The organism is Streptomyces sp. NPDC005775, from assembly GCF_042871565.1.
GTDB lineage: Bacteria > Actinomycetota > Actinomycetes > Streptomycetales > Streptomycetaceae > Streptomyces.
In genome coordinates this window covers 47,712-161,100 of sequence record NZ_JBIAIU010000016.1, presented here as the reverse complement: position 1 = coordinate 161,100, position 113,389 = coordinate 47,712, and the positions used below count along the sequence as shown (strand labels likewise).

106 protein-coding genes and 7 tRNA genes (1 of these 113 running past the window's edge) are annotated in these 113,389 nt (G+C 71.8%); 81 read left to right on the top strand and 32 right to left on the bottom strand.

The features are described from left to right. Positions 1-179: the 3' portion of a type VII secretion-associated serine protease mycosin gene (mycP, locus tag ACFYPA_RS31365; RefSeq protein ID WP_359319281.1), read on the top strand. The gene continues 1,018 nt to the left of window position 1, outside the view; the window shows 179 of its 1,197 coding nt (coding positions 1,019-1,197); the start codon falls outside the window, past its left edge; its stop codon occupies positions 177-179. Between the two features lie 36 nt (positions 180-215). On the opposite strand, the gene ACFYPA_RS31360 is transcribed toward mycP, so the two are convergent. Continuing rightward, the gene (locus ACFYPA_RS31360; RefSeq protein ID WP_389135691.1) at positions 216-1,142 is read right to left on the bottom strand and encodes a serine hydrolase; all 927 of its coding nucleotides are present in this window, start codon (positions 1,140-1,142) and stop codon (positions 216-218) included. 85 nt (positions 1,143-1,227) lie between these two features. Between ACFYPA_RS31360 and ACFYPA_RS31355 the strand changes: the two genes are divergently transcribed. Then, complete coding sequence (locus ACFYPA_RS31355; RefSeq protein ID WP_359084335.1) at positions 1,228-1,956, top strand: SseB family protein; 729 nt, start codon at positions 1,228-1,230, stop codon at positions 1,954-1,956. A 106-nt stretch (positions 1,957-2,062) separates the two neighbouring features. Here the strand turns inward: ACFYPA_RS31355 and ACFYPA_RS31350 are convergent, their stop codons facing one another. Continuing rightward, positions 2,063-2,425: a DUF1844 domain-containing protein gene (locus ACFYPA_RS31350; protein WP_389135688.1), complete on the bottom strand. Its 363-nt coding sequence runs from the start codon at positions 2,423-2,425 to the stop codon at positions 2,063-2,065. A 340-nt stretch (positions 2,426-2,765) separates the two neighbouring features. On the opposite strand from ACFYPA_RS31350, the gene infC reads away from it, so the two are divergent. The 12 genes from infC to ACFYPA_RS31290 all read left to right on the top strand — a co-directional run bounded on the left by infC (position 2,766) and on the right by ACFYPA_RS31290 (position 18,063). Continuing rightward, positions 2,766-3,506, top strand: a complete 741-nt coding sequence (infC, locus tag ACFYPA_RS31345) for a translation initiation factor IF-3 (RefSeq protein ID WP_359319285.1) — start codon at positions 2,766-2,768, stop codon at positions 3,504-3,506. Between the two features lie 120 nt (positions 3,507-3,626). Then, positions 3,627-3,821, top strand: a complete 195-nt coding sequence (gene rpmI, locus ACFYPA_RS31340; RefSeq protein ID WP_003970213.1) for a 50S ribosomal protein L35 — start codon at positions 3,627-3,629, stop codon at positions 3,819-3,821. 107 nt (positions 3,822-3,928) lie between these two features. Then, complete coding sequence (gene rplT, locus ACFYPA_RS31335; RefSeq protein ID WP_003970214.1) at positions 3,929-4,312, top strand: 50S ribosomal protein L20; 384 nt, start codon at positions 3,929-3,931, stop codon at positions 4,310-4,312. A gap of 109 nt (positions 4,313-4,421) precedes the next feature. Continuing rightward, entirely contained in the window at positions 4,422-5,264 is an 843-nt protein-coding gene (locus ACFYPA_RS31330) for a TrmH family RNA methyltransferase (RefSeq protein WP_389135684.1), read from the top strand. Between the two features lie 121 nt (positions 5,265-5,385). Continuing rightward, entirely contained in the window at positions 5,386-6,534 is a 1,149-nt protein-coding gene (locus ACFYPA_RS31325; RefSeq protein ID WP_359084331.1) for a PAS domain-containing sensor histidine kinase, read from the top strand. A gap of 146 nt (positions 6,535-6,680) precedes the next feature. Next, entirely contained in the window at positions 6,681-7,808 is a 1,128-nt protein-coding gene (gene pheS, locus ACFYPA_RS31320; RefSeq protein WP_359084330.1) for a phenylalanine--tRNA ligase subunit alpha, read from the top strand. Next, on the top strand, positions 7,808-10,318 hold the full coding sequence (pheT, locus tag ACFYPA_RS31315) for a phenylalanine--tRNA ligase subunit beta (protein ID WP_389135679.1): 2,511 nt from the start codon (positions 7,808-7,810) through the stop codon (positions 10,316-10,318). Before pheS ends, pheT begins: the two co-directional genes overlap by 1 nt. A gap of 428 nt (positions 10,319-10,746) precedes the next feature. Continuing rightward, complete coding sequence (locus tag ACFYPA_RS31310) at positions 10,747-12,087, top strand: transcriptional regulator (RefSeq protein ID WP_359084327.1); 1,341 nt, start codon at positions 10,747-10,749, stop codon at positions 12,085-12,087. Positions 12,088-12,138: 51 nt separating this feature from the next. Continuing rightward, complete coding sequence (locus ACFYPA_RS31305) at positions 12,139-12,669, top strand: NUDIX domain-containing protein (RefSeq protein WP_359084326.1); 531 nt, start codon at positions 12,139-12,141, stop codon at positions 12,667-12,669. A gap of 366 nt (positions 12,670-13,035) precedes the next feature. Continuing rightward, a complete protein-coding gene (locus tag ACFYPA_RS31300) occupies positions 13,036-13,308 on the top strand; it encodes a hypothetical protein (protein ID WP_359353341.1) in 273 nt (90 codons plus the stop codon). Positions 13,309-13,360: 52 nt separating this feature from the next. Further along, positions 13,361-14,329 (top strand): hypothetical protein, encoded by a 969-nt coding sequence (locus ACFYPA_RS31295; protein WP_389135675.1) that lies wholly within the window; start codon positions 13,361-13,363, stop codon positions 14,327-14,329. After that, positions 14,326-18,063 carry a CHAT domain-containing protein gene (locus tag ACFYPA_RS31290; protein ID WP_389135672.1) on the top strand — a complete coding sequence of 1,246 codons (3,738 nt, stop codon included), beginning with the start codon at positions 14,326-14,328 and terminating at the stop codon, positions 18,061-18,063. The genes ACFYPA_RS31295 and ACFYPA_RS31290 overlap by 4 nt, the downstream gene beginning before the upstream one ends. Before the next feature lie 100 nt (positions 18,064-18,163). Here the strand turns inward: ACFYPA_RS31290 and ACFYPA_RS31285 are convergent, their stop codons facing one another. Next, entirely contained in the window at positions 18,164-19,021 is an 858-nt protein-coding gene (locus tag ACFYPA_RS31285) for a 3-hydroxybutyryl-CoA dehydrogenase (RefSeq protein ID WP_359084322.1), read from the bottom strand. A 188-nt stretch (positions 19,022-19,209) separates the two neighbouring features. On the opposite strand from ACFYPA_RS31285, the gene ACFYPA_RS31280 reads away from it, so the two are divergent. Next, a complete protein-coding gene (locus tag ACFYPA_RS31280; protein ID WP_389135670.1) occupies positions 19,210-20,487 on the top strand; it encodes a glycoside hydrolase family 10 protein in 1,278 nt (425 codons plus the stop codon). A gap of 198 nt (positions 20,488-20,685) precedes the next feature. Here the strand turns inward: ACFYPA_RS31280 and ACFYPA_RS31275 are convergent, their stop codons facing one another. After that, entirely contained in the window at positions 20,686-20,895 is a 210-nt protein-coding gene (locus tag ACFYPA_RS31275) for a DUF1918 domain-containing protein (protein ID WP_359084320.1), read from the bottom strand. A 41-nt stretch (positions 20,896-20,936) separates the two neighbouring features. Next, positions 20,937-21,914, bottom strand: coding sequence for a DMT family transporter (locus tag ACFYPA_RS31270; RefSeq protein ID WP_389135666.1), 978 nt, complete (start codon positions 21,912-21,914; stop codon positions 20,937-20,939). Between ACFYPA_RS31270 and ACFYPA_RS31265 the strand changes: the two genes are divergently transcribed. From ACFYPA_RS31265 to ACFYPA_RS31250, 4 genes are all read left to right on the top strand, one after another. Then, on the top strand, positions 21,913-23,364 hold the full coding sequence (locus ACFYPA_RS31265) for a PLP-dependent aminotransferase family protein (RefSeq protein WP_359084317.1): 1,452 nt from the start codon (positions 21,913-21,915) through the stop codon (positions 23,362-23,364). The two genes, ACFYPA_RS31270 and ACFYPA_RS31265, sit on opposite strands and share 2 nt — an antisense overlap. A gap of 9 nt (positions 23,365-23,373) precedes the next feature. After that, positions 23,374-23,805 (top strand): GNAT family N-acetyltransferase, encoded by a 432-nt coding sequence (locus ACFYPA_RS31260; protein ID WP_359084316.1) that lies wholly within the window; start codon positions 23,374-23,376, stop codon positions 23,803-23,805. 61 nt (positions 23,806-23,866) lie between these two features. Next, the gene (locus tag ACFYPA_RS31255; RefSeq protein ID WP_359084315.1) at positions 23,867-24,442 is read left to right on the top strand and encodes a histidine phosphatase family protein; all 576 of its coding nucleotides are present in this window, start codon (positions 23,867-23,869) and stop codon (positions 24,440-24,442) included. A gap of 124 nt (positions 24,443-24,566) precedes the next feature. Further along, positions 24,567-25,718, top strand: coding sequence for a serine hydrolase domain-containing protein (locus ACFYPA_RS31250; protein WP_389135662.1), 1,152 nt, complete (start codon positions 24,567-24,569; stop codon positions 25,716-25,718). Between the two features lie 9 nt (positions 25,719-25,727). Here ACFYPA_RS31250 and ACFYPA_RS31245 read toward each other — a convergent pair whose 3' ends face one another. The 5 genes from ACFYPA_RS31245 to ACFYPA_RS31225 form a co-directional block, all read right to left on the bottom strand. After that, on the bottom strand, positions 25,728-27,974 hold the full coding sequence (locus tag ACFYPA_RS31245; RefSeq protein WP_389135660.1) for an MMPL family transporter: 2,247 nt from the start codon (positions 27,972-27,974) through the stop codon (positions 25,728-25,730). A 172-nt stretch (positions 27,975-28,146) separates the two neighbouring features. After that, entirely contained in the window at positions 28,147-28,890 is a 744-nt protein-coding gene (locus tag ACFYPA_RS31240) for a Clp protease N-terminal domain-containing protein (RefSeq protein WP_389135658.1), read from the bottom strand. 161 nt (positions 28,891-29,051) lie between these two features. After that, a complete protein-coding gene (locus ACFYPA_RS31235) occupies positions 29,052-29,549 on the bottom strand; it encodes a peptidylprolyl isomerase (protein ID WP_359084311.1) in 498 nt (165 codons plus the stop codon). A gap of 129 nt (positions 29,550-29,678) precedes the next feature. Beyond that, positions 29,679-30,191: a DinB family protein gene (locus tag ACFYPA_RS31230; RefSeq protein ID WP_389135655.1), complete on the bottom strand. Its 513-nt coding sequence runs from the start codon at positions 30,189-30,191 to the stop codon at positions 29,679-29,681. 65 nt (positions 30,192-30,256) lie between these two features. Then, positions 30,257-31,066, bottom strand: a complete 810-nt coding sequence (locus tag ACFYPA_RS31225) for a LysR substrate-binding domain-containing protein (protein WP_359319310.1) — start codon at positions 31,064-31,066, stop codon at positions 30,257-30,259. 58 nt (positions 31,067-31,124) lie between these two features. On the opposite strand from ACFYPA_RS31225, the gene ACFYPA_RS31220 reads away from it, so the two are divergent. Together ACFYPA_RS31220 and ACFYPA_RS31215 are read left to right on the top strand one after the other, a co-directional pair. After that, complete coding sequence (locus tag ACFYPA_RS31220; RefSeq protein WP_359084307.1) at positions 31,125-31,514, top strand: DUF5997 family protein; 390 nt, start codon at positions 31,125-31,127, stop codon at positions 31,512-31,514. 270 nt (positions 31,515-31,784) lie between these two features. Next, entirely contained in the window at positions 31,785-33,431 is a 1,647-nt protein-coding gene (locus ACFYPA_RS31215; RefSeq protein ID WP_389135650.1) for a TlrC/CarA/OleB/SrmB family ABC-F type ribosomal protection protein, read from the top strand. 97 nt (positions 33,432-33,528) lie between these two features. Here ACFYPA_RS31215 and ACFYPA_RS31210 read toward each other — a convergent pair whose 3' ends face one another. Continuing rightward, positions 33,529-34,266 (bottom strand): esterase/lipase family protein, encoded by a 738-nt coding sequence (locus ACFYPA_RS31210; RefSeq protein ID WP_389135647.1) that lies wholly within the window; start codon positions 34,264-34,266, stop codon positions 33,529-33,531. Positions 34,267-34,452: 186 nt separating this feature from the next. After that, positions 34,453-35,112, bottom strand: coding sequence for a TMEM175 family protein (locus ACFYPA_RS31205; protein ID WP_359084302.1), 660 nt, complete (start codon positions 35,110-35,112; stop codon positions 34,453-34,455). A gap of 222 nt (positions 35,113-35,334) precedes the next feature. On the opposite strand from ACFYPA_RS31205, the gene argC reads away from it, so the two are divergent. Genes argC through ACFYPA_RS31180 form a run of 5 tightly spaced genes read left to right on the top strand, consistent with a single transcriptional unit; the run spans position 35,335 to position 40,168 of the window. Continuing rightward, a complete protein-coding gene (gene argC / locus ACFYPA_RS31200) occupies positions 35,335-36,363 on the top strand; it encodes an N-acetyl-gamma-glutamyl-phosphate reductase (RefSeq protein WP_359319314.1) in 1,029 nt (342 codons plus the stop codon). Further along, positions 36,360-37,514 (top strand): bifunctional glutamate N-acetyltransferase/amino-acid acetyltransferase ArgJ, encoded by a 1,155-nt coding sequence (gene argJ / locus ACFYPA_RS31195; protein ID WP_359319315.1) that lies wholly within the window; start codon positions 36,360-36,362, stop codon positions 37,512-37,514. Before argC ends, argJ begins: the two co-directional genes overlap by 4 nt. Further along, positions 37,511-38,413 carry an acetylglutamate kinase gene (gene argB / locus ACFYPA_RS31190; RefSeq protein WP_352123789.1) on the top strand — a complete coding sequence of 301 codons (903 nt, stop codon included), beginning with the start codon at positions 37,511-37,513 and terminating at the stop codon, positions 38,411-38,413. The genes argJ and argB overlap by 4 nt, the downstream gene beginning before the upstream one ends. Then, a complete protein-coding gene (locus ACFYPA_RS31185; protein ID WP_359319317.1) occupies positions 38,410-39,621 on the top strand; it encodes an acetylornithine transaminase in 1,212 nt (403 codons plus the stop codon). The genes argB and ACFYPA_RS31185 overlap by 4 nt, the downstream gene beginning before the upstream one ends. Positions 39,622-39,631: 10 nt before the next feature. Next, positions 39,632-40,168, top strand: a complete 537-nt coding sequence (locus ACFYPA_RS31180; RefSeq protein WP_359084298.1) for an arginine repressor — start codon at positions 39,632-39,634, stop codon at positions 40,166-40,168. 16 nt (positions 40,169-40,184) lie between these two features. Here the strand turns inward: ACFYPA_RS31180 and ACFYPA_RS31175 are convergent, their stop codons facing one another. Further along, the gene (locus tag ACFYPA_RS31175; RefSeq protein ID WP_359319318.1) at positions 40,185-40,886 is read right to left on the bottom strand and encodes a L,D-transpeptidase family protein; all 702 of its coding nucleotides are present in this window, start codon (positions 40,884-40,886) and stop codon (positions 40,185-40,187) included. Between the two features lie 64 nt (positions 40,887-40,950). Further along, positions 40,951-41,544 (bottom strand): pyridoxamine 5'-phosphate oxidase family protein, encoded by a 594-nt coding sequence (locus tag ACFYPA_RS31170; RefSeq protein ID WP_359084296.1) that lies wholly within the window; start codon positions 41,542-41,544, stop codon positions 40,951-40,953. Between the two features lie 326 nt (positions 41,545-41,870). Between ACFYPA_RS31170 and argH the strand changes: the two genes are divergently transcribed. The 3 genes from argH (at position 41,871) to ACFYPA_RS31155 (ending at position 45,310) form a co-directional block, all read left to right on the top strand. Continuing rightward, positions 41,871-43,304: an argininosuccinate lyase gene (argH, locus tag ACFYPA_RS31165; protein WP_389135641.1), complete on the top strand. Its 1,434-nt coding sequence runs from the start codon at positions 41,871-41,873 to the stop codon at positions 43,302-43,304. Positions 43,305-43,369: 65 nt separating this feature from the next. Beyond that, positions 43,370-44,341, top strand: a complete 972-nt coding sequence (locus tag ACFYPA_RS31160; protein WP_389135638.1) for an aldo/keto reductase — start codon at positions 43,370-43,372, stop codon at positions 44,339-44,341. A gap of 78 nt (positions 44,342-44,419) precedes the next feature. After that, positions 44,420-45,310 carry a sigma-70 family RNA polymerase sigma factor gene (locus ACFYPA_RS31155; RefSeq protein ID WP_389135635.1) on the top strand — a complete coding sequence of 297 codons (891 nt, stop codon included), beginning with the start codon at positions 44,420-44,422 and terminating at the stop codon, positions 45,308-45,310. A 21-nt stretch (positions 45,311-45,331) separates the two neighbouring features. Here the strand turns inward: ACFYPA_RS31155 and ACFYPA_RS31150 are convergent, their stop codons facing one another. Continuing rightward, the gene (locus tag ACFYPA_RS31150; protein WP_359084292.1) at positions 45,332-45,856 is read right to left on the bottom strand and encodes an HAD domain-containing protein; all 525 of its coding nucleotides are present in this window, start codon (positions 45,854-45,856) and stop codon (positions 45,332-45,334) included. A gap of 85 nt (positions 45,857-45,941) precedes the next feature. Between ACFYPA_RS31150 and ACFYPA_RS31145 the strand changes: the two genes are divergently transcribed. Next, the gene (locus tag ACFYPA_RS31145) at positions 45,942-46,493 is read left to right on the top strand and encodes a helix-turn-helix domain-containing protein (protein WP_359319325.1); all 552 of its coding nucleotides are present in this window, start codon (positions 45,942-45,944) and stop codon (positions 46,491-46,493) included. Beyond that, complete coding sequence (locus ACFYPA_RS31140) at positions 46,490-48,034, top strand: MFS transporter (protein ID WP_359084290.1); 1,545 nt, start codon at positions 46,490-46,492, stop codon at positions 48,032-48,034. The genes ACFYPA_RS31145 and ACFYPA_RS31140 overlap by 4 nt, the downstream gene beginning before the upstream one ends. Positions 48,035-48,110: 76 nt before the next feature. On the opposite strand, the gene ACFYPA_RS31135 is transcribed toward ACFYPA_RS31140, so the two are convergent. After that, complete coding sequence (locus tag ACFYPA_RS31135; protein ID WP_359084289.1) at positions 48,111-48,782, bottom strand: lysophospholipid acyltransferase family protein; 672 nt, start codon at positions 48,780-48,782, stop codon at positions 48,111-48,113. 234 nt (positions 48,783-49,016) lie between these two features. On the opposite strand from ACFYPA_RS31135, the gene ACFYPA_RS31130 reads away from it, so the two are divergent. The 3 genes from ACFYPA_RS31130 (at position 49,017) to ACFYPA_RS31120 (ending at position 51,383) form a co-directional block, all read left to right on the top strand. After that, positions 49,017-50,171, top strand: coding sequence for a glycerophosphodiester phosphodiesterase (locus tag ACFYPA_RS31130; protein ID WP_359319327.1), 1,155 nt, complete (start codon positions 49,017-49,019; stop codon positions 50,169-50,171). Between the two features lie 101 nt (positions 50,172-50,272). Then, positions 50,273-50,842, top strand: a complete 570-nt coding sequence (locus tag ACFYPA_RS31125; RefSeq protein WP_389135630.1) for a sigma-70 family RNA polymerase sigma factor — start codon at positions 50,273-50,275, stop codon at positions 50,840-50,842. 37 nt (positions 50,843-50,879) lie between these two features. Further along, the gene (locus ACFYPA_RS31120; RefSeq protein WP_359084385.1) at positions 50,880-51,383 is read left to right on the top strand and encodes a GNAT family N-acetyltransferase; all 504 of its coding nucleotides are present in this window, start codon (positions 50,880-50,882) and stop codon (positions 51,381-51,383) included. A 59-nt stretch (positions 51,384-51,442) separates the two neighbouring features. Here the strand turns inward: ACFYPA_RS31120 and ACFYPA_RS31115 are convergent, their stop codons facing one another. Beyond that, a complete protein-coding gene (locus ACFYPA_RS31115) occupies positions 51,443-51,880 on the bottom strand; it encodes a hypothetical protein (protein ID WP_359084285.1) in 438 nt (145 codons plus the stop codon). A 2-nt stretch (positions 51,881-51,882) separates the two neighbouring features. Continuing rightward, a complete protein-coding gene (locus tag ACFYPA_RS31110) occupies positions 51,883-52,242 on the bottom strand; it encodes a hypothetical protein (protein ID WP_359084284.1) in 360 nt (119 codons plus the stop codon). Positions 52,243-52,869: 627 nt separating this feature from the next. Between ACFYPA_RS31110 and ACFYPA_RS31105 the strand changes: the two genes are divergently transcribed. The 8 genes from ACFYPA_RS31105 to ACFYPA_RS31070 all read left to right on the top strand — a co-directional run bounded on the left by ACFYPA_RS31105 (position 52,870) and on the right by ACFYPA_RS31070 (position 63,754). Continuing rightward, positions 52,870-53,928: an ATP-binding cassette domain-containing protein gene (locus tag ACFYPA_RS31105; RefSeq protein ID WP_359319329.1), complete on the top strand. Its 1,059-nt coding sequence runs from the start codon at positions 52,870-52,872 to the stop codon at positions 53,926-53,928. Further along, the gene (locus ACFYPA_RS31100; protein ID WP_359084282.1) at positions 53,925-54,593 is read left to right on the top strand and encodes a methionine ABC transporter permease; all 669 of its coding nucleotides are present in this window, start codon (positions 53,925-53,927) and stop codon (positions 54,591-54,593) included. The genes ACFYPA_RS31105 and ACFYPA_RS31100 overlap by 4 nt, the downstream gene beginning before the upstream one ends. An 86-nt stretch (positions 54,594-54,679) precedes the next feature. Beyond that, entirely contained in the window at positions 54,680-55,546 is an 867-nt protein-coding gene (locus ACFYPA_RS31095) for a MetQ/NlpA family ABC transporter substrate-binding protein (RefSeq protein ID WP_359084281.1), read from the top strand. A 101-nt stretch (positions 55,547-55,647) separates the two neighbouring features. Beyond that, on the top strand, positions 55,648-56,325 hold the full coding sequence (locus ACFYPA_RS31090) for a GNAT family N-acetyltransferase (protein ID WP_359084279.1): 678 nt from the start codon (positions 55,648-55,650) through the stop codon (positions 56,323-56,325). 118 nt (positions 56,326-56,443) lie between these two features. Then, positions 56,444-57,682 (top strand): precorrin-6y C5,15-methyltransferase (decarboxylating) subunit CbiE, encoded by a 1,239-nt coding sequence (cbiE, locus tag ACFYPA_RS31085; RefSeq protein ID WP_359084278.1) that lies wholly within the window; start codon positions 56,444-56,446, stop codon positions 57,680-57,682. A 333-nt stretch (positions 57,683-58,015) separates the two neighbouring features. Continuing rightward, on the top strand, positions 58,016-61,453 hold the full coding sequence (gene cobT / locus ACFYPA_RS31080) for a nicotinate-nucleotide--dimethylbenzimidazole phosphoribosyltransferase (RefSeq protein ID WP_389135625.1): 3,438 nt from the start codon (positions 58,016-58,018) through the stop codon (positions 61,451-61,453). Positions 61,454-61,617: 164 nt separating this feature from the next. Beyond that, complete coding sequence (cobA, locus tag ACFYPA_RS31075; protein ID WP_359084275.1) at positions 61,618-62,871, top strand: uroporphyrinogen-III C-methyltransferase; 1,254 nt, start codon at positions 61,618-61,620, stop codon at positions 62,869-62,871. Positions 62,872-62,935: 64 nt separating this feature from the next. After that, a complete protein-coding gene (locus ACFYPA_RS31070) occupies positions 62,936-63,754 on the top strand; it encodes an RNA methyltransferase (protein WP_219567731.1) in 819 nt (272 codons plus the stop codon). 16 nt (positions 63,755-63,770) lie between these two features. Here the strand turns inward: ACFYPA_RS31070 and ACFYPA_RS31065 are convergent, their stop codons facing one another. Then, complete coding sequence (locus tag ACFYPA_RS31065) at positions 63,771-65,048, bottom strand: protein kinase (protein WP_359084273.1); 1,278 nt, start codon at positions 65,046-65,048, stop codon at positions 63,771-63,773. A 205-nt stretch (positions 65,049-65,253) separates the two neighbouring features. Here ACFYPA_RS31065 and ACFYPA_RS31060 point away from each other — a divergent pair, with 205 nt between their 5' ends. From ACFYPA_RS31060 to ACFYPA_RS31045, 4 genes are all read left to right on the top strand, one after another. Then, positions 65,254-65,514, top strand: a complete 261-nt coding sequence (locus ACFYPA_RS31060) for a hypothetical protein (protein ID WP_148016263.1) — start codon at positions 65,254-65,256, stop codon at positions 65,512-65,514. 186 nt (positions 65,515-65,700) lie between these two features. Next, entirely contained in the window at positions 65,701-65,910 is a 210-nt protein-coding gene (locus ACFYPA_RS31055; RefSeq protein ID WP_359084272.1) for a hypothetical protein, read from the top strand. A gap of 236 nt (positions 65,911-66,146) precedes the next feature. Then, the gene (locus ACFYPA_RS31050) at positions 66,147-67,169 is read left to right on the top strand and encodes a phosphotransferase family protein (protein ID WP_389135621.1); all 1,023 of its coding nucleotides are present in this window, start codon (positions 66,147-66,149) and stop codon (positions 67,167-67,169) included. Between the two features lie 68 nt (positions 67,170-67,237). Continuing rightward, on the top strand, positions 67,238-67,525 hold the full coding sequence (locus tag ACFYPA_RS31045; protein ID WP_359084270.1) for a zf-TFIIB domain-containing protein: 288 nt from the start codon (positions 67,238-67,240) through the stop codon (positions 67,523-67,525). 103 nt (positions 67,526-67,628) lie between these two features. On the opposite strand, the gene ACFYPA_RS31040 is transcribed toward ACFYPA_RS31045, so the two are convergent. The 5 genes from ACFYPA_RS31040 to ACFYPA_RS31020 form a co-directional block, all read right to left on the bottom strand. Further along, positions 67,629-67,700, bottom strand: a tRNA-Val gene (locus tag ACFYPA_RS31040). Between the two features lie 23 nt (positions 67,701-67,723). Beyond that, positions 67,724-67,795: transfer RNA gene (locus ACFYPA_RS31035), tRNA-Val, on the bottom strand. A gap of 19 nt (positions 67,796-67,814) precedes the next feature. Further along, positions 67,815-67,886, bottom strand: a tRNA-Val gene (locus ACFYPA_RS31030). Position 67,887: 1 nt separating this feature from the next. Then, positions 67,888-67,961 (bottom strand) — tRNA-Cys (locus ACFYPA_RS31025). A 37-nt stretch (positions 67,962-67,998) separates the two neighbouring features. Continuing rightward, positions 67,999-68,071: transfer RNA gene (locus tag ACFYPA_RS31020), tRNA-Gly, on the bottom strand. 163 nt (positions 68,072-68,234) lie between these two features. Between ACFYPA_RS31020 and ACFYPA_RS31015 the strand changes: the two genes are divergently transcribed. The 3 genes from ACFYPA_RS31015 (at position 68,235) to ACFYPA_RS31005 (ending at position 71,006) form a co-directional block, all read left to right on the top strand. Continuing rightward, the gene (locus ACFYPA_RS31015) at positions 68,235-69,272 is read left to right on the top strand and encodes a chorismate-binding protein (RefSeq protein WP_389135752.1); all 1,038 of its coding nucleotides are present in this window, start codon (positions 68,235-68,237) and stop codon (positions 69,270-69,272) included. Then, a complete protein-coding gene (locus tag ACFYPA_RS31010; protein WP_359319336.1) occupies positions 69,269-70,090 on the top strand; it encodes an aminodeoxychorismate lyase in 822 nt (273 codons plus the stop codon). Before ACFYPA_RS31015 ends, ACFYPA_RS31010 begins: the two co-directional genes overlap by 4 nt. Before the next feature lie 73 nt (positions 70,091-70,163). Beyond that, positions 70,164-71,006 carry a GNAT family N-acetyltransferase gene (locus ACFYPA_RS31005; protein ID WP_389135617.1) on the top strand — a complete coding sequence of 281 codons (843 nt, stop codon included), beginning with the start codon at positions 70,164-70,166 and terminating at the stop codon, positions 71,004-71,006. Between the two features lie 105 nt (positions 71,007-71,111). On the opposite strand, the gene ACFYPA_RS31000 is transcribed toward ACFYPA_RS31005, so the two are convergent. Then, positions 71,112-71,627: a DsbA family protein gene (locus ACFYPA_RS31000; protein WP_389135614.1), complete on the bottom strand. Its 516-nt coding sequence runs from the start codon at positions 71,625-71,627 to the stop codon at positions 71,112-71,114. Positions 71,628-71,839: 212 nt separating this feature from the next. Here ACFYPA_RS31000 and ACFYPA_RS30995 point away from each other — a divergent pair, with 212 nt between their 5' ends. From ACFYPA_RS30995 to ACFYPA_RS30980, 4 genes are all read left to right on the top strand, one after another. Continuing rightward, positions 71,840-72,292 carry a hypothetical protein gene (locus ACFYPA_RS30995; protein WP_359084265.1) on the top strand — a complete coding sequence of 151 codons (453 nt, stop codon included), beginning with the start codon at positions 71,840-71,842 and terminating at the stop codon, positions 72,290-72,292. A 183-nt stretch (positions 72,293-72,475) separates the two neighbouring features. Then, positions 72,476-73,495, top strand: a complete 1,020-nt coding sequence (locus ACFYPA_RS30990; protein ID WP_389135612.1) for a LacI family DNA-binding transcriptional regulator — start codon at positions 72,476-72,478, stop codon at positions 73,493-73,495. A gap of 85 nt (positions 73,496-73,580) precedes the next feature. Further along, the gene (locus ACFYPA_RS30985; protein WP_389135610.1) at positions 73,581-74,552 is read left to right on the top strand and encodes an acetylxylan esterase; all 972 of its coding nucleotides are present in this window, start codon (positions 73,581-73,583) and stop codon (positions 74,550-74,552) included. Positions 74,553-74,795: 243 nt separating this feature from the next. Next, positions 74,796-74,951, top strand: a complete 156-nt coding sequence (locus ACFYPA_RS30980; RefSeq protein WP_359084262.1) for a hypothetical protein — start codon at positions 74,796-74,798, stop codon at positions 74,949-74,951. A gap of 4 nt (positions 74,952-74,955) precedes the next feature. Here ACFYPA_RS30980 and ACFYPA_RS30975 read toward each other — a convergent pair whose 3' ends face one another. Both ACFYPA_RS30975 and ACFYPA_RS30970 read right to left on the bottom strand, forming a co-directional pair. Beyond that, positions 74,956-75,531: a CGNR zinc finger domain-containing protein gene (locus ACFYPA_RS30975; protein WP_359084261.1), complete on the bottom strand. Its 576-nt coding sequence runs from the start codon at positions 75,529-75,531 to the stop codon at positions 74,956-74,958. Positions 75,532-75,858: 327 nt separating this feature from the next. Next, the gene (locus ACFYPA_RS30970; RefSeq protein WP_003959770.1) at positions 75,859-76,272 is read right to left on the bottom strand and encodes an SsgA family sporulation/cell division regulator; all 414 of its coding nucleotides are present in this window, start codon (positions 76,270-76,272) and stop codon (positions 75,859-75,861) included. A 190-nt stretch (positions 76,273-76,462) separates the two neighbouring features. Here ACFYPA_RS30970 and ACFYPA_RS30965 point away from each other — a divergent pair, with 190 nt between their 5' ends. The 7 genes from ACFYPA_RS30965 (at position 76,463) to ACFYPA_RS30935 (ending at position 83,824) form a co-directional block, all read left to right on the top strand. Beyond that, the gene (locus tag ACFYPA_RS30965) at positions 76,463-76,954 is read left to right on the top strand and encodes a TIGR02611 family protein (RefSeq protein WP_389135608.1); all 492 of its coding nucleotides are present in this window, start codon (positions 76,463-76,465) and stop codon (positions 76,952-76,954) included. A 54-nt stretch (positions 76,955-77,008) separates the two neighbouring features. Beyond that, positions 77,009-77,080: transfer RNA gene (locus tag ACFYPA_RS30960), tRNA-Val, on the top strand. Between the two features lie 176 nt (positions 77,081-77,256). Next, complete coding sequence (locus ACFYPA_RS30955; RefSeq protein ID WP_359084259.1) at positions 77,257-78,540, top strand: ABC transporter substrate-binding protein; 1,284 nt, start codon at positions 77,257-77,259, stop codon at positions 78,538-78,540. Positions 78,541-78,610: 70 nt separating this feature from the next. Beyond that, a complete protein-coding gene (locus ACFYPA_RS30950; RefSeq protein ID WP_359084383.1) occupies positions 78,611-79,543 on the top strand; it encodes a sugar ABC transporter permease in 933 nt (310 codons plus the stop codon). Further along, on the top strand, positions 79,540-80,403 hold the full coding sequence (locus tag ACFYPA_RS30945; RefSeq protein ID WP_359084258.1) for a carbohydrate ABC transporter permease: 864 nt from the start codon (positions 79,540-79,542) through the stop codon (positions 80,401-80,403). The genes ACFYPA_RS30950 and ACFYPA_RS30945 overlap by 4 nt, the downstream gene beginning before the upstream one ends. 7 nt (positions 80,404-80,410) lie before the next feature. Then, the gene (locus ACFYPA_RS30940) at positions 80,411-80,992 is read left to right on the top strand and encodes a hypothetical protein (protein ID WP_359084257.1); all 582 of its coding nucleotides are present in this window, start codon (positions 80,411-80,413) and stop codon (positions 80,990-80,992) included. 87 nt (positions 80,993-81,079) lie between these two features. Next, the gene (locus ACFYPA_RS30935; protein ID WP_389135604.1) at positions 81,080-83,824 is read left to right on the top strand and encodes a Tat pathway signal sequence domain protein; all 2,745 of its coding nucleotides are present in this window, start codon (positions 81,080-81,082) and stop codon (positions 83,822-83,824) included. Positions 83,825-83,860: 36 nt separating this feature from the next. Here the strand turns inward: ACFYPA_RS30935 and ACFYPA_RS30930 are convergent, their stop codons facing one another. Beyond that, positions 83,861-86,362, bottom strand: a complete 2,502-nt coding sequence (locus tag ACFYPA_RS30930; RefSeq protein ID WP_359084254.1) for an SCO7613 C-terminal domain-containing membrane protein — start codon at positions 86,360-86,362, stop codon at positions 83,861-83,863. Positions 86,363-86,445: 83 nt separating this feature from the next. On the opposite strand from ACFYPA_RS30930, the gene ACFYPA_RS30925 reads away from it, so the two are divergent. After that, entirely contained in the window at positions 86,446-86,892 is a 447-nt protein-coding gene (locus tag ACFYPA_RS30925) for an SRPBCC family protein (RefSeq protein ID WP_359084253.1), read from the top strand. Between the two features lie 39 nt (positions 86,893-86,931). Beyond that, positions 86,932-87,003, top strand: a tRNA-Val gene (locus tag ACFYPA_RS30920). Between the two features lie 76 nt (positions 87,004-87,079). On the opposite strand, the gene ACFYPA_RS30915 is transcribed toward ACFYPA_RS30920, so the two are convergent. Next, entirely contained in the window at positions 87,080-87,805 is a 726-nt protein-coding gene (locus ACFYPA_RS30915; protein WP_359084251.1) for a 3'-5' exonuclease, read from the bottom strand. A gap of 191 nt (positions 87,806-87,996) precedes the next feature. Here ACFYPA_RS30915 and ACFYPA_RS30910 point away from each other — a divergent pair, with 191 nt between their 5' ends. From ACFYPA_RS30910 to thrS, 3 genes are all read left to right on the top strand, one after another. Then, positions 87,997-88,563 (top strand): DUF4365 domain-containing protein, encoded by a 567-nt coding sequence (locus tag ACFYPA_RS30910; RefSeq protein WP_359084250.1) that lies wholly within the window; start codon positions 87,997-87,999, stop codon positions 88,561-88,563. Continuing rightward, positions 88,563-89,810, top strand: coding sequence for a hypothetical protein (locus ACFYPA_RS30905; RefSeq protein WP_359084249.1), 1,248 nt, complete (start codon positions 88,563-88,565; stop codon positions 89,808-89,810). The genes ACFYPA_RS30910 and ACFYPA_RS30905 overlap by 1 nt, the downstream gene beginning before the upstream one ends. A gap of 106 nt (positions 89,811-89,916) precedes the next feature. After that, positions 89,917-91,893 (top strand): threonine--tRNA ligase, encoded by a 1,977-nt coding sequence (gene thrS, locus ACFYPA_RS30900; protein WP_359084248.1) that lies wholly within the window; start codon positions 89,917-89,919, stop codon positions 91,891-91,893. 27 nt (positions 91,894-91,920) lie between these two features. On the opposite strand, the gene ACFYPA_RS30895 is transcribed toward thrS, so the two are convergent. Then, on the bottom strand, positions 91,921-92,598 hold the full coding sequence (locus ACFYPA_RS30895) for an ion channel (RefSeq protein WP_359084247.1): 678 nt from the start codon (positions 92,596-92,598) through the stop codon (positions 91,921-91,923). Positions 92,599-92,664: 66 nt separating this feature from the next. Here ACFYPA_RS30895 and ACFYPA_RS30890 point away from each other — a divergent pair, with 66 nt between their 5' ends. Then, positions 92,665-93,228 carry an HIT domain-containing protein gene (locus ACFYPA_RS30890; protein WP_359084245.1) on the top strand — a complete coding sequence of 188 codons (564 nt, stop codon included), beginning with the start codon at positions 92,665-92,667 and terminating at the stop codon, positions 93,226-93,228. Between the two features lie 53 nt (positions 93,229-93,281). Here the strand turns inward: ACFYPA_RS30890 and ACFYPA_RS30885 are convergent, their stop codons facing one another. Then, positions 93,282-94,952, bottom strand: coding sequence for a hypothetical protein (locus tag ACFYPA_RS30885; RefSeq protein WP_359084244.1), 1,671 nt, complete (start codon positions 94,950-94,952; stop codon positions 93,282-93,284). A 147-nt stretch (positions 94,953-95,099) separates the two neighbouring features. Then, positions 95,100-97,325 (bottom strand): elongation factor G-like protein EF-G2, encoded by a 2,226-nt coding sequence (locus tag ACFYPA_RS30880; protein WP_359084243.1) that lies wholly within the window; start codon positions 97,323-97,325, stop codon positions 95,100-95,102. 317 nt (positions 97,326-97,642) lie between these two features. Here ACFYPA_RS30880 and pgsA point away from each other — a divergent pair, with 317 nt between their 5' ends. The 15 genes from pgsA to ACFYPA_RS30805 all read left to right on the top strand — a co-directional run bounded on the left by pgsA (position 97,643) and on the right by ACFYPA_RS30805 (position 113,243). Continuing rightward, the gene (gene pgsA / locus ACFYPA_RS30875; RefSeq protein WP_359084242.1) at positions 97,643-98,323 is read left to right on the top strand and encodes a phosphatidylinositol phosphate synthase; all 681 of its coding nucleotides are present in this window, start codon (positions 97,643-97,645) and stop codon (positions 98,321-98,323) included. Beyond that, positions 98,320-99,249: a phosphatidylinositol mannoside acyltransferase gene (locus ACFYPA_RS30870; protein ID WP_359084241.1), complete on the top strand. Its 930-nt coding sequence runs from the start codon at positions 98,320-98,322 to the stop codon at positions 99,247-99,249. The genes pgsA and ACFYPA_RS30870 overlap by 4 nt, the downstream gene beginning before the upstream one ends. A 205-nt stretch (positions 99,250-99,454) precedes the next feature. After that, positions 99,455-100,615 (top strand): glycosyltransferase family 4 protein, encoded by a 1,161-nt coding sequence (locus ACFYPA_RS30865; RefSeq protein WP_359084240.1) that lies wholly within the window; start codon positions 99,455-99,457, stop codon positions 100,613-100,615. 168 nt (positions 100,616-100,783) lie between these two features. Continuing rightward, positions 100,784-101,329, top strand: a complete 546-nt coding sequence (locus tag ACFYPA_RS30860; protein WP_359084238.1) for a hypothetical protein — start codon at positions 100,784-100,786, stop codon at positions 101,327-101,329. 167 nt (positions 101,330-101,496) lie between these two features. Next, positions 101,497-102,417 carry a pyridoxal 5'-phosphate synthase lyase subunit PdxS gene (pdxS, locus tag ACFYPA_RS30855; protein WP_359084237.1) on the top strand — a complete coding sequence of 307 codons (921 nt, stop codon included), beginning with the start codon at positions 101,497-101,499 and terminating at the stop codon, positions 102,415-102,417. A gap of 6 nt (positions 102,418-102,423) precedes the next feature. Then, positions 102,424-103,017, top strand: a complete 594-nt coding sequence (gene pdxT / locus ACFYPA_RS30850) for a pyridoxal 5'-phosphate synthase glutaminase subunit PdxT (protein WP_359084236.1) — start codon at positions 102,424-102,426, stop codon at positions 103,015-103,017. Between the two features lie 61 nt (positions 103,018-103,078). Continuing rightward, entirely contained in the window at positions 103,079-103,831 is a 753-nt protein-coding gene (locus ACFYPA_RS30845) for a YebC/PmpR family DNA-binding transcriptional regulator (RefSeq protein ID WP_359084235.1), read from the top strand. A 124-nt stretch (positions 103,832-103,955) separates the two neighbouring features. Next, a complete protein-coding gene (gene ruvC / locus ACFYPA_RS30840) occupies positions 103,956-104,531 on the top strand; it encodes a crossover junction endodeoxyribonuclease RuvC (RefSeq protein ID WP_148016289.1) in 576 nt (191 codons plus the stop codon). After that, positions 104,528-105,154, top strand: coding sequence for a Holliday junction branch migration protein RuvA (ruvA, locus tag ACFYPA_RS30835; protein ID WP_359084234.1), 627 nt, complete (start codon positions 104,528-104,530; stop codon positions 105,152-105,154). Before ruvC ends, ruvA begins: the two co-directional genes overlap by 4 nt. Before the next feature lie 81 nt (positions 105,155-105,235). Next, positions 105,236-106,309 carry a Holliday junction branch migration DNA helicase RuvB gene (ruvB, locus tag ACFYPA_RS30830; protein WP_359084233.1) on the top strand — a complete coding sequence of 358 codons (1,074 nt, stop codon included), beginning with the start codon at positions 105,236-105,238 and terminating at the stop codon, positions 106,307-106,309. 164 nt (positions 106,310-106,473) lie between these two features. Further along, entirely contained in the window at positions 106,474-106,962 is a 489-nt protein-coding gene (gene yajC / locus ACFYPA_RS30825; RefSeq protein ID WP_359084231.1) for a preprotein translocase subunit YajC, read from the top strand. 146 nt (positions 106,963-107,108) lie between these two features. Continuing rightward, on the top strand, positions 107,109-108,851 hold the full coding sequence (secD, locus tag ACFYPA_RS30820) for a protein translocase subunit SecD (protein WP_359084229.1): 1,743 nt from the start codon (positions 107,109-107,111) through the stop codon (positions 108,849-108,851). A gap of 1 nt (position 108,852) precedes the next feature. Beyond that, positions 108,853-109,956, top strand: a complete 1,104-nt coding sequence (secF, locus tag ACFYPA_RS30815) for a protein translocase subunit SecF (RefSeq protein WP_359084228.1) — start codon at positions 108,853-108,855, stop codon at positions 109,954-109,956. Then, complete coding sequence (locus ACFYPA_RS30810) at positions 109,953-110,504, top strand: adenine phosphoribosyltransferase (protein ID WP_359084227.1); 552 nt, start codon at positions 109,953-109,955, stop codon at positions 110,502-110,504. The genes secF and ACFYPA_RS30810 overlap by 4 nt, the downstream gene beginning before the upstream one ends. A 171-nt stretch (positions 110,505-110,675) precedes the next feature. Then, complete coding sequence (locus tag ACFYPA_RS30805) at positions 110,676-113,243, top strand: bifunctional (p)ppGpp synthetase/guanosine-3',5'-bis(diphosphate) 3'-pyrophosphohydrolase (RefSeq protein WP_359084226.1); 2,568 nt, start codon at positions 110,676-110,678, stop codon at positions 113,241-113,243. Positions 113,244-113,389 lie beyond the last annotated feature (146 nt).

Genomic DNA, 113,389 nt, shown 5'->3' with positions numbered 1-113,389 from the left:
CCGCCGCGGCCGGCTACCGCAAGCGGTACTTCGGCCCCGGCCCCGCCGCGCCCCGTGCGGACGACGGCCCCGCCGGCTGGGTCGCCCCGGCGGCCGGCGGTCTCGGAGCGGTTCTGCTGGCCCTGGCCGTCGTCCTGTGGCGGGGCCGGGGAGGCCGCACGCCCACTCCGCGCCGCTGAACGGCGATCCCCCGCCTCGACGCCGAACGGCCGTCCTCACCCCGGGGCCCCGGCACGCACCACCGCCACAGCCGCCTTCGCCACCGCCTCGACGAGCGCGATGCCCGCTTCCTCGGCCGGCTGACCGCCGGAGAGCACCGCCACCAGGTAGCTCCGCCCGTCCGCCGTCACCTGTCCGATGCTGTTGATGTTCCACAGCCCGGTGGCGGTACGCGGCATCCAGCCGTTCTTGAGCGCCCAGGCGCTGCCCGCCGCCGACACGCCCCACTGCTGGTCGGCCTCGACCTGCGCCATCAGCCCTCGCACATACGCCCGGGAGTCCTCACTCAGCTCCGCGTCCGCGTCCGTGCCGAAGACCGCCTCCAGCAACGTCAGCTGATCGGCCGCCGTGGTCCGGGTCAGCCCCCAGGCCTTCGCCGCCGTCGTCGCGGTGAGTCCGAGCCGCTCGTTGGCGGCGTCGAGACCCGCCGCTCCGCCCACCGCGGCGAGCAGCGCGGTCGCGGCGTCGTTGTCGCTCCGCTCGATCATCGCGACGGCGTGAGCGCGTTCACCGGCGGTCAGTTCACGCCTCTCGTCCTGGGCCCGGAGCAGCAGCGCCGCCAGAATGTCGACCTTGACGATGCTCGCGGTGTCGTACGTCGCGTCCGCGCCCCCGTACACCGCGCGCGCCCCGCCGGCGCTGTCCAGCACGGCCACCGAGACGGCCGCCGTGTCCGCACCGGCCAGCAGCGGTTCGACGGCCGCTTCCAGTTCCGCGTCCAGTTCCACCACCGGCTCCTCGCTCGCCACCGCGACCGGAGCGGTCGCGACCGGTGGGACGGACGATACGGAAGCCGTGGCGGCGGGCGCGTGATCCGGCGACCGGCCGGTCGGATACGCGCCCCCGGCGGCCGATCCGGCGAGCACGACCGTGGCCGTCAGGGACGCGGACAGCACGGATCCGCGGATTCTGTGTCGGGGCATGCCCGGACGCTACGAACCGCGGCTGAGAGGAGGCTGAGCCCGACCTGTCGACGGGATGAGAATGCCCAGGCACTACGCTCGCCCTGTGGCGCAGAAGAACATTCCGGACCCCGGATACTCCGACGACGACGGCACGGCCGACCCCGCCCTGACCGCGGCACTCGCCGCGTGGGCCGAGGACCGCGAGGCCGTCGGCCCGGTACTCCGAGCCCTCCGGGGGGCCCGTCTCCTCGTTCCCGTCGTGGCCGTCCTCGGCGAGGTGGAGGTGGACGAGAAGGGGCTGCGCCGGGAGAAGACCAGCGACATGGCGGTCCCCACCCTTCAGGCCGGCGACCGCCGCGCCCTGCCGGCCTTCACGTCCACCGCGTCCCTGGCCCGCTGGGATCCGCAGGCCCGCCCCGTCGCCGTACCCCTGCACCAGGCCCTCCAGGCCGCCGCGCACGAGAAGGCCGACACGGTCGTGCTCGACCTGGCCGGGCCGGTGGCCTTCGAGCTGACCGGGTCCGCCCTGCGCGCCCTCGCCGAGGGCCGTACCAGCGCCGACCCGCTGGACGACCCCGCCGTCACCGCGGCCGTACGTGACGCCGTCGCCGCCGAGCCCGCGGTGCTGCGCGCCCACCTCGGGCCGGGCCGCGCGGACGGCACCCTCGCGCTGGTGCTGGCGGCGGACGCCGACCCCGCGGAGACGGCCGGCCGTCTCGCACGGTCGCTGGCCGCTGACGAGGTGCTGCGCGCCCGGCTGGTCCGCGGCCTGGACCTCGCGCTGCTCCCGGCCGACGCGCACGCGCCCGGCGAGGCGTTGTTCGCGCGCTGACCTTCCGCCCCCGACGAAGGACCGACGCCGTGAGCCCCCTGCCCGGTCGGGCAGGGGGCTCACGGCGTGAAGGAAAGGGCGGAAGGAAGAGGTGAAGGGGAGGGGCTCAGCCGAAGACCGGGCCGGTGTACTTCTCGCCGGGGCCCCGGCCGGGCTCGTCCGGCACGAGCGAGGCCTCGCGGAACGCGAGCTGCAGGGACTTCAGGCCGTCACGCAGCGGAGCGGCGTGGAAGGAGCTGATCTCCGTGGTGCTCGCGTCCAGCAGGCCGGCCAGCGCGTGGACCAGCTTGCGGGCCTCGTCGAGGTCCTTGTGCTCGTCGCAGTCCTCGGTCAGCCCGAGTTTCACGGCGGCGGCGCTCATCAGATTGACCGCGACCGTCACGATCACCTCGACCGCGGGCACCTCCGCGATGTCGCGGGCCATCTCGTCGAAGCCGGGGGAATCACTGGTGGGGGTCGCGTCACTCATGCGCCATACAATAGGCCCACGGCAGGGCCGCTCCTCCTGCGGGAGGGCCGTGCGACCACTGGTTAGCGCCTGCCCGGGGGAGCTGCTAACCTTGTGTAACGACCGGCTGGGCATACGTGTGCCCGGCCCACAAGTGGAGGCTCCGATCTCCCACCTGACCGTCCCCCGGACGGCGGGTCACCGGTCAGGTGGCGCCCATCGTTCCGTACGGACGATGGAGCCGCCCGATGCGCCCCGCGGTTGACCGCGGCGGTGTTCCGGTTGTTCAGGAGCCCCGCCTGTGTCCCGGCGGGGCATTTTTCATGGTCCCGCACGGTTGGTCTGTTGAAACAGACGTTACGTGGCTGTCCGCCAGGCGGCCGCGTGGTGCTACCGAGGAGGATCCATCAGCGCCGAGCCCCGCATCAACGACCGGATTCGCGTACCCGAGGTGCGACTTGTCGGTCCCAGCGGCGAGCAGGTCGGGATTGTTCCGCTTGCCAAGGCCCTGGAACTCGCACAGGAGTACGACCTCGACCTGGTCGAGGTGGCGGCTACCGCCCGTCCGCCCGTGTGCAAGCTCATGGACTACGGGAAGTTCAAGTACGAGTCGGCCATGAAGGCCCGTGAGGCGCGCAAGAACCAGGCGCACACGGTCATCAAGGAGATGAAGCTCCGGCCGAAGATCGACCCGCACGACTATGACACCAAGAAGGGTCACGTCGTCCGGTTCCTCAAGCAGGGCGACAAGGTCAAGATCACGATCATGTTCCGTGGTCGTGAGCAGTCCCGCCCCGAGCTTGGCTTCCGACTGCTTCAGCGTCTGGCTTCGGACGTGGAGGAACTCGGCTTCATCGAGTCCAACCCGAAGCAGGACGGCCGGAACATGATCATGGTTCTGGGTCCGCACAAGAAGAAGACCGAAGCCATGGCCGAAGCCCGCGAGGCCCAGGCCGCCCGCAAGGCGGAGCGTCAGGGATACGCCCCCGACGCCGATGCCGAAGCTGCGGACGAGGCAGTCGAGGCTCCGGCCGAGACGGCCTCCGAGGCTCCTGCCGAGACGCCTTCCGAGGCTCCGGCCGAGACACCTTCCGAGGCGTGACCTCCGGGGGCCGCCATCCAGGCGCCCCCGGGTCCACCCGGAATCCACCAACGATCTGACGCCCCTGCAGTCCGGTGCCCGCACCGAGAGGGGCGCCACTGACGAGGAGAGAACGGCGCGATGCCGAAGAACAAGACGCACAGCGGTGCCAGCAAGCGCTTCAAGATCACCGGCTCCGGCAAGGTGCTCCGTGAGAGGGCCGGCAAGCGCCACCTTCTCGAGCACAAGTCGTCCAAGAAGACCCGCTCGCTGACCGGCACGGTCGTCGTGGCTCCGGCCGACGCCAAGAAGATCAAGAAGCTTCTCGGCAAGTGAGGCCGTCGTCCCCGGTGACACCGGGGACGCGCCCTCGATCCGACCGGGACCAATTCGTTTCCGGGCCGTGTGAGTACGACCACGGCCCCGCTACAAGGAGTTAACAAGTGGCACGCGTCAAGCGGGCAGTCAACGCCCACAAGAAGCGCCGGGCAATTCTCGAGGCCGCCAGCGGTTACCGCGGTCAGCGCTCGCGCCTGTACCGCAAGGCCAAGGAGCAGGTCACCCACTCCCTGGTCTACAACTACAACGACCGCAAGAAGCGCAAGGGCGACTTCCGTCAGCTGTGGATCCAGCGCATCAACGCCGCTGCCCGCCAGAACGGCATGACGTACAACCGCCTCATCCAGGGTCTGAAGGCCGCCAACATCGAGGTGGACCGCAAGATCCTGGCCGAGCTCGCGGTCAACGACGCCAACGCGTTCGCCGCCCTCGTCGAGGTTGCCCAGAAGGCCCTCCCGAGCGACGTCAACGCCCCGAAGGCTGCCTGATCCAGGCCGTACTTCTCGGTTTTGAGCCGGACCCGCAGGCGCACGTCGTCTGCGGGTCCGGTGCGTTGCAGACCCAGCACCTTCGTCACCAGAGAGGCTCGCCGCCGACATGGGCACCCCTGAACTGATCTCCCCGCGATCGCCACGGGTGGCCGCCGCCCGGCGGCTGGCCAGGCGCAACTTCCGCGGCAAGGAGCGCAGGTTCATCGCCGAGGGGCCGCAGGCCGTGCGCGAGGCCGCGGACCACCGCGGCAGCGACGGCGAGCCGACCCTCATCGAGCTGTTCGCCACCGTCGAGGCCGCCGAGCGGTACGAAGAAATCGTCGAGGCCGCCCACGCGGCGGGCGCCCGGGTGCACCTGGCCGACAGCGAGGTCCTGGCCGACGTGTCGCAGACCGTCACCCCGCAGGGCCTGATCGGCGTCTGCCGCTTCCTGGACACGCCCTTCGAGACGGTCGTCGCCGCACGCCCGAAGCTGGTTGCCGTCCTGGCGAACGTCCGTGACCCCGGCAACGCCGGTACGGTGCTGCGCTGCGCCGATGCCGCGGGCGCCGACGCGGTCGTCCTCACCGACGCCTCCGTGGACCTGTACAACCCCAAGTCCGTTCGCGCGTCGGTCGGGTCGCTCTTCCATCTGCCGGTCGTCGTGGGCGTGCCCGTCGAGCACGCCGTACGGGGGCTCAGGGACGCGGGGTCGAGGATCCTCGCCGCCGACGGCGCGGGCGAGAACGACCTCGACGACGAACTCGACGCCGGCGGCATGGGCGGGCCCACCGCCTGGGTCTTCGGCAACGAGGCCTGGGGCCTGCCGGAGGAGACCAGGGCGCTGGCCGACGCCGTCGTGCGCGTGCCGATCCACGGCAGGGCGGAGAGCCTCAACCTCGCCACCGCGGCCGCCGTCTGCCTGTACGCCTCCGCACGCGCCCAGCGCCCCCGCCGCAGCGACGGCTGAGCGATCCCGCGGCCACCGCTCCCGGCGGAGGGCCCCCGCAGGGTGTCGCTCCGTCACCGGCGACTAGTAGGGTGACGAACTCGGGGGCCCACTGCACCGGTTCGAGAGGTGGGGTACGGGAATGGCTGTCGGCATGAGCGGACCGCGGGCGCGCGCGGAGGCCGTCGTGCGCGCCGCCGAGGACCCGGACGCCACCGTCGCGGGCATCGGCTCCGGCGATCACGCACCGGATCCGGACGACCTCCCCGACGGCCTCGTCGTCGCGGACGAGAGCGGCCGGATCATCTGCTTCAACGCGGCCGCCGCACGGATCACCGCCGTGCCCCGGGCCGCCGCCCTCGGCCGCCCGCTGGAACACGCGCTGCCGCTGGAGGACCTCAAGGGCCGCCGCTGGTGGGAGCTGACCGACCCGTACGGCGGCCTCGCCATCCGCGTCGGCCAGCCCGAACGCAACCTCCTGCTGCCCGGCGGCCGCGAGGTCCTCGTCTCCGCCCGCTACGTACGCGAGAGCCCGACCGGCCCCGTACGGCGGCTGGTGATCAGTCTGCGCGGCACCGAGGCCCGCCGCCGCAACGAACGCAGCAACGCCGAACTCATCGCGACCGTCGCCCATGAACTCCGCTCGCCGCTGACGTCCGTCAAGGGCTTCACCGCCACTCTGCTGGCCAAGTGGGAGCGTTTCACCGACGACCAGAAGCGGCTGATGCTGGAGACCGTCTACGCCGACGCCAACCGGGTGACCCGCCTGATCACCGAGCTCCTGGACATCTCCCGGATCGACTCGGGGCGCCTGGAGGTGCGCCGCCAGCCCGTCGACCTCTCCGCCGCCGTCGAACGGCACGTCCAGGCGCTCACCGCGTCCGGCCAGGACCCCGCCAGGTTCCTCGTCCGCACCTGCCAGCCGCTGCCCGTCGTGTGGGCCGACCCGGACAAGGTCGACCAGGTGCTCGGCAACCTGCTGGAAAACGCGGTGCGCCACGGCGAGGGAACCGTCACCATCGAGGTGGCACCCGCACCGGCGAAGAGCGACGAGAAGGGAACGGCGGTCACCGTGAGCGACGAAGGCCCCGGCATCCCCGAGGAGTCGATGGCCCGTGTCTTCACCCGTTTCTGGCGGGGGAGCAAGCGCGGCGGCACCGGGCTGGGCCTCTACATCGTCAAGGGCATCGTCGAGGCGCACGGCGGGACGATCACGGTCGGCCGCGGCCCCGGGGGCGGCGCCGAGTTCCGATTTATCCTGCCCGTGAGCACGCCGGCCTACCTGGTCTGAGCGGCCCACGGGCGCCCCATACATCCTGTGGCCCGTAGACTCGACCTTTGGCACCTTTGTGTCCTCCGGGCGTCGAGCGGGGCCACGGGGGTCCGGGGGTATACCCCGGTAAGCGCAGTACCAGCCAATCGGAAGTACGGGAAGAGATGTCGGCACCGAACAAGTCGTACGACCCAGTCGAGGTCGAGGCACTGAAACCGGAAGAGATCGAGCGCATCCGGGACGAGGCGTTCGCCGCCTTCGCCGCCGCGGGCGACCTCGACGCGCTCGCCCAGGCGAAGACCGCGCACACCGGTGGTACCTCGCCCCTGTCACTCGCCAACCGCGAGATCGGCGCGCTGCCGCCGCAGGCGAAGGCCGAGGCCGGCAAGCGCGTGGGCCAGGCCCGCGCCGCCGTGGGCAGGGCGCTCGCCGCCCGCCAGACGGAGCTGGAGGCCGAGCGGGACGCCCGGGTCCTGGTCGAGGAGGCGGTGGACGTCACGCTGCCGTACGACCGCACCCCGGCGGGCGCACGCCACCCGCTCACGACGTTCATGGAGCGCGTCGCCGACGTCTTCGTGGCCATGGGCTACGAGGTCGCCGAGGGCCCCGAGGCCGAGGCCGAGTGGTTCAACTTCGACGCCCTGAACTTCGTGCCCGACCACCCGGCGCGGCAGATGCAGGACACCTTCTTCGTCGAGGGCGCCGACGGCGCGAAGACCGACGAGTCCGGTGTCGTCCTGCGCACGCACACCTCGCCGGTCCAGGCCCGCACCCTGCTCGACCGCGAGCCCCCGGTCTACGTCGTCTGCCCCGGCCGGGTCTACCGGACGGACGAGCTCGACGCCACGCACACCCCGGTCTTCCACCAGATCGAGCTGCTCGCCGTCGACGAGGGCCTCACCATGGCCGATCTGAAGGGCACCCTCGACCACATGGTCCAGGCACTCTTCGGCCCGGACATGAAGACCCGGCTGCGGCCGAACTTCTTCCCGTTCACCGAGCCGTCCGCCGAGATGGACATGGTCTGCTACGTCTGCCGCGGCGAGTCCGTCGGCAACCCCGACCGCCCCTGCCGCACCTGCGGCAGCGAGGGCTGGATCGAGCTCGGCGGCTGCGGCATGGTCAACCCCAAGGTGCTCATCGCCTGCGGCGTCGACCCCCAGAAGTACAGCGGATTCGCCTTCGGGTTCGGCATCGAGCGGATGCTGATGTTCCGCCACAACGTAGAAGACATGCGAGACATGGTCGAAGGCGACGTCCGGTTCACCCGGCCCTTCGGGATGGAGATCTGATGCGCGTCCCGCTTTCCTGGCTGCGGGAGTACGTCGACCTGCCCGCCACCGAGACCGGCCGTGACGTACAGGCCAAGCTCGTCGCCGTCGGCCTGGAGGTCGAGACGGTCGAGCAGATCGGCGCCGGCCTCAAGGGCCCGCTGGTCGTCGGCAAGGTGCTCACCATCGAGGAGCTGGAGGGCTTCAAGAAGCCCATCCGCTTCTGCACGGTGGATGTCGGCACCGCCAACGGCACCGGTGAGCCGCAGGAGATCGTCTGCGGCGCCCGTAACTTCGCCGTCGGCGACAAGGTCGTCGTGGTCCTGCCCGGCGCCGTGCTGCCCGGTGACTTCGCGATCGCCGCGCGCAAGACGTACGGCAAGACCTCGCACGGCATGATCTGCTCCACCGACGAGCTCGGCATGGGCGACGACGGCACGCACGGCATTATCGTGCTGCCGCCGGAGCACGAGGTCGGCACCGACGCGATCGAGCTGCTCCAGCTCGTCGACGAGGTCCTCGACATCGCCGTCACGCCCGACCGCGGCTACTGCCTGTCGATGCGCGGTGTCGCCCGTGAGACCGCCATCGCCTACGGCCTGCCGCTGCGCGACCCGGCGCTCCTGGACGTGCCCGTGCCCAACGCGTACGGCTACCCCGTCAAGGTCGCGGACCCGATCGGCTGCTCCCGCTTCACCGCGCGCACCGTCGTCGGCCTGCAGCCCGAGGCCCGGTCCCCGATCTGGATGCGGCGCCGGCTCCAGAAGGCCGGCATGCGGCCGATCTCGCTCGCCGTCGACGTCACCAACTACGTGATGCTCGAACTGGGCCAGCCGCTGCACGCCTACGACCGGACCCGGATCGACGGGCCGATCGGGGTGCGCCGTGCCGAGCAGGGCGAGAAGCTCACCACGCTCGACGGCACGGTCCGCGTCCTGGACGCGGCCGACCTCGTCATCACCGACAACCGCGGGCCGATCGGCCTGGCGGGCGTCATGGGCGGGGCGAACACCGAGATCGCCGACGCCTCCGAGGACGCGCACACCACCGAGGTCGTCATCGAGGCCGCGCACTTCGACGCGATCTCGATCGCCCGGACCGCGCGCCGCCACAAGCTGGCCTCCGAGGCGTCCAAGCGCTTCGAGCGCGGTGTCGACCCGCAGGCCGCGGCGGCAGCGGCGCAGCGCACCGTGGACCTGCTGGTGCTGCTCGCCGGTGGCACCGCCGAGGCGGGCGTCACCGAGGTGAGCGCACCGTCCGGCCCCCGCACGATCACGATGGCCGCCGACCACCCGGACAGGGTGGCCGGTGTCGCGTACGGCCGCGAGACCGTCGTGCGCCGCCTCCAGGAGGTCGGCTGCGACGTCTACGGGCAGGACGAGCTCCTCGTCACGGCCCCGTCCTGGCGGCCCGACCTGAACGAGCCGAACGACCTCGCCGAAGAGGTCATCCGGCTGGAGGGCTACGAGAACCTCCCGTCCACGCTCCCGACCCCGCCGTCCGGCCGCGGGCTCACCGACCGCCAGCGGCTGCACCGCAGGATCGGCCGGGCACTCGCCGGCGCCGGCTACGTCGAGGCGCTGAACTACCCGTTCACCGGCGAGGCGGTCCTGGACCAGCTGGGCCTGGCGGCGGACGACGCCCGTCGGCGCACGGTCAAGCTCGTCAACCCGCTCTCCGACGAGGAGCCGTCGCTGCGCACCACGCTGCTGCCGGGCCTCCTCGGCGCACTGCGGCGCAACGACGGCCGCGGCAGCCACGACCTCGCACTCTTCGAGACGGGCCTCGTCTTCCGGCCGACCGGCCACGAGACGAAGCCGGTCCGGCTGCCCGTCACCGGGCGCCCCTCGGACGAGGAGATCGCCGGGCTCGACGCCGCGCTGCCGCGTCAGCCGCGCCGTGCCGCCGTCGTCCTCGCTGGCGCACGCGAGCAGGCCGGCTGGTGGGGCAAGGGCCGTCCGGCCGACTGGGCGGACTCCGTCGAGGCCGCCCGCACCATCGCCCGTGAGGCCGGTGTCGACCTCACGGTCCGCGCCGACCAGCACGCGCCCTGGCACCCGGGCCGCTGCGCCGCGCTGTACGTGACGGTCAACGGCGAGGAGACCCTCTTCGGGCACGCCGGCGAGTTGCACCCGCGCGTCATCAAGGAGCTCCACCTGCCGGAGCGCACCTGCGCCATGGAGGTCGAGCTCGACGTCCTGGAGCAGGCCGTGGACGGCGTGCTCCGGGCGCCGCGGATCTCCACCTTCCCGGTGGCGACCCAGGACGTCGCCCTGGTCGTCGGCCAGGACGTGCCCGCCGCCGACGTGGAGCGGGCGCTGCGCGACGGAGCGGGTGAACTCCTCGAGTCGCTGCGGCTGTTCGACGTGTTCACGGGTGAGCAGATCGGCGAGGGCCGCAAGTCCCTGGCGTACGCGCTGCGGTTCCGTGCCGCGGACCGCACGCTGACCGTCGACGAGGCGAGCGCCGCACGTGACACGGCGGTGGCCCTGGCCGCCGAGCGTACGGGCGCGGTGCTGCGCGGCGCGTAACGGCGCATCCGCACACTGAGGAGGGGCGTATCCGGCCACCGGATACGCCCCTCCTGTGTGCTCGCCCAGGGGCGGAGGACCGCACGCGGGCTCCGGCCCGGCCCGGGGGAACCCGGGCCCCGCCGGCCCCGCAACAACCCTCCGATCCGTGGGAAGTGGGTCGTGCGATCCGGCGCCGTCCGCTCTGCCACGGAGTGTCGGGCAGGTCGGCAGAACGGACGGCGCGGGTGCGGGTCGTCGTGCTGTACGAGGGGGAGCAGACGACCCGGCCGCCTCTTGCGAGGAACTCATTCAAGCGAGCCCCGGACCCGTGCGACAGCGTGCGCGGGGGGACGGTTCGGGCATTCCGTTCACACCCCGTGTGAATCGTGCTCCACTGGGGCGACACGTCCAGGCGTGCCGGACCGTCGGAGGGGGCAATGGGGACCATGGAGCCCAACACTTTGCTGGAGGCTCTGATCGACGAGGCGGGTGTCTCCCGGGCCGGGCTCGCCGCCCATGTGAACCAGGCCGGGCGTGCCCGGGGGCTGTGTCTGCGCTACGAACACACCGCCGTCGCCCGCTGGCTGAAGGGTCAGCGGCCGCGCGGCCAGGTGCCCGACCTGATCTGTGAAGTGCTCGGCGACCGCCTGGGCAGGGCACTCTCGCTCGGCGACACCGGCATGGCCGCCCTCGGCGGACACCCGCCGGCTGAGACCTCCTCGCTCACCGGTTTCGTCGAGCGGGCCACCGCCCTGTGGCGCTCCGACGAACTTCAGCGCCCGCATGTCGTCGGCGCCCCGGCGGTCACCGGGACCACCGCCGTGATGCCCGTCTGGGAGTGGGAGAACCCGCCCGAGGACGCCGACGTGTCCCGGACGGGGCCGCACCGGGTCGGCCCGGCCGACATAGCGACGCTGCGGGCCGCCCGGTCCCACTACGAACTGATGTACCGCAAGGCGGGCGGAATCGCGACGCGTTCGCGCATCGTCGGCTTCCTCAACACCGAGACGGCTCCGCTGCTGCGCGGCGGCTACAGCGACGCGACGGGGCGTCAGCTGCACCGGGCGACGGGTGCGCTGGTGGCCGTCGCGGGCATCTGCGCGTACGACTCCGACGCGCACGGGCTCGCCCAGCGCTACTTCCACCAGGCGCTGCGGCTGGCCAAGGCGAGCGGGGACCGGGGCCTCGGCGGCTACGTGATCGCTCTTCTGGTGAACCAGTCGCTCTTCCTCGCCGACTTCCGGCAGTCCGTCGCCTTCGCCGAGGCGGCACTCCGGGCCGCCGGCAGCGACATCACCCCGGCCCTGGCGGCGGATCTCCACGCCATGCAGGCCAAGGCGTACGCCCGTCTCGGGGACGCGCCGAGCGCGTTGCGGTGCATCCGGCGCGCCGAGTCCGAGGCCGAACGGGTCCGGCCCGGTCAGGAGCCGGACGAGACCGGGTACGTCCAGCCGGGCCTGATCAACGTCCAGGTGGCGGAGGCCCTGCTCGGCCTCGGGGACCTTCGGGCGGCCGGGGAGCATGCGACGGCCGCGGTGCGGACCCCGGCCCACGACCGGGGCCGGGTCCACCGGCTGGCGATGCTGACCACGATCGAACTGCGGCGTGGCGAGGCCGACCGGGCGGCGGTCACGGCGGCGGCGATGGCGGAGGGTGCCCGGGGCATGGAGTCTCAGCGGTTGCGTGACCGGCTGCGGGCGGTACGGGAACACCTGGTCGCGAGCGGCAGCGCGGAGGCGGAACGGGCCGCGGATCTCGTCGACGGAGCGCTGCGCGTACCGCTGTGAGCCAGGGTCTGCTGCGATATGGCCACCTACGAGTCAGAAGGTGGCAGAACTGTGCAGTGGACGAACCTGAACGAACAGACTGTGTACGAGAACCAATGGTTCCGGGTCAATCTGGCGGACGTCGCACTCCCCGACGGTCACCACCTGGACCACTTCGTGATCCGGCTCCGCGCCGTCGCGGCGGCCACCGTCGTCAACGAGGCCAACGAGGTCCTGCTGCTGTGGCGGCACCGGTTCATCACCGACAGCTGGGGCTGGGAGCTCGCCGCCGGCGTGGTCGAGGACGGGGAGCAGCCGGCGGCAGCGGCGGCCCGGGAGATGGAGGAGGAGACCGGCTGGCGCCCCGGCCCGCTGCATCCGCTGCTGACACTGGAGCCGTCGAACGGGCTCACGGACGCCCGGCACCACTTCTACTGGGGCGAGGAGGCCGGCTGGACCGGTGATCCCGTCGACGCCTTCGAGTCCTCGCGCCGCGAGTGGATACCGCTCAAGCTCGTGCCCGACATGATCGCCCGCGGTGAGGTCCCGGCCGCGGGAATGGCCGCCGGGCTGATGATGCTCCACCACTTACGGCTCGGCTGAACCGCTTCGCGCCGACGTGCGGGGGGCCGTTGCCGTCCCCTCGCACGCGCGGTGAGCGGCGTCGGGCGTACGGCTGGAAGCCCGTGATGCCAGAGCCACATGATGGTGAGTGCGGAGCCTTCTTGATGTCAGCCTCGATTCGTCGTTGAGCATTCACCACCGTCACCCCGAACCGGCCGGGGGCCAGGGCGGGGTGGCGCTCCCGGCCACGTCGCCCTCCTCCACCAGCCGGAGGCGACGAGGAGGAGGACGACGGTGAACCAGTTCCGGTCATTCGGGAGAATGGACCGCTTCATGGACCGTGCTCGGGCCACCGGGCTACAGTGCGTGGCGGAACGCCGTACGGCCGTGAGCCCGGGGGGTCGGATGGGGCAGCGCAACCACGACGAGGACGCCGAGGACTGGTTCGGCGGCGACGAGCCGCTGGACGTCGCGGCGGCGGACGGCGGGCTGGCCCTCGTGCCGCCGTCACAGACGCTGGGCGGCTCCCCCTTCAGCTGGCAGTGCTCCCGCGACCCGGGGGACGCCGCACCCTGCACCACCGACAAGCCGGGCAGCATGGACTTCCCCCAGGACGGCGAGCTCCTCTGCGCGTGCGGGGCGGAACTGGCCTACCGCCGGCGGGGCGTGCGGGGCTGAGCCGGCGGCTGACGGGGCCGGCCGGGGCGGGGCAGACACCAGGAGGAAGGCCGTGGGGATCATCTCGGCGCTGGCGTCAGGGCCGGCGAAGCGCTGGACAGCGCTGATCAGCGGGGGCGCCTACGCGTTCACCGCCGTCGCCGTGCTGCTGCTGCGCCCCTGGCAGGCGCCCGCGGGCGGCTGCCAGGCATCCGGCCCCACCGCCGTGGTCTGCGACGCCGCCGGCGGTGAGCCGCTGGCGCTCGCCGCCCTCGGCGTGCTGGCCGTCGTCGCCGCGAGTGGCGCCTCCCTGGTCGTGACGGCGCTGGCGGGACCGCTCGTGCATCTGCTGTCCGGCACCGCGCTGCCCGTACGCGGACCGGTCGCCGCCCTGGTCGCCCGTCGGGTCGCCGGCCGGATGGGGGCGAAACGGCGGCTCACCGCCCAGGCCGAGGAGCCGTGGACGAGCCGCGCCGCCGCCGAGGCGCGCCGGAAGCTGCACCGGCGTCCCGTGCAGGACGTGCTGACGACGCCTACCAGGATCGGCGACAGCTTTGCCGCCATGGGCGAACGCATCCTGGGGCGGCACAGGCTGGACGCCCAGCTCTGCTGGCCGCTGCTCCAGCAGGTGTTCGACGAGCCCGCCCGGCGCGATCTGGAGCGTGCCTCGGACCAGGTGCTGGGCCGGGCGCGCAACCTGGTCTGGGCGGCGCTCACCGTCGCCACCGCCCTGCCGCTCGCCCTGCTGGACCGCGTCACCCTCTGGCCCGCCGGGCTGGCCGCCCTCGCGGGCGCCGTGGTAGGCGCGTTGCTCCTCGCCGGGCTGGGCAACGGCGTCGACGACTACGCGGACACCGTGGAGGCGGCGCTGCTGCGCCACCGGGACGCGCTCTACGCGGCGGCCGCCTGGCCGCTCCCCGCGGACACGGTGGACGAGAAGCGGACGGGCGAGGCGTTCACCGCCTACCTCCGGCGCACCGGTCACCCCGCACCGCAGCTCACCTTCGAACGTCCGCCGCCCGAGGAGCCACCGGTCCCGTGATCGACTACACCCACCGGGCGCGGGGTCGCGGCCGAGGCAGCGACCTGGCGGCAGCCCTCCGCGCCGCCGAGGACCACGCCGAACGCCTCGTACAGCAGGGCGCGCACGCCGGGGCGGACCCTGCGGCGGAGCTGACCGACTGGTACGACACGGTGCAGGCGGTGGCGGACGCCTGCACCCGGGCCGTCGCCGTCGGCACCGTGCCCTCGCCGGAAGAGGCGCGGACACTGGACACGTGGCTCCTGCGGGCCACCGACTGCCTGGGAGCCTGCCGCAGGCTGCTCCGCGCCGCCCGGCACATCACCGAACCGCCCATGACCGACGCCGAGGTGCACGACGCCTACCTCGCCCTGCTCGACCTGACGCACGTGGTGCACGAGTCGGCCGACCACGTCCGCCGCTCGCTTGCCGGCCGGCGCGACGGCATTTCGCCGCGTGAGGCCCCCGAGCGGTTCGTCCGGAGCAGAATCGCCCACCAGGACCTGATGCGGCGGGCGTTACGCCTGCTCGCGGAGGAGGACGCGCGGCGGGACGAGTGGATGTACCGCTACGTGGTCCTCGCACAGCGCGTCGCGGAGTACGGAGGGGACAGCCCCGGCGAGGCGGAGGCCGCCCGGGCGACCGCGGAGGAACTGGCCCGGCCCGGCAGTCGCCTGGACGACGCGCAGCGGGCGCAGATGCGCGCAACCGGGGCCGCGCTCGACACCCAGGTGCACACCGACGGGGACGCCGCCCGAGCCACGGGCGCCGCGGACCTCGCCCTGGCCCACCGGGCCGTGTGGCAGGCCGCCCAGGACGATCCGCTGGCCGCCGCCCGGTTCGGCGCCGAGCTGCTGCGGGCGATCACGGTGGGCGAGAACGTCGACGGGCTCGGCCTCCACGACGCCGTAGCGGCACTGGAACACGCCGTCCGGACCATGGACCCCGGCTCCCCGGAATGGCCCGAGGCCCTGGCGGCGAGGGCCCTGGCCCGCACCCAGGTGATCGGGACCTGGTCGGTCCGGGAGCGTGACATCGGGGCGGTCGTCCACGAACTCGACGGCGTCCGCGGCCTGTTGCCGCCGGGGCATCCCGTGGCGGCGCCCATCGACCTCGCCCTCGTGCAGCTCCTGTCCCTGCGCGGCTCGGGTGAGGGCTCACTGAGCGACATCCGGTCCGCCCTCGCGATGTTGCGCCGGGCACGGGCCCAGCACCCCGCCGACCCGATGCACCGCCTGGTCCTGGACGCCGTCTTCGCGCAGGTCCACACCGCATTCCACTACCACGCGGGGGCCGACGACGCGGACTGCACCGGCACCGGCGACGAGGCCACCCCCGCGGTGGACCGGGTCGGGCACGCGGCCCGCACACGGCAGTTGCTGCGCCTGTGCGTGGACCGGGCGCGGCAACTGGCCCACGCGCGGGAGGACCACAGCCCGGAACTGCTGGCGCTGGTCCAGCACACTCTGGGCTGGTCACTGCTGATGGCCGCCACTTACACGGACGGCGGCGGCCCGCCCGGCGGCGCCGAGCGGTACGCGCTGCTGTCCGAGGCCCGTACGGTCCTGACGGAGTGCCTGAGCCGCACCGACGAGCGGTCCTTGCAGCGCGCAGGGCGGGAACTGCTGCTGCACATCGCCTGCTTCGTCGAGGCCCAGGCGCCGACGGCTCCGCCGGGCGCCGCCCGCTCGCACGCCGACGCCATCGGCCGGCTGGTGGAACGGCCTGACGTGGCGTCCCGCCCGCCGTTCCAGAACACCGTGCGCACCGTCCACGTCTACGCCGAGACCCTGACGGACCGCACCGCCCGCGGTGGGGAGGACCCGGGGGGACGGGACCGGCGGCTGCGGGGGATGGAGGAGGCCGTGGCCGCTCGGCCGGACGCGGTGGACACCCCGGCCGTGGACCTGCGGATGCAACTGGCCCGGGCACACCGTGCGGTGGAACCCGCCCCCGCCGGGCTCGGCGATCTGCTGGTCCGGGCCGCGCGGCCCGGGCAGTCGTCGGCCGCAGGGGGCCGGGCGGGGCGCGAGCGGTCCCGCCGGCTCGGGCGGGAGGCCCTCGGCCTGCTGGCGCGCCGGGCGCTGGTGCAGGAGGTCGCCGCCGACGCCGTGCTGACGGCACAACGGGCCGGGCCGCTCTCCCGGGAGGTGGCCGGCTGGTGCGTCGCGGACGGCGCGCTGGAGGAGGCCGTCGGGACGCTGGAGCGCGGCCGGGCGCTCGCCCTGCACACGGAGATGGTCACCGTCGACGTGCTGAGCACCCTGTCCGGTCTGGGGCGCGCCGATCTGGCCGGGGAGTGGCGCGGCTGGCGGGACGCCGCACTCCGGCAGAACCGGGCGGGGCCCCGACCGGACGGGACGGCGCCCGGACCCGGGGCCGTTCCGGGGGAGGGCGCGGGCGGCGACGCCTGGGACTCGTACGCCGAACACCCGGTGCCCGAGCGCCTCGGCGCCCGGGTGCGGGCGGTGCTGGAGGAACACGGCGCCCTGGACACGCTGCTGGGGACGGTCCCGGTGCCGGAGATCGCGGCGGCGCTGCGCAGGACCGGCAACCACGAGCTGGTGTACCTGCTGCCGACCCAGAACTCGCCCGTCTCCGGGGGCGCGCTGCGCGTGGGGAGCGACGGTGGCGTTCGCTGGACGCCCCTGAGCGGCCTGGCGGACCCCACCGCACTGGACGCCTACACGGGCGCCCTGGAACTGCTGCTCTCCGCACCGCGGGCGGATGCGGTCGAGCACGCCTGGCGGGCCCGTCTGGAGGAGGTGTGCGACTGGGCGGGGCGGGCGGTGGTGGAGCACCTGGCGCGGGACGCCGGGGCCGCCGGGGCTGACCCCCTGCCGCGGCTGGTGCTGGTGCCGCTCGGAGCGCTGGCCGCGGTGCCGTGGAGCGCGGCAAGGCTGCCGGGGGCGGACGGGCGCCCGGGCCGGGCGGTCGACCGGCTCGTGCTGTCCACCGCCCCTTCCGCCCGGATGTTCGTCGCCGCGGCCGGGCGGCCTCCCGTCCGGGCCGGGGACGGCGCCCTGCTGGTCCTGGGGCTGACGGGGGCGCAGGCCCGGAGTTCGTCGAGCAGGGCGCTGCACCGGCTGTACCCGAGCCCACGCCTGCTGGCTCCGGAGGCCGGCCGGCCGTCCGGCCGGGCGGCCGGCCCGGACGGCACGACGCGGCCCGCGGAGGTCCTCGACGAGATCCGGCGGGCCGCCCTCTCGCACGGCATCGTGGACGTCTCGGCGCACCTGCTGCCCGATCCGTCGGACAGTTGGCGCTCGCACCTCGCCTTCGGCACCGTCCTCGGGCCGGACGGCTCGCCGGCCGGGGATGTCGACCGCCTGTCCGTGCAGACCATCGCGGCGCAGCGGTTCCCCGTGCCGCCGGATGGACCCGGGCTGTGCGTCTCGCTGGCCTCGTGCATGAACGGCCTGCCGCGCCGCCACCAGGACGAGTCGTTCACCATGGCGGCGGCGTTCCTGGCCGGGGGAGCGTCGTCCGTGCTGGGCTCGCTGTGGCTGGTGAGGCTGCACGCGACGGCTCTGGTCGACCTCTTGTTCCACCACGGGCTCCGCACGGGCCACGCGCCGGTGGACGCGCTGCGTCAGGCGCAGCTCTGGATGGCCGGCCCGGTGCGGGAGCCGCCCGCCTCGATGCCGGCCGACGTGCGGCGGCTCGCGGCCGAACTGCTGAACGCCCTCACGGCCTCGGGCCACGATCCGGCGGACCCGGCGTTCTGGGCCGGACTGGTGGTCGTAGGCCGTTGAGCGGCGGGCGGGGGCGCGCGGGCCGCACCCGGGTCCGGCCCCGGGCAACGCGCTCCGAAGAGGCCCGGCGGCGTCAGCGCCGGGCCCGTCGGCAGGACGGTCAGTACGGGTAGAAGCCCGACCCGGTCTTGCGGCCCAGCCGGCCCGCGTCGACCATCCGCTGGAGCAGCGGGGGAGCGGCGTACAGGGGCTCCTTGTACTCGGCGTACATCGAGTCGGCGACGGACGCCACCGTGTCGAGACCGATGAGGTCGGCGAGCTTGAGCGGGCCCATCGGGTGGGCGCAGCCCATCTCCATGCCGTTGTCGATGTCCTCCCGGCTGGCGATACCCGACTCGAACATGCGGATCGCGGAGAGCAGGTAGGGGATCAGCAGCGCGTTGACGACGAAGCCGGAACGGTCCTGGGCGCGGATCGGGTGCTTGCCCAGTATGTCCTGGACCATCGCCTCGGCGCGCTTGATCGTCACGTCCGACGTGGTCAGGGCGGGGATCAGTTCGACGAGCTTCTGCACCGGGGCCGGGTTGAAGAAGTGGATGCCGATGACCTGGTCCGGACGGGAGGTCGCGACGGCCAGCTTGACCAGCGGGATCGAGGAGGTGTTGGAGGCGAGGATCGCGTCCGGCCGGGTCACCACCTGGTCCAGCACCTGGAAGATCTCGGTCTTGACCTGCTCGTTCTCCACGACGGCCTCGATGACGAGATCGCGGTCGGCGAACTCGCCGAGGTCGGTGGTGAAGCTGAGGCGGCCGAGGGTCTCGTCGCGTTCCTCCTCGGTGATCTTGCCGCGTTCGGCGGCCTTCGAGAGGGAGTTGTGGAGCCGGGTGCGGCCGATCTCCAGCGCCTCGCCGGTGGTCTCGGCCACCTTGACGTCGAGGCCGCTGCGGGCGCACACCTCCGCGATGCCTGCGCCCATCTGGCCACAGCCCACCACTCCGACGCGTGCAATGTCGGCCATAGAGTCCGTCACCTCGTGCCTTTCGCTGTTCTCCGTTCGGCGGCTTCCGTCTGATTCCGGGCTCCACCACGACCCCACGACGTTACTCCGCGTCCTCCCGGGGATCGGGGGCCGGGGCGGGCATGCTCGCCTTCGGGCCCGGAATCAGGGGCGGTGGTCACGAGTGCGGAAACGGCAGGTGCGGCTAAATGCGGCAAATGGACCGAAGGAAGTTCGTCACGGGTGCGGCCGGGACGGTCGCGGCGGTGCTGGGCTCGGCCGCCGTGGCCGGTGACGCCGCCGCGGTTCCGCGCGGCGACGGCCGCCCGGGCCGGCCGGGCGGCCCCCGCGACGCGCTCCGGCGCGAGCTGCGGGGCATGTGGGTGGCCACGGTCGCGAACGTCGACTGGCCGTCGAAGCCGGGCCTGTCGGCCGCGGCGCAGCGGGCCGGGCTGATCGCGTACCTCGACGAGGCCGTCGCCCGGCGGCTGAACGCGGTGGTCCTGCAGGTCCGCCCCTCGGCCGACGCGCTGTGGCCCTCCCCGTACGAGCCGTGGGCCGCGTGCCTCACCGGCGTCCAGGGCAAGGACCCGGGCTGGGACCCGCTGGGCACGGCCGTCGAGGAGGCCCACAGCCGGGGACTGGAGCTGCACGCCTGGTTCAACCCGTACCGGGTGGCCAACCACACCGACCCGTCCCGGCTGTCCGCCTCCCACCCCGCGCGACTGCACCCCGAGTGGGTCCTGCCGTACGGCGGGAAGCTCTACTACAACCCGGGGCTGCCCGAGGTCCGCGCCTTCGTCCAGGACGCGATGCTCGACGCGGTCCGCCGCTACGACATCGACGCCGTCCACTGGGACGACTACTTCTATCCGTACCCGGTGGCGGGCCAGACCTTCGCGGACGGTGCCGCGTACGCGCAGTACGGCGCGGGCTTCCCCGACCGGGCCGCCTGGCGGCGCGCCAACACGGACATGCTGGTGCGGGAGATGTCGGAGCGGATCAAGGCGCTCAAGCCGGCTGTCCAGTTCGGTATCAGCCCGTTCGGCGTGTGGCGCAACGCCTCCACCGACCCGCTCGGCTCGCGGACCGAGGCGGGCGTGCAGACGTACGACGACCTGTACGCCGACACCCGCGGCTGGGTGAAGAAGGGCTGGATCGACTACATCTGCCCGCAGCTGTACTGGAACATCGGCTTCGCGGCCGCCGACTACGCGACGCTGGTGCCCTGGTGGTCCGAGGCGGTCCGGGGCACGGGCGTGGACCTGTTCATCGGCGAGGCCCTGTACAAGGCGGGCGACCCGGCCCAGTCGGAGGCCTGGCAGGACCCGGCGGAACTGTCCCGCCATGTCGACTTCGCCGCCGGGTACGACCAGGTCCGCGGCCACGCGTACTTCTCGGGGAAGAGCGTGGTCGCGGACCGGATCGGCGCGATGGACCGGGTGGTGGCCGACCACTACCGGACGCGGGCGCGCCCGCCGCGCTAGGGCGTGTTTCGAAAGTAGCGCCGTCCGCCCGGAGGGCGGGCCCCGCGGCGTCTGGTGCGTGCGATCGCAAGGCGTGGAATTGGTCTCGTAGCGGAGCTACTAGGGCATTTCCGCAACGCGGCGAGCGTGCGTGCCAGACGCCGCGGGGCAGGCGGGACTTTCGAAACACACCCTAGGGGTCGTGGGCCGGGCGGGGGCCTACGTTCCCGGGTCCCGGCTCCGGTCGGGGGTGTGCTGGACGACGCTGTCGGGGCCGGGTGCGAGCAGGTGTTCGTGTCCGTCCTCGAAGCGGACGCGGTACGGGGGAGTGCCCCCGTCCCCCAGCACTTCGACGATCTCTGCGACCCGGTCGTGCTGCCCCACGGTCCTGCCGTGTGTCAGCAGCCGGTCGCCCGTGTGTGCCTCCATCGGAGTGACCTCCTCACGGGTGGCGTTCCATGTCGACAAGTCTATGACCGGCCGGCACCGGCCCGCTGGGTGGCGGCGATGCAGACCAGGACGGCGACCGCCGCCACGGGTGCCGCGGGGGTGATCTCCTCGCCGAGCAGCAGGAACGACCAGATGAGGGTCAGCAGGGGCTGCGCGAGCTGGAGCTGGCTGGCCCGCGCCACGCCGATCTCGGCCATTCCGCGGTACCAGACGTACAGACCGAAGAAGGTCGAGGCCACCGCCACCCAGACCAGCCCGATGACGCCGTGCGTGCTCCACCGCACCGGCTCGTACGGCAGCGCGAGCGCGGCGCCCGCCGCCGCGAGCGGCACGGTGAGGATCAGCGCCCAGCCGGTCACCTGCCAGCCCGGCATCACCTTCGCCAGCCTGCCGCCCTCCGTGTATCCGGCCGCGCAGACCAGCAGCGCGCAGAACAGGTAGAGGTCCCCGGCCGACAGGCCGCCGCCGCTCTGCAGCACGGTGAAGGCGATCACCACGGCCGCCCCGGCGAGCGCCGCCGCCCAGAACGCGCGGGGCGGCCGGGCGCCGGTGCGGACCGAGGAGAACACCGCGGTGGTCAGCGGCAGGAGGCCGACCACCACCGCCGCGTGCGAGGTCGTCGACGTCCGCAGGGCCAGCGTGGTCAGCAGTGGGAACCCCACCACCACCCCGCCCGCCACCACCACGAGCCCGGCCCAGTGTTTCCGCTCGGGCACCCGCACCCGGGCCGCGAGCAGCACGCCGCCCGCGATCGCCGCGGCCAGGAGGCTGCGCAGCGCCACCAGGGACCAGGGGCCGAAGCTCTCCAGCCCCCAGGCGGTCGAGGGAAATGTCAGCGAGAAGGAGACCACCCCGAGCAGCGCGAGCAGTGTGCCGTTCCGGCCGGCCGGTACGGATGCGGCTGCCGGGGCCGCCGCGGGGCCGGGCCGTGCGTGGCCGTCCGGCGTGGGGGCGACCGCTATCGTTCGAGGGGTGGTAGCGCTATCCTTTGCTGTCATGCAAGAGCGTAGCAGTGTCGCCGAGTTGACTGAAGTACTGCGAAGTGAGCTGAACTGCTACTCACCCGGTGAGAAGCTGCCGTCCAGTCGCGCCCTGGTCGAACGGTTCAGGGCCAGTCCCGTGACCGTCTCGCGGGCCGTCGCGCAACTCGCCGCGGAGGGCCTCGTCGTCACCCGGCCCGGAGCCGGCGCGTTCCGTGCGCACTCCCGTACGGAGACCCGGCCGCCCGCCGACACCTCGTGGCAGGAGGTGTCGCTCAACGGCGACGGCGGCCCCGAAGTGGTGCCCCGTACCGTCGACGCGTCCGGCCTGCTGGTCACCCTCACGCCCCCGCCCACCGGGGTCGTCGAGTTCAACGGCGGCTACCTGCACAGCTCGCTCCAGCCCGAACGGGCCATGGCGGCGGCCCTCGCCAGGGCCGGCCGCCGCCCCGGCGCCTGGAGCCGCCCGCCCACCGACGGGCTCACCGAACTGCGCGCCTGGTTCGCCCGCGAGATCGGCCCCGCGCTCACCGCGGCCGATGTGCTGATCACGGCGGGCGGACAGAGCGCCCTGGCCACCGCGCTGCGGGCACTCGCTCGGCCCGGCGCGCCCGTCCTCGTCGAGTCACCCACGTACCCGGGCATGCTGGCGGCCGCCCGCGCCGCCGGACTGCGGCCGGTGCCCGTCCCCGTCGACGCCGACGGTGTGAGGCCCGAACTCCTCGCCGCCGCCTTCCGGGCCACCGGCGCCCGTGTGCTCGTCTGCCAGCCCCTCTTCCAGAATCCGACGGGCACGGTCCTCGCCGACGGGCGGCGCGGCGAGGTCGTCCGGATCGCCCGCGAGGCCGGAGCGTTCGTCGTCGAGGACGACTTCGCCCGCAATCTCGTCCACGACGACGCCGGCCCGCTCCCCGCGTCGCTGGCCGCCGACGACCCCGACGGAGTCGTCGTCCATGTCTGCTCGCTGACCAAGGCCACCTCGCCCAGCTTCCGCGTGGGCGCCCTGGCCGCCCGGGGCCCGGTCCTGGAACGGCTGCGGGCCATCCAGGTCGTCGACAGCTTCTTCGTCCCCCGGCCCCTCCAGGAGGCCGCGCTGGAGCTCGTCGGCTCCCCCTCCTGGGGTCGCCACCTGCGCTCCGTCTCCACGGAGCTGCGCATCCGCCGCACCGCCATGATCACGGCGCTCCGCCAGGAGCTGCCCGGCCTCGCGCTGCCGCACATCCCGGCGGGCGGCGGCTACCTCTGGCTGCGCCTGCCCGAATCCGGTGCGGGTGCCGACGAGGCCGCCATGGTCGCCGCGGCCCTGCGCGCCGGTGCGGCCATCGCGCCGGGGCGGCCCTACTTCAGCGCCGAACCCCCCTCGCCGCACGTCAGGTTGAGCTTCGTCGCGGTCGCCGGCCCGGCCGAGATCACCGAAGGCGTCCGACGTCTCTCCGCGGCCTGGGAAGGGGTGTTCGACGCCGGTTAGTCTCAGGTCATGACCGAGACGCACCGGCAGCGCTACGAGATCTCGTCCGACCCGGCCCGCCTGGACGCTGCCCGGATCCACACCTGGCTCTCCACCGACACCTACTGGGCCCGGGGACGCACCCGGGAGCACCACGACGCGGCCATCGCGGGGTCGCTCAACTTCGGTGCCTACGACCTCGCCTCCGGAGAGCAGGCCGGGTACGCCCGCGTGGTGACCGATCTCGCGACGTTCGCCTGGCTCTGCGATGTGTACGTCGACCCGGCGGCCCGCGGGAACGGTCTGGGGGGAGGGCTCGTCGCGGCGGCGCGCGACCACCTCGCCCCCACCGGTGTGCGCAGGTTCCTGCTTGCCACGGCCGATGCCCACGGAGTCTACGAGAAGGCCGGTTTCCAGCCGCTCGACCATCCGGACCGATGGATGTCCCTGCGGTTCGCCTGAACCGCGATCGCCTGTGGCGGTTCTCTTGACCTGCGCGGCGATCGGCTCCACGATCGCGCCCATGAGTGTTCGAGTCTCGCTCGTCGCCGCGGCCCGCAGTTCCTCCCTGCTCGGCGAGCGCTTCGACGACGACCGGCCGCTCGACGAAGCGGGCTGGTACGAGGTGCGGTTCGCCGCCCCGGCGCTGGTGCCCCTGGGCGCGGCCGAACTGCGCTACTGCTCGCCGACCGCGCGCAGCCGTGCGACCGGGCAGGCGCTCGGCTTCGCGCCGCTGGTCCAGCCCGCCCTGCGCGACTGCGACATGGGGCGCTGGCGAGGCTGTACGTTCTCCGACGTCGCCGCGCGCGAACCGGCCGCGGTGGACGCCTGGCTCGCTGACCCGCGCTCGGCGCCGCACGGTGGCGAATGCCTGCTCGCGTTCATCTCCCGGATCGGCAACTGGCTGGACACCCGCCCCGCCTGCGACGGCTCCATCGTCGCCGTCGCCGAACCGGCCGTCGTCCGGGCCGCCCTGGTCTACGCGCTGAAGGCCCCGCCGTCGACGTACTGGAACGTCGACGTCCGCCCGCTCTCCACCATCACGCTCACCGGTCTGCCGCGGCGCTGGAGCCTGTGCCTGGAGGCCGGGTCCCGCTGACCGGGACCGTCCCGCGTACGTACGGACGTTCCGGTGCGTGCCATGTCTTCCCGTCAGTCCGACTGGTCGGTATGTTGACGTGGAACCGAGTCCGACCCGGCATGCCCCAGGCGAGGAGGCCGTCGTGCCGCAGATCCACGGCCATTGCGACACACGTTTCGCCGCGGTGCGCAGCGCGTTCGAGGCGAATTTCGAGGAGCGTGACGAGCTGGGCGCGGCCGTCACCGTCCTGGTCGACGGGCGGCCCGTCGCCGACCTCTGGGGAGGCTGGGCGGACGGCGCCCGCACCCGCCCCTGGGAGCAGGACACCCTGGTCAACGTCTGGTCCACCACCAAGGGGCCGGTCGCACTCTGCGCGCACATCCTCGCCGACCGAGGCCTGCTCGACCTGGACGCCCCGGTCGCCGCGTACTGGCCGGAATTCGCCGCAGCGGGCAAGGAATTCGTGCTCGTGCGGCACCTGCTCTCCCACCGCGCCGGCCTCGCGGGGCTGCGCACACCGCACACCCTGGCGGAGCTCTACGACTGGGAGCTGACGACCTCCCGGCTCGCGGCGACGGAGCCGTGGTGGGAGCCCGGCACCCGGTCCGGCTACCACGCCCTGACGTACGGGTTCCTGGTCGGCGAGGTCGTCCGGCGGGTCAGCGGACTGCTGCCGGGGGAGTTCCTGCGGCGGGAGGTGACCGGCCCACTCGGCATCGACTTCACCGTCGGCCTCCCCGCGAAGGAGGCGGCGCGCGCCGCCGAACTCGTCGTCCCGAAGGCGGACCGGGCCCGGCAGGCGGCGAGCTTCGCGCGGATGGAGCCGGTCGCCGTCGCCTCGCTGCTCAACCCGCCCACCGGGGCCCCCGCCGCCAACACCCCCGCGTGGCGCGAGGCGGAGATCCCCGCCGCCAACGGCCACGGCACGGCCCGCGCGGTTGCCGCGCTGTACGGCGTATTCGCGGGGCGCGGCCGAGCGGACGGGGTGCGCGTCCTGTCCGAGGAGGCCGCCGAACGCGTGCGCGAGGGCCAGGGCAGCTGCCGCGACCTGGTGCTGGGCGCGGGCTTCGCCCACGAGACGGAGATCGCGCTCGGCCTGTGGCTGAGCGGCCCCGACGCCAGCTACGGACCCAACCCGCGGGCCTTCGGCCATGACGGCGCGGGCGGATCATGCGGCCTCGCCGACCCGGAGAACGGGGTCGCCCTGGGCTATGTCATGAACCGGATGGGCCCGCACATCGCGAACGACCCGCGCAAGACGGCCCTGGTCGAGGCGGTGTACGCGTCGCTGTGACCGGCCCCGTCACGGGGCCGGCGGGAGCGGCGGGACGGACTCGCCCTCGGTGTCGATGCGGGGGAGCGCCCGGTCCAGCCACCGGGGCATCCACCAGGCACCGCCACCCAGCAGTGTCATCACCGCGGGCACCAGCAGCAGCCGCACGATCGTGGCGTCGATGAGCACGCTGACCGCCAGCCCGAGCCCCAGCATCTTGACCACGATGTTGTCGCTGATGACGAAAGCCGCGAAGACACTGACCATGATGAGGGCGGCGCAGGTGATCACCCGCGCGGTGATCTCCAGCCCGTGCGCCACCGCGCCCTTGCTGTCCCGGGTCCGCAGCCAGGCCTCGTGCACCCGGGAGATCAGGAACACCTCGTAGTCCATGCTCAGACCGAAGACGATGGCGAACATCATCATCGGTACGTAGCTCTCGATGGGCACCGTTCCGGAGACTCCCAACGAGGGCCCGCCCCAGCCCCACTGGAAGACCGCAACCACCACACCGTACGAAGCGGCGATGGAGAGCAGGTTGAGAACGGCCGCCTTGACGGCGACGAGGACGCCGCGGAACACGATCAGGATGATGACGAAGGCGAGCGCGACCACCACCGCGATGATCAGGGGGAGCCTGCGGGCGATGATGTCCAGGAAGTCCTCCTGGGCCGCGGTCGTACCGGTCACGTAGGCGGAGGCGTCGGTGCCCGCGATCCCCTGCGGCAGGACATCGTCGGCGAGGCGGTTGAAGAGCGAGGTCGTGCCCGCGTCCTGCGGTGCCTCCTTGGACAGCGCCGTGCCGACGAGGAGAGCCCCGTCGTCCGTCGGCTGCAGCGGACTGATGCTCGCAGCGCCGGGCACGTCGGTGAGCGCCTTCTGGAGACTGCTCGCGAGCGCGGAGCGGTCCGCACCCGGTACCGACCGCTGATCGACGACCAGCGTGAACGGACCGTTCGCACCAGGCCCGAAACCCGTGGAGATCAGGTCGAACGCCCGCCGGTCGGTGAAGCTCGTCGGATCGGCTCCGTCGTCGATGTGCCCCAGCCGGATGGAGAACAGCGGGATGGCGAGGACCCCCACCACGACCAGCCCGGCGAGCAGGAACCACCAGGGCCGCCGCTCCACCCGCTGGGCGTAGCGGTGCCAGCCGCCCTCCGCCGCCGCGCCCGGCCCGGCCCCGCCCTCGGCGACCGGCGGCCGCACCCGGTAGCGGTCGATCCGCCGGCCGATGAGGCCGAGCAGCGCCGGGACCAGCGTGACCGCACCGATGACGGCCGTGATCACGGTCACCGCGGCCGCTGCCCCCAGCTTGCCGATGAAACTCACCCGGGACACGTACAGACCGGCCAGCGCGACGATGACGGTGCAGCCGGAGACCAGGACGGCCCGTCCGCTGGTGGCCACTGCCCGGCCGGCGGCCCGGACCGGATCGGCGCCGTCCATCACGAGCTGACGGTGCCGGGTGATCAGGAAGAGCGCGTAGTCGATCCCGACGCCCAGCCCGATCATGGTGGCGAGCGTCGGCGAGACGCTCGCGAACGTGGTGGCCGCGGCCACGAGTGCCAGGACGCTCAGCCCGACGATCACGCTGATCAGTGCCGTGATCAGGGGAACGCCCGCGGCGATGACGCTGCCGAACCCGACGAGCAGCACCACCACCGCGACGGCGAATCCCACGGCCTCGCTGGTGAGGTCCTGGGTCTCCGGCCGGGCCAGCTCCCCCAGCGGACCTCCGTATTCCACCTCGACGCCCGCGGACCGCAGCGGTTTCACCGCTGTGTCGACCTGGTCGAGGTAGGCGTCGTCCAAGGAGGTGGGGTTCACGTCGAACCGCACGGTGATGTACCCGGTCATCCCGTCCTTGGACAGCGAGGTGGACGACGCGGAGGAGGACGAGGGCAGCGGGTTCTGGGCGGACAGGACGTGCGGCAGCTTCTGGAGGTTCGCGACGACCTGGTCGACCTGGCTCTGAGACTCGGTCAGGGGCTTCTTGGCATCGTGCAGGACCACCTGCGCGCCGGTGCCGCCCGCGGCCGGATCGTGGGCCTTGAGGAGTTCGGCGCCGGTGTTGGACTGGGTGCCGGGCAGGTTGAAATCGTCGGAGTACGTCCCTCCGTACGCGCTCTGCAGGGCGTGCAGCCCGCCGAGGGCGACCAGCCACAGCAGGATCACGACGACGAAGTGGCGCGCGCACCATTCGCCCAGCCGCAGCAGCCACCCCCCGCCGGAACGGACCGGAGGGGCGTACGTGCTGCTGCCGCTGGGCGGGACCATGTGCTCTCCCGGAGAAGGGGACCTGCCGCTGAGTCGGGCGTCTCGCGCCCTCGGGTCCACTCCGAGAAGGTAGAGGCAGGTGCGGAAGCCATCGGCTGCGACACGTCCGGCGGTCTGTCCGTTCCGCCGCACGGCCGCGCCGCGGGCCCCCGCACCGTGACCGCCCCTGCGGTCAGTCCTGCTGCCGCGCCTCGACGATCAGCGTGAGCGCCTCGGCGATGGCCGTCTCCGCGGTCGCCTTGTCGAGCCCGAGGCCGCTCAGCAGCCCCGCACCGTCCTCGTGCTCCAGCAGGGCCAGCAGGATGTGCTCCGTGCCGACGTAGTTGTGCCCCATCCGCAGGGCCTCCCGGAACGTGAGCTCCAGGGCCTTGCGCGCGTCGGCGTTGTACGGGATGAGCTCGGGCAACTGCCCCTCCGCCGCCGGCGGGAGCGCCTGCTCGGCGGCCTGGCGTACGGCGTCCAGGGCGACGCCCTGCGCTTTGATGAACGCCCCGGCGAGGGCGTCGGGCTCGATGAGCAGCCCCAGCACGATGTGCTCGGTGCCGATCTCGGCGTTGCCCGCGGCGCGGGCCTCGTTCTGCGCGGCCACCACCACGTTCTTCGCGCGGGGTGTGAAGCGGCTGAACCCCTGGCTGGGGTCGAGCTCGGACAGCTCGCCCGGGTCCTTGGCGACGAACCGCTTCTGGGCGGCCTGCCGGGTCACGCCCATGCTCTTGCCGATCTCCGTCCAGGAGGCGCCGGACCGCCGGGCCTGATCCACGAAGTGGCCGATCAGGTGGTCGGCGACGTCTCCCAGGTGGTCCGCCGCGATGACGGCGTCCTGCAACTGGTCGAGGGCGTCGGGGTGCACCTTCTTGATGGCGGCGATGAGGTCGTCGAGACGGACGGGTTGCGTCATGCCTACGGGATTCGTCATGTGTCAACCGTAAGTTGACAGTGCGGCGGTGTCAACCTTCGGTTGACACTCGTCCGGTGCGGGAACGCGCGTACGACCTCCGTCCCGGAACGGCGGAACGCGCCGGCCGACGTGTTCGTCGGCAGGCGCGTTCCGGTGTGTGTGGCGCGGACGGTCCGGGGTCAGAGCGTCCCGGAGTCGGCGATGGTCACCTTCGCCTTGGTGCGTCCGCTCTGCGAGCCGAGGCCCTCGATCTTCGTGACCAGGTCCATGCTCTGCTGGTCGGCGACCTCGCCGAAGACGACGTGCTTGCCGTCCAGCCAGGAGGTCACGATGGTCGTGATGAAGAACTGCGAGCCGTTGGAGTTCGGGCCGCTGTTCGCCATGGAGAGCAGGCCGGGCTTGGTGTGCGCCAGCTTGAAGTTCTCGTCGTCGAACTTCGCACCGTAGATGCTCTTGCCGCCCGTGCCGTCGCCGCGGGTGAAGTCGCCGCCCTGCAGCATGAACGCGGGGATGACGCGGTGGAAGGACGAACCCTTGTAGCCGTAGCCGTGCTCGCCGGTGGCCAGCTGGCGGAAGTTCTCCGCGGTCTTGGGAACGACCTCGTCGTACAGGTTGAAGACGATGCGCCCGGCGGGCTCGTCGTTGATGGTGATGTCGAAGTAAACCTTGCTCGTCATGGAACCATCCTGACATCCGCCCGCCCGGCCCCGACGGGCGGGCGCGTCCGAACACCGCTCACGGGTGAACGGCCGGGGGCATGCGGTGGCCCCTCCGCCGGAGTCGCCGGCCCGGTCGCCGCCGCACCGTCACACCCCCGTACTCCCGTCGATCCGCTCCCGCAGCAGGTCGGCGTGGCCGCTGTGGCGGGCGTACTCACCGATCATGTGTGTGTAGATCCACCGAAGGCTCACCTCGCCGCCCATGAAGGGGGCGGTGTCCTCCAAGGGCCGTGCGGCGCAGTTGGCCCGGGACACGGCGATCTCCTCCTGCCAGCGCGCACAGGCTGCCGCGAACGTCTCACCGCCATTGAGCGCGAACCCTCCGTCGTGACCGTCCGGGCCGGCCTGCACGCCGTCCGCGGGCGGGACGTCCTCGCCGGTCAGCACGCGGCGGAACCAATTCCGCTCGACCTCCGTGAGGTGCTGCACGAGGCCCCTCAAGGTCAGCGTCGAGGGTGCCACGGAGGCCTCCCGCACCTGCTCGTCGGTGAGCCCTTCGCACTTCACCGCCACGGTGGCCCGGTAGAAGTCGAGCCAGGCGGCCAGATTGGTGCGTTCGTCCGTGTTCAGGGGCGGCATGGGGCGTTCGGTGTTCGTCATGATCACCGATGCTGCCAGGCGGGTCCGACAATCGGCCCGCCGCGACCCGCCCCTGCCCGTTTCGCCTACGGACGCCGTCGGGGCTTGCCGCGCTTCGCGGCGGCCGCGCCCTTGGCCCCGCGGGCGCCGCCCTTCGTGCCCTTCGCCCCGCCCGAACCGCTCCGGGGGTTCTTGCCCGCCGCTGCACCCGCCGCGGGCTTGCGACCCGCGCCACGGCCGTCGGTGCGCTTCGCCTTCGTCTTCGGCTGCTCGGCGGGTGCCGTGCCGCGGCCCCGGGAGCTGTTCACGGTCCGCCCGCGGACGATCCCGATGAAGTCCTCCACCAGGTCAGTCGTCCGGTCCTCGGGCCAGGACAGGGCGATGCGCGACTCCGGCGCGTCCGACAGCGGACGGTAGGTGAGGTCCTTGCGGTGGTGCAGCCGGGCGAGCGACTGCGGAACGACCAGGACACCCACGCCGGCGGCCACCAGCTCGACGGCGTCCGCCGTCGTGGCCGGGCGCTCGATCGCGGGCCTGCCGGGGAGCTCCTCCCAGCCTAGGGTGTCGTCGAGCGGATGGAGCACGATGTCGTCGGCCAGCTCCGCGAGCGAGACCTCCTCGACCGCTGCCGCCACATGGTCCTTGGGGATCACGACGACGGTCTGCTCGGTGTAGAGCGGGATCGCGCTGAGGTCCGTACCGTCGACCGGCAGCCGTACGAAACCCGCGTCGGCGTCACCGGCGCGCAGCAGGGCCGTCGCCTCGGCCGCGGGCACCGCGACGAGGGCCAGAGGGGTGCCGGGCAGGCGCTCGTTCCAGATCCGCACCCACTTGGTGGGGGTCACTCCGGGGACGTACGCGAGCCGGAATGAAGGGGATGCTTCCGAGCCTGTCACCCCGCCAGGTTACCGGTCGTGGTCAGAGGTGGCGCACACGCTCGATACTCTTGACACCATGACGTCGCACCAGACCACCCAGACCATGAAGCCCGCGACCGCGGCGAAGAAACTGGGTGTGTACCTCGAGGCCACCCCCACCGAGTTCCAGGAGGGTGTCGTCTCGCGCGCCGAGCTGGCGGCCCTCCAGGCCGATCCGCCCGAGTGGCTGCGGGACCTGCGGCAGAACGGCCCGCACCCGCGGCCGGTCGTCGCGTCCAAGCTGGGCGTCTCCATCTCCGGACTTGCCCGTGGAGGCGTCAGCGACGCCCTCACCACGGAGCAGATCGAGGCGCTGAAGCAGGACAACCCCGAGTGGCTGCAGAAGGAGCGGGCCACGCAGGCGGACGTCCGGAAGGAAACCGTACGCATCAAGGAGCGGGACGCGGAGCGCAGGAACGCCTCCTAGCATTCGCTCCCGATCCCGAAGACCGCTGTGGGCGGTCTCCGTCCCCTCGCCCGCCGGCGCCCGGGACGGGGACCGCCCACGTGTCGTTCCGGCCGAGTGGCCGGCGGCCCGAAAAGCGGGTGACGGCCGGCCGTGACCCGCGTAACTTGGTCCCCATGGGAACACTGTGATCGCCCCGCCCACGACCGTGTAGAGCTCAGCTCCGCCGTCGTGGTGCCGATTCGTCCTCGAATCCGTTCTGTCGGCATGGCCGGGAACAGGGGCTCACACATGCACCCAGCACACTCCGCACAACTCTCTCTGCACGGCGTCACCAAGCGTTACGGCGACCGCACCGTGCTGCGACAGATCTCGTTCGGCCTCGCCCCCGGCGAGAAGGCCGGCGTGGTCGGCGACAACGGGGCGGGCAAGTCCACCCTGCTCCGTCTCCTCGCGGGCGAGGAAAGGCCAGACGCGGGCGAGGTGACCGTCGTCGCGCCAGGCGGGACGGGCTATCTCGCCCAGGCCATCGGGCTGCCCCCGCAGGCCACGGTCCAGGATGCCGTCGACCTCGCACTGGGGGAGCTGCGCGCCCTCGAAGCAGAGCTGCGCCGGGCCGAGTCCGTGCTGGCCGGAGCACCTCCCGGGCCGGAGATGGAGGCGGCCCTCACCGACTACGCGCGCCTGACGGAGCAGTACGAGGCGCGCGAGGGCTACGGCGCCGACACCCGGGTCGACACCGCGCTGCACGCCCTCGGTCTGCCCCGGCTGACCCGGGACCGGCCGCTCGGGACGCTCTCCGGTGGCGAGCGCTCCCGGCTGGCACTGGCCGCGACGCTCGCCTCCCGCCCGGAACTGCTGCTGCTGGACGAGCCGACCAACGATCTCGACGACCGGGCGGTCGCCTGGCTGGAGGACCACCTGCGGGCCCACCGCGGAACGGTCGTCGCGGTCACCCACGACCGGGTGTTCCTGGAGCGGATCACCACCACGGTCCTGGAGGTCGACGGCGGCCGCGTCTCCCGTCACGGCGACGGCTACGCCGGATACCTCACGGCCAAGGCCACCGAACGCCGCCGGCGCCGGGAACGGTACGACGAGTGGCGGGCCGACCTCGACCGCAGCCGCCGGCTGACCGAGTCCAACGGCGCCCGCCTGCACGCCATCCCGCGCAAGATGCCGCAGGCCTGTTTCGGCTCCGGGGCGTTCCGCGCGCGTGGCCGCGCCCACGGTGCGATGAGCCGTATCCGTAACGCGAAGGAGCGCGTGGAGCGGCTCACCGCGAACCCGGTGACACCGCCGCCGGACCCGCTGTCCTTCACGGCACGCATCACCACGGCGGCCGGACCCGGTGAGGCGCCGGCCGCGGTCCTGGACGGTGTGGTCGTCGAGGGCCGGCTGCGGGTGCCGGAGCTGCGCATCGGCCCGGCCGAGCGGTTGCTGGTCACCGGCCCCAACGGGGCGGGCAAGAGCACCCTGCTGCGCGTCCTGGCCGACGAACTCCGGCCGGACGCGGGCACGGTGGGGCGCACAGGGCGGGTGGGGCACCTGCGGCAGGAGGAGACGCCGTGGCCGCCGGGCATGTCCGTACTGGCGGCCTTCGCCCACGGCCGCCCCGGCGACCGGGACGAGCTCGCCGAACAGCTGCTGTCGCTGGGCCTGTTCGAGCCGGACGACCTGCGGATGCGCGTCGGGGACCTCTCGTACGGCCGGCGGCGCCGCATCGAACTCGCCCGGCTGGTCGGCGAGCCGGTGGATCTGCTTCTGCTGGACGAGCCGACCAACCACCTCTCGCCCGCGCTGGTGGAGGAACTGGAGGCGGCGCTGACCGGCTACGCGGGAGCGCTGGTGCTGGTCACCCACGACCGCCGGATGCGGACACGGTTCCGCGGGAGCCGGCTGGAGCTGACGGAGGGCGTCGTCACCGGCGGATCCTGAGCGGGCCGGCGCCGCCGCGGCCGGCCGCGCACGACCGGCGTCCCGTCCCCGCAGCCCGACGGGGCGGGGACGAGACGCGTCCGGTCCGTGCGGCGGGTCAGGAGGCGACGAAACGCGCGATCTGGCCCAGCACGACCGTGTCCGTCAGGTACCCGATGTGGGTCTGGCAGAGCACGTTGTTGTTCGTCGCGCCGGTCAGCCTGGTGCTGGTGTAGGGGAGGATGATGCCGTCGCACGCCGAGTACCAGGTGGCGTACTTGGTGGTGCCCGGCGTCTCGTCACCGGAGGAGATCTGGGAGATGAACGACGAGCCCGGGTACATCTGCTGACAGGTCGTGTAGATCAGGCAGGCGCCGGCGAACGTGGTTCCGTGGTTCGCGCCCGCGATGGAGGCGAGGTGGCTGACGCTCGTGTTGCCGCCCAGGACCTTCAGGTAGTACTGGCTGACGAGGCCGCCCATCGAGTGGTTGACGATCGCGACCTTGCTCGCGCCGGTCTGTGACTTCACGTTGTTGACGAAGGTGGCGAGCCCCTGGGCGTTGGCGACGTTGTTGCCGTACGAGTTGTACTCGTAGGCGAACAGCTTGGAGCCGGACCAGCCGTTGAGCTGGAAGACGCTCCTGGCGGTGACCCAGTTGGAGGCGTTGCCGGTGTACCCGTGCACGAAGACGACCGGGGTGCTGGTCGACAGCGGCGTCACGGCCGCGGCGGTGGCGGTCTTCGCGACGGGCGCGCGGTCGGCCGCGCCGGCCGCTGACGTCGAGCCGAACAGGGTGAACGCGGCCGTGACGGCCGCGAGAACGCCGAGGAGCCGGCGGGGAGAACGACGACGCATGGGGGCACTCCTGACAGGGGTGTGGGGATGCGGATGCCTGCTCGGATCAGAGTCGGGGCACGCGGCCCGGGCGGCATCGGCGAATTCACCGGTCTTCGCGAGCGGCCGGGACCGGGCCGGCGCGCACGGCGCACAAGGCGGACCGGCGGACCGGCGGACCGGAGCCGGGTGGTGCTCCACCGGCTGTCAGGCGCGGTAGCGGGCCGAGGTGAACAGGCGCAGGAGGTACTTCAGGGGGAGCACCGCGAGCCAGGTCCACAGGGCCGCCGGGGGTGACACCGTGTAGGCCACGGCCACGGATGCCGCGGCGACCGGGACGGTGGAGGCCAGGTCGATGGCACCGTCCCAGGTGGCGCGGTCGCTCAACGGGACTGCCGTCCGGCGCGGGCGGCGCCGCGCGAGGAGGAACAACGCCAGGTGCAGCAGGCCGATCCCGGCGATGGTCACCGCGTACACGGTCACGGCTGCCGGGTAACTTCCCCCGTATTCCGAGAGCACCGACGTGGGGAAGGGCAGCAGCGCCACCAGACCCAGCCCCGCCAGGGTGACCCGGACCATCAGGGTGTCGCACTGACGGACCTGGTTCAGGATCGAGCGCTGGTCACGCCAGAAGCCGGCCAGCACGGCGAAACTGAGCGCGTACGCGCCCAGGCTCGGCCACACCCCGCCCAGGGCGGCCTCGAAGCCCGCTTCGTCCAGCGCCGGGGGGATGGTGATGTCCAGCACGAGCAGCGTCATCGCGATCGCGTACACCCCGTCCGACAGCGCCACGAGCCGCTCCGGGCTCCCCGCCCCCTCGGCGGTCCCACCGGGCTCGGTCGGCTCGTCCCCGCTCACCTTGGCCATGCCGCCAACCCTGGCCGAGACCCCCTGCCCGGCCGGCCGGCCACGCCTCCGGATCACCCGCGCCCCCGGGCCCGTCGTCCGAATGGCCCATGGAGGAGGGGGTGTGCCGCATGGGCGAAGGGCTTCAGCCGCCCGACCGCGGCGGACCTCGCCGATGATCGCCACTCATTGCATAAAAGTGCGGCTATGCGTATAGTCATGCCATCGACGAGGAGGATTTCGATGGTGGTACGTGCAGCGGTGGCAGGGGCGAGCGGATACGCCGGCGGGGAGCTGCTCCGCCTTCTGCTGGTCCACCCCGAGGTCGAGATCGGGGCCCTGACCGCGAACTCCAACGCCGGTCAGCCGCTCGGCGCCCTGCAGCCGCATCTGCGGCCGCTGGCCGGGCGGGTGCTCCAGCCGACCACCGCCGAGGTGCTCGCCGGGCACGACGTGGTCTTCCTCGCCCTGCCCCACGGGCAGTCCGCAGCCGTCGCGGAGCAGCTCGGTGACGAGGTGCTCGTGGTCGACATGGGCGCCGACTTCCGGCTCAAGGACGCCGCGGACTGGGAGAAGTTCTACGGCTCGCCGCACGCCGGGACCTGGCCCTACGGCCTGCCCGAGCTGCCCGGTGGGCGGGCCGCGCTGGTGGGGAGCAAGCGCATCGCGGTGCCCGGCTGCTACCCGACGGCCGTGTCGCTCGCCCTCTTTCCGGCGTACGCGGGCCGGCTCGCCGAGCCCGAGGCCGTGATCGTCGCCGCCTCCGGGACCTCCGGCGCCGGCAAGGCGGCCAAGCCGCATCTGCTCGGCTCCGAAGTGATGGGCAACATGTCGCCGTACGGCGTCGGCGGTGTCCACCGGCACACGCCCGAGATGATCCAGAACCTCGGCGCCGCCGCCGGCGAACCGGTGACGGTGTCCTTCACCCCGACCCTCGCCCCGATGCCCCGCGGCATCCTCGCCACGTGCAGCGCGAAGGCCAAGCCGGGTGTGAGCGCCGAGTCGCTGCGCGCCGCGTACGAGAAGGCCTACGCCGACGAGCCGTTCGTCGATCTGCTGCCCGAGGGGCAGTGGCCGGCGACCGCCGCCGTGTACGGCTCCAACGCCGTCCAGATCCAGGTCGCGTTCGACGAGGCGGCCGGCCGGATCATCGTGATCAGCGCCATCGACAACCTCGCCAAGGGCACCGCGGGCGGGGCCCTGCAGAGCATGAACATCGCCCTCGGACTCCCCGAGGACACCGGACTTTCCACGATCGGAGTGGCACCGTGAGCGTCACGGCAGCACAGGGGTTCTCGGCGGCGGGCATCGCCGCGGGAATCAAGGACAGCGGCAACCCGGACCTGGCCCTCGTGGTCAACAACGGTCCGCGTCGCGCCGCCGCGGGCGTCTTCACCTCCAACCGTGTCAAGGCCGCTCCCGTCCTCTGGTCGGAGCAGGTGCTCAAGGGCGGTGCGGTCACCGCCGTCGTCCTCAACTCCGGCGGAGCCAACGCCTGTACGGGCCCGCAGGGCTTCCAGGACACCCACGCCACCGCCGAGAAGGCGGCCGAGGTCCTCGAAGGCCACAGCGCGGGTGAGATCGCCGTCGCCTCGACCGGGCTCATCGGGCTGCTGCTCCCCATGGACAAGCTGCTGCCCGGTATCGAGAAGGCCGCGGCGGCCCTGAGCGAGCACGGCGGCGAGAAGGCCGCCATCGCCATCAAGACCACCGACACCGTCCACAAGACGGCCGTCGCCGGCGGCGAGGGGTGGACCGTCGGCGGCATGGCCAAGGGCGCGGGCATGCTCGCCCCCGGCCTGGCCACGATGCTCGTCGTCCTCACCACCGACGCCGACGTCGCCGCCCCCGCGCTCGACGCCGCGCTGCGCGACGCCACCCGGACCACCTTCGACCGGGTCGACTCCGACGGCTGCATGTCCACCAACGACACCGTGCTCCTGCTGGCCTCCGGGGCCAGCGGCATCACCCCGGAGCAGGGGGAGTTCGCCGAGGCCGTACGGGCCGTCTGCGACGACCTCGCCCGGCAGCTGATCGGCGACGCGGAAGGCGCGTCCAAGGACATCCGGATCGAGGTCGTGAACGCCGCGACGGAGGACGACGCCGTCGAGGTGGGCCGCTCCATCGCCCGGAACAACCTCCTCAAGTGCGCCATCCACGGCGAGGACCCCAACTGGGGCCGGGTGCTGTCCGCCATCGGCACCACGAAGGCGGCCTTCGAGCCGGACGAGCTGAACGTCGCCATCAACGGCGTCTGGGTCTGCAAGAACGGGGGCGTCGGCGAGGACCGCGATCTCGTCGACATGCGCTACCGCGAGGTCAAGATCACCGCCGACCTCGCCGCGGGCACCGAGTCGGCCGTCATCTGGGCCAACGACCTCACCGCGGACTACGTCCACGAGAACAGCGCGTACAGCTCATGACCGCCGCGCGGAAGCACACCGCACTCCCGAAGGCGCAGATCCTCATCGAGGCACTGCCCTGGCTGACCCGGCACAACGGCAAGACCGTCGTCATCAAGTTCGGCGGCAACGCCATGATCGACGAGGAACTGAAGGCGGCCTTCGCCCAGGACGTCGTCTTCCTGCGGCACGCCGGCCTCAAGCCCGTCGTCGTCCACGGCGGCGGCCCGCAGATCAGCGCCCAGCTCGACAAACAGGGTCTGGTCAGCGAGTTCAAGGCCGGGCTGCGCGTCACCACGCCCGAGGCGATGGACGTCGTACGGATGGTGCTCGCCGGCCAGGTCCAGCGCGAGCTCGTCGGCCTGCTCAACCAGCACGGCCCCCTCGCCGTAGGTATGACCGGTGAGGACGCCCACACCATCACGGCCACCCAGCACCGCCCCATGATCGACGGCGAGGCCGTCGACATCGGCCGGGTCGGCGAGATCACCGCGATCGACACCGGAGCCATCCAGGCGCTGCTGGACGACGGCCGCATCCCGGTCATCTCCTCCATCGCCCGCTCGGCGGAGGACAACCACGTCTACAACGTCAACGCCGACACCGCGGCCGCCGCGCTCGCCGCGGCGCTGAACGCCGAGACGCTGATGGTCCTCACCGACGTCGAGGGCCTGTACGAGGACTGGCCCAACAGCGACGACGTGATCAGCCGGCTCACCGCCACCGAGCTGGAGAAGCTCCTGCCGGAACTCTCCAGCGGCATGGTGCCCAAGATGCAGGGCTGCCTGCACGCCGTGCGCAACGGCGTGGAGACCGCCCGGGTCATCGACGGCCGGGTCCAGCACTCGATCCTGCTGGAGATCTTCACCGACGAAGGAATCGGCACGATGGTCGTGCCCGACGCACAGGGGGAAGCATGACCAACGCCGAGCTCTCGCAGCGCTGGCAGACCGCACTGATGGACAACTACGGAACTCCGAGGCTGTCCCTCGTGCGCGGCGAAGGCGCCCACGTGTGGGACGCCGACGGCACCCGCTACCTCGACTTCGTCGGCGGCATCGCGGTGAACGCGCTGGGCCACGCCCACCCCGCGGTCGTCGAGGCGGTCTCCACCCAGATCGCCTCCCTCGGCCACGTCTCCAACCTGTTCATCGCCGAGCCGCCCGTCGCGCTCGCCGAACGGCTGCTCCAGCACTTCGGCCGCACCGGCAAGGTCTACTTCTGCAACTCGGGCGCCGAGGCCAACGAGGCCGCGATCAAGATCGGCCGGCTGACTGGGCGCACCCACATGGTCGCCACCGACGGCGGCTTCCACGGCCGGACCATGGGAGCGCTCGCGCTCACCGGCCAGCCGAAGAAGCGCGAGCCCTTCCTCCCGCTGCCCGGTGACGTCACGCACGTGCCGTACGGGGACGTCGAGGCGCTGCGCGCCGCGGTGACCACGGACACCGCGCTGCTGATCATCGAGCCCATCCAGGGCGAGAACGGCGTGGTCGTACCGCCCAAGGGCTATCTGGAGGCGGCCCGGGAGATCTCCCGGGCCACCGGAACCCTCCTCGTCCTCGACGAGGTGCAGACCGGCATCGGCCGCTGCGGCACCTGGTTCGAGTACCAGGCGCACCAAGGCGTCGAGCCGGATCTGGTCACCCTCGCCAAGGGGCTCGGCGGCGGGCTGCCGATCGGTGCCACGGTGGCCTTCGGGGAGGCGGCGGAACTGCTCGCGCCCGGCCAGCACGGTACGACGTTCGGGGGGAACCCGGTCGCCTGCGCCGCCGGTCTCGCGGTCCTGGACACCCTGGCCGCCGACGGTGCGCTGGACAACGTGAAGCGGCTCGGCGAGAAGATCCGTGACGGTGTGGAGGGCCTGGGGCACCCCCTGGTCTCCCACGTCCGCGGCTCCGGTCTGCTGCTGGGTATCGTGCTCACCGAGCCCCTCGCACCTCAGGTGCAGCAGGCGGCTCAGGGAGCCGGACTCCTGGTGAACGCACCCGCACCCGATGTCGTACGGCTGATGCCGCCGCTGATCATCGGTGACGCGGAGGTGGACGCGTTCCTCCAGGCGCTGCCCGGCGCCCTCGACGCGGCTTACGGGGACGGACGATCCGGAGAGGGACACACCGGAGAATGAGGCGACGACGATGACCGAGGCGCAGGAATCCGAGCACGGCGGGCCGTCCGTGCCGCAGACCCGCACCGCACGCCACCGCCGGATCGTGGACATCCTGAACCGGCAGCCCGTGCGCTCGCAGAGCCAACTGGCCAAGCTCCTCGCGGACGACGGGCTGAGCGTCACCCAGGCGACCCTCTCCCGGGATCTGGACGAACTGGGTGCGGTGAAGATCCGCAACACGGGCGGCGAGCTGATCTACGCGGTGCCGAGCGAGGGCGGATTCCGTACCCCGCACGCACCGCTGGGCGGCTCCGCCAAGGAGGAGCGGATGCGCCGCCTCTCCGCCGAACTGCTCATCTCGGCGGAGGCCTCGGCCAACCTCGTCGTGCTGCGTACGCCCCCGGGCGCGGCGCAGTTCCTCGCCTCGTCGATCGACCAGGCCGAGCTGCACGACGTCCTCGGCACCATCGCCGGGGACGACACGCTCATGCTGATCAGCCGCGACCCGGCGGGCGGGCAGGCGCTCGCCGACCATCTGCTGAGGCTCGCGCAGAACGACCGCTGACGCCGCTGACGAGCGGTCAGTAGCGCGTGATCGCGGTCGGACCGGAGCGGGTTCCGATCGCGATATGCGGGTGGCGGGCCGGATCGGCCCAGGCCAGGATCCGGTCCATCGCGGCCGCCGGTACGGAGACACAGCCGGCGGTCGCACCGCGTCCGTTGACGTGGAGGAAGATCCCGGCACCCCGCCCCCGTACGGGCCGGTGGTAGTTGAACCCCACGACGAGGGCGTGGGCGTACTGCGTCGGGTAGGTGACCAGGTGCTCGGCCTCGGCCGCCCGGCAGTCGGCGGGCCGCGGCTCCACCCACCGGTTGTAGGCGCGCGCCGCGTTGTCCTGACACCACCACGACCGGCCGCCGACCCGGCGGTACGGATAGCGGGTCCCGGGCCGGGCCGCCTCGACCCCGAAGGCGTACGGCAGGTCGTAGAGACCGGTGGGTGTCCTGTTCGTGCCCTGCTTGCGCGAAGCGCCCTCGGCCAGCCCGTTCGCCCCGAAGCGGGCGGGCGCCGATCCGGCCGCCACCCAGCGGCCGCGCCGCAGACTCCACCAGGTGACCCGGCCCGTGGTGGAGGCGGTACCGGGCGCCTCGGCCGTGATCAGCTGGCTGCCGCCGCCCGTGTCGGCCAGCCGCCACGGCAGCGGCGCCGCCGAGGGGGGCCGGGCTCCGACAAGGCCGGCGAGAGTGAGAAGGACCGAACCGGTCACCAGAAGTCCGCGCATGCCCCGGACCGTAGACCGGCCGCCCTCCGCGCACCTGCGGACCTGCTCCGTACGGCCCAGTGGCTCAGGACACGGGCGGCATGACCGGCAACGGGAGCGGCAGCCCCGGCAGGCCGTCGATGCTGGTCGCGACGTGCTCCTTCTTCTCGAAGTAGGCGCTGAGCGAGGCGTCGTCCTCCCGCGCGAAGCGCTGCCCGTGCAGCGTCCGGTCCTCGTCGTAGCTCATGAACGGCACGCCGTATCCGCAGGTGTCCCGGATCAGTTCGGCCGTCACCACGATGATCGCCCGCAGCCCGTGCCGGGAGGGGTCCACCCCGTCGAACTTCCCGAGGAGCTCCGGGAATCGCGGATCGTCACGGAAGACCGGCTCGCCGCGGCCGTGCACGCGCACGATGTTCGGCGGCCCCTGGAAGGCGCACCACATCAGGGTGATCCGCCCGTTCTCGCGCAGATGCGCCACGGTCTCGGCGGTACTTCCGGCGAAGTCCAGATAGGCCACGCGCTGCTCGTCCAGCACCGCGAACGAGCCGCTGACGCCCTTGGGGGAGAGGTTGACCGTGCCCTCCCCGTCGAGCGGCGCGGTCGCCGTGAAGAAGAGGGGCTGCTGCTCTATGAAGGTGCGCAGGCGCCCGTCGATGCGTTCATAAGTTTTTCCCATGGTCCGAGTATCGGTGCCGACTGCTCCCGGAGCGGGGGCATTTCAGCCGGTGGGACGGACATGCCCGGCCGCCCGCAACGGCCGCTGCGCCGCCACCCGCACCGCGCGCGGCCGGTCCGGCGCGTCGCGTTCGTTTCCGGCCGCTGTGTCCCGGTCGCCAGCTTTGACAAAACATACAGAGGACCGCATAGTTATGCCTGTTAGTGATTGCGGCAGTGGCTGCACCGTGGAGCGCGCCGTGAGCAGGCATCCGTGACCGAGTGGGTCGCACTCGCACGGGGAAGCGGTCGCACATCCAACCCCCTGGTTCTTCCGAGGAGCACGCAGTGAGCAACGGCAACGGCAACGGCGACGTACGTCTCTGGGGCGCCCGCTTCGCGGACGGTCCGGCCGAGGCGCTGGCCAGGCTGTCCGCGTCCGTCCACTTCGACTGGCGGCTCGCGCCGTACGACATCGCCGGCTCCCGCGCCCACGCGCGCGTCCTCAACAAGGCGGGCCTGCTCACCGAGGACGAGCTGAAGCGGATGACCGCCGGGCTCGACCAGCTGGAAGCCGATGTCGCGGACGGCTCCTTCACCGGCACGATCGCCGACGAGGACGTCCACACCGCCCTGGAGCGCGGCCTGCTGGAGCGGCTCGGCCCCGACCTCGGCGGCAAGCTCCGTGCCGGACGGTCGCGCAACGACCAGATCGCCACGCTCTTCCGGATGTACCTGCGCGACCACGCCCGCATCATCGGCGGCCTGATCGCCGAGCTCCAGGACGCCCTCGTCGGCCTCGCCGAGGCGCACCCGGACGTGGCCATGCCCGGCCGCACGCACCTCCAGCACGCCCAGCCCGTGCTCTTCGCCCACCACGTCCTGGCCCATGTGCAGTCCCTGTCCCGGGACGCCGAGCGGCTGCGGCAGTGGGACGAGCGGACCGCGGTGTCCCCGTACGGTTCCGGCGCGCTCGCCGGTTCCTCGCTCGGGCTCGACCCGGAGGCCGTCGCCGCCGACCTCGGCTTCGAGGGCGGTTCGGTGGGCAACTCCATCGACGGCACGGCCTCGCGGGACTTCGTCGCCGAGTTCGCGTTCGTCACCGCGATGATCGGCGTCAACCTCTCCCGGATCGCCGAGGAGATCATCATCTGGAACACGAAGGAGTTCTCCTTCGTCACCCTGCACGACGCCTTCTCCACCGGCTCCTCGATCATGCCGCAGAAGAAGAACCCGGACATCGCCGAACTGGCGCGGGGCAAGTCGGGGCGGCTCATCGGCAACCTGACCGGCCTCATGGCCACGCTCAAGGCCCTGCCGCTCGCGTACAACCGCGACCTCCAGGAGGACAAGGAGCCGGTCTTCGACTCCTGCGACCAGCTCGAAGTCCTGCTCCCCGCCTTCACCGGCATGATGGCCACGCTCACCGTCAACCGCGCGCGCATGGAGGAACTGGCCCCGGCCGGCTTCTCGCTCGCCACCGACATCGCCGAGTGGCTCGTCAAGAAGAACGTGCCGTTCCGCGTCGCCCACGAGGTCGCCGGCGAGTGCGTCAAGGAGTGCGAGAGCCACGGCATCGAGCTCGACGAACTGACCGACGAGCAGTTCGCGAAGATCTCCGAGCACCTCACCCCCGAGGTCCGCACGGTCCTCAACGTGGCCGGCGCCCTCGCCTCCCGCAACGGCCGCGGGGGCACCGCGCCCTCCGCCGTCGCCGTCCAGCTGACCGAGGTCAAGGCGGACCTCGCGACGCAGCACGCCTGGGCGGCGGCCCGCAAGTAGCCGGACGGGCATCGCGGGCTACGTTGGGGGTAGTCGAGATTACTGCCGACGACGAGGAGCCCGCGATGCCGTTCGCCCGACTGACCACAGCGACCACCCCGACCGCCCACATCGGGCTCGGCCTGGCAGCGGTCGGCAGGCCCGGCTACATCAACCTGCACCGCGACCGTGACCTGCCCGGCGAGCGCACCGTCGACGCGCTGCGCGCCCGTACGCACGAACTGCTCGACGCGGCCTACGCGCAGGGCGTCCGGTACTTCGACGCCGCCCGCTCCTACGGCCGCTCCGAGGAGTTCCTCGGCGACTGGCTGACCGCCCGGCCCGAGGTCCGCGACATCGTCGTCGGGAGCAAGTGGGGCTACACCTACACCGCCGACTGGAGCGTCGACGCCGAGGCGCACGAGGTCAAGGACCACACCCTCGACACGTATCTGCGCCAGCGCGCCGAGACCGGCGCCCTGCTCGGCGACCGGCTCGACCTCTACCAGATCCACTCGGTGACGCCCGACAGTCCGGCGCTCACCGACAAGGAGCTGCACGCCAAGCTCGCCGCCCTCGCGGCCGAAGGGGTCAGCGTCGGCCTCTCCACCAGCGGACCCGCCCAGGCCGAGGCGATCCGGGCCGCCCTCACCGTCACGGTGGACGGCGAACCCCTCTTCCGTACCGTCCAGGCCACCTACAACGCCCTGGAGACCTCCGCCGGACCGGCGCTCGCCGAGGCCCATGCCGCCGGGCTCACCGTCATCGTCAAGGAAGCCATGGCCAACGGCCGGCTGGCCGGCACGGAGGCCCCCGCCGTGATGCGGGAGATCGCCGGTGAGGAGGGACTCGGCAGCGACGCGGTCGCCCTGGCGCTGGTGCTGCACCAGCCGTGGGCCGGGGTCGTGCTCTCGGGCGCGGCGACCGTGGAACAGCTCTCGGGCAATCTTCACGCGGCCGTCCTCGACCTCGACGAGGAGCGCAGGGCCGGGCTGGAGGCGCTGGTCGAGGAGCCGGAGGCGTACTGGCGGCACCGCGCCTCGCTCCCGTGGTGCTGAGCACTCCCCGCACTCCTGTCACATCGGGCAGGCCCGCTACGTCAGTGTGGTGACGGCACACGACGCAGGAGGACGACGGTGGACGGAAACGAGTTCCTGGCGGCACGCTTCGAGGAGAACCGTGCCCGTCTCAGGGCGGTGGCGTACCGGATGCTCGGCTCCGACAGCGAGGCGGAGGACGCCGTCCAGGAGGCGTGGATCCGCCTCGGCCGCTGCGACGCCGCGGCGATCGACAACCTGGGCGGCTGGCTGACCACCGTCGTCGGCCGGGTCTGCCTGGACATCCTGCGCTCGCGCCGCTCCCGCCGTGAGGAGCCGCTGGAAGCCGGCGCGCCGGACGCCCACCGGCCAGGCCGGACCCTGGGCCCGCAGCAGGGCGCCGATCCGGAGCAGCAGGCGCTGATGGCCGACTCGGTGGGCCTCGCGCTGCTCGTCGTGCTCGAAACACTGGACCCGGCCGAGCGCCTGGCCTTCGTGCTCCACGACATGTTCGCGGTGCCCTTCGACGAGATCGCCCGGATCGTCGACCGCACCCCGGCCGCCGCCCGGCAGCTCGCCAGCCGGGCGCGTCGCCGCGTGCAGGGCGCCGATCCGGTGCCCGATCCCGACGCGGCACGTCGGCGGGAGGTCGTCGACGCCTTCCTGGCCGCCGCCCGCGGCGGTGACTTCGACGCGCTCGTCGCCGTGCTCGACCCGGAGGTCGTGGCGCGGTCCGAAGGCGCGGGCGCAGCCGCCTCGCTCGTGCGCGGGGCCGCAAACGTGGCCCGGCAGGCGATCATGTACGCCCCGTTCGGCCGTTCGGCGCGGTTCGCGCTGCTGGACGGCGCCCCGGCCGTCGTCTCGGAGGTGGAGGGGCAGCGCTTCTCGGTCATGCGCTTCACGATCGAGCGCGGGAAGGTGGTCGAGCTGTTCGTGATCAACGACCCGGCACAACTGCCGGGGCTGGACCTGGTCCTTCTCGGCGACTGAGCGGGTCCGGCGGGGGAGCGGTCAGCCGGCCGTTCCCCGGCCGTCCGCCCACGCCGCCAGCGCGTCGAAGTCCGCCCGCTCCAGGCCGACCCGCGGATCTATCGGCAGCAGCAGGCTCTCGCGGCCCGCCCCGTGCTCCGCGACCCAGGCCCGGTCCCGCTCGGTGATCTCGTCGTCGATCCACGCGAACGGCCGACCGGCCGCGTACTCCACGATGTAGCGCGTCTTCCAGTACGTCCCGTCCTGTGGGCTGCCGTGCATCTGCGGCCAGTCGATGTACGGCAGGGCGGGCAGCCCCAGACGCGGTCCGATCCACTCGTTCGCCTCGTCCTTCCAGGTGGTCGCCCAGATCAGCTCGTAGCGGCCGGCCAGCGCGAGCAGTTCCCCGCCGTGTTCCGGGTTGAGCAGGACGGGCAGCGCGGGGCCCTCGGTCCACCCTGTCGGCCGCATGCGGTGCCTGGTGTATCCCCTGGGCGCGCGGCGGCGGGTGAGCGCTGCGTACGGATTGAGCGGACCGTCGATGTCGATCAGCAGCAGCGGCTTCATGCCGACATGGTCCTCCGGTCCGGCCGGGCGGCGCGAGCCCATTCCTGCTGAGACATCAGTGTCTCAGATGGGTTAGTGTCGTCTCATGACTCTTGATCGTGAGCAGGTTCTGCGCAGCGCCGCCGCCCTGCTGACCCGCAAGCCGACCGCCACCATGGACGAGGTCGCCAGAGCCGCCGGCATCGGCCGTGCCACCCTGCACCGGCACTTCGCCGGACGGGACGCGCTGGTCAGGGCGTTGGAGGAGCTGGCGATCCAGGAGTTCGGAGCAGCCCTCGACGCCGCGATGCTGGACGACGGCACCTCCCAGGAGGCGCTGCGCCAGTTCGTCGCCGCGATCGAACCGAGTGCCGGACTGCTCTCCTTCCTCGTGACCGAGAATCAACTCTTCGAGGGCGGCACGCAGAACGACGGCTGGGACCGGCTGGACGCCCGGGTCGCCGCGTTCTTCCGCCGGGGCCAGGAGCGCGGCGAGATCCGCATCGACCTCACCCCGGCCTGGCTGACCGAAGCGCTCTACGGGCTCATCAGCAGCGCCGCGTGGGCCGTTCAGGCGGGCCGGGTGGCCGGACAGGACTTCGCGTACATGATCGTCGAGTTGCTGCTGGGCGGCGCACGCCGGAGCGTGGAGCAATGAGCAGCATGGAACAGCAACCGGAGCCCTCCCCCGAGCTGTACCGCCCCGGGCGGTGGATCGCGCTGGCCGTGCTCGTGCTCGCCGTGCTGCTGGTGGCCGTCGACGCCACCGTGCTGGGCCTCGCGACGCCGTTCCTCAGCGAGGACCTCGAACCGACCGGCACCCAGCTGCTCTGGATCGGCGACGTCTACTCCTTCGTCATCGCCGGGCTCCTGGTCTCGATGGGCAGCCTCGGTGACCGCATCGGCCGCAAGAAGCTGCTGCTGTGCGGAGCCACCGCCTTCGGCGCGGTCTCGGTGCTCAACGCGTACGCGCAGACCCCCGAGATGATGATCCTGGCGCGGGCCCTGCTGGGCGTCGCGGGCGCCACCCTGATGCCCTCGACCCTGGCCCTGATCCGCAACCTCTTCCACGACGCGCGCGAGCGGAGCCTCGCGATCGGCATCTGGGGCGCCATGGCCTCGGCGGGCGCGGCCGTCGGGCCGGTGGTCGGCGGATTCCTCCTGGAGCACTTCTGGTGGGGCTCGGTCTTCCTGATCAACCTGCCGGTCATGGCGGTGCTCGTCGTGGTCGGGATCAAGATGATCCCGGAGTCCAAGAACCCGGCGCCCGGACCGTGGGACCTGCTGAGCGTGGCGCTCTCGCTGGTCGGCATGATCGGGGTCGTCTACGCCATCAAGGAGCTCGCCGCACACGGCGGAAGCTGGGCGGTCGCCCTCTCGGGCCTCGGTGGCCTGGCGGCGCTCGTCTGGTTCGTACGCCGGCAGTTCCGGCTCCCCGCGCCGCTGCTCGACATGCGGCTCTTCCACCACCGGGGGTTCTCCGGCGCGGTGCTCGCCGATCTGCTGACCATCCTCGGACTCTCCGGCCTGGTCTTCTTCCTCTCCCAGTTCCTGCAACTGGTCCAGGGCCGCGGACCACTGGAGGCCGGGCTCGCCGAACTGCCCGCGGCGGTCGGCGCCGTCACCGCCGGCCTGCTGGCCGGGACCACCGCGCGCCGCTTCTCCGTACGGTCCGTGGTGGCCGGCGGTCTCGCCGGGATCGGTCTGGCGCTGGCGGCCGTCGCCGCCGTCCACAAGGACACCGCGTATCCACTGATCGGTGCCCTCCTGCTGGTCGTCGGTGTGGGGGCGGGCTTCGCCTTCACGGTCACCTCCGACGTGATCCTCTCCAGCGTCCCGAAGGAGCACGCCGGCTCCGCGTCCGCCGTCTCCGAAACGGCGTACGAGCTCGGCGCGGCCCTCGGTATCGCCCTGCTCGGCTCCATCGTCACCGGGGTCTACCAGGGCTTCAACGCACCCGCCGGGACCCCGCCCGACGTCGCGTCGGCCGCCCACGAGTCACTGGGCGGCGCGGTCGAGGCGGCCAAGACGCTTCCCGAGCAGCAGGCGACGACCCTGGTCTCCTCCGCCCAGGACGCCTTCGTCGACGGACTCGGGGCCGCCTCGGCCATCGGCGCGGTGGTGCTGATGGCGACGGCGGTCGCCGCCTGGTTCCTGCTGCGCGGCCAGGAGCTGGAGGAAGGCATCGTGCACGACTGAGGCGGACATGCGGAAGGGCCCGTACCCCCGACCGGGGTACGGGCCCTTCTCGCCGTTCGTGCCTGCGCGCTCCGGCTCAGGCGGCCTTGGCCTTCGTCGCGTACATGTCGACGTACTCCTGGCCGGACAGCCGCATCACCTCGGCCATCACGGAGTCCGTCACCGCCCGCAGCACATAGCGGTCGCGGTCCATGCCCTCGTAGCGCGAGAACTCCATCGCCTCACCGAAGCGGACCGTGACCTTGCCCGGCCGCGGGAGACCGGCGCCGCCCGGCTGAAGCTTGTCCGTACCGATCATCGCGAACGGCACCACCGGAGCACCCGTCATCAGCGTCAGGCGCGCGATGCCCGTACGCCCACGGTAGAGGCGGCCGTCGGGGGAGCGGGTGCCCTCGGGGTAGATCGCGAAGGCCTTGCCCTCCTCCAGTACCCGGCGGCCCGTCATCAGCGCCGCGACACCGCCGCGGCCACCGTCCCGGTCCACCGGGATCATGCCGCTGCCGGTGAAGAACCAGGCCATCAGCCGGCCCTTGATGCCCTTGCCGGTCACGTACTCGTCCTTGCCGATGTAGAACACCGGCCGGTCGCAGCAGATCGGCATGATCATCGAGTCGATGAACGTCAGATGGTTGCCCGCGAGGATCACCGGCCCGGTCCCCGGAATGTTCTGGGCGCCTTCCACCTGGGGGCGGAACAGCAGACGCAGGATCGGTCCGAGCACTGCCTTGATGAGTGCGAGACGGGACAACGGTTCCTCCGGTGTAGTGGCCGGGCCGGCCGAGGCGACGGATTGTGAGGGTCCATGCAGGTGAGGACGATACTCGCGGGTACTCGCTGATCGCACATCGGGTTCACTCAGTGGATACGCAGTGTTGACGTGTGTTTGCGCCATGTTCGTCCGGATGGCGCCGTCCGGACCGCGTCGCTGCCTACGCTCGGTTCTCGCCCGACAGGTGCCGGACAGCATATGCGAGGAGCATTCATGACAGAGCGTGCACAGGCCGGTCCCGGACGACGGACCGTCATGGGCGCAGGTGCCGCTGTACTCGGCACCGCGGCCCTCGGCGTCACGGGAACGGCGCAGGCGGCCGGGAAATCCGCCGGGCGCGGCGGCCACCGCCTCGACCTGCCGGTGCCGACCGTCATCGGACACCGCGGGACCAGCGGCTACCGCCCCGAGCACACCCTGGGCTCCTACCAGCTGGCGCTCGACATGGGCGCGCACATCATCGAGCAGGACCTCGTCCCGACCAAGGACGGCCACCTCGTGTGCCGCCACGAGAACGACATCACCGCCACCACCGACGTCTCGGCCCACCCGGAGTTCGCGAGCCGCCGGACGACGAAGAACGTCGACGGGGTCGCCCTGACCGGCTGGTTCACCGAGGACTTCACCCTCGCCGAGCTGAAGACGCTGCGGGCCAAGGAGCGCATCCCCGGTAACCGCCAGAAGAACACGCTCTACGACGGCCGCTGGGAGGTCCCCACCTTCGAAGAGGTCCTGCGCTGGGCCGACCGTGAGGGCCGGCGGCGCGGAAAGCCCGTCTGGCTGTACGTCGAGACCAAGCACCCCACCTACTTCCGCGGCCTGGGCCTCGGCCTGGAGGAACCGCTCGCCAGGCTGCTGCGCCGCTACGGCCGGCACCGCGCGCAGTCCCCGCTCATTCTCCAGTCCTTCGAACCCACCAGCATGCGGCGGCTGTCGAAGCTCGTCGCCACCCCGCGCGTCGTGCTGCTCTCCGGCGCCGGTTCCAAGCCCTGGGACTTCGTGGTGGCGGGCGACCCGCGTACCACCGACGACCTGGTGAAGCCGGCGGGCCTGGAGTGGATGGCGTCCTTCGCGCAGGGCATCGGCCCCACCCTGGACCTGATCATCCCCAAGGACGGCTCCGGCCGGCTCACCACGCCCACCACCCTGGTGCGGGACGCCCACGCGCGGGGCCTGATCCTCCACCCGTACACGATGCGCAACGAGAACACCTTCCTGCCCGCCGACTTCCGCCGGGGCACGGACCCCAATGCGTACGGCGACGCCTTCGGAGCCTTCGCGGTGTACTTCGCCACGGGCATCGACGGGATCTTCTCCGACAACCCGGACACGGCCCTGCTCGCGGCGGCGGACTTCGCCGACAAGTAGGAGTACCCGGGCCGGTGGCGTCAGCACCCGGCCCGGCCTGCCCCGGTCGGGTGGTCCCGGGCAGGTTCTGCGACCGGCGGCCGGTATACCGGGTCGGGTGGTTGCGTGACGCTTCTCGATCTTCCTCAGGCCTGCCCGCCCCGGGCGCCGCCACACTCGTCCGCAGCCTGTACCCACTGGTCAGAGCCGAGGCGAAGGCGGAGGCGGAGGCTTCCGCCACCGGCGCCGCCGTGGACCCCTGTGACCTCGAACAGGCCTTCTGGCTGCGCATGATGGAACGGCTGGCGCACCAGGGGCTGCCCGCGGACACCGCCCGCTGGGTGCGGGACACCGTCAGGGCGGAGGCCCGCCGGGCCCGCCGCACCGTCCGGCGCGAGCGCCCCTACCGTGACGAGAGGGCCCCCGACCTCTCCGGCTGCCCGGAGCGAGCCGCATTCGGCGCCGACCAACGCCGGGTGCTGCGCGCCGCGGTGGACCGGCTCCCCGGCCCCTGCACCCGCTTACTGCGTGCGCTGCTCTCCCCGGCCGATCCCACCTACCGCGAAATCGCAGGGGAGTTGGGTATGTCACAGGGGAGTTTGGGCCCGATCCGTTCCCGATGCCTTGGATGTCTGCGCAGAATGCTGGCGGCGGAGGTTGTAGCTCCTGAACTGCGGGGAAAGGAGCGGTAGACAACCGGCGGATCAGGTGAGCGAGAGGCATGCGCAGATGGGCATGAGCGTGATCATCTCGGCGGCGAAGGCACAGGACGCCGAACAGATCTTGAAACTCCAGTACCTCTGTTTTCAGAGCGAGGCGGAGCTGTACGGGAACTACCGGATCGACCCGCTCGTCCAGACCCTCGACTCGGTACGCGCCGAAATCGCCACGAACCTGGTGTTCGTGGCGCGGCTCGGCGAGGAAGTCGTCGGTTCGGTACGGGGGTCGGCGGACCAGGACGGGACCGGGCAGATCGGAAAGCTCTGCGTCCACCCCCGGCTCCAGGGACACGGGCTCGGTGCCCGCCTGCTGGGCGCGGCGGAGGCCGGACTCGCCGACCAGCGGTCGGCCACCCGCTTCCGGCTGCACACCGGGCACCGGAGCGAAGGCAACCTGAGGCTCTACCGGCGTGCGGGCTACGCCCTCGTCGGCAACGCCACCGGTCAGGACGGCGTCCTGATGATCCTGCTGGAGAAGGAGGCCTCGGCGCAGGCCTATGTGACGAGCGCTTAGGGCCTCTCGTTCGGCCGGGTCGGGTCAGGTCGGATCCGACCCGATCCGAACGGGCGACGCTAGGCCGACCGCGCGCGGCGCAGCCACATCATCCCGGTGACCGGAAGGATCACCGGGATGAACAGGTAGTCCCGCCCGAAGTACGACCAGACCGTGGCGTCCGAGAACGCCGACGGCTCGACCAGCGTCCACGTACCCACGATCAGCACCCCGGCGAGTTCGGCGGCGCAGCACACCAGCGCCGTCCGGCGTGCCTTCTCGCCACCGCGCACCAGCGAGTAGGTGATGAAGCCGTAGACGGCGGCGGCGGCGGCCGACAGGACGTAGGACAGGGGGGCCTTCCCGAAGTCCAGGATCATCTGGACGATCGCACGGGAGGCCGCCGCCACGGTGAACACGCCGTAGAACCAGACCAGCACCCGGCCCGGACCGGTGCCCAGATCGAAGGGCTGTTTCTCGCCGGCGGCCGCTGCGGGGGTGCGATCGGTGTCGGTCACGGTCAGTTTCCCCAGATGTCGTAGAGCCGTACTTCGAGCACGGCCAGTACGACCGCGCCCGCCGCCACCGTCACCGAACCCCACCGGGTCCGCTCGCTCAGCGACAGGAAGCCCGCCGCCGGTACGGCGAGGAAGGCCCCGACCAGGTACGCGATGAAGATGGTCATGCCCTGTTCCGGCCGCTCGCCGCGGGCCAGCTGCACGATCCCCACCACCAGCTGGGACAGCGCCAGGAGTGAGACCACGGCCATGCCGATGAAGTGCCAGTCCTTGGTCGGCTGGTCCCGGTAGGCGGCGAATCCGCACCAGGCGGCGAGGGCGAGGGCGGCCACGCCGACCGCGATCGTCAGGGCGTCAAGCATGAGCCGAGGGTATTACGGGCCGCGGGGCCCCTTGCGTGCGCCCCCGTGCCCCCGCGCCGTCGCCGGGGGGCACGGAGATCCGTGCGGGGTCCTTGCGCGTGGGCGGGCTGTCGGGGCCGGACTCGTGGCCTTGGCCACACATTCATGCGTTCCGGGCTGGTGAGTGCGGGCCCCAGATCGGCCTCGCCCTCGATGTCAGTGCAGGTCACAGCGGTGCGACCGGAGCGGTTCCGGGCCGGCCGGGCAGCGGAACCGCATCATCCACGCCTGTCCGCTATCCGGACAGCCGGTCCGACGGGAACCTGACGTCTGTTTTACTTGGCGCATGACCACGACGAGCAGCCGCATCCTTGCGACCGAGGCGATCACGACGCCCGGTGCTCGTTGTATGTGTCGAATGCGCGCCTTCTGAGGGCCCACGCCTGAGCCTCGCGCCCCGAAGCGAGCCCGAGCCGTCCGCACCCAGCGGAACGCGCCTCCAGCACGCCGCCCCGCGGTCACCGCCGTGTCCGGCCGCGCCGGAACCCCGCTCGGAACGTCCGATCGAAACGTCCGGACAGTCTCACCGGACGAATGCCCCGTGCCCGGCGGACACCGCGCCGCGCACTCGACAGTGACGGAAACCCTGTGATCACCACTACGGGCCTCACGAAGGTCTACCAGTCGCGCGACCGTGAGGTCACCGCTCTGGACGGCGTCGACCTGCACGTCCGTGAGGGCGAGGTGTACGGCGTCATCGGGCAGAGCGGCGCCGGTAAATCCTCCCTCATCCGCTGCGTCAACCTGCTGGAGCGCCCCACCTCCGGCACCGTGACCGTGGCAGGCCGCGACCTCACCGCCCTCGCGGGCCGCGGCCGCCGCGCCGGCAAGGAACTGCGCGAGGCGCGCAGCCGCATCGGCATGGTCTTCCAGCACTTCAACCTGCTGGCCTCCCGCACCGTCCAGGGCAACGTGGAACTCCCGCTGGAGATCCTCGGCGTCACCGGCCGCGAACGGTCCCGCAAGGCGCTCGAACTCCTCGACCTGGTCGGCCTCGCCGACAAGGCCAAGGCCTACCCCGGCCAGCTCTCCGGCGGCCAGAAGCAGCGCGTCGGCATCGCCCGCGCACTCGCCGGCGACCCCAAGGTGCTGCTCTCCGACGAGGCGACTTCGGCCCTCGACCCCGAGACCACCCGATCCATCCTCCAGCTGCTGCGCGACCTCAACCAGCAGCTCGGCCTCACCGTCCTGCTCATCACGCACGAGATGGACGTGGTCAAGACGATCTGTGACTCCGCCGCGCTGATGCGCGAGGGCCGCGTCGTCGAGTCCGGAACCGTCGGCGAGCTGCTCGCCACCCCCGGCTCCGAGCTCGCCCACGAGCTGTTCCCGGTCGGCGGCACCGCCTCCGGCCCCGACCGCACCGTCGTCGACGTCACCTTCCACGGGGACGCCGCCGGCCGGCCGGTCATCTCGCAGCTCTCCCGTACGTACAACATCGACATCTCGATCCTGGGCGCCGCGATGGACACCGTCGGCGGCAAGCAGATCGGCCGGATGCGCATCGAGCTGCCCGGCCGGTTCGAGGAGAACGTCGTCCCGATCGGCTTCCTGCGTGAGCAGGGTCTGCAGGCCGAGCTCGTCGACGGCACAGATGCCGAACCCGCCGTCATCCCCGCACCGCTCACCAAGGAGGTGGCGAAGTGACCTGGTCCGAAATGCAGCCGCTGCTGACGCAGGGCACCGTCGACACCCTCTACATGGTCCTGTGGTCCGCGGTCGTCACCGTCCTGGTCGGCCTGCCGCTCGGCGTTCTGCTCGTCCTCACCGACAAGGGCGGACTGTTGCGGAACACCCCGGTGAACAAGGTCATCGGCGTGATCGTGAACATCGGCCGTTCGCTGCCGTTCATCATCCTGCTGATCGCCCTGATCCCCTTCACCACCTGGGTCGTCGGCACCTTCATCGGCCCCACCGCGATGATCGTCCCGCTCGCCGTCGGCGCCATCCCGTTCTTCGCCCGGCTCGTCGAGACGGCCGTGCGCGAGGTCGACCACGGGCTCGTCGAGGCCGTCCAGTCCATGGGCGGCTCCATCCCGACGATCGTCCGCAAGGTCCTGCTGCCGCAGGCGCTGCCGTCCCTCGTCTCCGGCGTCACCACCACCGTCATCGTGCTCATCGGCTACTCCGCGATGGCCGGCGCGGTCGGCGGCGAAGGCCTCGGATCCAAGGCCGTCACCTACGGATTCCAGCGCTTCGACAACCAGTTCATGCTCATCACCGTCGCCCTGCTGATCGTCATCGTGACCGTGATCCAGCTGATCGGCGACGGCGCCGTACGCCTGCTGGCCCGTCGCGGCCGCACCTCCTGAGCCGCCTCCTCCGAAGACTTTTCTCCTCCGAGCCCGCACTCCTTGTCCGGGCGTACCACCATCACCACCTGAAAGAGGCACTCTTCGTGCGTAAGAACATCAAGCTCACCGCGGCCGCCGCCGCCACCGCCGCCCTCGCCTTCGGCCTCACCGCCTGCGGCACGGACTCCGACCCCGCGTCCAAGTCGGAGACCGGCGCCAACGCCGACACCTCCAAGGCCCTCGTCGTCGCCGCGTCCCCGACGCCGCACGCCGACATCCTGGGCTTCGTCAAGAAGAACCTGGCGGCCAAGGCCGGCCTCAAGCTGGAAATCAAGGAGTTCACGGACTACGTCCTGCCGAACACCGCCACCGAGACCGGCCAGGTGGACGCCAACTTCTTCCAGCACCAGCCCTACCTGGACGACTTCAACAAGAAGAACAACACCCACCTGGTCTCCGTCGGCACCGTGCACCTGGAGCCCCTCGGCCTCTACTCCAAGAAGGTCAAGGACCTGGGCGACATCAAGTCCGGCCAGACCATCGCCGTACCCAACGACACCACCAACGAGGGCCGCGCGCTCCAGCTCCTCGCGGAGAACGGCCTGATCACCCTCAAGGCCGGCGTCGGCACCAGCGCCAAGCTGAGCGACATCACCGACAAGAAGGGCCTGCAGTTCAAGGAACTGGAGGCCGCGACCGTCCCCCGCGCCCTGAACGACGTGGACGCCGCCGTCATCAACGGCAACTACGCCATCGAGGCCGACCTCAAGCCGGCCAAGGACTCCCTGGCGCTGGAGAAGGCCGACGGCAACCCGTACGCCAACATCATCGCCGTGAAGAAGGGCAACGAGAAGGACCCCCGCGTCGAGAAGCTCGTGAAGCTCCTCCACACCGACGAGGTCAAGAAGTTCATCGAGGACAGCTACCAGGGCTCGGTCGTCCCGGCCTTCGGTACCGCAGCCAAGTCCTGACCCCGGCGCGCCACTTGCCCACGGAGCCCCGCACACCCCGCCCGGGTGTGCGGGGCTCCGCCGTGCCGACCCGGCCATGCACGAGCCCCGCCCGATGCTGCATGCTGTGCCTTTACACGGTCTTCGGCATGGAGCTGCGCATGACTTCCACCTTTCCGGACATCTCCATCAGCACGGACCGGTTGGTGCTGCGCCCGTTCGACATGGCGGACGTCCCCGCGTACATCGAGATGATGAACGACGAACTCGTCATCGCCTGGACCGAGGCACCCCACCCCTACACCCAGGTCGACGCCGAACGCTGGGTCCGCAGGATCGCTCCCGCACAGCGCACCAAGGGGGACGGCATCGTGCTCGCCGTCACCGAGTTCCTCACCCAGCGTCTCGTCGGCTCGGTGCGGCTGCGCAACACCGACTGGCGCACCCGCGCCACCGAGGCCGCCTACATCACCGCCCCGTGGGCGCGCGGCGAGGGCTACGCCACCGAGTCGGTCCTGGCCCTGGCCCAGTGGCTCTTCCGCGACCAGGCCTTCGAGCGCATCGAACTGCGCACCGCCGCCGACAACACCGCCTCCCAGCAGGTCGCGCAGAAGCTCGGCTGCATCAGCGAGGGAGTTCTGCGCAACGCCCGCATAGCCCGCTCACAGACCGAGGACGGAGGATGGACGGACATCAGGACCGATCTGATCGTCTGGGGCCTGCTCCCCGAGGACCTCGAAGGCGTGGCCGAAGAGCTCGCCGACGCGGGTGGCTACGGCACCTACAACGACTGGAACTGAGAGCGTCCGGCTTTCCGGGGCACCGACGCCGCACTGGTCCGGACCAGGTAACCTCACCCTGCCCGCCCCCGGGCTGACCATCCCCCCACCTGCGACAACTCCAGGAGACTGACGACAGATGGCCGACCGGGTCACAGTGATCGGCTGGGACGGCTCGCCACTGACCAGAGCGGCCACGGCAGCGCTCTCCGCCGCCACCCTCGTAGCCGGAGCCGCCCACCACCTCGCCCTGCCCGAGGTCCCGCACGGCGCGGAGCGGATCCGGCTCGGATCCGTCGACCTCGCGGCCCGCCGCATCGCCGGCCACCGCGGCAGCGCCGTGGTCCTCGCCGACGGCGATCCCGGATTCTTCGGTGTCGTGCGCACCCTGCGCGCCCGCGAGCACGGCCTCGAAGTCGAAGTGGTGCCCGCCGTCTCCTCCGTCGCCACCGCGTTCGCGCGCGCCGGCATGCCGTGGGAGGACGCCCAGACGGTCGTCGCCCACCCCCGCACCCTGCGGCGCGCCGTGAACGTCTGCCGCGCCCACCACAAGGTCGCCGTGCTCACCTCCCCCGGGGCGGGACCCGCCGAACTCGCCCTGCTGCTCGAAGGCGTCCACCGCACCTTCGTCATCTGCGAGGAACTCGGCACCGACCGCGAGCAGGTCACCGTCGTCACCTCCGACGCGGCCGCCGACCACGTCTGGCGCGACCCCAATGTCGTCATCGTCATCGGGGGAGGCCCCGAACAGCGGGCCGAGGGAACCTGGATCGCAGGCCGCCACCCCGCATACCCCCAGGGTGTACGCGGCTGGGCGCTGCCCGCCGACGCCTACCGGGGAGCCGGAACGGACGCCCACGGCCGGAGCGGCGAGGGCGAGGCCCCCGGACTCCGCGCCGCCCAACTCGCCCACCTGGGGCCCCGGACCGGCGATCTGGTCTGGGACATCGGCTCCGGCAGCGGCGCCCTGGCCGTGGAGGCGGCCCGGTTCGGCGCGGCCGTCCTGGCCGTCGACAGCGACCCCGACGCCTGCGCCCGCACGGCCGCGGCCGCCCGGGCCTTCGGTGTCCAGCTCCAGGTCGTCGAAGGCCGGGCCCCGCACGTGCTGGAACGGCTGCCCGAGCCCGATGTCGTACGGATCGGCGGCGGCGGCGCCCCCGTCGTCACCGCCGTCGCCGACCGCAGGCCCGAGCGGATCGTCACGCACGCGTCGACCCGGGACGAGGCCGAGGCGCTGGGCGCCGCCCTCACCGAGAACGGCTACACCGTCGCCTGCTCCCTCCTCCAGTCCGTCGAACTCGACACGGCCGCATGGTCGGAGCGCGAACGCGCGGTCGTCTTCCTGCTGTCCGCGCTGCGATCGGACCTTGCCCCCTGACCCGGTCGGCACACGGTGCGGGGTAGGCTGGCCGATCGTTGCACCGCGCCCGGACGTTCGTCGCTTCGTTCGTCAATGTCCGGAAAAGGGGACCGTTTTGGCCCCGGTTGTGGTACGGCAGAACCGGGGGACGCGCAACGTGGCGCAGTCCACAGCGAGCCGTGGCGAAATGAGCTGCCGCGGCGGCGATCGGCCGCGAGAATGCAGTATGTCCGCGACCGACTCGTGCCGCGCGGCGAGCCCGCTCGTTCCATGGGACGAGCACCGGCATGCCGTGTCGGGGCGTCCCGGGCGAAGGGCCGAAGGAGCAATGACGATGGGCGAGGGGTACGCATGAGTGACACCGGCCAGATCCCGGGCGAGGGACTGCCGGAGAACGCAGGCATGGTGGAGCAGCCGGGCATCCCCGCCCCGGGTGGCTACACCTTCCTCGACCCCTCCGAGCACGCGCCCGAGGACGACGACCTTCTGCTGATGCCGAGCCCCCAGGGCGCTTGGAGCGAGCCCCAGGCCGGCCAGGCCCCGCAGCCCGAGCAGACCGGCGGCTACCAGCCGGGCCACGCCCCGCAGCCGCGGGGCGACGGTGGCGCGCAGGGCCCCGTCCAGTACCAGGAGCAGACCCAGGTCCCGGCGTACGCGATGCAGCAGGCCGCCGCAGCGCCTCAGGAGACCGGTCAGGGGACCCACGAGTCGGGCGGCCGCGACTCCGGCCATGTCGACCTCGGCGGCGTGCGCATCCCGTCACCCGTCCCCGCGCCCGCGCAGGCCCAGGTCCCCGTGGCCCAGGCACCCGTGCGCCGCCCGCTGCACCGCGGCCCGGCCTCCCCCGACGCCGGCCCCTCCTACGGTGGTACGTCAGGCGTCGGCGTGGTCCGTTCCCTGGCCGACCGGGGCCCGGCGGGAGCGCCCCAGCCGCAGGCAGCCGTTCAGCCGCCCGCACGGCACGCCGGCCCGGCCACCGCGGAGCCCGAGTACTTCGAGCTGCCGGCCGATGAGGTGGCAGCGCTCCCGGGTCCGCAGCTGGGCGAGATCCCGCCGCAGGGAACGGGTCAGTGGGCGGCGCACGCTCCGGCCCAGGCCCAGGCCCAGGCTCAGGCGCCGGTGGAGTCCGCCGTGCCGGTCGAGGTCCCGGACGCCCCTCCGGCCGCCGCGGAGCTGCCGGCCCCGCAGCCGGCAGCAGAAACGGTCGTCCCGGAGGCAGCCCTCCCGGAGGCGGTCGCTGAAGAGGTCGTCGCCGAGACGCCCTTGGCCGAGGAGCCCCCGCCGGTCGCGCAGGCTGTCGAGCCGGTGTCGGTCGAGCCCGTGACCGCGGTGGCCGAAGAGCCCGTTCCGGCACCGATGGCGGTCGAGGCCCCGGTCGAGGCCGCACCGGCGCCCGTGGCACCGGCCGAGGCTCCGGCCGTTGAGGAGACGGCCTCGGAAGTGGAGTCTGCGCCTGCCCCGGTCGAGCCCATGCCCGCCGAGGCTACGTTCGTCGAGGAAGCGGCCGCCGAGCTGCCCGCCGCCCAGGCCGTGCCCGCCGAAACCGGACCGGCCGCGGACGCCGAGGTCGTAGAGGCCCCGGTCGAGGCCGTGGCCGTGGCCGCCGCGCAGCCGCCGGTGGAGCCGGTTCCGGACGGAGCTTCGCCGGCCCGGTTCGTACCTGTCGCGGTTTCGCTCCCGACCACACCTCACCCGGCTCCCACGCCGGTGGCCGAGCCGCTGGCGGAGCCCGTTCCGGAGGCCGAGGCCGAAGCCGTGGCCGAGACGGTCATGGAGGCCGCACCGGAGCCCGCGGTCGCCACCGAGCCCGTAGACCTCCCCGTACGCGTAGAACTCCCCGCGTCCGTCGCCGTCCCCGAGGCGGAGACGGGCCCCGAGGTCATCGAGACCCCGGACCTCACCGAGAGCCACCCGGAGCCCGTACGGCCCGAGGCCACGGAGCCCGCGCCGGAGACCGCGGTCGCCGAGTTCGCGGAGACGGCGGAGACCGCCGCGCCCGCGATCGCCGACGAGACCGAGGCCCCGGCCCCCGAGGCCGAAGAGGTGCCCGTCGCCTCGGCGCCCGCCCCCGGGTACGACGACGCGGAGCGCGAGGCCGTCCTGCGCGTCATGCGCGAGCGACGCGACATCCGCAACGGCTTCCGCGGCGACCCCATCCCGCACGAGGTGCTCCTGCGGGTCCTGGAGGCCGCCCACACGGCGCCCAGCGTCGGGCACTCGCAGCCCTGGGACTTCGTGGTCATCCGTTCCGCCGAGACGCGCCGGTCCATGCACGAACTGGCCCAGCGCCAGCGCGACGCGTACGCGAAGTCGCTCCCCAAGGCGCGGGCGAAGCAGTTCAAGGAACTGAAGATCGAGGCGATCGTCGACACCCCCGTCAACATCGTCGTCACAGCGGATCCCACCCGGGGCGGGCGGCACACCCTCGGCCGGCACACCCAGCCGCAGATGGCCCCGTACTCCTCGGCCCTCGCCGTCGAGAACCTGTGGCTCGCCGCCCGCGCGGAAGGCCTCGGTGTCGGCTGGGTCAGCTTCTTCGACGAGCGCGAGATGGTCCGCGCCCTGGGCCTGCCCGAGCACCTCGAAGTCGTCGCGTACCTCTGTGTCGGTTACGTCGACGAGTTCCCGGAGGAGCCCGAGCTGATGCAGGCGGGCTGGTCCAAGCGCCGCCCGCTGTCCTGGGTCGTCCACGAGGAGACGTACGGCCGCCGCGCCCTGCCCGGCGAGGAGCCGCACGACCTGCTCCAGGAGACCATCTCCACCATCCGCCCGCTGGACGCCAAGGCGCTCGGCGAGGCGTGGGAGCGCCAGAAGCGGATGACCAAGCCGGCCGGTGCGCTCGGCATGCTGGAGATCATCTCCGCGCAGCTCTCCGGGCTCTCCCGGATGTGCCCGCCGCCGATCCCGGAGCCCGCGGCCGTCGCGATCTTCGCGGGCGACCACGGGGTGCACGCCCAGGGCGTCACGGCCTGGCCGCAGGAGGTCACCGGCCAGATGGTCGCCAACTTCCTCGGCGGCGGCGCGGTCTGCAACGCGTTCGCGGCCCAGGTCGGTGCCGAGGTGTGTGTCGTCGACGTCGGCGTGGCCACGGAGCTGCCCGCGCAGCCCGGCCTGCTGCCCCGCAAGGTGCGTGCCGGGACGGCGGACTTCACGACCGGCCCCGCGCTCACCCGCGAGGAGGTCCACGCGGCGATCGAGGTCGGCATCGAAACCGCCCGTGACCTGGTCGCGGCCGGCAACAAGGGTCTGCTGACCGGCGAGATGGGCATCGCCAACACCACGGCGTCGGCCGCCCTGATCTGTGTGTACACGGGGATGGACCCGGCCGAGGTGACCGGTCGCGGCACCGGTATCAACGACGAGATGCACGCCCGCAAGGTCGACGTGGTGCGACGCGCCCTCGACCTGCACCGGCCGGACCCGGCCGACCCGATCGGCGTGCTGGCGGCCGTGGGCGGTCTGGAGCACGCCGCGATGGCCGGGTTCCTGCTCGGCGGGGCGTCGCTGCGCACGCCGGTCATCCTCGACGGAGTGAGCGCGGGCGCCGCGGCCCTGGTCGCCCGTGCCATCGCTCCGGAGGCCCTGGCAGCCTGCATCGCCGGCCACCGCAGCGCCGAGCCCGGCCATGTCGCCGCACTCAACAAGCTGGGCCTGCGCCCGCTGGTCGACCTCGACCTCCGCCTCGGCGAGGGGACCGGCGCGCTGCTGGCCCTCCCCATCGTGCAGAGCGCGGCGCGCGCGATGCACGACGTGGCGACGTTCGACTCGGCGGGCGTCACGGAGAAGTAGTCCGCGGCGGCGGGGGCAGGGGGCGCCGCCCCCCTGCCCCCGCTCCTCAAGCGCCGGAGGGGCGTGCCTTCGCCCCACCCCCGTATCGTGAACACCGCACGTCACAGCCGCTCCACCGCCGCAGCGGCCGCAGCCCCCGCATCGCACGAGGAGCACGCACCGCCATGGCCGAGCACGCCGATCACCCCGCCTACCCCGTCGGACTGCGCCTGAGCGGGCGCCGCGTAGTCGTCGTCGGCGGCGGCCAGGTCGCGCAGCGCCGCCTCCCCGCCCTCATCGCGGCAGGCGCCGACATCGTCCTCGTATCGCCCGCGGCCACCCCGTCCGTCGAGGCGATGGCCGACGCGGGCGAGCTCCGCTGGGAGCGCCGTCCGTACGCCGACGGCGACCTGGCCGACACCTGGTACGCGCTCATCGCGTCCGACGACACGGCGGCCAACGACGCCGCCTCCGCCGAGGCCGAGCGGAACCGCACCTGGTGCGTCCGCAGTGACAACGCGGACGCCGCGACCGCCTGGACCCCCGCGACCGGCCGCAGCGAGGGCGTGACGGTCGCCGTGCTCACCACCGACGCGCAGGGCCGCGACCCGCGCCACTCCGCCGCCGTCCGGGACGCCATCGTCGAGGGCCTGCGCGACGGCACCCTGGCCGCGCCCCACCACCGCACCCGGGCCCCCGGCGTCGCCCTGGTCGGCGGCGGCCCCGGCGACCCCGACCTGATCACCGTCCGAGGGCGCCGCCTCCTCGCCGAGGCGGACGTGGTCATCGCGGACCGGCTCGGCCCGCGCGACCTGCTCGACGAACTCCCGCCGCACGTCGAGGTGATCGACGCCGCCAAGATCCCGTACGGCCGCTACATGGCGCAGGAGGCGATCAACAACGCGCTGATCGAGCACGCCAAGGCCGGCAAGGCCGTCGTCCGGCTCAAGGGCGGCGACCCGTTCGTCTTCGGGCGCGGCATGGAAGAGGCCCAGGCGCTCGCCGCCGAAGGCATCCCCTGCACCGTCGTGCCCGGCATCTCCAGCTCGATCTCGGTCCCGGGCGCGGCCGGCATCCCCGTCACCCACCGCGGTGTCGCCCACGAGTTCACCGTCGTCAGCGGCCACGTCGCCCCCGACGACGAGCGCTCGCTGGTCGACTGGGAGGCCCTGGCGCGGCTGCGCGGCACCCTCGTGCTCCTGATGGCCGTCGACAAGATCGGCGCCATCGCCCGTACGCTCATCGCCCACGGCAAGTCCCCCGAGACCCCGGTCGCCCTGGTCCAGGAAGGGACGACGGCCGCCCAGCGCCGCGTCGACGCGACGCTCGCGACGGTCGCCGAGCGAGCCGTGGCCGAGGACGTCCGCCCGCCCGCCGTCATCGTCATCGGCGACGTCGTCGCGGTCGGTGACGTCTCCGCCCCGCACACCGCAGGGTAACCATCGGTAACGGATCTTTCTCCAGACCGTTGGCACCACACACCGGACAAGGCAGTATCAACCTGTGGCTGATCTCATCACCGTCGACGACCCCGACGACCCCCGCCTGAGCGACTACATCGGTCTGACCGACGTCGAGCTCCGGCGCAGGCGAGAGCCCGCCGAGGGCCTCTTCATCGCCGAGGGGGAGAAGGTGATCAGACGCGCCAGGCACGCCGGGTACGAGATGCGCTCCATGCTGCTCTCGGCGAAGTGGGTCGACCTGATGCGCGACGTCATCGACGAGGTTCCGGCGCCCGTCTACGCGGTCAGCCCCGAGCTGGCCGAACGCGTCACCGGCTACCACGTGCACCGCGGCGCACTCGCCTCCATGCAGCGCAAGCCCCTGCCGACGGCCGACGAACTGCTCCGCACGACCCGCCGCGTGGTCGTCATGGAGGCCGTCAACGACCACACGAACATCGGCGCGATCTTCCGCAGCGCCGCCGCGCTCGGCATGGACGCCGTGCTGCTCTCCCCGGACTGCGCGGACCCGCTCTACCGGCGCTCGGTGAAGGTCTCGATGGGCGCCGTCTTCTCCGTGCCCTACGCCCGGCTCGACACCTGGCCCAAGGCTCTGGAGACCGTACGGGAAGCGGGCTTCAAGCTGCTCGCGCTGACGCCCGACGAGAAGGCCAGCAGCATCGAGGAGGCCGCGCCGCACCGCATGGACCAGGTGGCCCTGATGCTCGGGGCCGAGGGCGACGGACTGTCCACCCAGGCCCTCGTCGCCGCCGACGAGTGGGTGCGCATCCCGATGGCCCACGGCGTCGACTCGCTGAACGTCGGCGCGGCCGCCGCGGTCGCCTTCTACGCGGTGGCCACCGGACGCCCGGAGAGTTAGGGCGTCCGGGGCCGCCCTACCGCTCGCTCTGCTGGCTCTGGCCCGAGCCGAGCCCACGGGCCGGCCCCTGGCAGCCCTGAGCCGCCGCGATCCCCAGCGCCACCAACAGCGTCACCACGACGAAGACCACCAAGCGCTGCCGCAGCAACCGCGGATTGGCGGGACGCCGGCCGGTCGAGGTCGTACGGGCGCCGGACCGGGTGCCCGGCCGGCCGTTCGTCCCGACCGCACCCTGCGGCCTCTTGCCCGAACGCGTCGTGTTGCGCGGTTGCTGCTGCGCGGGGCGCGAACCCCCGGTACGGGGCGACGCCGGCCGCGGTGACGCCGTCTGCCGGCTCTGCGGCCGCGACACCGGAGCCGGGCCGGGCGCGCGACGCGTCTGCTGCTCGGTGTACGGCCCGTCCAGACGCCCGGTCGGCCGGTCCGCCTCGTGCGCCGAACGCTGGGCGGGGGGCCGGCTCTCGTGCAGCCCCTGGGCCTCCCGTGCCGCGATCTCCTTGAGCCTCATGGAGAGTTGCAGCGTGCTGGGCCGCTCCTCCGGGTCCTTCGCCAGACAGGCGCTCACCAGCGGGGCGAGCGCGTCGTGCACGTCGTACAGCTGAGGCTCCTCGTGCACCACGCGGTAGAGCATCACCTCGGAACTGCCGTGCCCGAAGGGGGAGTCGGCCATGGCCGCGTACGCCAGCGTGGCACCGAGCGAGAAGACGTCCGTCGCGGGCGTCACCGCCGCGCCCCGCACCTGCTCGGGCGCGAGGAAGCCGGGCGAACCCACCGCCGTACCGACGTGGGTGAGCGTGGACGCGCCGGTCGCCCAGGCGATCCCGAAGTCGATGATCCGCGGGCCCTTGGGGGACAGCAGGATGTTCGACGGCTTCAGGTCACGGTGGACGACACCGGCCTCGTGCACCGCCACCAGGCCCTCGGAGAGCGCGGCCCCGATCGAGGCCACCTCGGCGGCCGACAGCGGGCCCTCCTCGGCCACCTTGTCGTGCAGCGAGGGGCCCGGGACGTACTGCGTCGCGAACCACGGGCGGTCCGCCTCCAGGTCGGCGGCGACCAGCCGTGCCGTACAGCCGCCGCGGATCCGCCGGGCGGCGGACACCTCGCGCGCGAACCGCGAACGGAACTCCTGGTCCTCCGCCAGATCGGGGCGGATCACCTTCAGCGCCACCCGCTGGCCACGCCGGTCCGAACCGAGGTAGACGACACCCATGCCGCCCGCCCCGAGCCGCCGGTGCAGCCTGAACGAGCCGACGACACGCGGGTCCTCGCGCCGGAGCCGCATCATCGCCATGTCTGCCCATCCCCGCTGCCTGGTCCGCCTGACTGGGCACAGCTTACGTACCCGCCGCCCGGGGTGCTCAGAGGCCGCGCCCTCGCCGGAGAATCGATTGTCAGTGCCGGGTGGGAAACTTGAGGAGTGGTCAGGGAGCGGCAGATCCAGGCTCCCCTGCCCGTGCGAGATCTCAAGGGTCAGTCGCAGAAGGGGGATTGGATCAGTGAAGGGCGATCGAGTCGAGATAGTCGTGGACGCCGGAGACACGACCCGAACCTACGAAATGGTGGCCTCCAGGGCAGGGCGCAGGGTGGAGACCGCGGTCCGCCGGGGGGTCGTCGAAGTGAGTGAAGTCACGAGGAACGGCTCCGTGGTGCGCACCGCCCGCTTCATGGCGACCAGAGTGCTCGCCCTGGTCGAACAACCGGTACCCAGGGAGGACGCCTCCGAGCGCCCTCTCCGGGATGACCCCAACGTCCGGTAGTCCCGTCTCCACCCAGGGGAGTACGCCGACTACCCACGGCTCATCCTCCGGGAGGCCCGGCATTCGGTACGCGGGCATGACGCCGCCCGCTTCCCGGATCCCTAATGTTGAAGTCAAGCGGCGGGCGTCGCACTCGTCCCCCGAGGCCAAACGCCCGTCGCTCCACATCAGGTCAGGAGAGGAACCATGGCGGACACGGCAGCGCGGACGATGGTCCGTACGCAGGGACGCAAGGCTCATGCCTCGTTCGGCAGCCGCCCGTCGTCCGGCAAGCGCCACCCGCTGGTGGCGACGGCCATGGTTCTTCCTCTGGCGGCCCTGCTCGTAGTCGTCTTCGGCGGCTGGGAAGCGGTGGTCACACAGGCGTCGTCCGTGGGCGTGATGCTGGGGCGCTGAGCGGCGCCCCGGGTCCGGAAGAGCGGTCCGGACCGGGACATCCGGCCAACAACCCCGTGGGGACGGGGGTGCGGCGGACGGCAGCGTTTGTCCGGTCAGCTGGGGAGCTGACCGGACATCGCGCTGTCCGGGGTCATGCGCGCCCCGCGCACCGGCCGGCCGGTGCGATCCGCGTACGCTCTCCGGCGGGCGCGGCGCCGGCCGGGCCCGCCGATCCTGCGCCACCGGGGGAGTCCGTGACCACCGCTCTCGTACGCGCCCTGGGCGCCCTCGCCCGCGACACCGCCCACGCCCGTTGCGGGGTCCTCTGCGACTGCCGGCCGCCGGCCGTTCTCGCGGACCGGCCGGACGGGACCGTGGTCCGCTGCGGCCCCGTCGTCGCCAAGGCCCACGCCGCCGGTACGGACACCGCCGCCCTCTCCGCACGCCTCGCCCTCGCAGCAGACCCGGGTCTGGCGGGCATCCTGCTCGCTCCGCTTCCCGCGCGGCCCCCCGCGGGCCCGACGGAGCACGGCGCCGCCTCGCCCCACCTCGCCGAGCTGCACGGCCGGCCGGTCACCCTGTGGCCGTACGGGGAGCCGGTGGACCCGGGTGACCCGGACGAGGCCCCGTGGGAGGAGGCGGCCGCCCTGCTGGCCCGCCTGCACCGCACCGTGAGCCGTTCGGACCGGCCCGCACCGGGTAATGCCCCCGGGCCGCCCCCCATGCGTGGCCCGGCGAAGGCCGCGGTCGCCGTGGCCCGGATGTGTGCGGCCCGGCCCGGTGACCCGGCCACCTTCCCCGTCCTCGCGGCGTGGCGCGGGCTGCCGCCCTGGGCGCGGGACGAGGCGCCGGCTCCCGCGCACCGGCCCCACACGCTCTGCCACGGCGACCTGCACCTCGGCCAGCTCCTGCGGCACCCCGCGCCGCACGGTCCCTGGCTGCTGATCGACGTCGACGACGCGGGAGCCGGCGACCCCTCCTGGGACCTCGCACGCCCCGCCGCCTGGTACGCGGCCGGGCTGCTGCCCCCCGACGTCTGGTCCCGCTTCCTGGGCGCCTACCGGGCCGCCGGCGGTCCCGCGGTGCGCGCCGACGGCGACCCGTGGGCCGAGTTGGACCCGGCCGCCCGCGCCCTGACCGTACAGACGGCGGCCCTCGCCCTCGCCAAGTCCGCGGCGGAGCACAGGGTTCCGGATGAGGTGGAACAGGTGATGATCGACGCCTGTGCCCGAATTGCCGCTCTCCCGCCCGAGTTGGCCGCCGAACACTCGTCGTAGGGTGAACCGACCGTCGCCGGGCATGCATTCCGGCGACGGCTAACCGACGGCGAGGAGTGAGCCCGAAGATGCAGTGTCCCAAGTGCCACGCACAGATGCACACGTACAACCGCAACGGCATTCAGATCGAGCAGTGCAGCGGCTGCCGGGGGATATTCCTCGACTACGGCGAGCTGGAGTCCCTGACCCGCATGGAGGCGCAGTGGACGCAGCAGGCTCCGCCGGCGCCTCCCGCTCCCCAGCAGGCGTACCCGGCCGCTCCCGCGCCCGCCTGGGGCGCCCCGCAGCACCACGGCGGACACCACCAGGGCCACTACCGGCAGAAGAGCTTCGGCCGGATGCTCTTCTCGTCCTGATCCCGCCCGCACCGTGGCCCGGACGGCAGCGTCCGGGCCACGGCGTCGGCACCTGGGGCAACGACGAAGCCCCGGTCGTCGAGACGACCGGGGCTTCGGGCTGTGCGCGATACTGGGATTGAACCAGTGACCTCTTCCGTGTCAGGGAAGCGCTCTCCCGCTGAGCTAATCGCGCAGGGTGAACCTGCGTGTACTGCGTGCGCGATACTGGGATTGAACCAGTGACCTCTTCCGTGTCAGGGAAGCGCTCTCCCGCTGAGCTAATCGCGCGGGGATCCTTGCGGACCGGTGGACGATACTGGGATTGAACCAGTGACCCCTTCCGTGTCAGGGAAGTGCTCTCCCGCTGAGCTAATCGTCCTTGGAGGTGGAGACGGGATTTGAACCCGTGTAGACGGCTTTGCAGGCCGTTGCCTCGCCTCTCGGCCACTCCACCAGGGGTGGGGGTTCGGGAAGATCCCCCACCTTCTGCGAGCGGACGACCAGGTTCGAACTGGCGACCTCAACCTTGGCAAGGTTGCGCTCTACCAACTGAGCTACGTCCGCTTGTCGGTTCCGATCCACTCGCGTGTCCCGGCGACGTGTTGAACTCTAGCGGATTCCGGGGCCAGTACAAAAACGCGTTTGTGCAGCGTGCTGAGGTGCGCTCGCCCCGGCGCAGGTCACCGTGCGCCGTCCTAGACTCGCCGACGTGCACGACCTCGCTCCCATGGCCCGCTTCGGCGGCCTCGTCGCCTCCGATCTGCAGGATGTGACCAGTGATCCCGCGGCCCTCGACTCGTCCGGGTTCTGGGCGGTATCAGCCGATTTTGAGGGCCGGCTCGTCTGTGCCCGCTTCGCCACCGTGCGCACCTCGGCCGTGCCCGCACCCGTGCGCGGCGCCTGGCACGGCCCCGCCGCCGGTGACTGGATCTCGTCCCTCGACCGCGCCGCGTACACGGCGGGCGTACGGCGCGTTCGCGCGTACATCGCGAAGGGCGAGGTCTACCAGGCCAACCTCTGCCGCGTGATGACGGCTCCGCTGCCCGATCCGGCCGCGTCGGACGTGGACGCCCTCACCGCACTGCTGGCGCGCGGCAACCCCGCCCCGTACGCGGGAACGATTCGGCTCCCCGGCCACGGCGTGGAGATCGCCACCGCCTCGCCGGAGCTGTTCCTGCGCCGGGACGGCCGCACCGTCGAGTCCGGACCGATCAAGGGCACCGGCCGCACCGAGGCCGATCTGCTGGAGAAGGACCACGCGGAGAACGTGATGATCGTCGACCTGGTCCGCAACGACCTCGGCCGCGTCTGCGCCACCGGATCGGTCACCGTCCCCGACCTCTGCGTCGTCGAGAAGCACCCGGGCCTCGTCCACCTCGTCTCCACCGTGCGCGGCCGCCTCGCCGACGGAGCCGGCTGGCCGGAGCTGCTCGCCGCGGCCTTTCCGCCGGGTTCGGTGACCGGAGCACCCAAGTCCAGCGCCCTGCGAATCATCGGGGAACTGGAGACGGCCCCGCGCGGTCCGTACTGCGGAGGCATCGGCTGGGTGGACGCCGACCGGGCCACCGCCTCGCTCGCCGTGGGCATCCGCACCTTCTGGACCGACCGCACGGGCGACGCTCCCGTCCTGCGGTTCGGCACCGGCGCCGGCATCACGTGGGGCTCCGATCCGGAACGCGAATGGGACGAGACCGAACTGAAGGCGTCCAGGCTGCTCGCGGTAGCGTCGGGCACATACGAAGCAACCGGAAGGACCGCACCATGAAGATCTGGGTCAACGGGGTACTGCGGGCCGCCGATGACGCCCGGGTGTCCGTGCTCGACCACGGGCTGACCGTCGGCGACGGCATCTTCGAGACGGTGAGGACCACCGACGGCAGGCCCTTCGCGCTCACCCGCCATCTCGACCGGCTGACCCGTTCCGCCCAGGGGCTCGGCCTGCCCGCGCCCGACCTGGACGAGGTGCGCCGCGCCTGCGCCGCCGTTATCGAGGCCAACCCGGCCGCGCTCGGCAGGCTGCGCATCACCTACACCGGCGGGATCTCGCCGCTCGGCTCCGACCGCGGCACCGCGGGCCCCGGCCTCGTCGTCGCCCTCGGGGAGGTGAAGCGCCGCCCGGACACCACGGCCGTCATCACCGTTCCCTGGACGCGCAACGAACGCGGCGCGCTCACCGGGCTCAAGACCACCTCGTACGCGGAGAACGTCGTCGCGCTCGCCCGCGCCCACGAGCAGGGCGCCAGCGAGGCGCTCTTCGCCAACACCGTCGGCCGGCTGTGCGAAGGCACCGGATCCAATGTCTTCGTCGTCCTCGACGGACAACTGCACACGCCGCCGGTCGCCTCCGGCTGTCTGGCCGGGATCACCCGCGCACTGGCGGTGGAGTGGACCGGGGCGCGGGAGACCGATCTGCCGTTCGATGTCCTGGACCGGGCGGAGGAGATCTTCCTGACCTCCACCCTCCGGGACATCCAGTCCGTCCACCGGGTCGACGGCCGCGCGCTGTCCGCCGGGCCGGGGCCGGTGACGGCCAAGGCGATGCGTGTGTTCGACGAGCGGGCGGGCGACGACCTCGACCCGTGACCGACCGGGCACCGTCGGCCCCTCGCCGCAAAAGCGGATGACGTGGGCCCGGGCGGGGGATAGAAATCCTCTGATGACCACGACACTCCGGCCGTCCGGGCCGATCCAGTCAGGCGCCGACGGCGCACAGAGCCGCGCGTACGACGTGTGCGACAACGGGCGCCCCGTCGGCGCCGTCGAAATCGCCGTCGAGCCCGGCTCGGAGGGCGGGGCGGGCGTGCTGCGGTCCCTGCGCGTCGACGAGCCGGTCCGGCGGCGCGGCCGCGGCACCATCGCCGCGCTGGCGGCCGAGGAGGTGCTGCGCGGCTGGGGCTGCACGCAGGTGCGGACCGAAGTCGACCCCGGCGACGTCGCGGGGCAACGGCTGACCGCCGCGCTCGGCTACACCGAACGCAGCCGGAACATGATCAAGCGGCTCCCCGCGGACCCCCCGGCTCTGCCCGGCGGACTGACCGCACGGCCGATGACGCCCGAGGAGTTCACCGCCTGGGAGGACGGCGCGATCGCCGGGTACGCGCAGAGCCTGGTGACGCGTGGCATCCCGCAGGAGTCGGCGCTGCGGGCGGCCCGCGCCTCGCACGCCAGGCATCTGCCGCAGGGCCTCGCCACCGAGGGTGCCCGGCTGAACCACCTCATCCACGAGGACGGGGGCGACACGGTGGGCTTCCTCTGGGTGGCGCGGTTCGAGATGCACCCCGGCCTGGTGGTCGGCTACGTCTTCGACGTCGAGGTGGACGAGCGCTTCCGCGGGCGGGGCTACGGCCGGGCGCTGATGCTCCAGGCCGAGCGCCTCGCGCTCGAGACCGGTGATACGCGACTGGGTCTGCACGTCGTCACGGCCAACACGCCCGCGCTCCGGCTGTACGAATCGCTCGGCTACGAGCCGACCCGGTACAACCTGACCAAGGCGCTCTGACCCGCGGCCCGGGCCGTCGGAGGACAGCACCGGCTCCGGCCATGCGGACGGCCCGTCGGGGCCGGGGAACGGTGCCGCCGGCCCCGGGCGCTCAGGCCCCCGCCCTCAGCCCTGTCCGGCGAGCAGCCGGTCGGCGATCGCCTCGATGCGCTCGCGCAGTCCTTCCTGGCTCTTGCCGCCGTCCAGTCGCTCGCCCCCGATCACATACGTGGGCGTGCCCGTGATCCCGATCGCCTTGCCCTCGGCCTGGTCGGCGTCGACGATCAGCATGTGCCGGCCGTCGATCAGTGCGGTGTCGAACTCCTCGGCGTCCAGGCCGAGTTCCCCCGCCACCTCGACCAGCAGCGGCTCGCCGTCCCGGCCGAGGTCGGCCGTGCGGGCGAGCACCGCCTCGATGTACGGCCAGTCCTTGCCCTGCGCCGCGGCCTCCTCGGCGGCCTGCGCGGCGGCGAAGGCGTGCTTGTGCTTCTCCAGCGGGAAGTGCCGGAACCGGATCTCGATCCGGTCGCCGTACCGGGCGCGCAGGGCGTGCACATCGGTCAGGGCGTGGTGGCAGTCGGGGCACTGGAGCTCGCACCAGACGTCGAGGACGACCGGTGCAGCGGGGGTGGAATCGTTCATGGGGCCAGTCTCCCAGGGCGGACGGGAGCGCCACGACCGGCGTCCGGCGGGGCGCGAACACCCGACGGCAGCGGGCGGCCCGCAGCAGCCCGTACGGCACCTGGGGAGGACCCCGGCCCTGAAATGTCCCTGATGTGGGCTCGGAGCATGGCCGCCCGGCCGGTGACCGGTGCAGGATGGAAGGGACGTTTCCCCTGCGCCTGGAGGCACCGATGCTTGCCGAGACCATTTGCTCCGCGGTGTCCGCGGCGGGCCTGGGCATCGCCGCCGTGACCGCGTACCGGAAGCGGTTCCTCACGGCGACCCGGATCGCCGCCTACTCCCTGGTCCCGATCGGTCTGGTGCTGACCGGCGTCGTCGAGTGGGTGTCGGACATCGCCTTCAAGCCGAGCGTCTGGCTCGGCTTCGGGGTGCTGGGCGTGGCCTGGCTGCTGTTCATGACCACCCGTGCGATCGAACGCCGTGGCGGGGGCACCCGCAAGGAACGCAAGGCGGCGGCCAGGGCCGAGCGGAGCGAGGCGGTGGCGCCCGCCGCCCCGGCCCCCTCGCTGGGGGCGGGCGCACCGGCCGCCGAGCCGCGCCGGAAGCCGAAGAAGCAGTCCGCCGCCGGGCAGGGCGACGACTTCAGCGACATCGAGGAGATCCTGAAGAAGCACGGCATCTGACGGCTGCCCGTGCGGCCCGCCCCGCCTCGCGCGGACCCCCCTCCCATGAATCGATTCAGGCATGATCCTTGACGGCCCTTGGTGAGGGGGTTAGCGTCCCCACCGATTGAAACAATTCATGCACGCCGTCCGTACGATGGGGTGACGCCGCCGTGAGCGCGGCCGAGGCAGTGGGGCTGGGTAGTGGCGCGTGTGGCAGGGATCAAGGACGTGGCCCGGCAGGCCGGGGTCTCCGTGGGCACGGTCTCCAATGTGATCAACCGCCCCGAGGCCGTGCTGCCCGAGACCCGGGCACGGGTACTGGCCGCGATCGAGGAGCTCGGTTACGTCCGCAGCGAGTCGGCCCGCCAGCTCAGGGCCGGCCGCAGCAGGATCATGGCGCTCCTCGTCCTGGACATGGGCAACCCCTTCTTCGTCGACGTGGCCCGCGGCGCCGAACGCGCGGCCCGTCAGGCGGGCCTCGGGGTCATGGTCTGCAACAGCGGCCAGAGCCCCGCGGAGGAGGCCGAATACCTCGGCCTCTTCGCGGAACAGCGTGTGTGCGGCGTACTGGTCACCCCGGCCGACGCGACCGGCCGCAACCTCGAATCCTTCAGCCGCCACCGGATTCCCTACGTCCTGGTGGACCGGGTGGCCGCCGGCACCGGGACCTGCGCGGTCTCCGTCGACGACGTGCGGGGAGGCGCCCTGGCCACCGGCCACCTGATCTCCGCCGGTCACCGCTCGGTGGCGTACGTCAGCGGACCCGGCGACCTGCACCAGATCAGGGACCGCCGCGAAGGTGCCCTGTCCGCCCTCGCGGAGGCCGGGCTGCCGCCCGAAGCGCTCGTCGAGATCCCCTCCGACCGCCTCGACGTGGCGGCGGGCCGCGACGCCGGGGCCAGACTGCTCGGACTCGTCCCGCGCCCCACCGCCGTGTTCTGCGCGAACGACCTGCTCGCCCTGGGTGTGCTCCAGGCCCTGTACGCGGCCGGGGTGCGGGTGCCGCAGGACATCGCCATCGTCGGGTACGACGACATCGAATTCGCAGCCGCCGCTGCCGTACCACTCACGTCGGTCCGCCAGCCCGCGGTCGTGATGGGCCGGATGGCCGCCGAGCTCCTGCTGGAGGAGGCGGATGACGAGGGCGGCGCCCATGAGCACCGCAGCGTCGTGCTCCAGCCGGAACTCGTCGTCCGCGCGTCGAGTTCCGCACCCCGCTGAGTCCGGGCGCCCTGCCCTTCCCTCCTCACGCCCCCTTCTGCCATCCCCCCCGCTGTTCCTTCCGCATGCCCGAAATGGAGACGCCATGTCCCTGTTCGACCTGCCCCTGGACCAACTCCGGACCTACCGGCCCGAGTCCGGTGAGCCCGATGACTTCGACGCCTTCTGGCGACGCACCCTGGACGAGGCCGCCGAACACCCCCTGGATGCCGAATTCATCCCCTACGACGCCGCGTTGACCAACGTCGACGTCCACGACGTGTCGTTCGCCGGCTGGGGCGGCCACCGCATACGCGCCTGGCTGAACGTGCCCGCCGGCGCCGAGGGGCCGCTGCCGGTCGTCGTCCACTACCTCGGTTACGGCGGCGGGCGCGGACTGCCGCACGACCACCTGGTCTGGCCCGCGGCCGGCTGGGCCACGCTGGTCGTGGACACCCGTGGCCAGGGAGCCGTCAACAGCCACTCGGCGGGCTCCACCGCCGACCCGCACGGCGGCGCCGGCCCGCAGTCGCCGGGGTTCATGACCCGCGGCATCCTCGACCCCGACGACTACTACTACCGCCGGGTGTTCACCGACGCGGTCCGTGCCGTCGAGGTGGCCCGCGCCCACCCGTCCGTCGATCCCAGCCGGATCGTCGTCCACGGCGGCAGCCAGGGCGGCGGCATCGCCCAGGCGGTCGCGGGGCTCAGCCCCCACGTCAGGGCCGCGCTCGTCGACGTACCGTTCCTGACGCACTACCGGCGGGCCGTCGAGATCACCGACAAGGACCCGTACCAGGAGATCGTGCGTTTCCTGGCCACCCAACACGGCCGTGCCGAGCAGGTGTTCCGGACCCTCTCCTACTTCGACGGCATCAGCTTCGCCGCCCGGGCGGACCTGCCGGCGCTCTACTCCGTGGCCCTGATGGACCCCATCTGCCCGCCGTCCACGGTCTTCGCCGCCTACAACAACTGGGCGGGCCCCAAGGAGATCGAGGTCTACCCCTGGAACGGCCACGAGGGCGGCACCTCGGTCCACCGGGCCGCACAACTGCGCATGCTGCACGACCTGGGCTGACCGGAGCAGGGGCCGGGGGTGTGGTGGTACAGAAGGGCCCTACCGCCCCAGGACGCGCGGATGGCCCGACCGTCCGACAGGGGAGTGGCGTCCCGAAAAGGCCGGCGGGGGGCGGAGTTCCGAAAGCCTGACGGGGGATCGGACGCCGGAGCGATTCGGCCCACCCTGCGAGGGGTGAACTCCCGTCACGAAAAGGAGTGTTGATCGCCAACGGGCGCCGGTCTGCGTCATGATCGTCCCGAGATGGTGGACACCTCCCGGGGCGACGCCCCCGCACCCCCAGTCGAAGAGCCGCGTGGCTGCCTCTTCGCCCTTTCCCAGCCCCCTCTGATGATCTTCCTCACGGTGGTCGGCGGCTTGCTGCTGATGGCCGCGTTGCACGATCTCTTCGTGCTGTGAACCGTCAGCCCGCCGCTTCCCGGCGGCGCGCCCGGTACGCGGCCACGTGCAAGCGGTTACCGCAGGTGCGGCTGGAGCAGTAGCGGCGGGAACGGTTGCGCGAGAGGTCGACGAACGCGTGCCGGCAGTCCGGCGCCTCGCAGCGCCGCAGCCGCTCCGTCTCGCCCGCCACGATGATGAACGCGAGGGCCATGCCGCAGTCGGCCGCCAGGTGATCGGCGAGCGAGGCATCCGGTGCGAAGTAGTGCACGTGCCAGTCGTAGCCGTCGTGGTTGCTGAGCTGCGGCGTGGTGCCCGCGGCGGCCACGAGCGCGTTGACGAGCGAGGCGGCGACCCGTGCGTCCGTCGCGGCGAAGACCTCGGCGAACCGAGCCCGTACGTCGTGGACGGCCCGCAGGTCCTTCTCGTCGAGCTCGTTCACCCCGCTCACGCGGTGGCGCCCCGCGAACGCGTACAGGTCCTCGATGCCGGCGAGCCCGTCGACGGGCTCGCCGGCACCGGGCTGCTCGCTCTCCGGCGCGGTGTTCACCAGATCGACCACCACGTCGAGGGCGATCCGGGTGTCGTGGGGGATCAGCACGCTTCCGCTCCCTGGCCTCCGGCGGGACAGGACGCCCGCCGATGGCGGCTGACTCTACTGGCTCGCCCCGGGCGCACCGGGGCCCGAGGGGCCTCCGAGGCCCCAGGGGCCCCTGGGGCGGCTTGTCACCGCCCCGGGCGGCACGGAAGGCGCGCGGGCGCCTGACGGGCCCGCGGGGCCCGGGATGGGGCGTCGGGGCAGGGGGACGCGGACCGGCGCCGTCACCACGGTGGATTCCGTGGTGACGGCGCCGGTGTCAGCCGTATGAGGTTGTCCGCGCGGCGCCATCTCCCCGAGTCGATGGCGCCGTGCGGCTCTCGGCCTGGCTCAGCTCTCGGCCAGGATGTGTGAGAGCTCCGTATCGAGATCGAAGTGACGATGCTCGGTCCCCGGCGGAACCGCGGCGTCGGTCCTTTTGAGGAACGACTCCAGGGCCCGTGCGGGGGCCTCCAGCAGGGCTTCGCCCTCTGGGGAGCTCAGTGCGATACAGACGACGCCCTGGCCGTGACTACGGGATGGCCAGACGCGGACGTCTCCGGTGCCGGTGGGCCTGTGCAGCCCCTCGGCAAGGAGGTCACGGGCGAAAACCCACTCGACCGTCTCCTCCGCTCCGGTGTGGAAGGTGGCGTGCACGGCATACGGATCGGCCGTGTCATACCGCAGGCCCGCGGGTACAGGCAGTGAGGACTCGCTCGACACAACGAGGCGCAGGTGCAGCTCGCAGCTGACCGTGGTGTTCATAAGCGCCAGGGCCTTTCGCTCAGTGTGCGCTCGGGGATTCGCACGTCGGCGAAATCGACATGCCACCTACGGTGGCGTTGTAAACCCCTCTGACCGTTTTGTGATCCTTCAGGTAGCTCGTACTGGGGTGTGTAACTTTGGGTCATGCGGCCATTCCGGTGACGAGAGGCGTTCCGGTAGGTTGACCCCCATGAATGCGGAGAGTGACGAGCGGGGCGGGGCTGTCGCACCGGCGGCCCCGGTGTCCGCGGCGGGAGAAGCGCGCACGAGCGTGACGGGGGACGTCACAGAGGGTGTGACGAAGGAGGACAGGGAGCTCGGCTCCAGGGCGCCCGGCTTCATCAAGGCGTCCAGGACGCTGCATCTGAGCTGGCAGGTCGGAGTGTTCGTGGTCGGCCTCGCCGTGGTGGCGGCGGGTATCGTCATGCTGCCCCTGCCTGGGCCCGGCTGGCTGGTGATCTTCGGGGGCATGGCGATCTGGGCGACCGAGTTCGTCTGGGCGCAGCTGGTGCTGCGCTGGACGCGCCGGAAGGTCACCGAGGCCGCTCAGCGGGCGCTCGATCCCAAGGTGCGGCGGCGCAACATCACCCTCACGGTGATCGGGCTCGTGATCATCGCGGTACTGGCGGGTATCTATCTGTGGAAGTTCGGAATCGTCATGCCGTGGAAGATCGACGAGTGACCTCGGGATGGTCGGAGGGCGCCGCTGACATGGGGTAATGTTTGGCGTGCGCCCGGGCGATTAGCTCAGTGGGAGAGCGCTTCGTTCACACCGAAGAGGTCACTGGTTCGAACCCAGTATCGCCCACCCCGGACCGACGGCCCGGAAGCTTCTTGAAGCTTCCGGGCCGTCGGCGTTTCCGGCCCTCCCGTTCAAGCGCTTCGATCGATTTTCGTCCCAGCCATTGACGCCGCCGGTGCCGCTCCTTACCTTGACCCGGCAAGCGCTTTCTAAAACGATTCAATCAAGCGTAGGGGCGAACTATGTCTCGGAACCAGGGCATGGACCGGCGGCAGATGCTGAGGCTCGCGGGCCTCTCGGCTGCCGGTCTCGGGCTGACGGCGGCCGGCTGCGGCTCGGGCGGCGGCTCGAACGGTCCTGTCACCATCCGGCATGCCTGGTGGGGCGCCGACGACCGGGCGAAGAAGGTCCAGGAGTGCGTCAAGCTCTTCGAGAAGAAGCACCCGAAGATCAAGGTCAAGACGGACTTCCAGCAGTACCCGGACTTCTGGAAGAAGTTCAACACCCAGGCCGCCGGCGGCAACCCGCCGGACGTCATCCAGAACGCGGTGACGTTCCTGCGCAAGTACGAGGCGAAGAACGTCCTGCTCGACCTCAACCCGCAGGCGAAGAAGGGCAACCTCCAGCTGGAGGGCTTCCGCGCCGGGCTCGAGAAGTTCGCCGAGATCGAGGGCAAACTGCTCGGCGTCCCGGTCGGCAGCAACTCGATGTCCCTCGTCATCGACGAGAAGGTCTTCGAGAAGGCAGACGTCGACCACAGCCTCGGCTGGACCTGGGACGACTGGTACGCGGGTCTGCAGAAGATCAAGTCCGGCCAGGGCATAGCCGGCGACTCCGGCCCCCACGGAGTCATGTACCTGTACGACCTTGTGCTGCGGCAGAACGGCAAGGCGTTCTTCACCGAGGAGGGCATGGGTTTCGGCGAGAACGAACTGCTGCCCTACTGGACCGAGGCGCTGGCCCGGGTCAAGGCCGGCATCTACGCCGACCAGAAGAAGGTCGAGCAGATCAAGCCGGCCTCCGCGCTCGCCAAGGGCCTTTCGGCCGGTGAGTTCACCTGGGACAACTTCTCCGTCCGCTACAGCGCGGAGGGCAGGAGCAGCTACAGCCTCGCGCCCATCCCGACCACCGACGGCAAGAAGACCGGCCAGTACCTCGGCTCGCTGATGCTGAGCGGCACGGCCCGCACCAAGCACCCCGCCGAGGTCGCCACTTTCATCAGCTTCATGACCCACGACCCCGCGGTCGCGCGCATCATGGGCTACGACCGCGGAGTCCCCGCCACCACCGCGCAGTTCGAGGCCTTGCAGCCCACCGACGCCCCGAGCAAGGCGATCGGGGCCTACGAGACCGAGATCGCCAAGGCCGGCGTGCTGGAGCCCATCACCCCGCACCCGGCCGGTGCCGATGTCGTCGAGGCGGCGTTCCTGCGCATCGCGGGCGACATGTCCCTGGGCAAGGCCTCGCCGGAGGACGCCGTCAAGCAGTTCTTCTCCGAGGCGAAGACCGCCCTCGCCTCGAACTGAGAGGAATGACGCGGTGACTCACATCCAGACCTCCACGAGCGGCCCGGTCCTCGGCAAGGACCTCGCCGCCGTGGAGCGGAGCGGGCCGGGACGCAAGACCCGCCCCGCTCCGCGACCGCGGGGCCACCGCGAGAATCTGACCGGCTATCTCTTCATGTCGCCCTGGATCGCGGGCTTCCTGTTCCTGATCGCCGGGCCCATGGTCTTCTCGCTGTACCTCGCGTTCACCGACTACAACCTCTTCGACGCCCCCAAGTGGGTCGGCCTGAAGAACTTCACCGACATGTTCGCCGACCCCCGCTGGCGCCAGTCGGTCAAGGTGACCTCCTGGTACGTGGTGATCGGCACTCCGATCAAGCTGGCCGCCGCACTCGCCGTGGCCATGCTGCTGGCCCAGAAACGCTGGGGCCAGTCCTTCTACCGGGCCGCGTTCTACGCCCCGTCGCTGATCGGCGCGAGCGTCTCGGCCGCCATCGTCTGGCGCGCCCTGTTCTCCGACGACGCCGTCGTCGACCGCGGGCAGCAGCTGTTCGGCATCGACGCCGGCGGCTGGATCGGCGACCCGCACATGGTCATCTACGCCCTGGTGGCCCTCACGGTCTGGCAGTTCGGCGCCCCGATGGTGATCTTCCTGGCCGGTCTCAAGCAGGTCCCCCAGGAGCTCTACGAGGCCGCGCAGATGGACGGGGCCGGCCCCTGGCGCAAGTTCTGGAACATCACGCTGCCGATGATCTCGCCGGTGCTGTTCTTCAACGTCCTGCTGGAGACCATCCACTCCTTCCAGATCTTCGGATCGGCCTACATCGTCAGCAACGGCTCCTGCGGTCCGGGCGACGGGACGCTCGTCTACACCTGTTACCTGTACGACCAGGGCTTCGTGAACAGCCGTATGGGATTCGCCTCCGCCATGGCATGGCTGCTGCTCGTCGCGGTGGCCCTGGTCACGGCCGTGCTGTTCTGGTCCCAGAAGCGCTGGGTGCACTACGAGGAGGGCGGCCGATGAGCCGGCTGGAAGCAACCGCGGCACGACGCAGGATTCCGGGCTCCCTCGCCTGGCACCTCGGCGCACTGGTCCTCCTGGTGGTGATCCTCTACCCGGTGGCGTGGACGATCGGCGCGTCGTTCAAGCCGAGTGGCGACATCGTCGGTGCGCTGAACCTCTTCCCGACCCACCCCATCACCGACAACTACCGCCGGCTCGCCGACGGCATCGCGGACATCCCGATCTGGAAGTTCTTCCTGAACTCGGCCTACATATCGGTCGGTTCCGTGATCGGTGTGGTGCTCTCCTGCTCACTCACGGCGTACGCCTTCACCAAGGTCCGCTTCGCCGGCCGCAACATCATGTTCGGCATCATGATCGGGACGCTGCTCCTCCCGTACCACGTACTGATCATTCCGCAGTACGTGATGTTCCAGAAGCTGGAGCTGATCAACACCTTCACTCCGCTGCTGATCGGCAAGTACCTCGCCACCGACGCGTTCTTCGTCTTCCTCATGGTCCAGTTCATGCGCGGACTGCCCAAGGAACTCGACGAGGCCGCCCGGCTCGACGGCTGCGGGCACCTGCGGATCTACTGGTCGATCGTGATGCCGCTGTGCCGGCCCGCGCTCATCACCAGCGCCATCTTCACCTTCATCCAGGCCTGGAACGACTTCATGGGCCCCCTGCTGTACCTCAACGAGCCGGACAAGTACACCGTCTCCATGGGGCTGCGGATGTTCATCGACCAGGACGCCGTCGCCGACTACGGCGGCATGATCGCGATGTCACTGGTGGCCCTGCTGCCCGTGCTGGCCTTCTTCCTGGCCTTCCAGCGCTACCTCATCGACGGCATGGCCACCTCCGGCCTGAAGGGCTGAGCACCCCGTGGCGACGAAATCCGGCACCGCGCCCAGGACCTCCTTCGTCCGGGAGCGCTTCAGCGTCTTCTCCGAATGCCTGCTCACCGGCGTGTGGATCACCGTCGCCGCCCTGCCGCTCGTCACGTTCCCCGCGGCCTTCGCCGCGGGGAGCCGGCACCTGCGCCGTTACCTGGCCGGGGAGGCGGGCGGGGTGCGTGAGTTCGCCGCCGATGTACGGGAGGCCTTCCTCAGCGGCTGGCGGATCTCCCTGCTGTGGTGGGCGGCGCTCGCGCTGCTCGCCTTCGACTGGCAGGTCGCCCGCTCCGGCCTGCTGCCGGGCGGGGGCCCGCTCATCGTCGTGAGCCTGCTCGGTCTGCCGGCCGTCGCCGTCTGGGGACTGCGCACGGCCGCCGCCTGGCAGCCCGGCACACCCTGGGCGCAGACCGTACGGACCGCGGGCCACCGCACCGTCACCGACCCGGCCGGATCACTGCTGCTCGTCGGCGGATTCGTCGCCCTGGCGCTCGCCGCCTGGCAGATTCCGCCCCTGGCCGCGCCCGCCCTCGGCTGTCTCGCCGCGGCGGCGGTCGCCGCCGACCGCCGCTGACCGCCCGGCCCCACCGACCGCACCACGTCCCACCACGCGTCAGCGTGCGATCAGTCATGCCCTTTTTCGCCACGAATTGGAGTCGTGATGTTCCCGATCCCCCGCCGTACCGTTCTCAAGGCCGCCGCCGTCGCCGGTGCCGCCACCACCCTCTCCTGGGCGCCGAACGGCCCCGCCCAGCAGGCAGCCGCCGCCACCGGAGAGGCCGACGAGGGCCCCGTCCGGATCGGCTGGCTGGAGGAGGACGGCCTCGGCGCCGCACCCGGCTCCACCTTCGGCGTCCCCTGGGCCAAGGGGCGCTACCCCGCCGACCAGAAGTTCGCCCTCGCCACCGCCGACGGCAAGGACATCCCCGTCCAGACCTGGGCCACCGCCAAATGGCCCGACGGCTCCCTGAAGTGGACCGCCCACGCGGTCGGCCCCGAGGCCGCCGGAGCCAAGAAGTTCACCCTCACCACCGGCGAACCCGCCACCGCCGCCCACAAGGTCACCGTCAAGAACAGCGGCGGCTCGATCACCGTCTCCACCGGCGTCATCACCGCGAGGATCGGCAAGACCGGCTCCTCGCTCGTCACCTCCCTCACCCGCGGTTCCACCGAGATCGCCAGGAACGGCCGCCTCGTCCTGATCCGCCAGGGCGAGATCGAGGACGGCGACCAGGGGCAGGAGAAGTACGAGCGCTTCGAGAGCGCCATCAGCCGGACCGAGGTGGAACAGAGCGGGCCCGTCCGCGCCGTCGTCCGCGTCGACGGCAAACACCGCCACGGCAACCGCTCCTGGCTCCCGTTCTCCGTCCGCCTCTACTTCTACGCGGGCGCCGAATCGTTCCGCATGATGCACACCATCACCTTCGACGGCACCCAGGAACCGGGCAAGGCGAGCGGCGACTTCATCCGCGGCCTCGGCGTCCGCTTCACCGTTCCCATGCGCGACGAGACCTACGACCGCCACATCCGCATCGGCGGCGACGAGAGCGGCATGCTCCGCGAAGCCGTCAAGGGCATCACCGGACTGCGCCGCGACCCCGGAGCGGCTGTGCAGGCAGCCCAGTTCGAGGGCACGAAGCTGCCCGACCCGGCCACCTGGGACCAGCGCGTCACCACCCGCCTCCCGCTCATCCCGACCTGGGGCGACTACACCCTCAGCCAGCTCTCCGCCGACGGCTTCTCCCTGCGCAAGCGCACCAAGAAGGGCCACGGCTGGATCGCCGCAGGCGGCGGACGGCGCGCCTCCGGCTTCGGATACGTGGGCGGCGCGAGCGGCGGACTCTCCTTCGGGCTGCGCGACTTCTGGGAGAAGTTCCCCGCCCAGCTCGACATCCGCGGCGCCGACACCGACGCGGCCGAGGTCACCCTCTGGCTCTGGTCGCCCGAGGCGGAACCGATGGACCTGCGCTTCTACCACGACGGCCTCGGCCAGGACACCTACGCCGAGCAGCTCGAAGGCCTCAACATCACCTACGAGGACTATGAGCCCGGCTTCGGTACCCCGTACGGAATCGCCCGCACCAGCGAACTCGTCTTCTGGGCCAACGACTCCACACCCAGCGCCGAGGCCCTCGCCCAGCAGACCCGCACCGTGCGCACCCTCCCGCAGCTCGTCGCCCCGCCGTCCCAGCTCATCGGCGCGGGCGTCTTCGGCGGACTCTTCTCCCCGGTCGACCGCTCCACCCCCGCCAAGGCGAAGATCGAGGACCACCTGGACTTCCTGTTCACGTACTACAAGGACCAGGTCGAGATGCGCCGCTGGTACGGCTTCTGGGACTACGGCGACATCATGCACTCGTACGACCCCGCCCGGCACCAGTGGCGCTACGACGTCGGCGGCTACGCCTGGGACAACTCCGAACTCTCGCCGGACCTCTGGCTCTGGTACGCCTACCTGCGCTCGGGACGCGCCGACATCTTCCGCTTCGCGGAGGCCATGACCCGTCACACCGGCGAGGTCGACGTCTACCACCTCGGCGACTGGGCCGGCCTCGGCACCCGGCACGGCGTCCAGCACTACGCCGACAGCGCCAAGCAGCAGCGCATCGCCAACACCACCTACCGGCGCTTCTACTACTTCCTCACCGCGGACGAACGCGTCGGCGACCTGATGCGCGCCAACGTCGACTCCGACGAGACCTTCCTCGGCCTCGACCCGCTCCGCAAGATCCGCACCGAGCCGTACACCCCGGACCGGCACGCCCTGTCCGTCGGCTTCGGCACAGACTGGAGCGGACTCGTCTCCGCGTGGCTCACCGAATGGGAGCGCGGCGGCCCCCAGGCCGAGAAGGCCAGGGCCCGGGTGCTCGGCACCATGGAGACGATCGCCGCCCAGCCCAACGGATTCGTCCAGGGCAGCGGCCTCTACGACCTGGACACCGGGAAGTTCGCCGTGGCCGCCGAACCCGTCGTCAGCGTCTCCCACCTGTCCGGCGTCTTCGGCCTCAACGAGCTGTGCGCCGAACTCATCGGCCTGATCGACATGCCGAAGTTCAAGGAGGCGTACCTCGACTACTGCCGCTACTTCAACGCGAGCAAGACCGAACAGGCCGCCCGCTACGGGTCCAACTTCGGCAGCCTGCTCCTCTTCCAGGGCCACTCCCGGATGGACGCCTACGCCGCCGTGCAGACGGGCGACGAGAAGCTCGCCGCCCGTGCCTGGGAGAAGTTCTACAACAGCGACGGCTACAAGGAATCCGCTCCCTGGAAGACCGAGGAGGTGAGCGGTCCGGTCACCACCGTCCCGGGCAGTGAGGCCAACTGGGTCTACACCAACGACACCGCCCTGTACGGCCTCGCGGCCATCGAGAACCTCGCACTGGTCGGTGACCACATGCCGGCCTGAGGCACGCGCGGGCGCCCCGGGCCGGCATGCGGCAGGTCACCGCATCCGGCCCAGGGCGTCCCTCAGCCGCCGGGCGTCACGCATCCGCTTCTCGTACGTGGCCCCCACCGCCAGCAGCAGCACCCCGGCCAGCGCCGGCGCCACCCAGCGCGGCATCGCACCCACCACCTGCACGACGTACGGCGCCAGTTCGTGCAACGCGTCCAGCGCCAGCACCGCGCCGCCCAGCACCAGCAGCGCCTGGAGCCGCGCCCGCGCCCCCAGCAGAGTGATCACCAGCGCCGCCGCACCCAGCAGCAGCGGCCGCAGCCAGTGCGGGTCGCCCCAGGCTGCCACGAGCGCCGGCACCAGCGTCACAGCCAGCCCCGCCCCGTACGCGGTCCACGAGGACGCGGCGGGATCGCGACGACGGCGCAGCACACCGATCACGAGCGCCGGCACGGTCACCGGCAGCGTGTACGCCTCCGGGGACGACACCCCGGACGCCGACAACCGCACCCAGGACGCCAGGACGAACAGACCCGTCGCCAGATACCCGGCCACCTCACGCCGCTCCGGGCGCAGCGCCGTACCCGCCGCCAGTACCCCGCACAGGGCCAGCACCAGAGCCAGGAACGGCGGGTCGCCCCATGCCGCGACGACGGCGGCGAGCGCCACCGCCCCACCGGTCAGTTCCAGCGGCAGCGCCACCGGACGCCCCCTCAGCCGCGCACCCAGCCCGGCCGTACCCGCGGGGACGACGAGCAGTACGGGCGCCGTCTCGTACACCGCCAGCCCCGTCGACGCACCGAACGCGACCGCGAGCACCCCCGCACAGACCACGGCCGCGGACGCCACCACGGCCTGCACGGTACCGAACACCGCGGCACGCGACGGGTCACCGGGCGCGTCCAACGCCGTCGCGGCGCCGGCGAGCATCAGCAACAGCGTCCCGAACACCGCATAAGTGGCCGGCTCCGACGCCAGCGACAGCAGCGCCACGCCCACCGCACCGACCGACGCGCACACCCACGCGGTCACCGCCACACCCGTCGATCCGCGACGCAGCGCACCCACCGCGAGGGCCAGCACCCCCGCGACGAGCACCGACTGCGACGAGACAGCCACCGTGTACGACACGTCCAGCGCGGGCGGCAGCACCGTCAGCCCCGCCCAGCCGGCCACCACCGCCGACGCACCGGCGACCGTTCGCCAGGCGGGTCCGGGGGACAGCGTCGGACCTGCCCACCGCGCCACACCCTCCCAGGACCGGTACGCGGCCCCGAGCGCCGCAGCCACCATCAGCAGCAGCACCGGAGCCGCCGCCATCTCCTGCCACGCCAGCCCCGTGGCTCCCAGCGACCCCCTGACCCCCTCGTGCGGCGTCCCCGACCACACCCGGCCCAGCCGGGTCACCGGACCCACCAGCACCACGGCGACCGGGGTGGCCGAGAACAGCACCGCAGCGGCCGTCACCGCCCCCGCGGCCCCCACCACACCCCGCACGGCCGGGCGCCCCAGCGGGGCCCGTACCACTGGCAACAGCAGTCCGCCGCAGGCCAGATACACCGGCACCGCCCAGGCGTCGGGCATCCCCGCGGTCGCGATCCCGCCCACCGCGGCGACGGAGGCCAGCCCGGCCACCACACCCCCGGCCACCGCGAGGGCCGCCGGCGCCCGCCGGGCCCCCGCGAGAGCGATCACCGCACCGGCCAGGAGCAGCACACCCGGCACCACCGCGCCCGCCGGCCCCCCGGCCGACAGCGACCGCGCCAGAGCCACCAGCAGCCCCGCACCACCGGTGGCCCAGCAACCGGCACAGGCCGTGACCCGCACCGCGACGCCCTTGAACCACACGGCGATCGCGCAGTCCAGCGCCGCCGTCGCCAGCAGTGCGAGGGCGAACACCAGGGCGTCCGCCTCCGCCGTCCACGCCCACAGCACCAGCGGCAGTTGCGCACTGACCACGGCCAGGGGCAGCGGCAGCCGCAACCGGTCCAGCAGAAGTCCGTAGGCCGCCCAGAGCACCGCCAGTACGGCGGAGGCGGCGGCCGCGTACCCGAGTCCGTCGGCATCCGGGACGGCGACCAGGTACAGGGCGACGGCGTCCAGCACCATCAGCACCGACGCCAGGGCCCCGAGTGCCTCCGCCGTCGAGGAGAGCCCTCGCCGCAGGAGCACCGCGGGTGCGGTCAGCGCCGCGACCGTGACGGCGGTCAGGACCGCCGATCGTCCGCCGATCCCCATCTGGCCCCAGCTGACCAGGGTGAACGCGATCGCGGCGATCGTCAGCAGCAGGCCGCCCAGGGTGAGCAGCACGTTCTGCGCACTGTGCGTCCGCACCGGGGGAGCGGCCGGAGCCCCGGACCGGGCCCCGGCACGGGCCGGAGGCGGCGGGAACTGCGGCGCGTGCGGCGCGGCCGGCCGGGGGCCGGGCGCCTGCAGCACGCTCAGCAGCCAGGTGCGACGGGTCAGCAGCTGGGACCGGCGCAGATCGAGCCGGGCGAGCTCACGGTCGAGGATGACCAGTTCCTCGGCGGGTGGCGGCACTTGTTCCATGGAGGCGAGTGTGATGCGGACCACGCGACCGGGCATGCGCACGGATACTCAGATCCCCGGCTGAGTACGCGCATCCTGGAGAAATGGACTTCAACCACTACCGATTTGTCAGCATGTGGGACCTGTCGGCCGCACCCAGGGCCGTCTACGCGCACCTCGAACGGATCGAGCAGTACCCGCGATGGTGGCCGCAGGTCCGCGAGGTCACCCCCGTCGACGGCGCCGCCGGTACCGCCCGGATCCGCTCCTTCCTCCCCTACGACCTCGTCATGACCCTGCGCGAGCGCCGTCGCGACGTCCCCGGCGGCGTGCTCGAAGTGAGCTTGAGCGGCGACCTCGAAGGCTGGGCGCGCTGGACCGTCCTCCCGTACGGTTCCGGGACTCGCGCCACGTACGAACAGGAGGTCGTGGTGCGCCGCGCGCTGATGCGGGTCCTCGCGGTGCCGGCACGGCCCGTGTTCCGCGCCAATCACGCGCTGATGATGCGGGCCGGACGGCGCGGTCTCGCGGCTCGGCTGGAAGCGGTTTGAACCACACCCGTCGAGCCCTGTATGGTTCAACCCGTTCCCGGGCGATTAGCTCAGTGGGAGAGCGCTTCGTTCACACCGAAGAGGTCACTGGTTCGAACCCAGTATCGCCCACCCCGGGAGAGGCCGGTCCGTCAGCAACACCGACGGACCGGCTTCCGCGTGTCCGGGCGCCTATACCCGCACGCGCTCACGCCGCGGCGCGGAACTCGGGACGCAGCGGCCACGCCGGATCCACCGTCTCCGGCGTCCCGCTCTTGGCGAACCAGGCCTGCAGACCCCGCGCCTGGGCCGCGTGCCACACGGCCTGGAGCGTGTGCAGCTCCGCCGGAGTCAGCCGCTCCAGCCGGGCGGCGAACCGTCGCCCCACCGCCCGGACCAGCTCCAGCGAAGCCGCCGCATCGGCCGCCGCGTCATGGGCCCCGTCCAGCACCACCCCGTACAGTTCACAGAGATCCGTGAGCGTGCGCCGCCCCTTGCGGTAGCGGTCCAGGTGCTTGTCGAGCACCCGCGGATCCAGCACGCACAGCGAGGCGTTCTGCAGATAGCCGCCGAGCGACGACGCCCGGTGCCGCTTCAGCTCGCGGTCCAGCAGCGTCAGATCGAACGGCGCGTTCATCACGACCAGCGGCCGGCCCGCCGCACTCTGCTCGGCCAGCGCCCTGGCTATCTCCTCCACCACCGGCGCGGGCCACCGCCCGTTGCGCTGGAGGTGGTCGTCGGTCAGCCCGTGGATCTCCGTCGCCCCCGCGGGCACCGGAATCCCCGGATTGACCAGCCAGCGGGTGACACGCGGCCGCCCACCCGCACTGTCCTGGACGACGAGCGCGGCCGACACGATCCGGTCCTGCTCGACGTCGACTCCCGTCGTCTCGGTGTCGAAAGCGGCCAGCGGCCCCTCATACCAATGAGTCATCCCCGAACTCCTCGCGCCCGAGCGGCAGATGGTGTGATTCCTCTGCCCGGTTCGGTGATACCCGCACCCTTTGCCTGATACGCCGTTTGAGGGTGGCCCAGTGCGGTGACAACACAGGTGACGGGGACGGACGTTGGCACGCGGCCCTGTCCAACTCACCCATCGGCACAGCCCGGAAGGTCTACGGAGCCATGGCGCTCGCGCAGCCCGAACCGAGTGGGCTGCTGCCCCAGCGGACCGCACCGCTGCGCGGCGCACTCGCCACCACCGCCTGCATGGAGACCCTCCAGGTGGGCTACTTGCACGCGGTCGCGGCCGCGGCGGGGTGCTCCCTGTCGCAGCCCTTCCCCGACAACGGCATCGACTGGCACGTCAGCCACGGGGCTCCCGGTCACGTCGTCGACGACGAGGTCACCATCAAGGTCCAGCTGAAGTGCACCTACCAGATACCGCCCCGGCCGCCAGGCCCCACCTTCGCCTTCACGCTCGACAACGCCCACCTCGTGAAGCTCGCACGGACCCCCGTGTCCGTGCACAAGATCCTCGTCGTGATGCTCGTGCCCCGGAGCCAGGACGACTGGCTGCGCGCCGGACACGACCGCCTCGACCTGCGGCACTGCTGCTACTGGACCAACCTGGCCGGTCACGCCGTGACCGGCCGGCACCGGACGACCGTGCGGATTCCGACCTCGCGCATCTTCGACGACCGAGCGCTCTGCGAGATCATGAACCGTGTCGGGGCGGGAGGGAGACCCTGATGCACCGGCCGATGGACGAGTCCGTCAACGAAGTGTTCCCGTCAGCCGTCCGACCCCATCCCGCCGAGCCGGCCGGGCCCTGGCCCCTCGGCTCGCTGCCCGCCGGGGGCCTGCCCGACCCGGCCCGCGTCGACCCCGCCGTCCTCGGCGCCCTGCTCGCCCGGCACGGCTGGCTACGGCGCGGAGGCGCGGCCGGGCGCTACAGCCGCTGGACCCCGCCCGCCGGCTCCACCAGCCTGCTCGTCCCGGACACCGCCTCCTTCCCCGACAGCGAGGACCTGCTGGCGGAGGCCCTGACCGCCCTCGCCCGCAGCGCCGCGCCCTCCGCCCGCGAGGTCCTGGTCGCCCTCGCCGTCCCCAGCGACGAGATCCGCTGGTGGCGCGATGTGCCGGAACCGGCCGCCGGGGCGGCCAGCTGGACCGGGGCGGAGCAGCTGCACGGGGCGGCCCGCCAGATCCTGCTGGCCGGGGCGCTCGCCGTCCGGGGCCGGGCGGGTTACCACGGCGCCCGCCACCGCCGCCGCGCCCTCGCGACCCTCGGCTCCATCCTCATCGGCCCCGCACCCGGCGGCCGCGACCTCACCGCGTTCGTCCCCGTCGAGGCGGGCCGCCCCCTCGTCGTACGGCTCCACCACGCGCTCCACGCGGCCCGGGAGGCCGTCGACTACCAACGGGCCACCGGCGGCATGGAGGCGTTCGACACCGCTGTCGAGGCGGGCGTCAGCCGCGAACTGACCGAGGCGGTCATCGCCCTCGTCCGGGGCTCGGAAGGGGCCGGGATCGCCCTGGACTGGGCACCTGCGGCAGGAGCCCCCGACGGCTGCCCCGCACGCCCCGAACCGGTCGAGTTCTCCCCGGGCGACCTGCCGGCCCTGCGCCGGGCCGGTGCGCGCTACCTGCGGGACGAGCCGGCGGTGGCGGTACGGATCACGGGTGCCGTGGTCCGCCTGCGCCGCTCGGGGCCGCGCGGAGCCGGCATCGTACGGCTGCGGGTCCTGGCGGGCGCCGAGGTGCCGCACGTACGCCTGGAACTCGACGAGGAGGCCTACCGGATCGCCGGCCAGGCCCACCTGGTGGGGCTGCCCGTGCGCGTGGAGGGCCTGCTGGAGAGCCGTGGCGGCTTCCGTCGGCTGACCAGGGCCTCACAGGTGGTTCCGGTGCAGGTCGACGAGGAGGAACGGGACCGGCTGATGAAGTCGCTCCAGGAGAACGTCGACTATTTCGAGGAGGCGTGCACGGGGGAGTAGCGGGGGCGGAGGCCGCCCATTTCGCTATGGGGGCCGTCGGCTCGGTACGCTTCCCCTTGCGTCCGCCATGGGAATGCGGGTGCGCCCCCTCAGTCAGGAGAGACCGGTGTCAGACGTCCGTGTGACCATCCAACGCGATTCCGAGCGGGAAGAGCGCGTGGTGACGACGGGCACTACGGCAGCCGAGCTCTTCCCCGGCGAGCGCACCGTCGTCGCCGCCCGCATCGCCGGTGAGCTGAAGGACCTCGCGTACGTGCTCGCCGACGGCGAGACCGTCGAGCCCGTACTGATCTCCTCCGAGGACGGCCTCGACATCCTGCGGCACTCCACCGCGCACGTCATGGCCCAGGCCGTGCAGGAGCTGCACCCCGAGGCCAAGCTGGGCATCGGCCCGCCGGTCAAGGACGGCTTCTACTACGACTTCGACGTCGAGAAGCCGTTCACGCCCGAGGACCTCAAGGCCATCGAGAAGAAGATGCAGGAGATCCAGAAGCGGGGCCAGAAGTTCTCCCGCCGGGTCGTGACGGACGAGGCGGCCCGCGAGGAGCTCGCCGACGAGCCGTACAAGCTGGAGCTCATCGGCATCAAGGGCTCGGCCTCCTCGGACGACGGCGCGGACGTCGAGGTGGGCGGCGGCGAGCTGACCATCTACGACAACCTCGACCCGAAGACCGGCGAGCTGTGCTGGAAGGACCTCTGCCGGGGCCCGCACCTGCCGACCACCCGGTTCATTCCGGCGTTCAAGCTGATGCGTAACGCGGCCGCGTACTGGCGGGGCAGCGAGAAGAACCCCATGCTCCAGCGCATCTACGGGACCGCCTGGCCGACCAAGGACGAGCTGAAGGCGCACCTGGAGTTCCTGGAGGAGGCCGCCAAGCGCGACCACCGCAAGCTCGGCAACGAGCTGGACCTCTTCTCCTTCCCCGACGAGATCGGCCCCGGCCTCGCCGTCTTCCACCCCAAGGGCGGCGTCATCCGCCGGGCCATGGAGGACTACTCGCGGCGCCGCCACGAGGAGGAGGGCTACGAGTTCGTCTACTCGCCGCACGCCACCAAGGGCAAGCTCTTCGAGAAGTCCGGCCACCTGGACTGGTACGCCGACGGCATGTACCCCCCCATGCAGCTCGACGACGGGGTGGACTACTACCTCAAGCCGATGAACTGCCCGATGCACAACCTGATCTTCGACGCGCGCGGCCGCTCCTACCGTGAACTGCCGCTGCGCCTCTTCGAGTTCGGCACGGTGTACCGGTACGAGAAGTCGGGCGTGGTGCACGGCCTGACCCGCTCGCGCGGCTTCACGCAGGACGACGCGCACATCTACTGCACCAAGGAGCAGATGGCGGAGGAGCTCGACCGGACGCTCACCTTCGTCCTGAACCTGCTCCGCGACTACGGTCTGACCGACTTCTACCTGGAGCTGTCCACCAAGGACCCGGAGAAGTTCGTCGGCTCGGACGAGGCCTGGGAAGAAGCCACGGAGACCCTGCAGAAGGTCGCCGAGAAGCAGGGTCTGCCCCTGGTCCCGGACCCGGGCGGTGCCGCGTTCTACGGCCCGAAGATCTCGGTGCAGGCGCGGGACGCCATCGGCCGGACCTGGCAGATGTCGACGGTCCAGCTCGACTTCAACCTGCCGGAGCGCTTCGACCTGGAGTACACCGGCCCCGACGGCACCAAGCAGCGCCCGGTCATGATCCACCGCGCTCTGTTCGGCTCCATCGAGCGCTTCTTCGCGGTGCTGCTCGAGCACTACGCGGGTGCGTTCCCGGTGTGGCTGGCGCCCGTCCAGGCGGTCGGCATCCCGATCGGCGACGCGCACATCCCGTACCTCCAGGAGTTCGCCGCCAAGGCCCGTAAGCAGGGGCTGAGGGTCGACGTGGACGCCTCGTCGGACCGGATGCAGAAGAAGATCCGCAACCAGCAGCGGGCCAAGGTGCCGTTCATGATCATCGCGGGTGACGAGGACATGGCCAACGGTGCCGTCTCCTTCCGCTACCGCGACGGATCGCAGGAGAACGGCATCCCGGTCGAGGACGCCATCGCCAAGATCGCCAAGGCCGTGGAGGACCGCGTCCAGGTCTGATCCGTGACAGGCGGGGCCCCCGGTGAGCTACCCGCTCACCGGGGGCCCTTTCTCGTCCTCCCGGCGGAACACCTGGATCAGCCACGACGAGAACGACCCCGTCACCGCCCCCAGCAGCGCCAGCCCGCACGCCATCAGGAACGCCGCGACCACCCGCCCCCACAGCGTCACCGGCACGGCGTCCCCGTACCCCACCGTCGTGAGCGTGGCGCACGCCCACCAGAGCGCGTCGCCGAAGGTCCGGATCGAGGCGCCCGGAGCGTCGTGCTCCTGGTGGTAGACCGCGAGGGACGCCGAGAAGCCGAGCAGCAGGGCCGCCAGGCCCGCGTACGACATCACCCGCGCGTACAGGCTCAGCCGCGGCTCGTCGTGGCGCTTCTGGATGGCCGTGTAGACCTTGACCAGCCGCAACGGGCGCAGCAGTGGCAGCAGGAGCACGAGTGTGTCGAGCCGGCGGACCCGGACGAAGCGGAGGCCCAGGCCGCTGAGCCGGACGCGTACGGCGTAGTCGACGATGAAGAGCAGCCAGGTGGCGGCGACGAGGGCGAGGGCGAGGTCGTGCCACGGGTCGGCGTCCTTCGGGGCGAGCACGCGGGCCGCGTAGCCGAGCAGGAAGAGCAGTGAGGCGGCGAAGAGCGGCAGCTCGGTGCGCTGCTCCCAGAGGGTCAGGGCGGGTGAGGTCCGGGCCGGGGTGCGCTCGCTCATCGGGTCAGCATCGCGCCGAGTGCGTGGGATCGGCCCCGGCGACACGCTTCGCGTGGGGTACGCAATATGCTGATCGGCATGACGAGTGAGCCGGAGCAGCAGATCGGAGTGGGAACGCCCGATGCGTTCCAGCGCCTGTGGACGCCCCACCGGATGGCGTACATCCAGGGCGAGAACAAGCCGACCGGCCCGGAGGCCGGCGACGGCTGTCCGTTCTGTGAGATCCCCTCGAAGTCGGACGAGGACGGGCTCGTCGTCGCACGCGGCGAGAAGGTCTATGCCGTGCTGAACCTGTATCCGTACAACGGCGGGCACCTGATGGTGGTGCCGTACCGGCATGTCGCGGACTACACGGAGCTGGACGGTCCGGAGACCGTGGAGCTCGCCGATTTCACCAAGCGTGCGATGACGGCGCTGCGTGCGGCCTCGGGGGCGCACGGCTTCAACATCGGGATGAACCAGGGTGCGGTGGCCGGTGCGGGTATCGCCGCGCATCTGCACCAGCACCTGGTGCCCCGATGGGGTGGTGACACCAACTTCATGCCGGTGGTGGGTCACACCAAGGTGCTGCCGCAGCTGTTGGCGGACACGCGCGCGATGCTGGCCGACGCCTGGCCGCGCACCGTCTGATCCGCCTTGCGCAGGGCGCCCCGGTCTGCCGGGGCGCCCTTTCGCGTGGGGCGTCAGGCGTCGTAGAGGTCCGCCTTGCGCGGGGTGGGGTCCTGGACGAGTCCGCTCAGTATCGACGAGCGGTTTCCGAAGCGTTCCGTGTCGACGCCGTTCTCCTCCAGGACCTTCATGGCGGCGCTGTGCACGACCCGCAGGACGGGTGTGGCGGCGCGCATCGCGTCGTCGGCCATGAAGCGGTGGCGCCACGGCTTCTCGGCCCAGGCGTGCCGCAGTCCGAAGGGCTCGGGCAGGGCGATCTTGCCGCCGAGGTAGTCGAGGAGCGGCGGGTACCAGGTGAAGGGGGCGCGCAGGGCCAGGCGCACGACTTCCCCGGACTCGACCAGTGCCAGCGTGATGTCGCGGGTCTCCCAGAACTTGACGGTCTTGTTGACCGTCCTCTTCTTGGCGGCGGGCTTGCTGGTGAACAGGGAGTGGACGGGGCCGAGTGCGTGTCCGGTGACCTCGATGCGCAGGGTCTCGAACAGGACCGTGACGGTGATCATCATGGTGATGACCAACTGGCCGTCCCAGAGGGTGAACTGGACGCCGAGGTAGTGGCGGTCGCCGCCGCCGAACTGCTGGTGGTTGCAGATCCGCTGTATCTCGTGGGGTTTGACCTGGAAGGTGGCGACGTCCTCGCCCTCGGGGCGGGAGACCGCGTCGGCGTTCTCCCCGACGGGTGACACGATCCAGTGGGTGACCGAGGGAGTGGGGAATCCGCCGGTGTTCAGCGGGCCGCGCTCCAGCATCTTGAGCTGGTCGTGGATGACGCGGATCAGGTCCCAGCTGCGGAACTGGTGGAATTCCTTGCCGGGTTCCTTGGCGACGAGGTCCTCGGCGAGCTGCCAGCTGCCCCAGCGGGTGCCCATGCCGAGGATGCCCTTGGGGCCGGCGTAGAAGACGGAGTTGGACTGCTGTTCGGCGGCGAGCTTCTCCAGGCCCTGGCGGAGAGCCTCGCGGGCGGTCTCGTTGGGGTTCTTCGGCACGGCTTCGGGGATCTTGGCGATGACTCCGCCGCCGTCGAGGAGCCCTTCCCAGCGGGCGCGCATGTCCTGGGCGGATTTCTCGGCGATGCGTTTGGCGATCAGCCAGCCGATGACGGGGGCGACGATCATCGCGCGCAGGTACAGCCCCAGGAGCCCGTCGAGGGGCATTTTGATCAGGAAGAACAGGGCTCCGATGCCGACGAGGGGCAGCAGGGCGTTGCCGAGGGTGGCGAGGACCTTGTCCTTGGTGCCGGTGAAGCCGTCACGCAGGCGGAACGTGATGACCCACAGCAGCATGCCGGGCAGGAAGACGAAGCCGAAAAGGGCCGTGACGGCGGTGAGCTTGCTGTCGCGGGCCTTACGGAGGCGGGTCGCGGAGAGACAGTGCTCGACGACGGTCTGCGGGTCGCTTCCGAAGGACTGGATGAGGGCTTTGCGAGCGCCGCCCAGCATGCGTTCCTGAACGGCGCGGGAGAAGGCCTCGCCCAGGTTGGGTTTGAAGTAGTCGGACTTGAAGAGCTTGGAACGGCCTTCCTTGACTTCGGACTTGTGCCACTCACTGTTGGCTTTGAGGATTTCCTCCACCGGGCTGTCGCGGTACGCGGCAGAGGCGAGGGCGTTGGTCGCCACCGCCGCTCCTGCCGACCCCTGGAGCGGAATCTGCGCTCCGGGAGAGAAATCGAATCCGTTGCTGGCCACTGTCGCCCCCACTCGCCGCCGAGGAACCGCTCCTGCGGCTGTTTCCCAACTGCCGGGCCCGGCACACTTTCTGACCTGGAAGCACAGCGTATCGTCCGGATAGGTACCCCGTCCGGCCCTGTGGACAACGATGAGCGGCCGGCGGCTCTATGTGTCCGTCGTTCCGTTCTCCTGTCGTGCGTGAAGGCGGTCGGCGAGTTGTGGGGGCATGGCTTCGTGGCGGGCGTAGGAGCGGTCGAAGCGGCCGGTTCCGTGGGACAGGGAGCGCAGGTCGACGACGTAGCGTCCGATCTCCAGCTCCGGCACCTCCGCCCGTACGAGCGTGCGTCCGCCACCGGACTGTTCGGTGCCGGTCACCCGGCCGCGACGGCCGGCGAGGTCGCTCATGACCGGGCCGACGTAGTCGTCGGGGATCAGGACGCTGACCTCCGCGACGGGTTCCAGGAGCTGGATGCGGGCCTCGCCGGCGGCCTCGCGCAGGGCCAGGGCTCCCGCGGTCTGGAAGGCGGCGTCGGAGGAGTCCACGGAGTGGGACTTGCCGTCCCGCAGGATGACCCGCACATCGACGAGCGGATGCCCGGTGGTCAGACCGTGGGCGGCCTGCGCGCGGACGCCCTTCTCGACGGACCCGACGAACTGGCGGGGTACCGATCCGCCGACCACCTTGTCGACGAACTCGATGCCGGAGCCCGGCGGCAGCGGCTCGACGTCGATCTCGCAGATGGCGTACTGGCCGTGGCCGCCGGACTGTTTGACGTGGCGGCCCCGTCCGGAGGACGGCCCGGCGAACGTCTCGCGCAGGCAGACGCGGTGGGGAACGGCGTCGACCTGGACGCCGTAGCGGGTACGCAGCCGCTCCAGTGCCACGTCCTGGTGGGCTTCTCCGAGGCACCACAGGACGACCTGGTGGGTGCCCTGGTTCTGCTCCAGGCGCAGGGTGGGGTCCTCGGCGACGAGGCGTGCCAGGCCCTGGGACAGCTTGTCCTCGTCGGCTTTGCTGTGTGCCTCGATGGCGAGGGGCAGCAGGGGGTCGGCCATGCTCCACGGTTCCATCAGCAGGGGGTGGTCCGGGGCCGACAGGGTGTCACCGGTCTCGGCCGTGTCCAGGCGGGCGACACAGGCGAGATCGCCGGCGATGCAGGCGGCGAGGGGACGCTGCTGTTTGCCGAAGGGGGAGGACAGGGCGCCGACGCGGATCTCGGTCTCGTGCAGGGGCCGGGGCTCGTGACCGGGGTCGTCGAGTCCGTGGCCGGATATGTGCACCGTGTCGTCGGGGCGCAGGGTGCCGGAGAAGACGCGTACGAGCGAGAGCCGGCCGACGTAGGGGTCGGAGGCCGTCTTGACTATTTCGGCGGCCAGGGGGCCCTGCGGGTCGCACTCCAGGGTGGGGAGCGGAATGCCGTGCAGGCTGGTGACGGCGGGCAGCGGGCGTTCGAGGGGGGTGGGGAAGCCTCCGGTGATCAGGTCGAGGAGTTCGACGGTGCCGATGCCCTGGCGGGCGCCGTCGGCGGCGGGGGCCGCGGTGAGGACGGGGTGGAAGGTGCCGCGCGCGACGGCGCGTTCGAGGTCGTCGACGAGTGTCTTGATGTCGATGTCCGCGCCGCCGAGGTAGCGGTCCATCAGGGTCTCGTCCTCGCTCTCGGCGATGATCCCTTCGATCAACCGGTCGCGGGCAGCCGCCAGGGGTGCCTGCTGGGATCCGGCGGGCGGTTTCTCCTGCCGTTCCCCGCCGGAGTAGTCGAAGATCCGCTGCGTGAGCAGTCCCGTGAGCCCGGTCAGCGGGGCGTGTCCGTCCGCGGCCTCGGGGCCGTACACCGGCAGGTAGAGCGGGAGGACGGCGTCGGGATCGTCGTCGCCGAAGATCTCGCCGCAGATCCGGGTCATCGCGTCGAAGCCGGTGCGGGCGGTGTCCAGGTGGGTGACGACGATGGCGCGCGGCATGCCGACCGCCGCGCACTCCTCCCAGACGGCGCGGGTGGTGCCGGCGACGGCCTCGGCCTCCTGGGCGGCCGACACGACGAAGAGGGCCGCGTCCGCCGCGCGCAGCCCGGCCCTGAGCTCCCCGACGAAGTCCGCGTAGCCGGGGCTGTCCAACAGGTTGATCTTGACCCCGTCCCAGGTGACGGGGACGAGGGAGAGCGAAACCGAGCGTTGCCGGCGCTGTTCGACCCCGTCGTGGTCGGAGACCGTGGTGCCGTCCTCGACCCGGCCCGCCCGGTTGACCGCGCCCGCGGTCTGTGCGAGTGCCTCGACGAGGGTGGTCTTGCCGGAGCCGCTGTGGCCGACCAGCACCACGTTCCGGATGGCGGAGGGATGGTCGGCCGTCGCCGCTCCTGTGGCGGCTCCGGTGTGTGCGTGTGCCTTGTCGCTCATGACGCGTGCCTCCCGGGGGGTGGCGCCCGGCGGGGGACCGCAGGCGCGGGATGGGGAGCGGGTGCACGGGCACGGGGGAGCCGCCGCGGCGGCTACGACGACGCCCGCGGTAGTTCCGAGCTTGGCACTGTGTCCGGGTCGCGTCCATACGCCGTACCCCGTCGACCCGCTCCGCGAGCCGCGTCCGCGGCCGGTCGGCCCGGCGGATCGGCGGCGCCCGCCAGGGTGCCCGGACGGTGGAGTGCCACGGTCGTGACTACGATGGGCCAGCCGGTGGCCGATGGGGCCATGCGGCCCACCGAACCCTCGGGAAGGCCATGCTGAACAAGTACGCGCGTGCATTCTTCACGCGTGTCCTCACGCCGTTCGCCGCACTGCTGCTCCGCCTCGGAGTGAGTCCTGACGCGGTCACTCTGATCGGCACGGCCGGGGTGATGGCAGGTGCGCTGGTCTTCTTCCCGATGGGGGAGTTCTTCTGGGGCACGATCGTCATCACGATCTTCGTCTTCTCCGACCTCGTCGACGGCAACATGGCGCGCCAGGCCGGCATCTCCAGCCGCTGGGGCGCGTTCCTCGACTCGACGCTCGACCGGGTCGCCGACGGGGCGATCTTCGCCGGTTTCGCGCTCTGGTACGCGGGCAGCGGCGACGACAACGTCCTGTGCGCGGTCGCCATCTTCTGCCTGGCGAGCGGCCAGGTGGTCTCGTACACCAAGGCGCGCGGTGAGTCGATCGGTCTGCCGGTGGCGGTCAACGGGCTCGTGGAGCGTGCCGAACGCCTGGTGATCTCGCTGGTGGCGGCCGGTCTCGCGGGTCTGCACACGTTCGGCGTCCCGGGGATCGACATCCTGCTGCCGATCGCTCTGTGGATCGTCGCCGTGGGCAGCCTGGTGACGCTGGTGCAACGGGTCGTGACCGTGCGCCGTGAGTCCGCCGAGGCCGACGCGGCCGCCGCGGTGCCGGACGCGGTGGACCGGGGGAGCGAGGCCGCGCAGTGAGCGGCGCACCCGGGGACACGAAGGCCGGTCCCAAGGAGCGGCTGAGCGACGGGCTGTACGGACTGGGCTGGGCCGCCGTCAAGAAGCTGCCCGAACCGGCCGCGCGGGCCCTGTTCCGCACCATCGCCGACCAGGTGTGGAAGCGGCGGGGCAAGAGCGTGCTGCGGCTGGAGTCGAATCTGGCGCGGGTCGTCCCGGACGCGAGCCCGGCCCGCCTCGCGGCACTCTCCAAGGCCGGGATGCGCTCGTACATGCGCTACTGGATGGAGTCCTTCCGGCTGCCCACGTGGACCCCCGAGCGGATCAAGGCATCCATCGACGTGACGGACGCGCACCGGCTGACCGAGGGGCTGGACGAGGGACGGGGAGTGATTCTCGCCCTGCCGCACCTGGGGAACTGGGACCTGGCGGGGGCATGGGTCACCACCGATCTGAAGGTCCCCTTCACCACGGTCGCCGAGCGTCTCAAGCCCGAATCGCTGTACGACCGGTTCGTGGCCTACCGCGAGGGCCTGGGCATGGAAGTGCTCGCGCACAACGGCGGGACCGCGTTCGGGACGCTGGCGCGCCGGCTGCGCGACGGAGGCCTCGTCTGCCTGGTCGCCGACCGCGACCTGTCGTCCGCCGGCGTCGAGGTGACGTTCTTCGGCGACACGGCCCGGATGCCCGCCGGACCCGCGCTCCTGGCCCAGCAGACCGGTGCGCTGCTGCTGCCGGTCACCCTCTCCTACGACGACACACCGGTGATGAAGGCGCGGATCCATCCACCCGTCGAGGTACCCGGCTCAGGTGACCGCGGCGAGAAGACGTCCTCGATGACACAGGCCCTGGCCGACGCGTTCGCCCTGGGCATCGCCGAGCATCCGGAGGACTGGCACATGCTGCAACGGCTCTGGCTCGCCGACCTCGAATCCCGCGGAGACTAGGGCCTTCCGTCCGGGTCATGCCGGGCTCGCGGGTCCGGCACGCACTCCCCCGACTCCCGGCTGCGCTCGAGCCGGGAGGGGCCAGCCCCCTCCGCCGTCGTCGTCGGTCGCCAATGCTCCGCGGTGACCCCCTCCTCCGCCTTGCAGTCGCACGCACCGGACCCCGCTCCCTGACCCGGCCTGACCCGAACGAAAGGCCCCAGCAGTGAAGATCGGCATCGTCTGCCCGTACTCCTGGGACGTCCCGGGCGGCGTGCAGTTCCACATCCGTGATCTGGCCGAGCATCTGATCCGGCTCGGTCACCAGGTCTCCGTGCTGGCCCCCGCCGACGACGAGACGCCCCTGCCGCCGTACGTGGTGTCCGCGGGCCGGGCCGTGCCCGTCCCGTACAACGGTTCCGTCGCCCGGCTGAACTTCGGCTTCCTGTCCGCGGCGCGGGTGCGGCGATGGCTGCACGACGGCACGTTCGACGTGATCCACATCCATGAGCCGACCTCGCCGTCGCTCGGGCTGCTGACCTGCTGGGCGGCGCAGGGACCGATCGTCGCCACGTTCCACACGTCCAATCCGCGCTCGCGCGCGATGATCGCCGCCTACCCGATCCTCCAGCCGGCGCTGGAGAAGATCAGCGCCCGCATCGCGGTCAGCGAGTACGCGCGCCGGACCCTGGTCGAGCACCTCGGCGGCGACGCGGTGGTCATCCCCAACGGGGTCGACGTCGGCTTCTTCGCCGCGGCCGAGCCCAGACCGCAGTGGCAGGGCGGCACGATCGGCTTCATCGGGCGCATCGACGAGCCCCGCAAGGGCCTGCCCGTCCTGATGCGGGCGCTGCCCGCGATCCTGGCGGCGCGTCCCGACACGCGGCTGCTCGTGGCGGGCCGCGGTGACGAGGAGGAGGCCGTGGCCTCGCTGCCGAAGGAGATGCGCGCACGCGTCGAGTTCCTCGGCATGGTGAGCGACGAGGACAAGGCCCGGCTGCTGCGCAGTGTCGATGTGTACGTCGCGCCCAACACGGGCGGCGAGAGCTTCGGCATCATCCTCGTCGAGGCCATGTCGGCCGGTGCGCCGGTTCTGGCGAGCGACCTGGACGCGTTCGCTCAGGTGCTGGACCTGGGCGCGGCGGGCGAACTGTTCGCCAACGAGGACGCGGACGCGCTGGCCGCGTCGGCGATCCGGCTGCTGGGCGACCCGGAGCGGCGTGCCGAGCTGAGCGAGCGAGGCAGCGCGCACGTGCGGCGTTTCGACTGGTCGACGGTCGGGGCGGACATCCTCGCGGTGTACGAGACGGTGGCGGACGGGGCCGCGTCGGTGGCGGCGGACGAACGCACGGGGCTGCGGGCCCGGTTCGGGCTGGCCCGGGACTGAGACGAACGCACGGGGCTGCGGGCCCGGTTCGGGCCGGCCCGGGACTGAGACGAACGCACGGGGCTGCGGGCCCGGTTCGGGCCGGTCCGGGACTGAGGCGTTCCGCGGAGGGCCTTCCCGCCGCCCGACGCCCCTCCCGGCCCCCGCTCACCGGTAGCGTTGCCGCCCGTGACCGTAACCCTCATCTGGACCGTCGTCGTGCTCATCGCGATCGGTCTGTACCTCAGCTGGACCGCGGGTCGTCTCGACCGGCTGCACGCCCGGATCGACGCGGCCCGCGCCGCCCTCGACGCCCAACTGCTGCGCCGCGCCTCGGTCACCCAGGAACTCGCCACTTCCGGTGTCCTCGACCCGGCCGCCTCCATCGTGCTCTACGAGGCGGCGCACGCCGCACGCCAGGCGGAGGAGGAGCACCGGGAGGTCGCCGAGAGCGAGCTGAGCACCGCCCTGCGCGCGGTGTTCGGTGAACGGGCCCAGGTCGAGGCGGTGAAGGAGATCCCGGGCGGCGAGGAGGCCGCCTCGGAGCTGGCCGCGGCCGTCCGCCGGGTCCCGATGGCGCGCCGGTTCCACAACGACGCGGTGCGGGCGGCGCGGGCGCTGCGCCGTCACCGCACGGTGCGCTGGTTCCGGCTGGCCGGGCACGCCCCGTTCCCCCTCGCCTTCGAGATGGACGACGAGCCGCCGGTCGCCCTCGCGGACCGCCCGGTCAGCTGACGGCGGCCGTCACGGTGCGGGCGGCCCGCGCGAGGCCGCCTCCGTGAGGGGCCAAAACGATCCACCGGCCCCTCATTGGCCCTTGCTGTGGACTGGTGCCGGGGAGTTTGCTCAGCAGTGCATCAGCCCTGCGCGTTCAGCTGCCCTTCTCCCAGTGAGGTCGATCTGTGTCCACGAACCCCGCCACCCCGCAGTCCGCCGAAACCCCCGCCACCGGCACCGCCCGCGTCAAGCGCGGCATGGCCGAGCAGCTCAAGGGCGGCGTGATCATGGATGTCGTCAACGCCGAGCAGGCGAAGATCGCCGAGGACGCGGGCGCCGTGGCCGTGATGGCCCTGGAGCGGGTGCCGGCCGACATCCGCAAGGACGGCGGCGTGGCCCGGATGTCGGACCCGAACATGATCGAGGAGATCATCGAGTCCGTCTCCATCCCGGTGATGGCGAAGTCCCGCATCGGACACTTCGTCGAGGCCCAGGTCCTGCAGTCCCTCGGCGTCGACTACATCGACGAGTCCGAGGTCCTCACCCCGGCCGACGAGGTCAACCACAGCGACAAGTTCGCGTTCACCACCCCGTTCGTGTGCGGCGCCACCAACCTCGGCGAGGCCCTGCGCCGCATCGCCGAGGGCGCCGCCATGATCCGCTCGAAGGGCGAGGCCGGCACCGGCAACGTCGTCGAGGCCGTCCGCCACCTGCGCCAGATCAAGAACGAGATCGCCCGGCTGCGCGGCTACGACAACAACGAGCTGTACGCCGCCGCCAAGGACCTGCGCGCCCCCTACGAGCTGGTCAAGGAGGTCGCCGAGCTCGGCAAGCTGCCCGTCGTCCTGTTCTCCGCCGGTGGCGTCGCCACCCCGGCCGACGCCGCGCTGATGCGCCAGCTCGGTGCCGAGGGCGTCTTCGTCGGCTCCGGCATCTTCAAGTCCGGCGACCCGGCCAAGCGCGCCGCCGCCATCGTGAAGGCCACCACCTTCTACGACGACCCGAAGATCATCGCGGACGCCTCCCGCAACCTGGGCGAGGCCATGGTCGGCATCAACTGCGACACGCTGCCCGAGACCGAGCGCTACGCCAACCGTGGCTGGTAGTCACTGATGAGCGAAACCCCTGTGATCGGAGTCCTGGCTCTCCAGGGCGACGTACGGGAACACCTGATCGCCCTGGCCTCGGCGGACGCCCTGGCCAGGCCGGTCCGGCGTCCCGAGGAACTCGCCGAGGTCGACGGCCTGGTCATTCCGGGCGGCGAGTCCACCACGATGTCCAAACTGGCCGCCCTGTTCGGCATGCTGGAACCCCTGCGCGAGCGGGTGCGGGCCGGGATGCCGGTCTACGGCACCTGCGCCGGGATGATCCTGCTCGCGGACAAGATCCTCGACCCGCGCTCGGGCCAGGAGACGGTCGGCGGCATCGACATGATCGTGCGGCGTAACGCCTTCGGGCGGCAGAACGAGTCGTTCGAGGCGGCCGTCGAGGTCGCCGGGATCGACGGCGGCCCGGTCGAGGGCGTCTTCATCCGCGCCCCCTGGGTCGAATCCGTCGGCGCCCGGGCCGAGGTGGTGGCCGAGCACGGTGGGCACATCGTGGCGGTACGGCAGGGAAACGCCCTCGCCACGTCATTCCACCCGGAACTGACCGGGGACCACCGGGTTCACGCGTACTTCGTCGACATGGTGCGCACAGTCACCTGACTCGACCCCGGTAGGATCTCTCGGGTTCGTACGGATTTTGGTGACGCGAAGGAGAAGGCAGATGTCCGGCCACTCTAAATGGGCTACGACGAAGCACAAGAAGGCCGTGATTGACGCCAAGCGCGGCAAACTCTTCGCGAAGATGATCAAGAACATCGAGGTCGCGGCCCGCACCGGCGGTGCCGATCTGTCCGGCAACCCGACTCTCTTCGACGCCATCCAGAAGGCCAAGAAGAGCTCGGTCCCGAACAAGAACATCGACTCGGCGGTCAAGCGCGGCGCCGGTCTCGAAGCCGGTGGCGCCGACTACGAGACGATCATGTACGAGGGCTACGGCCCGAACGGCGTCGCGGTGCTCATCGAGTGCCTCACCGACAACCGCAACCGTGCCGCGTCCGACGTCCGCGTCGCCATGACCCGCAACGGCGGCTCGATGGCCGACCCGGGCTCGGTCTCGTACCTGTTCAACCGCAAGGGCGTCGTGATCGTCCCCAAGGGTGAACTCTCCGAGGACGACGTGCTCGGCGCGGTGCTCGACGCCGGCGCCGAGGAGGTCAACGACCTCGGTGACACGTTCGAGGTCCTCAGCGAGGCCACCGACATGGTCGCCGTCCGCACCGCGCTCCAGGACGCCGGCATCGACTACGACTCGGCCGAGGCGAACTTCGTCCCGACCATGCAGGTCGACCTCGACGAGGAGGGCGCGCGCAAGATCTTCAAGCTGATCGACGCGCTGGAGGACAGCGACGACGTGCAGAACGTCTTCGCCAACTTCGACGTCTCCGACGAGGTCATGGAGAAGGTCGACGCCTGAGTCGCGCCCTGCGCAGCTTCCGGGGACGGGCCGACGGGGACACACCCCGTCGGCCCGTCGCATTGTCAGTGCGAGCCGATAGCCTGCGGGAACAGTTGACCGATAGGCAGGGAGGGGGCGAATCGTGCGGGTACTCGGCGTGGACCCCGGGCTCACCCGGTGCGGTGTCGGAGTCGTCGAAGGCGTCGCGGGCCGGCCCCTGACGATGATCGGCGTGGGCGTCGTGCGCACAGCGGCCGACGCGGAGCTCGGCCACCGGCTGGTGGCCATCGAGCGCGGCATCGAGGAGTGGCTCGACGAACACCGGCCCGAGTACGTCGCCGTGGAGCGGGTGTTCGCCCAGCACAACGTCCGTACGGTGATGGGCACCGCCCAGGCCAGTGCGGTCGCCATGCTCTGCGCGTCCCGCCGCGGCATCCCGGTCGCCCTGCACACCCCCAGCGAGGTCAAGGCCGCCGTCACCGGCAGCGGACGCGCCGACAAGGCGCAGGTCGGCGCCATGGTCACCCGGCTCCTGCGTCTGGACGCCCCACCGAAACCGGCGGACGCCGCCGACGCCCTCGCCCTCGCCATCTGCCACATCTGGCGCGCCCCCGCGCTCAACCGCCTCCAGCAGGCGCACGCGGCGGCCGCAGCGGCTGCCCGCACCCCGCGCGTCCCGCGCACCGCAGCAGCTCCCGTCCGGAAGGTCCCCCGATGATCGCCTTCGTCAGCGGCCCCGTCGCCGCGCTCTCCCCGACCACGGCCGTGATCGAGGTCGGCGGCATCGGCATGGCCGTCCAGTGCGCACCGAACACCCTCGCCGGCCTCCGTTTCGGCAAGGAGGCCAAGCTCGCCACCTCCCTCGTCGTACGGGAGGACTCGCTGACGCTCTACGGCTTCGCCGACGACGACGAACGGCAGGTCTTCGAGCTCCTCCAGACCGCCAGCGGCGTCGGACCACGCCTCGCCCAGGCCATGCTCGCCACCCACAGCCCCGACGCCCTGCGCATCGCCGTGGCCACCGGCGACGAGAAGGCGCTCACCGCCGTGTCCGGCATCGGCAAGAAGGGGGCCCAGAAGCTCCTGCTCGAGCTGAAGGACAGACTCGGCGAGCCGGTCGGCGCCCACATCGGCCAGCAGGGCATCGGCACCGCGGTCTCCGCCGCCTGGCGCGACCAGCTCCACGCCGCACTGATCGGCCTCGGCTATGCCACCCGCGAGGCCGACGAAGCCGTGTCCGCCGTGGCACCGCAGGCGGAGGCGGCCCTCGCCGAAGGCGCCCAGCCGCCCGTGCCGCAGCTGCTGCGCGCCGCCCTGCAGAGTCTCAACCGCGCGCGCTGAGCGGACCCGGGCACACACCCCTGACGCCGGGCCCGGCACCCCACGGCCCGGCACCGAAACACCCGAGGCGGGACTGACGAGATGAACTGGGACGAGACCGGACCCGACACCGACGAGCTCGTCGACGAGCGGCTCGTCGACGCCGGCGCGGACGGCGAGGACACCGCGGTCGAGGCTGCGCTGCGCCCCAAGGACCTCGACGAGTTCGTCGGCCAGGAGAAGGTCCGCGAACAGCTCGACCTCGTCCTCAAGGCGGCCCGCGCCCGCGGCGCCACCGCCGACCACGTACTGCTCTCCGGTGCCCCCGGCCTGGGCAAGACCACCCTCTCGATGATCATCGCGGCGGAGATGAACGCGCCGATCCGGATCACTTCCGGCCCCGCCATCCAGCACGCGGGCGACCTGGCGGCGATCCTGTCCTCGCTCCAGGAGGGCGAGGTCCTCTTCCTCGACGAGATCCACCGCATGTCCCGGCCCGCCGAGGAGATGCTCTACATGGCGATGGAGGACTTCCGGGTCGACGTGATCGTCGGCAAGGGCCCCGGAGCCACCGCCATCCCGCTGGAGCTGCCGCCCTTCACCCTGGTCGGCGCGACCACCAGGGCCGGACTGCTGCCGCCCCCGCTGCGCGACCGCTTCGGCTTCACCGGGCACATGGAGTTCTACGCCCCCACCGAACTGGAACGGGTGATTCATCGCTCGGCAGGCCTCCTGGACGTCGGGATAGACGTCGAGGGCGCCGCCGAGATCGCCGGGCGCTCCCGCGGCACGCCCCGTATCGCCAACCGGCTGCTGCGCCGCGTCCGGGACTACGCCCAGGTCAAGGCCGACGGCAGGATCGACCGCGAGATCGCCGCCGCCGCCCTGCGGGTGTACGAGGTCGACGCCCGGGGGCTGGACCGGCTGGACCGGGCGGTCCTCGGCGCCCTGCTGAAACTCTTCGGCGGCGGTCCGGTCGGTCTGTCCACGCTCGCGGTCGCCGTGGGCGAGGAGCGCGAGACGGTCGAGGAGGTCGCGGAGCCCTTCCTCGTACGGGAAGGCCTGCTGGCCAGGACGCCGCGGGGGCGGGTCGCCACCCCGGCGGCGTGGGCGCACCTCGGGCTGGTTCCCCCGCAGCATGGCGGAAAGGGACAACAGGGCCTGTTCGGGGCGTGATGCATCACAGGTTGACCCACAGAGGAACCACGGTGCCATGCTGGGCGTTGTTCCATCGATGCGGACTCGCTTAGACTCCGCCGATGCCGCCCTTAAAGGTCGGTGTACCCACCCCCGTAGATCAGGCCGCCTTCCAGCGCGGTCGTGCGAAGGAAAATCGTCCCGTGAATCCCGTGACTCTCCTCCCCTTCATCGTGCTCATCGGGGCCATGTTCCTGATGACGCGGTCCGCCAAGAAGAAGCAGGCGGCGGCTGCGAACATGCGCAATGAAATGCAGCCCGGCACCGGCGTCCGGACGATCGGGGGCATGTACGCCACCGTCAAGGAGCTTCACGAGGACACGGTTCTCCTTGAGGTCGCCCCCGGCGTCCACGCGATCTACGCGAAGAACGCCATCGGCGCCGTTCTCGACGACGCGGAGTACAACCGCATCGTCCACGGTGACGTCGAGGAGCTCGACGTCGACGGCACCCTCGTGCCGGACGACGCCTCCTCGCTGACCGGGGCCGACGCCGCGGACGAGGCCGCCGACGCCGACGACGCGAAGACCGACCTGGTCAAGAAGACCGAGTCGGACGACGCCGAGCAGGCAGACGACAAGGCCGACAAGAAGTCCGACGGCAAGTCCGACGGCGAGTCCGACGCGAAGTAGCACACGACCCGGGGATGCCGTGAGCCCACAGGCATCCGGCCATCCCCGGACCGTGCGGTCTTCTGCGGGGGCGGGTCCCCACTAAACTTCGTGGCCGCTCGGGCGCGTACCCGGCGCGGGGCGGTTGGACAGGGAGAAACGAGAAGGTGGCAGCACCGAAGAAGGGCCGAGGACCGGCCGGCGGTCAGGGCAGGCCGGGGCGTTCCCTGGCTCTGATCCTGATCGCCATGGTCGCTCTCACCGGCGGGATGTTCCTGGCCGACCAGCCGACGCCGCGACTCGGCATCGACCTGGCCGGCGGCACGTCCATCACGCTGGAGGCGAAGGCCGAGCCCGGCCAGGAGTCGGCGATCAACAAGACCAACATGGACACGGCGGTCCAGATCATGGAACGCCGCGTCAACGGTCTTGGTGTCTCCGAGGCCGAGGTCCAGACCCAGGGCGATCGCAACATCATCGTCAACATCCCCAAGGGCACGAACTCCGCCCAGGCCCGTGAGCAGGTCGGTACGACCGCGAAGCTCTACTTCCGGCCGGTGCTGACCGTCGCCCAGGGGACGCCGACGCCCGCGCCGAGCGCCTCGTCCACCGACAAGGCCAGCCCGTCCGCCAAGCCGAGCACCTCCGCCTCGGACAAGGCGAGCAGCCCGTCCACGAAGCCCAGCGCGACCGCCACCACCCAGGGCCGCGCGGTCACCGGCGCCCTCAAGGCGGACTCCACGCCCACGCCGAAGGCCAGCACCACGCCGAAGGCGAGCTCCACACCGACCGCCTCCGCCGAGGAGCAGGCGGCAGCGGCCGATCTGCAGAAGAAGTTCGAGGCGCTGGACTGCTCCAGCAAGGCTTCCCGTTCCAAGGCGAGCCAGGGCACCAAGGCCACCGACACGGTCGTCGCCTGTGAGCAGGACGGCAGCTTCAAGTACGTGCTCGGCCCGGCCGAGGTCGACGGCACGGACGTCGACAGCGCCAAGGCCGCGATCAACCAGCAGACCGGTCAGTGGATCGTCCAGATGGAGTTCACCGACGGCGGCGCCAAGAAGTTCAACAAGACCACGGGCAAGCTCGCCCAGCAGCAGCAGCCGCAGAACCAGTTCGCCATCGCGCTCGACGGCGAAGTCGTCTCGGCGCCCTCCGTGAGCCAGGCGCTGAGCGCCAACGCCGAGATCTCCGGCAGCTTCACCCAGCAGTCCGCCGAGGACCTCGCCAACGTGCTCTCCTACGGTGCGCTGCCGCTCTCCTTCCAGGAGCAGAGCGTCACCACCGTCACCGCCGCCCTCGGCGGGGAGCAGCTCCGCGCAGGCCTCATCGCCGGTGCCATCGGCCTGGCCCTGGTCGTCATCTACCTGGTGGCCTATTACCGCGGCCTGGCGTTCATCGCCCTGCTCAGCCTCCTGGTCTCCGGCATCCTGACCTACACGATCATGTCGCTGCTCGGCCCGGCCATCGGCTTCGCGCTGAACCTGCCGGCGGTCTGCGGCGCCATCGTGGCGATCGGTATCACCGCGGACTCGTTCATCGTGTACTTCGAACGCATCCGGGACGAGATCCGCGAGGGCCGTACGCTCCGCCCGGCCGTCGAGAGGGCCTGGCCGCGCGCCCGGCGCACCATCCTCGTCTCCGACTTCGTGTCGTTCCTGGCCGCGGCGGTCCTGTTCGTGGTCACCGTCGGCAAGGTCCAGGGCTTCGCGTTCACGCTGGGTCTCACCACCCTGCTCGACGTGGTCGTGGTCTTCCTCTTCACCAAGCCCGTCATGACGATCATGGCCCGCACGAAGTTCTTCTCGAGCGGTCACCCGTGGTCCGGACTGGACCCGAAGCGGCTCGGCGCCAAGCCGCCGTTGCGCCGTTCGCGCCGTGTCAACGCCCCCACCGACCCGAAGGAGGCGTGAGATGTCGCGACTCGGCAATCTCGGCGCCCGTCTCTACCGCGGCGAGGTCGGCTACGACTTCATCGGCAAGCGCAAGATCTGGTACGGCATCTCGATCCTGATCACCATCACGGCCATCGTCGGCCTGGCGGTCAGCGGCCTGAACATGGGCATCGAGTTCAAGGGCGGCGCGGTCTTCACCACCCCGAAGACGAGCGTCTCCGTCTCCGAGGCGGAGGACCTGGCGACCGAGGCCTCGGGACACCAGGCCATCGTCCAGAAGCTGGGCAACGGCGGTCTGCGCATCCAGATCACCGAGGTCGACACCGCGAAGTCCGACCAGATCAAGGGCGAGCTCTCCAAGGGCCTCGACGTCTCGGAAGAGAAGATCGCCGCGGACCTGGTCGGCCCCAGCTGGGGTGAGCAGATCGCCAACAAGGCCTGGACCGGCCTCGGCGTCTTCATGGTCCTCGTCGTGATCTACCTGGCGATCGCCTTCGAATGGCGCATGGCCATCGCGGCCCTCGTCGCGCTGATCCACGACATCACCATCACGGTCGGCATCTACGCGCTGGTCGGCTTCGAGGTCACCCCGGGCACGGTGATCGGTCTGCTGACGATCCTCGGTTACTCCCTCTACGACACGGTCGTCGTCTTCGACAGCCTCAAGGAGGGCACGAAGGGGATCACCAAGCAGACCCGGTGGACGTACAGCGAGATCGCCAACCGCTCCATCAACGGCACACTGGTCCGTTCGATCAACACCACGGTCGTCGCCCTGCTGCCGGTCGCCGGTCTGCTGTTCATCGGTGGCGGTGTCCTCGGCGCCGGCATGCTGAACGACATCTCGCTGGCCCTCTTCGTCGGCCTCGCCGCCGGTGCGTACTCCTCGATCTTCATCGCCACTCCGCTGGTCGCCGACCTCAAGGAACGCGAACCGCAGATGAAGGCGCTGAAGAAGCGGATCCTCGCCAAGCGCGCCGCCGCCGCAGCCAAGGGAGAGCTGAACGAGGCCGAGCAGGAGGAGGAGCGGTCCCCCGAGGACACCGCGCCCGCCGGTGCGGTCGTCGGCCAGCGCCAGGAGCCCCCCAGGGGCCACGGCCGGACCCCGGGGAAGCGTCGATGACCAGCACCACCGACAGCACCAGGGACCTCCTGCTCAGCCGTATCCGTGACGTGGCGGACTACCCGAAGCCGGGCGTGATGTTCAAGGACATCACCCCGCTGCTGGCGGACCCTGTCGCGTTCACGGCCCTCACCGACGCCCTCGCGGAACTGTGCGTACGGCACGGCGCCACGAAGATCGTCGGTCTGGAGGCCCGCGGCTTCATCCTGGCCGCACCGGTCGCGGTACGGGCCGGCCTCGGCTTCATCCCCGTGCGCAAGGCCGGGAAGCTGCCCGGAGCCACGCTCGGCCAGGCGTACGAGCTGGAGTACGGCACCGCGGAGATCGAGGTCCACGCGGAGGACCTGTCGGCCGACGACCGCGTCATGGTCATCGACGACGTCCTGGCCACCGGCGGCACCGCCGGTGCCTCGCTGGAGCTGATCCGGCGGGCCGGAGCCACGGTCGCCGGCGTCTGCGTCCTCATGGAGCTCGGTTTCCTGGCCGGGCGCGAAGCACTGGCACCGCACCTTCGGGGCGCCCCGCTGGAGGCCCTGATCACGGTCTGACCGGCTGCCGGACGGCAGGCGGCACAGCCACGCGCGCACCGAGACGGGCACCCGGGAACAACCGGGTGCCCGTCTCGCGTTGTGAGGGCTCTCACCGTCCCCGGGGGAGCTCCGGCCGCAGGGTCGATACGATGGCCTTTCCGGGTGTCCGGATCCGCACGAGGAGCGCTCTTGCCAGACGAGGCCCAGCCAGTCGCCGCCCCGCAGCCCGACAAGCCCGCGGCGGCCCCAGCCACGCCCGCGAAGCAGCAGCCCGCGGAGAAGCCGAAGCCCCCGGCGCCCGAGCCCGGCACGGGCCCGGCACCCGCCGAGGCGAACGGCCCCGCGCCCGCCGCCCCCGCGCAGCCGGACGTTCCCGCCTCCCCGGCCCCCACGGCCCCGAAGCCGCCCGCCAAGCCCGCGACCCCGGTCGCCCCCACGGGCCCGGTCGCCCGTACCGGCGGCGGCTCGTCCAACCGGGTCCGGGCCAGGCTGGCACGCCTCGGCGTCCAGCGCTCCAGCCCGTACAACCCGGTACTGGAACCGCTGCTGCGTACCGTCCGCAGCAACGACGCCAAGATCGAGTCTTCCACGCTGCGCCAGATCGAGAAGGCCTACCAGGTAGCCGAGCGCTGGCACCGCGGGCAGAAGCGCAAGAGCGGCGACCCGTACATCACGCATCCGCTCGCCGTGACGACGATCCTCGCCGAGCTGGGCATGGATCCGGCCACCCTGATGGCGGGACTGCTGCACGACACGGTCGAGGACACCGAGTACGGCCTGGACACCCTGCGCCGCGACTTCGGCGACCAGGTCGCCCTGCTGGTCGACGGCGTCACCAAGCTGGACAAGGTCAAGTTCGGCGAGGCCGCGCAGGCCGAGACCGTACGCAAGATGGTCGTCGCCATGGCCAAGGACCCCCGGGTCCTCGTCATCAAGCTCGCCGACCGGCTCCACAACATGCGCACCATGCGCTATCTCAAGCGGGAGAAGCAGGAGAAGAAGGCCCGCGAGACGCTGGAGATCTACGCCCCGCTCGCCCACCGCCTGGGCATGAACACCATCAAGTGGGAGCTGGAGGACCTCGCCTTCGCGATCCTCTACCCCAAGATGTACGACGAGATCGTCCGCCTCGTCGCCGAGCGGGCGCCCAAGCGCGACGAGTACCTCGCCATAGTGACCGACGAGGTCCAGTCCGACCTGCGCGCCGCCCGTATCAAGGCGACCGTCACCGGACGGCCGAAGCACTACTACAGCGTCTACCAGAAGATGATCGTGCGGGGCCGGGACTTCGCCGAGATCTACGACCTGGTGGGCATCCGGGTGCTCGTCGACACGGTCCGCGACTGCTACGCGGCGCTCGGCACGGTGCACGCGCGATGGAATCCGGTCCCCGGCCGGTTCAAGGACTACATCGCGATGCCCAAGTTCAACATGTACCAGTCACTGCACACCACGGTGATCGGCCCCAGCGGCAAGCCCGTCGAGCTGCAGATCCGCACGTTCGACATGCACCGCCGCGCCGAGTACGGCATCGCCGCGCACTGGAAGTACAAGCAGGAAGCCGTCGCGGGCGCCTCCAAGGTGCGCACAGACGTCCCCAAGAACACCGGCCGCGGCCAGGACACCGTCAACGACATGGCGTGGCTGCGCCAGCTCCTGGACTGGCAGAAGGAGACCGAGGACCCCAGCGAGTTCCTGGAGTCGCTGCGCTTCGACCTCTCACGCAACGAGGTCTTCGTCTTCACGCCCAAGGGTGACGTCATAGCGCTTCCAGCGGGGGCGACACCGGTCGACTTCGCGTACGCCGTCCACACGGAGGTCGGCCACCGCACCATAGGGGCACGGGTCAACGGGCGGCTCGTACCGCTCGAGTCGACGCTCGACAACGGCGATCTGGTCGAGGTCTTCACCTCCAAGGCGGCAGGCGCGGGCCCCTCCCGCGACTGGCTCGGCTTCGTCAAGTCGCCGCGCGCCCGCAACAAGATCCGGGCCTGGTTCTCCAAGGAGCGCCGGGACGAGGCGATCGAGCAGGGCAAGGACTCCATCGCGCGGGCCATGCGCAAGCAGAACCTGCCGATCCAGCGGATCCTGACGGGCGACTCCCTGGTCACCCTCGCCCACGAGATGCGCTACCCCGACATCTCGTCCCTCTACGCCGCGATCGGTGAGGGACACGTGGCGGCGGCCGGCGTCGTGCAGAAGCTGGTCCAGGCGCTCGGCGGCCAGGACGAGGCCAACGAGGACCTCGCGGAGAGCTCCCCGCCGTCGCACGGCCGCAACAAGCGCCGCTCCAACGCCGACCCGGGCGTGGTCGTCAAGGGCGTCGAGGACGTCTGGGTCAAACTGGCCCGCTGTTGTACGCCCGTGCCCGGCGACCCGATCATCGGCTTCGTCACCCGGGGCAGCGGCGTCTCCGTGCACCGGGCCGACTGCGTCAACGTCGACTCGCTCTCGCAGCAGCCGGAACGGATCCTGGAGGTCGAGTGGGCCCCCACCCAGTCCTCGGTCTTCCTGGTCGCCATCCAGGTCGAGGCCCTGGACCGCTCCCGGCTCCTCTCGGACGTCACCCGCATCCTGTCCGACCAGCACGTCAACATCCTGTCCGCGGCCGTGCAGACCTCCCGCGACCGGGTGGCCACCTCGCGCTTCACCTTCGAGATGGGCGACCCCAAGCACCTGGGACACGTCCTGAAGGCCGTACGCGGCGTGGAGGGCGTCTACGACGTCTACCGGGTGACCTCGGCCCGCCGCCCGTAGCGGCGAGCCCGAGGCGGGCCTCCCAGGGCATGGAGCGGGGGCCCGGGCCCCCCCGGCGCCCGGGGCCCCCCCCCGCCCCGCGGGGGGGGGGGGGGCCCCCCCCCCCCCCCCCGCCCCGGGGGGCGCGGGGGGGGCGCGCCCGGCGG

Bases quoted from the DNA above. Each gene is read 5' to 3' on its own strand.
- ACFYPA_RS31360 (WP_389135691.1), bottom strand. From the start codon at position 1,142: ATGCCCCGACACAGAATCCGCGGATCCGTGCTGTCCGCGTCCCTGACG.
- ACFYPA_RS31350 (WP_389135688.1), bottom strand. From the start codon at position 2,425: ATGAGTGACGCGACCCCCACCAGTGATTCCCCCGGCTTCGACGAGATG.
- rpmI (WP_003970213.1), top strand. From the start codon at position 3,627: ATGCCGAAGAACAAGACGCACAGCGGTGCCAGCAAGCGCTTCAAGATC.
- ACFYPA_RS31330 (WP_389135684.1), top strand. From the start codon at position 4,422: ATGGGCACCCCTGAACTGATCTCCCCGCGATCGCCACGGGTGGCCGCC.
- ACFYPA_RS31325 (WP_359084331.1), top strand. From the start codon at position 5,386: ATGGCTGTCGGCATGAGCGGACCGCGGGCGCGCGCGGAGGCCGTCGTG.
- pheS (WP_359084330.1), top strand. From the start codon at position 6,681: ATGTCGGCACCGAACAAGTCGTACGACCCAGTCGAGGTCGAGGCACTG.
- pheT (WP_389135679.1), top strand. From the start codon at position 7,808: ATGCGCGTCCCGCTTTCCTGGCTGCGGGAGTACGTCGACCTGCCCGCC.
- ACFYPA_RS31310 (WP_359084327.1), top strand. From the start codon at position 10,747: ATGGAGCCCAACACTTTGCTGGAGGCTCTGATCGACGAGGCGGGTGTC.
- ACFYPA_RS31300 (WP_359353341.1), top strand. From the start codon at position 13,036: ATGGGGCAGCGCAACCACGACGAGGACGCCGAGGACTGGTTCGGCGGC.
- ACFYPA_RS31285 (WP_359084322.1), bottom strand. From the start codon at position 19,021: ATGGCCGACATTGCACGCGTCGGAGTGGTGGGCTGTGGCCAGATGGGC.
- ACFYPA_RS31280 (WP_389135670.1), top strand. From the start codon at position 19,210: ATGCGGCAAATGGACCGAAGGAAGTTCGTCACGGGTGCGGCCGGGACG.
- ACFYPA_RS31275 (WP_359084320.1), bottom strand. From the start codon at position 20,895: ATGGAGGCACACACGGGCGACCGGCTGCTGACACACGGCAGGACCGTG.
- ACFYPA_RS31265 (WP_359084317.1), top strand. From the start codon at position 21,913: ATGCAAGAGCGTAGCAGTGTCGCCGAGTTGACTGAAGTACTGCGAAGT.
- ACFYPA_RS31270 (WP_389135666.1), bottom strand. From the start codon at position 21,914: ATGACAGCAAAGGATAGCGCTACCACCCCTCGAACGATAGCGGTCGCC.
- ACFYPA_RS31260 (WP_359084316.1), top strand. From the start codon at position 23,374: ATGACCGAGACGCACCGGCAGCGCTACGAGATCTCGTCCGACCCGGCC.
- ACFYPA_RS31255 (WP_359084315.1), top strand. From the start codon at position 23,867: ATGAGTGTTCGAGTCTCGCTCGTCGCCGCGGCCCGCAGTTCCTCCCTG.
- ACFYPA_RS31245 (WP_389135660.1), bottom strand. From the start codon at position 27,974: ATGGTCCCGCCCAGCGGCAGCAGCACGTACGCCCCTCCGGTCCGTTCC.
- ACFYPA_RS31240 (WP_389135658.1), bottom strand. From the start codon at position 28,890: ATGACGAATCCCGTAGGCATGACGCAACCCGTCCGTCTCGACGACCTC.
- ACFYPA_RS31235 (WP_359084311.1), bottom strand. From the start codon at position 29,549: ATGACGAGCAAGGTTTACTTCGACATCACCATCAACGACGAGCCCGCC.
- ACFYPA_RS31230 (WP_389135655.1), bottom strand. From the start codon at position 30,191: ATGACGAACACCGAACGCCCCATGCCGCCCCTGAACACGGACGAACGC.
- ACFYPA_RS31220 (WP_359084307.1), top strand. From the start codon at position 31,125: ATGACGTCGCACCAGACCACCCAGACCATGAAGCCCGCGACCGCGGCG.
- ACFYPA_RS31215 (WP_389135650.1), top strand. From the start codon at position 31,785: ATGCACCCAGCACACTCCGCACAACTCTCTCTGCACGGCGTCACCAAG.
- ACFYPA_RS31210 (WP_389135647.1), bottom strand. From the start codon at position 34,266: ATGCGTCGTCGTTCTCCCCGCCGGCTCCTCGGCGTTCTCGCGGCCGTC.
- ACFYPA_RS31205 (WP_359084302.1), bottom strand. From the start codon at position 35,112: ATGGCCAAGGTGAGCGGGGACGAGCCGACCGAGCCCGGTGGGACCGCC.
- argC (WP_359319314.1), top strand. From the start codon at position 35,335: ATGGTGGTACGTGCAGCGGTGGCAGGGGCGAGCGGATACGCCGGCGGG.
- argB (WP_352123789.1), top strand. From the start codon at position 37,511: ATGACCGCCGCGCGGAAGCACACCGCACTCCCGAAGGCGCAGATCCTC.
- ACFYPA_RS31185 (WP_359319317.1), top strand. From the start codon at position 38,410: ATGACCAACGCCGAGCTCTCGCAGCGCTGGCAGACCGCACTGATGGAC.
- ACFYPA_RS31180 (WP_359084298.1), top strand. From the start codon at position 39,632: ATGACCGAGGCGCAGGAATCCGAGCACGGCGGGCCGTCCGTGCCGCAG.
- ACFYPA_RS31175 (WP_359319318.1), bottom strand. From the start codon at position 40,886: ATGCGCGGACTTCTGGTGACCGGTTCGGTCCTTCTCACTCTCGCCGGC.
- ACFYPA_RS31170 (WP_359084296.1), bottom strand. From the start codon at position 41,544: ATGGGAAAAACTTATGAACGCATCGACGGGCGCCTGCGCACCTTCATA.
- ACFYPA_RS31160 (WP_389135638.1), top strand. From the start codon at position 43,370: ATGCCGTTCGCCCGACTGACCACAGCGACCACCCCGACCGCCCACATC.
- ACFYPA_RS31150 (WP_359084292.1), bottom strand. From the start codon at position 45,856: ATGAAGCCGCTGCTGCTGATCGACATCGACGGTCCGCTCAATCCGTAC.
- ACFYPA_RS31145 (WP_359319325.1), top strand. From the start codon at position 45,942: ATGACTCTTGATCGTGAGCAGGTTCTGCGCAGCGCCGCCGCCCTGCTG.
- ACFYPA_RS31140 (WP_359084290.1), top strand. From the start codon at position 46,490: ATGAGCAGCATGGAACAGCAACCGGAGCCCTCCCCCGAGCTGTACCGC.
- ACFYPA_RS31130 (WP_359319327.1), top strand. From the start codon at position 49,017: ATGACAGAGCGTGCACAGGCCGGTCCCGGACGACGGACCGTCATGGGC.
- ACFYPA_RS31120 (WP_359084385.1), top strand. From the start codon at position 50,880: ATGGGCATGAGCGTGATCATCTCGGCGGCGAAGGCACAGGACGCCGAA.
- ACFYPA_RS31110 (WP_359084284.1), bottom strand. From the start codon at position 52,242: ATGCTTGACGCCCTGACGATCGCGGTCGGCGTGGCCGCCCTCGCCCTC.
- ACFYPA_RS31090 (WP_359084279.1), top strand. From the start codon at position 55,648: ATGCTGTGCCTTTACACGGTCTTCGGCATGGAGCTGCGCATGACTTCC.
- cbiE (WP_359084278.1), top strand. From the start codon at position 56,444: ATGGCCGACCGGGTCACAGTGATCGGCTGGGACGGCTCGCCACTGACC.
- cobT (WP_389135625.1), top strand. From the start codon at position 58,016: ATGAGTGACACCGGCCAGATCCCGGGCGAGGGACTGCCGGAGAACGCA.
- cobA (WP_359084275.1), top strand. From the start codon at position 61,618: ATGGCCGAGCACGCCGATCACCCCGCCTACCCCGTCGGACTGCGCCTG.
- ACFYPA_RS31065 (WP_359084273.1), bottom strand. From the start codon at position 65,048: ATGGCGATGATGCGGCTCCGGCGCGAGGACCCGCGTGTCGTCGGCTCG.
- ACFYPA_RS31055 (WP_359084272.1), top strand. From the start codon at position 65,701: ATGGCGGACACGGCAGCGCGGACGATGGTCCGTACGCAGGGACGCAAG.
- ACFYPA_RS31045 (WP_359084270.1), top strand. From the start codon at position 67,238: ATGCAGTGTCCCAAGTGCCACGCACAGATGCACACGTACAACCGCAAC.
- ACFYPA_RS31015 (WP_389135752.1), top strand. From the start codon at position 68,235: ATGGCCCGCTTCGGCGGCCTCGTCGCCTCCGATCTGCAGGATGTGACC.
- ACFYPA_RS31010 (WP_359319336.1), top strand. From the start codon at position 69,269: ATGAAGATCTGGGTCAACGGGGTACTGCGGGCCGCCGATGACGCCCGG.
- ACFYPA_RS31005 (WP_389135617.1), top strand. From the start codon at position 70,164: ATGACCACGACACTCCGGCCGTCCGGGCCGATCCAGTCAGGCGCCGAC.
- ACFYPA_RS31000 (WP_389135614.1), bottom strand. From the start codon at position 71,627: ATGAACGATTCCACCCCCGCTGCACCGGTCGTCCTCGACGTCTGGTGC.
- ACFYPA_RS30995 (WP_359084265.1), top strand. From the start codon at position 71,840: ATGCTTGCCGAGACCATTTGCTCCGCGGTGTCCGCGGCGGGCCTGGGC.
- ACFYPA_RS30985 (WP_389135610.1), top strand. From the start codon at position 73,581: ATGTCCCTGTTCGACCTGCCCCTGGACCAACTCCGGACCTACCGGCCC.
- ACFYPA_RS30980 (WP_359084262.1), top strand. From the start codon at position 74,796: ATGGTGGACACCTCCCGGGGCGACGCCCCCGCACCCCCAGTCGAAGAG.
- ACFYPA_RS30970 (WP_003959770.1), bottom strand. From the start codon at position 76,272: ATGAACACCACGGTCAGCTGCGAGCTGCACCTGCGCCTCGTTGTGTCG.
- ACFYPA_RS30965 (WP_389135608.1), top strand. From the start codon at position 76,463: ATGAATGCGGAGAGTGACGAGCGGGGCGGGGCTGTCGCACCGGCGGCC.
- ACFYPA_RS30955 (WP_359084259.1), top strand. From the start codon at position 77,257: ATGTCTCGGAACCAGGGCATGGACCGGCGGCAGATGCTGAGGCTCGCG.
- ACFYPA_RS30945 (WP_359084258.1), top strand. From the start codon at position 79,540: ATGAGCCGGCTGGAAGCAACCGCGGCACGACGCAGGATTCCGGGCTCC.
- ACFYPA_RS30935 (WP_389135604.1), top strand. From the start codon at position 81,080: ATGTTCCCGATCCCCCGCCGTACCGTTCTCAAGGCCGCCGCCGTCGCC.
- ACFYPA_RS30930 (WP_359084254.1), bottom strand. From the start codon at position 86,362: ATGGAACAAGTGCCGCCACCCGCCGAGGAACTGGTCATCCTCGACCGT.
- ACFYPA_RS30925 (WP_359084253.1), top strand. From the start codon at position 86,446: ATGGACTTCAACCACTACCGATTTGTCAGCATGTGGGACCTGTCGGCC.
- ACFYPA_RS30915 (WP_359084251.1), bottom strand. From the start codon at position 87,805: ATGACTCATTGGTATGAGGGGCCGCTGGCCGCTTTCGACACCGAGACG.
- ACFYPA_RS30910 (WP_359084250.1), top strand. From the start codon at position 87,997: ATGGCGCTCGCGCAGCCCGAACCGAGTGGGCTGCTGCCCCAGCGGACC.
- ACFYPA_RS30905 (WP_359084249.1), top strand. From the start codon at position 88,563: ATGCACCGGCCGATGGACGAGTCCGTCAACGAAGTGTTCCCGTCAGCC.
- ACFYPA_RS30895 (WP_359084247.1), bottom strand. From the start codon at position 92,598: ATGAGCGAGCGCACCCCGGCCCGGACCTCACCCGCCCTGACCCTCTGG.
- ACFYPA_RS30890 (WP_359084245.1), top strand. From the start codon at position 92,665: ATGCTGATCGGCATGACGAGTGAGCCGGAGCAGCAGATCGGAGTGGGA.
- ACFYPA_RS30880 (WP_359084243.1), bottom strand. From the start codon at position 97,325: ATGAGCGACAAGGCACACGCACACACCGGAGCCGCCACAGGAGCGGCG.
- pgsA (WP_359084242.1), top strand. From the start codon at position 97,643: ATGCTGAACAAGTACGCGCGTGCATTCTTCACGCGTGTCCTCACGCCG.
- pdxT (WP_359084236.1), top strand. From the start codon at position 102,424: ATGAGCGAAACCCCTGTGATCGGAGTCCTGGCTCTCCAGGGCGACGTA.
- ACFYPA_RS30845 (WP_359084235.1), top strand. From the start codon at position 103,079: ATGTCCGGCCACTCTAAATGGGCTACGACGAAGCACAAGAAGGCCGTG.
- ruvA (WP_359084234.1), top strand. From the start codon at position 104,528: ATGATCGCCTTCGTCAGCGGCCCCGTCGCCGCGCTCTCCCCGACCACG.
- ruvB (WP_359084233.1), top strand. From the start codon at position 105,236: ATGAACTGGGACGAGACCGGACCCGACACCGACGAGCTCGTCGACGAG.
- secF (WP_359084228.1), top strand. From the start codon at position 108,853: ATGTCGCGACTCGGCAATCTCGGCGCCCGTCTCTACCGCGGCGAGGTC.
- ACFYPA_RS30810 (WP_359084227.1), top strand. From the start codon at position 109,953: ATGACCAGCACCACCGACAGCACCAGGGACCTCCTGCTCAGCCGTATC.